Here is a 112,831-nt window from a genome sequence, read left to right on the forward strand (position 1 = left end):
CCTTCGGCACCGACCAGCTGGGCCGCGACATCCTTGCGCAGATGCTCTTTGGCGGGCGGGTGTCGATGGCCGTCGGCTGGATGGCGATGGCGCTGGCGTTGATCATCGGCACCGCCGTCGGCGTGCTCTCGGGCTTTTTCAAGCGTATGGATTTCTGGCTGATGCGGTTCACCGACCTGATCCTCAGCCTGCCGATCCTGCCTCTGGTCCTGCTCGCCGTGACGCTCTTTGGCCAACCGCTGCGGGCGCAGTTCGGGCCGGAGGGCGGCATGTTCATCCTCATCGTCTCGGTCATCAGCCTGACCTCATGGATGCAGACGGCGCGGATTGTGCGCGGCGACATTCTGGCGCTGAAAGAGCGTGAATTCATCCTCGCCGCGCGCTCCATCGGCACCACCCCGGGCAAGATCATCCGCCGCCACCTGCTGCCCAACGTGATCTCGCCCATCATGGTCTCGGCGACCTTGGGCCTCGCCACGGCAATCATCACCGAAAGCGCGCTGAGCTTCCTTGGCGTCGGCTTCCCGTCGGACTTCCCCACATGGGGCAAGCAACTGGCCGATGCCGTGGACCGGATGCAGGAGTTCCCTGAGCGGGTGATGCTGCCGGGCATCGCCATCTCGCTGACGGTGCTGGCGGTGAACTACCTCGGCGACGGTCTGCGCGACGCGCTCGACCCGCGCATTCGCGGACGCTGAGCAAAATAAGAACCGACCGGCCCCTGCCCCCTTGTGGCAGGGGCCGATTGTTTCACGCCCCTTGACGCAGGGTGAACAGCGTCGCCCCTTTTCCCATCAATACGGAATTTAATTCACCCCTCTGAAGATCAGCCCTGTGCGCTTTCACTTGATTGTGACCCGCGCCCGCTCCAAATGGGAAATAATTCCGCTTTCGAGGGTTTTCGCGATGTTTGAGTCTTTCGGCTTTGAAGAGACGACAGCAAAAGAGGCGTCCGTTCTGCTGGCGGCCCTCATCGGGCTGGCGTTCGGCGTGCTGGCGCAGCGCACGCGGTTTTGCTTTCGCCGCAGCCTCGTGGGCGAAGATCGACGCCAAGCGCTTGGCATCTGGCTGACCGCACTGGCGCTGGCCGTGATCGGCACGCAGGCCGCCGTGGCCGCCGGATGGATCAATTTTGACGCGCATCGCTTCATGGCCAGCGACGTGCCGCTTTTGGCGATTGCCCTGGGCGGGCTGCTCTTTGGCGCGGGCATGGTGCTGACACGCGGCTGCATCTCGCGCCTCACAGTGCTGACAGGGGGCGGCAACCTGCGTGCGGCGCTGGTGGTGCTGGTCTTTGCCGTGGTGGCCCATGCGACGCTGAAAGGCGTCTTAGCACCGCTGCGCGTGGCGCTCGGCTCCGTCACCGTGAATATGGGAGAGAACGTGAGCCTCGCCGCCCTGCCCGGCGGTGCGCTGCTCTGGGCCGGTGTGATCGCGGTGGCGGCGCTGGCCTATGCGCTGCGCTCGGGCAACCGTCCGGGGCAACTGGCGATGGCGGCGCTGATCGGTCTCTTGGTCCCCGCCGCATGGGTGGGCACCGGGTTCATCCTGTTCGATGAATTCGACCCGATCGCGATGGAGAGCCTCAGCTTCACCTCCCCCTCCGCCGATACGCTGTTCTGGACCATCGCCAGCAGTTCGATCCCCGCAGGCTTCGGCACCGGGCTATTGGGCGGCGTCTTTGTCGGTGCGCTGATCGCCAGCCTTTTCGCGCGGGAGTTCCGGTGGCAGAGCTTTGACGCCCCCCGCCAGACCGGGCGCTACCTGACCGGGGCTGCCATGATGGGCGTGGGCGGCGTGTTGGCCGGGGGCTGCACCTTGGGCGCGGGGCTCTCCGGCGTGCCGACGCTTTCGGTCGCAGCCATCGAGGCCATCGTGATGATCGCTTTGGGCGGCTTGGCCATGCAGGCGCTGCTCAACCGATCTTCCGCCGCAGACGGCGCAGCGTCCACCACACGCCAAGCACAACCGGCAGAGTGACAGCGGCGGTCAGCAGCCCCTTGCTGCCCCCCAGTGGCGCAGCAAGCGGGTAGAGCAGATAGCCCGCCAGCGACACCGCGTAATAGCTGATCGCCACGACCGACAGCCCCTCTACGGTGTGTTGCAGGCGCAGTTGTAGATCGGCGCGGCGGTCCATACTGGCAAGGATCGCTTGGTTCTGGGCCGAGCGTTCCACATCCACCCGCGTCCGCAAAAGATCCGCTGCCCGCAGTGCCCGCGCGGCGAGGGTCTGCAAGCGCGTCTCGGTCGATTTCACCGTGCGCATCGCGGGCGCATAGCGGCGCATCATGAACTCGCCAAAGCCCTGCCGCCCCAGAAAACGCGCCTCACGCAGGGCTGAGATGCGTTCATAGACGATGGCCTCATAGGCCCCCGTGGCGGCGAAACGATAGGCGGTCTCTGCCGTCAGCGCCTCCAGTGCGATCGACACGTCCAAGAGCGCGTGCAGCGTTTCCTCAGCCGCCGTACCCGCCCCGCTGCGCATCGCCCCCATGAGCGTCGATAGCTGCCCGTCCAGATCGTTCAGCGCCCCGGCCATATCGCGCGCCTGCATGAACCCCAGCATCGACATCGCCTTATAGGTCTCGATCTCGCAGAGCCGCTGCACGATCCGCCCAATCCGCCGCTGGCCGGTCGTCGCATCGGTGAAGAGCGCGAGGCGCAGATGGCCTGCGGGATCAATCCGAAAGTCGCTGGCCACCACCGCCGCCCCGTCCAGCACCTCTGCCGCGGCGAGGCTTTCGGGCACGAACCAGTCCTGCAAATGCGCCGCGATCTCATCGTCGGCTTCCGGCTTCGGCAGCACCGCAAGCAGGGCCGAGGTGATCCGCTCCCCCTGCACTTCGGCCAGCCAATCCTCTGGGAAGGCGTCGAAATCCGTGGCGGCGAAAGGTAGGCTCCGGCCTGAGGGGGCGATGACCGTATAGGTGACGAACTCGGTATGCTGCTCCCATTTCAGGGTGAAGCGGCCCATCTCTCCGTAATAATGCGTGGCCGCCGCATCGGCGCGCGGGGCGCCGTAATGGGCCAGCAGCGCGTTTAACTCGGCCTGCGGCACGGCATCGGGCGCAGGTTTCACCGCGAGAAAGGCAACCCGAGAGGGCGCGGCAAGCTGCGGAAACGGGCGCGCGTGCATTTCGCCGGTAAGGGCAAGCCGCTGCGGGTGGTCTTTGATCGGGGCCATGACGGGGTCCGCTGTTGGGTGTATCCCGTCAAGAATAGCGTCATTGCCGCCGATGAACAGTGAAAAATCACGTCTTTTCAGAGGGTTGATGCATACCGAAGTATACCGCAAGGCCATAACGGCAAACGCCCCACCGTTTCCGGCGGGGCGCTCATGGGGTGGGCCGGGAATTTTTCAAAAATTCCCAGCCGTTTTCTTTAAAAGAAAACGTTAGTCGATCAGCGGCAGCAACTTGTCGAGGCTAGCCTTCGCGTCACCGTAGAACATCCGCGTGTTGTCCTTGAAGAACAGCGGGTTCTCGATGCCCGAATAGCCCGTGCCCTGCCCGCGCTTGGAGACGAAGACAGTCTTGGCCTTCCAGCATTCCAGCACTGGCATACCGGCGATGGGGCTGTTGGGGTCTTCCTGTGCCGCGGGGTTCACGATGTCGTTGGAGCCGATGACGATGGCCACATCCGTATCCGGGAAATCGTCGTTGATCTCGTCCATTTCCATCACGATGTCATAGGGCACCTTGGCCTCGGCCAGAAGCACGTTCATGTGCCCGGGCAGACGGCCCGCCACCGGGTGGATGGCGAAACGCACGTTCTTGCCCTTGGCGCGCAGCTTCTTGACCAGATCGCTGACAGCACCCTGCGCCTGCGCCACCGCCATGCCGTAGCCGGGGATGATGATGACACTGTCGGCCTCATTGAGCGCCTGTGCGACACCGTCGGCCTCGATCGCCACCTGCTCACCCTCGACCTCCATCGCGGGGCCCGAGGTGCCGCCGAAGCCGCCGAGGATGACGCTGATGAACGAGCGGTTCATCGCCTTGCACATGATGTAGCTGAGGATCGCACCCGAGGAGCCGACCAGTGCGCCGACCACGATCAGAAGATCGTTCCCGAGCGAGAAGCCAATCGCCGCTGCGGCCCAGCCGGAGTAGCTGTTCAGCATGGAGACAACCACCGGCATGTCAGCGCCGCCGATCCCCATGATTAGGTGATACCCGATGAACAGCGCCGCTAGCGTCATGACAAACAGCGGCAGGAAGCCCCCGGTGTTGAAGTACCAGATCAGGCACAGAAGCGAGATCAGCGCGGCACCGGCATTGAGCAGGTGACCGCCCGGCAGTTTCGTCGCCGCAGAGCTGACGCGACCCGCGAGCTTGCCATAGGCGATGACGGAGCCGGTGAAGGTGACCGCACCGATGAAGACGCCGAGAAACAGCTCAACCCGCAGGATCGCAATCTCGACGCTGTCCTTCTTGGCCAGCAGCGCGGCAAAGCCCTCGGTCGCCTTGCGCGCCACATCGTCCATCGCCAGCACGTTGCCCAGTTCGATATGGGCGTTGTAGCCCACGAAGACGGCGGCGAGGCCCACGAGGCTGTGCATCGCCGCGACCAGCTCGGGCATCTGCGTCATCTGCACGCGGGTGGCCAGTTGGTAGCCGATGGCGCCGCCCGCGGCGATCAGGATCAGCGAGAGGAGCCACAGCCCCGCCCCCGGCCCGATCAGCGTGGCGATGACCGCCAGCGCCATGCCTGCAATGCCGTACCATACCGCGCGCTTCGCGCTTTCCTGCCCCGACAGACCGCCGAGCGACAGGATGAAGAGAACCGCTGCGACCACATAGGCCGCTGTCGTGAATCCGTATTCCATGATGCTCGCTCCTTCAGGATTTCTGGAACATGGCGAGCATGCGCCGTGTCACGAGGAAGCCGCCGAAAATGTTGATCCCACACATAAAGACCGACAGGGCAGCAAGAAGGATCACCAACCACGAGCCCGAGCCGATCTGCATCAGCGCGCCCAGAATGATGATCGAAGAGATCGCGTTGGTCACCGCCATCAGCGGCGTGTGCAGGCTGTGCGCCACGCCCCAGATCACTTGGAAACCGACGAAGACCGCCAGAACGAAGACGATGAAGTGCTGCATGAAGCTGGCGGGGGCCACGAGGCCCACACCCAGCAGCAGCGCCGCCCCCACGGCCAGCAACGTGACCTGGTTCTTGGTCTGCTGCTTGAAGGCCGCCAGTTCCTCGGCGCGTTTCTCTTCCGCCGTCTTCTCCTTCGGCTTTTCCTTCTTCGGCGCCGCCGCGATGGCCGCGACCTTGGGCGGTGGCGGCGGGAAGGTCACTTCCTTCTCGTGGGTGATGGTGGCGCCGCGGATGACATCATCTTCCATGTCGTGGTTGATGACCCCGTCCTTCTCGGGCGTGAGGTCCGCCATCAGGTGACGGATGTTGGTGGCGTAAAGCGTCGAGGCCTGCGTCGCCATGCGCGAGGGGAAGTCGGTGTAGCCGATGATCGTGACACCGTTGTCGGTAACGACCTTCTCGTCCATCTTGGTGAGCTTGCAGTTGCCGCCCTTCTCGGCGGCGAGGTCGACGATCACGGAGCCCGGCTTCATCGCCTGCACCATGTCCTCGGTCCAAAGCTCGGGAGCCTCCCGGTTGGGGATCAGCGCGGTGGTGATGACGATGTCCACATCGGGCGCCAGCTCGCGGAACTTGGCAAGCTGCGCTTCGCGGAATTCGGGAGAGGAAACAGAGGCATAGCCGCCCGAAGCCGACCCATCGGCCTGTTCTTCTTCAAAGTCGAGATAGACAAACTCAGCGCCCATCGATTCGACCTGTTCGGCCACTTCGGGGCGCACGTCGAAGGCCAGCGTGATCGCACCGAGCGAGGTTGACGTGCCGATGGCGGCAAGGCCCGCAACGCCCGCGCCGACGACCAGCACCTTGGCCGGGGGCACCTTGCCCGCCGCCGTGATCTGACCGGTGAAGAAACGACCGAAGTTGTTGCCCGCCTCGATCACCGCGCGGTAGCCTGCGATGTTCGCCATGGACGACAGCGCGTCCATCTTCTGCGCGCGGCTGATGCGCGGCACCATGTCCATCGCCATGACGGTCGCGCCCTTCTCGGCAGCGGCCTCCATCAGCTCGGTATTGCCGGCGGGGTTGAACATGGAGATCAGCGTCTGGCCTGCGCGCAGGTGCTTGACCTCATCCTCAGAGGGCGGGCGCACCTTGGCGACCACATCGGCGGCCTCGTAAAGCGCGGCGGCGGATTGCACCACCTCGACATCCGCGGCTTCATAGGCGGCATCGTCAAAGCCCGCAGCCGCCCCGGCGCCCGTCTCGATGACGCAGCTATGCCCGAGTTTTTGCAGTTGCAGCGCGCTTTCCGGGGTCATCGCGACCCGGTTCTCGCCCTCAAATATTTCTTTTGGTGTCCCGATCTTCAAACCAAGAGTCCCCCTTTGCTGGCCCGTCGCGCCGCTCTGGCGCAACTTTGTTAGTCAGAGCGATAGCGCGCGCGCAGCAATAGTACAAGCAAACCGCGGGGTGAAACGGTGCAAAATTGCTGCACCGCGACATCGGAAGAACGGTTTGCTGTTTTTGGCGCAGAGATAGAACAGCCGTTCCACCCTGCGCCAGTAGCATGGCCCGAGGGCCATGCCGAAGTGTCAAACGACGGCTAAGTCGCGATCAAAGACCGGGGATCAGACGCGCCAAGCCGCGCTGGTCAAAGGTGGTGCCACGATCCGCGCCGAAGTTGATCTCACCGCCCAGACCGACGAAGGGTTCGGAACCGCTGATGCCGCCGCCCTCGACTTTGGCCGAGCCAACCTCAAGGAACAGGTTGGTGTTGACCGATACGTCGCGATCAAGACGGATAGCGAAACGCGACAGATCGCCGGTGTCATCGTCGGCAACATCATAAGAGCCCGTCAAGCCAAAGCCCTCCTGCATCTCATAACGGGCTTTGACCCCGCCGAGAGTGCCGTCGCCCAGATCGGTGTCGACATTGGCGATATAGCCCTCGAACTCCCATTCCTGAACTTCGTAGCCAACCTCGATCCCGACGATGTCAGCTTCGGCGCCCTCAACGTCTTCAAAGGTGTAGAATGCCCCCAAGGATGTCGCGTCGTTCAGGTGATAGATACCGTGCAGGCCCAGCAGCGTGCTGTCGATATCGGTGAAGTCGAAATCGTGGTAGGCGGCATCGATCTGCAAGCTGAAATCGCGGCTGAACCCCAGTTCCATCGCACCTTCAAGGCCCCAATGGCTAAAATCAGTATCCTCCGCGAATGCGGAATAAGACAGCCCGACCGAACCGCCGGTGACTTCTACGGCACCCGCCGTTGTCGCGCCCAATGCGAAAGAGGCGGCCAGCGCCAGAGAGGAAATTTGCGGAAAATTCATGATACTGCTCCAATACAAAACAGGGCCCTGTGATCAGGTCGCCCGCTGCAACCTGTGAGGGAATATTTAACCAGCTACAAGGGCGGTGGCAGGGGGTTGGCCCAACTGTGGCCGCACCGCAACGCCGCCCCTCCAGCCGCCCCGAAAATAACGCCCCGTCATCAAAAGCTGCCTATTGTACTGCCGCCCCCGCCGCGCCACCCTGCCCGCAAAGGGGAGGCATTATGACACTAAAAGACAAACACGCATTCATCACCGGCGGCGGCACTGGCATCGGCCTTGCCATCGCGCAGGACTTGGCCGCCAAGGGCGCAAAGGTTACCATCACCGGGCGGCGGCAGGAGGTGCTCGACGCCGTGTCAGGCGATGGCATCAGCGGCATGGCGATGGACGTGCGCGACGAGGCGCAGGTCACCGAGACCATCGCCCGCGCGGTTGAGGCCAATGGCCCGGTGCAAATCTGCGTGGCCAATGCGGGGGTGGCCGAAGGCCGGTCACTGCATAAAACCGATCTCGATTTCTGGCGCGACATGATGGCGACCAATCTCGACGGGGCCTTTCTCACCATCCGCGAGAGCTTGAAATCCATGCGCCAGACCGATTGGGGCCGGGTCATCGCCGTGTCCTCCATGGCCGGGCTGCGCGGCCTGCCGGGGGCGGCCTGCTACTCGGCCTCGAAACACGGGATGATCGGGCTGATCCGCTCGCTCAGCGAAGATTACATGGGCCAACCCTTTACCTTCAACGCGCTCTGCCCCGGTTACGTCGACACCGAGATCATCGCGCGCAACACGCAGGCGATCTCCAAACGCGCCGGGCTCTCCGAGGAAAAGGCTCGCGATGTCATGGTTAATGCCAACCGCCACAAACGCCTGATCGCGCCCTCGGAAGTGGCTGCCGCGGCGGCATGGCTGGTCGGCGAAGGCTCCGAAAGCATCAACGGCCAGTCGATCGAAATCGCTGGCGGGCAAATGTAGCGGCGTTAAGGTTGCTTTAACCAAGCTGCGCCAAGCTCAGGGCCATGAGAGACAGCCCTTCATCCCATGGCCCGAACAGCTATTTCTTTACCCTGCGCCTCGCGCGGCGCGATGATGATGCGCTGCTGCGGCATATCACGGCCCTGCGCCAAGCGATGCGGGAGACTTTGGCGCGTAAACCGTTCCGGATCGATGCCATCGCCATCTTGCCGGATGTGCTCCATACGGTCTGGACCCTGCCGCCCGACGATAACGATTACGGCAACCGGATCGGCATGTGGAAGGGGCGGTTTTCCCGCCATCTCCCCCCGGCCCCGCATCGCAGTCTCCGGCAGATCAAACGGGGCGAGAAAGGGATTTGGCAGCGGCGATTTTGGGAGCATCGGATCCGCGACCCCGCGGATTTTGAACGGCATTGCAGCTTGGTGCACCTCAGCCCCGTGCATGCAGGCTATTGTGACCGTCCTGAGGCTTGGCCTTACAGCTCCTATCGCCGCGCCTGTTCACGTCCGGCAGCGCCTCAGGGCGCGAAAGCGGGGCCGCTAGAGGAGGACGCGGTTTTGGATGATGATGTAACGCCGCTGAACCACGCGGCCCCAGCTGTTGCGCCATTGAGCGGGCTGCACAGTTGAAAGGCGTCGAGGCAAGGCACCCGTTAGCGGTGCGATCGGGGTCGCGGGGGATCGACAGAACGACTGCGTCGCGATGCAGGCTGCCGCGCCCCGAGAAGCGCGGCGCGCGTTTATTGAGAGTGCAACGCGCGCGCCCTGCGCCCCGCCTTACTGCGCGGCGGTCATCACCGGCATGGCCGATCCATCTGCCGCCCAAGCCCGCACCGCCGCGCCGAAATGTTCGAACAGCGGGCGCGAAACGGGGTCATTGGCCGCGTTCCACTCGGGATGCCATTGCACGGCGAGGGTAAAGCCCGGCGCGTCTTTGATATAGATCGCCTCGGGCGTGCCATCATCCGCGTGGCCGTCGATCACCACGCGCGGGCCGGGTTCCTTGATCCCCTGCCCGTGCAGCGTGTTGGTCAGCACCTTGGACGCGCCCATCACACGGTGGAACACGCCGCCTTCGGTAAAGCTCACGTCATGGCGCAGTTCAAATTTCTCTTCGATGGTGCCATCGGGGGGCATCCGGTGGTTCATTCGCCCCGGCAGATCGCGAATCTCAGGATAGAGCGACCCACCCATGGCGACGTTCACTTCCTGAAACCCGCGGCAGAGGCCGAGGAAGGGTTGGCCCCGCGCCACACAGGCCCGTACCAGCGCCAGCGCGACGGCGTCGCGCGCGCGGTCAAAGGCACCGTGGGCCTCCGTCTCAGGCTCACCATATTCTTCGGGATGCACATTCGGGCGCCCGCCGGTCAGCAGGAAACCGTCGCAGACCTCCAGCAATTCCTCGACCGAGACAAATCGCGGATCGCTCGGCACGATAAGCGGCAGACAGCCCGAAACCTCGGCAATCGCTTCGGTGTTCATCTGCCCGCCCGCGTGGACGGGGTATTGATCGTTCAGCAGGTAGGAATTGCCAATGATACCAACGACAGGTCGGGCCATGAGTTACCTCTTATTCACCATGGCCCGAACATAGGCGCTTCGCGCCGCGGTCTCAACCTCAGCTCTGCGCCTTCAGCTCCAACCGGCGCGCGTGCAGCACCGGTTCGGTATAGCCCGAGGGCTGTTCGCGCCCCTTCAGCACCAGATCGCAGGCGGCCTGAAAGGCCACCCTGTCAAAGCCCGGGGCCATGGGGCGATAGCTGGGATCGTCGGCGTTTTGACGGTCCACCACGGCTGCCATTTTTTTAAGCGCTGCCTCGACTTCCTCGCGGCTGATGACGCCGTGATGCAGCCAATTCGCCAGCGCTTGGGCCGAGATGCGGCAGGTCGCGCGGTCTTCCATCAGGCCCACATCGTTGATGTCTGGCACTTTGGAGCAGCCGACGCCCTGATCGATCCAGCGGACGACATAGCCCAGAATGCCCTGCGCGTTATTCTCGATCTCGCGGGTGATTTCCTCGGTGCTGAGGTTGCGACCTTCCATCACCGGGATGGTCAGCAGCGCGTCAAGCGTGGCGCGTGCGCCGCCCTCTTTAATCTCCTCCTGCCGCGCCAAGACGTTAACCTTGTGGTAATGTGTAGCGTGCAGGGTAGCCGCGGTGGGCGATGGCACCCAGGCGCAATTGGCCCCGGATTGGGGATGGCCGATCTTGGCCTCCAGCATCTCGGCCATACGGTCGGGCATGGCCCACATGCCCTTGCCGATCTGCGCCCGGCCCTGCAAGCCGCAGGCGAGGCCGATATCGACGTTGCGATCCTCATAGGCGGCGATCCAAGCGCTGTTCTTCATCTCACCCTTGGGCACCATCGGACCGGCTTCCATACTGGTATGAATCTCGTCCCCCGTGCGGTCGAGGAAACCGGTATTGATAAAGGCCACCCGGTGTTTCGCTGCGCGGATACATTCCATGAGGTTGGCGCTGGTGCGGCGCTCTTCGTCCATGATGCCGAGCTTCACGGTATATTGCGGCAGGCCGAGTGTCTCTTCCACATGGGTAAAAATCTCATCGGCAAAGGCCACTTCCTCGGGCCCGTGCATCTTGGGCTTCACCACATAGACGCTGCCGGTGACCGAGTTGCCGCCCGCGCGTTTGAGGTCATGAATGGCGATCAGCGTGGTCACCATGGCATCCATCAGCCCTTCGCCAATCTCGCGCCCCTCACGGTCGAGCACGGCGGGGTTGGTCATCAGATGGCCGACATTGCGCACCAGCATCAGAGAGCGGCCCTTCAGCGTGACCTCCCCCTCCCCATCGGGCGCGGTATAGCGACGGTCCTCGGCCATGCGGCGGGTGACGGTCTGGCCGCCTTTTTCAAAGGTCTCGGCAAGGTCCCCTTTCATCAGGCCCAGCCAATTGCCATAGGCCAGCACCTTGTCTTCGGCATCGACCGCCGCGACGCTGTCTTCGCAATCCATGATGGTCGAAAGCGCGGATTCGATGATCACATCCGCAACGCTGGCGGGGTCGTCCTTGCCGATGGCATGCTCGGGGTCGATCTTGATCTCGATATGCAACCCGTTGTTGCGCAGAAGCACCGCGTCGGGCGCCTCCGCCGCGCCTTGGTAGCCCGCGAACTGCGCCGGATCGGCCAAGCCACAGGGCCCGGCATCCTGCGCCATTACAGCTTCAAGGTGCCCGTCCACAACGCGATACCCCGCCAAATCTGCATGGCTGCCCGCCGAAAGCGGCACGGCGTCATCCAAAAAGGCTTTTGCCCGCGCCACCACCCGCGCGCCGCGCGCGGCGTCATAGCCCTTGCCCACCGGCAGATCGCCCAGCGCATCGGTGCCGTAGAATGCGTCATAAAGGCTGCCCCAGCGCGCATTGGCCGCGTTGAGCGCGAAGCGTGCGTTGGTGATCGGGACCACAAGCTGCGGCCCGGGCACCTGCGCGATTTCGGGGTCTACGTTTTGCGTCTCAATCTGGAACGCCGGCCCTTCGGGCAGAAGATAGCCAATCTCACGCAGGAAGGCGGTGTAGCTCTCCGCGTCATGGGGCTGGCCTGCGCGCGCGCGATGCCACTCATCAATCTTGGCCTGAATTTCGGCCCGCTTTTCAAGAAGCGCACGGTTCTTCGGCCCGAGGTCATGCACTAGGTCCGACAGCCCCGCCCAAAAGACATCCGCGTCTACACCGGTGCTCGGCAGCGCCGATCCTTCGATGAAGTCGACCAGCGCGGGCTCTACCTGCAAACCGTTCTTGTCAATTCTACCCGTCATTCTCCGCCCTCTCCCGCGCTGGATACCTTTGTGAAAGGTCTAGCAGAAAGGCAAAGCGGCGCAAGCGCGGGCAGGCAGGCGATAGCGCCGCTAGTCGGCAACCGGCTCCGGGGTGGCGATCGCCGGCTCGGCGTCCGCCGGGCCATCGACGGGTTGCACCTCACCTTCCGGCGAGGGGTCGGTGGCCTGCAACACCGCGTAGACGATGCCGGCGATCATCAAGAGCGCCCCTGCGATGATCGCGGTTTTGATACCGATCAAAGCGGGACGATGACGTTTCTTCTGCGTTTCGGTATCGGTGTCGGGGGCGGACATGGATACACCTCATTGCTCGAAGTTGGGGCAGCTCGGCTTGCAGGCCGCCTTCTGGAGACATAACATTTCCCAGACCAATTACGTTCCCGCGACTGGAGGCCCAATGCGCGACGCCACCCCCCAAACGATCTATCTCAGTGACTACCAGCCCTTCGGCTTTCTGGTGGATGAGGTGGCCCTGACCTTTGACCTCGATCCTTATAAGACACGGGTTAGAAGCCGCATCGCCTTTCGCCCCAACCCGGCGGCGCAGGAGGCAGAGTTTTTCCTGCATGGCGAGCAGCTCAAGCTCATTTCTGCGCAGATTGACGGCAAACTGGTCACCCCGAAGGTGACAGAACGCGGTCTGACCTGCGATGTGCCCGACGGCCCCTTCATCTGGGAGGCCGAGGTTGAAATTGACCCCAAGGGCAACACCGCCCTCGAAGGGCTTTATATGTCGGGCGGCATGTATTGCACCCAATGCGAGGCAGAAGGCTTTCGCAAGATCACATATTACCCCGACCGCCCCGATGTGATGAGCGTCTTCACCGTTACCATCAACGGCCCGCATCCCGTTCTGTTGTCCAACGGCAATCCCGTGGCGCAGGGGCAGAACCATGCCGAGTGGCATGACCCATGGCCCAAGCCTGCCTATCTTTTCGCGCTGGTGGCGGGCGATCTGGTCGCCCATTCCGACCGTTTCACCACCATGTCGGGTCGCGAGGTCGATCTGAACCTCTATGTACGCCCCGGCGACGAAGGCAAATGCGCCTTTGGGATGGAGGCGCTCAAAGCCTCGATGAAATGGGACGAAGAGGTTTACGGTCGTGAATACGACCTCGACATCTTCAACATCGTTGCGGTCGATGATTTCAACATGGGCGCGATGGAGAACAAGGGGCTGAACATCTTCAACTCCGCCGCCGTTCTTGCCTCCCCCGAAACCTCGACGGATGATAATTTCGAGCGGATCGAAGCGATTATCGCCCATGAGTATTTCCACAATTGGACCGGCAACCGCATCACTTGCCGGGATTGGTTCCAGCTTTGCCTGAAGGAGGGGCTGACCGTCTACCGCGACAGCCAGTTCACCTCCGACATGCGCTCTCCGGCAGTGAAACGCATCGGCGATGTGATCGACCTGCGCGCACGCCAATTCGCCGAGGATCAAGGCCCGCTGGCCCATCCGGTGCGGCCCGAAAGCTTTCAAGAGATCAACAACTTCTACACCGCCACCGTCTATGAGAAGGGCGCCGAGGTGATCGGCATGCTCAAGACCTTGGTGGGCAATGACGCCTATGCCAAGGCGCTGGACTTTTATTTCGAGCGTCACGACGGCGATGCGGCGACGATCGAAGATTGGCTGAAGGTGTTTGAAGACACCACGGGCCGCGACTTGACCCAGTTCAAACGCTGGTATTCGCAGGCGGGCACGCCGCGCCTTTCGGTGGTGGAGGCTTGGGACGCAGGCAAGGGCATCTTTACCCTCACTTTCACACAGCACACGCCCCCCAGCACCGCCACACCTGAGCCTAAACCGCAGGTTCTGCCCATCACCGTGGGGCTGATCGGCGCGGATGGGGCCGAAGTGGCCCCCTCTCGCGTGTTGGAGATGACCGAGGCCGAACAGAGCTTTACCTTCGACGGGTTGGATGCGCGCCCCGTGGCCTCGGTGCTGCGCGGCTTCTCCGCCCCGGTGGTGCTGAAGCAAGACCTCTCGAAAGAAGAGCGGCTGCTGCTGCTCGCCCATGACAGCGATCCCTTCAACCGGTGGGAGGCCGGGCGCACCTTGGCGCGGCAATCCTTGCTGGCCGCGATCACCGAAGGCAGCGCGCCGGATGACGCATGGCTCGAAGCCCTGCGGGCCGTGTTGGAGGATGAGACCCTTGAGCCTGCCTACCGCGCGTTGATGCTGGGGCTGCCCAGCCATGCCGATCTGGCCAGCACCCTGCATGACGCAGGCAAAACGCCGGATCCGGCGGCGATCCATCAGGCGGTGGAGGCCACCCGCGATGCCATGGCCGAGCGTTTTGCCGCGCTCCTGGGCGATCTCTATGAACGCCACAGGGTCGACGCCCCCTATCAGCCCAATGCGGCGCAATCGGGCAAACGCGCCTTGACCAATGCAGCACTTGCCCTGCTGACCCGCGTTGAGGGACCGGCGCGCGCGCAGGCGCAGTTCGACGATGCCGACAATATGACCCAACAACTCAGCGCCCTCGCCGCCCTGCTGCGTGCGGGCCAAGGTGACAAGGCGCTGGCCGCCTTTGAGGCGCAGTGGCGGGAGGACCGTCTGGTGATGGACAAATGGTTCGGGCTGCAAGTCAGCCAAGCCGCGCCGGAAGAGGCGGCCGAAGTGGCGCGCCGGCTTACCGAGCATGCCGATTTCAACTGGAAGAACCCCAACCGTTTCCGCGCGGTCTTTGGCAGCCTTGCCATGCATCACGCCGGGTTCCACCATGAGAGCGGCAAGGGCTACGCCCTGCTGGCCGACTGGCTGATCAAGCTCGACCCGGTCAACCCGCAGACCACGGCGCGGATGTGCTCGGCCTTCCAGACATGGCGGCGCTATGACATAGCGCGGCAAGATATGATCGAGACCCAACTTGACCGCATCCTCGCCAGCCCCGATCTCAGCCGGGACACCTCCGAGATGCTCAGCCGCATTCGCGGTGCCTGACACGCCTATTCAGACAGAGGGCATGGCGGCCTATACCTACCGCCGCCATGCCCGCAGCCGAACGGCCCTGTTCCTGTTGCCCGTGATCTGGCTGGCCCTCGCGGCGGCGTGGCTCTGGCTTGACGCCTCGGGCTGGATCATCGGGCTGCTGGGGCTCTTTACCCTGCCCGCGCTATGGGAGGTTTTTAGCAATCCGGCCAGCGGCTTGACGCTCGATCAGAATAGCCTGTCGTGGTTCACCGGCAAACGGGACGCGAAAATCGCGCTGGCGCAGATCGACCGCGTTCGGCTTGATACGCGGCTGGATATGTCCGTGCGCGCCACGGTCATTCTCCGCACGGGGCGCAAGATCAAACTGCCCTTTGAGGCCACCCCACCGCACCGCGCATTGGAAGCCGCGCTTCAGGCGCGCGGCATCACGACGGAACGGCATCACTTCACGCTGATCCAGTAATCTAGGGACGGCTGCGGGGTCGAGTCGCGTTCAACGGTTTGCAATAGGACTGCCGCCGCAGCCAGCGGGACATATCCGCCCGTTTTGACGCGCTGCGCATCGGCCCCCAATCGGCCCCGACGCCGCGCCGCCCGTTTCCGGCGATCACCCCGTCGCGCGGCACGGTCGTCGCCATGATCCGCACAGCACAACTCAGGTTCGCGGCGCCGTTCTTGAGCGCATCACCGCTGCCGACATTGCATTTGTAGCCCCGCGCGGTGCCCGGCAGGATTTGCAACAACCCATACCAGCGGCCACCCCCGCCCACGGCCCAAGACCGATAGGTGCTCTCATGTTTGGCCAGCGCCGACATGAAGCCGACCCAAAAGGCCCGGCGCTGGCTGTCGGATGCCGTGGGATAGGCCGGGCACCACTCTGCCACATCACCGGGCACCATATCCACCAAGGGCTTGCCGTGGGACTTCAGCGCCGAGATCGCGGCGCGGGTCCAAAGCGAATGCCCCCGCATATGCTGCCAGCGCGTGCGCGGCAGGTTGCCCGGACGCGCGGGCGGGCGCAGCGTTGTGGTGAAGGGCGCAGTCTCAAGCGCGGGCGGTTCGTCCTCGGCCTCGACCTCATCGGGGAAGGACAAAGACGTGGCGGCGGTCTGCACCACATTATCCACCTCCACCACCGGGGCGGGCTGTTTGGGCAGTTCGGCCCAAATCATGGTGGGGCTGGCGCAGAGCAAGAGGGCAATCATGGCAGGTTTCATGGCGCGTATAAGACCGCCCCAAAACGCGCTTGGCAAGCGCGGCGGGGGCGCGGGATCGGCAGATTTCCTCTGATCGGGAAACAGCGCCCGCCGCGCCGCCGGATTGTCGCGAAGGATCGCCCCCGCCTGCCCGACTGCGCTGCAGAATTTTCCCGAAAGCTCCGCACGCCGGACACGGTTCCGCCCCATTGCCCGGTCAAACCTAAATCATCGACAAACAGCAGGCAGGACCGGCCCCAGATGAAGAAACTCTCGCATATGATCCCGTCCGCCTTGAAAGGGTTCTTTGCCAAGCCCGCACCGCAAGCGCCCGAGTTCGAGCCGCTGGAAATGCCGCTCCTGCGCCGCCGTGCGCCGCGCGACGCGCTGCTGCGCATTTCCTGCCCCGACCCCACCGCCGAAGAGATGCAGCGCGACCGTCACCAGTACCGCGCGCAATGGTTGGTGCGCCAAGAACGCTGGGAGGAGATGGCAGAGCTTTTGCAAGAAGCCGACGATAACCGCGAGATGACACCGGGCGCCATGCCGGTGGCCGAGCTGATGGCCTTTGGCGCACGGGCGGATGTGATTCTCGCTGCGGAACACGCGCTTTACGACGGCAAACCGGCCAGCGACGCGCCCCTGATGGCCGGGATCGAAGCGCTGGAACATGTGCTGGCCGATCACGCTCAGAACGCCATGATCGCCGCCATCGTGGCACAGGCGCATATGGACATCGGCTGGGCCTGGCGCGGCACGGGCTGGGACAGCGACGTGCCCGCCCGCAACCATGCGGCCTTCGCCGCGCATTTTGAACGCGCCGAGCAAATCCTCGCGCCATTCGACAAGGACACAGCCGCCTCGCCCCTGCTCGCGGCGACGCACTGTGCCCTACTTGGGGGAACCGGCGGTGACGCCCGCGCCGTGGCAGACCGCTACGCCCGGCTCATCGACCTGAACCCCGCAAACCCGCGCCCCATGCGGGCCATGGGCAACCACCTTCTGCCGCGGTGGCATGGCTCATATGACCAGTTGGAACTTGAGGCCCGCCGCACCGCCGCGCGGACCCAAGAGACATGGGGCGCGGGCGGCTACACTTGGGTGCAATTCGACGCGATCAGCTGCGATGCGCAGGCCTGTGCCAACCTAGATGTGCCGTTTTTCATCGAAGGGCTGCACGACATCCTCGCCCGCCGCCCCGATCCGCATACCGCCAACCTGCTGGCGGCCTATTGCGCCAGCGCCATCGGTCAGGCGGCGGAGACAGAGGATGCCGCCGGGGCCGTCCGGGCCGAGATTGCCGATTGCGCGCGTTGGATCGTGCGCGATCACATGACCGAACTGCACCCGATGCTTTGGGCCCATGCCGCACGCGGCTTTGACAACAACCTGCGCGTCCGCTCCGCCCGGCGTTTTGCTGCTTCGGGGCGGGATGAAGCTATGCGCATCATCACCGGCCTGTTCCAACGAGAGATCGAAGCGGGCAAACGGGTCATTTTCACCGAAGGCCGCCGCCAGATTGCCGTGCCGGGCTAAGCCTGCCTCTTGAAGCGCGTGGTGCGCTCCAGTATGACCGGCCAAGTTCCAATTGACCGAAGGCGGCCGCGATGCTTGATCTGAGTTACGACACCCCGAAACCGCGCGTGATTGCCGGTGCCAAACATGACTGGGAACTGGTCATCGGGATGGAGGTGCACGCGCAGGTCGCGTCGAACGCCAAGCTCTTCTCGGGCGCCTCGACCAAGTTCGGCGCCGAGCCCAACAGCAACGTGGCCTTCGTCGATGCGGCGATGCCCGGCATGCTGCCGGTGATCAACGAATATTGCGTCGAACAGGCGGTGCGCACCGGTCTGGGCCTGAAGGCCGAGATCAACCTGAAATCCGCCTTCGACCGCAAAAACTACTTCTACCCCGACCTGCCGCAGGGCTACCAGATCAGCCAGCTTTACGAGCCCATCGTGGGCGAAGGCGAAGTGCTGGTGGAACTGGGCGACGGCACCGCGCGGCTGGTGCGGATCGAGCGCATCCACATGGAACAGGACGCGGGCAAGTCGATCCACGACATGGACCCGAACATGTCCTTCGTCGACCTGAACCGCACCGGCGTCTGCCTGATGGAGATCGTCTCTCGCCCCGACATTCGCGGGCCGGAAGAGGCCGCCGCCTATCTCGCCAAACTGCGCCAGATCATGCGCTACCTTGGCACCTGCAACGGCGACATGCAGTCGGGCGCCATGCGCGCGGACGTCAACGTCTCGGTCTGCCGTGTGGGTCAATATGAGAAGTATCAGGAAACGCAGGACTTCTCGCATCTCGGCACCCGCTGCGAGATCAAGAACATGAACTCCATGCGCTTCATCCAGCAGGCCATCGAAGTCGAAGCCAAACGCCAGATCGCGATTGTCGAAGCTGGTGGCGAGGTTGTGCAAGAAACCCGCCTCTTCGACCCCGACAAGCAGGAAACACGCTCCATGCGCTCCAAGGAAGAGGCGCATGACTACCGCTATTTCCCCGACCCCGACCTGCTGCCGCTGGAGATCGAACAGGCGTGGGTGGACGACATCAAAGCCAACCTGCCGGAATTGCCGGACGAGAAGAAATCCCGCTTCATCAAAGACTTCGGCCTGTCAGACTATGACGCTTCCGTGCTGACCGCCGATCTCGACAGCGCGGGCTATTTTGAGGCCGTGGCGAAGGGCCGCGATGGCAAGATGGCCGCGAATTGGGTCATCAACGAGCTTTTCGGCCGCCTCAAGAAAGACGACAAGGGCATCACCGAAAGCCCCGTCACCCCGGCGCAGCTTGGCAGCATCGTGGATCTGATCGCCTCGGACGCGATTTCGGGCAAGATCGCCAAGGAAGTCTTTGAAATCGCCTATACAACCGGCCGCGAGCCAGAAGAGATTGTGGAGACCGAAGGCCTCAAGCAGGTCACCGACACCGGCGCGATTGAAACGGCGGTGGATGAGATCATCGCCGCCAACCCCGCGCAGGTCGAGAAGGCCCAGCAGAACCCGAAGCTGGCGGGCTGGTTCGTCGGTCAAGTGATGAAAGCCACGGGCGGCAAGGCCAACCCCAAGGCCGTCAACGAAATCGTGTCGCGCAAGCTCGCCCAGCAATGAGCGACGCCCCGGCCCCCTTCCGTTCGGGCGAGATGACGGTTCTCCCCGAATGGATCGATTTCAACGGCCATCTGAACATGGCCTATTACAACGTCCTGTTCGATCAGGGCGTTGACCAAGCCTATGGCGAAATCGGTCTGGGGCCGGAGTATCAACGCACGGGTTGCACCACCTATGTGGCTGAATTCCACGTCTGCTACCTGCGCGAACTGCATGAGGGTGACCGCGTCTATACCACCTTCCAATTGCTTGACCATGACGAGAAGCGGTTTCACAGCTTTCAGGAACTATGGCACGTCGACGGCTGGCTTGCCGCCACCGCCGAGGGGCTGACGCTGCATGTGGACCAGTCCGGCCCGCGTGTGGCCCCCATGCCGGACCATATCCTGACCCGTCTTGACGCGATGCGCCGCAGCCATGCCAAACTGCCCAAACCGGCGCAGGCCGGTCGCAGCATCGGCATCCGCCGCAAATCCGTCTAAAACTCACCTGACGCGGCTTATGTCGCCAACCCAGCCGAGGCCCCTATGCGCTACGAATACAAGATCCTTCCCGCCCCCAGCAAAGGGCAGAAAGCCAAAGGTCTGAAAGCCCCCGAAGCGCGTTTCGCCAAAACCTTGGAAGAATGCCTGAACGAACAGGCCGCCGAGGGCTGGGAATACCAGCGGGCCGAGACTTTGCCTTCGCAAGAGCGTTCGGGCCTGACCTCGACCACCACGGAATGGCGCAATGTGCTGGTGTTCCGCCGCTTGGCGACTGCTGCGGGTCCGCAGGAGGATGGCGATCTGCTGCCGCCCGCCACTGCTGCCGCAACGCCCGTCTTGGCCGCCACGATCGAAGGCGAAGACACCGCGCTCCAGGCCGATGCACCCGCCTCCATCACGCCCGAGGATGACGCGCCCGCGAAAGAGAACCCCGCCAAAGCGGCGACGCCGCCTGCGTTTCTGTCCGGCCCCTCGGCGGATGGAGCTTCGCCGCGGGGCAGCGACGAAGACGACGATAACACAAAGCCCTAAACGCAGCGCTTATTCGTCCAGATCGAGCGCCAGCGCGTGAATGCGCCCCATCAGGTCCGGCCCCAAAGCGCTGTGCACCGCCCGGTGCCGCGCCAGCCGGTTCTGGCCCTTGAAACGCTCTGACCGGATGCGCACGTTAAAGTGGCTTTCGCCCCCCTCCTGAAATCCGGCATGACCGCGATGGCTTTCGCTGTCATCCATCACTTCCAGTTCACGCGGCGCAAAAGCGGCTTCCAGCCGATCCGAAATCTCTTGTGTTGTGGACATGTTTTTACCCCCGGCCCCCTTCAATCCTGCGACGCAGGGTATATGGTGACCGGCCTGAGTCGGAAAGGTCTATCCACATGCCAAAACCTGATCCCTTCGGATTCGACATGTCCGTGTCGTCCTCCAAAAAGAAAAACCCCCGCGGCCGCCGCGGCATGTCCGGTGCGTCGGAAACCTCGACCCGGATTTGCGACCACGAAGGCTGCGACGAGCCGGGCAAGTTCCGCGCGCCCAAAGCGCCCGATGTGCTGGATGACTACTTCTGGTTCTGCCAGAAACACGTGCGCGAATATAACGCGAAGTGGAGCTTCTTTGACGGCACCACCGAGGCCGAGATGAACGCGCAGATGTCCAAGGACAAGGTCTGGGAGCGCACCACCAAACCACTGGGCGACCCCGAGCAGCGCGCATGGGCCCGTCTTGGCATCGAAGACCCGCATCAGGTCTTGGGCAAGAACGCGACCCAGAACCCCGGCAAGGGCCAGCAAGCGGGCCGCCGCCTGCCGCCCACCGAACGCCGCGCGATCGAGATTCTCGAGGCCAAAGACACTTGGACAAAACCCGAGGTCCGCAAAGCCTACAAAGCGCTGATCAAGGTGCTGCACCCCGATATGAACGGCGGTGACCGCAGTCAGGAAGAGCAGTTGCAACTGGTCGTATGGGCATGGGACCAGATCAAGGGCAGCCGCAACTTCAAGGACTGATCCCACAACCGGACCAGCGGCCGGTTGCGGATAATGCCAGTTGCCCCTTCCCCTTGCGGATATGCACGATATGTTGCACCAGATACGCGTGCGGCCCCGACCGCGCGCCTAAGGAAAAGGATGACGAGCGATGGCCGACGGTGCACTGGAACATGACATGAAACCCACCGAAGAGGTCTCGGTGCGCGATGTCTTTGGCATCGACACCGATATGGTCGTCAAGGGTTTCCCGCAGCGCACCTCTCGCGTGCCGGACATCGACAGCACCTATAAGTTCGATCCCGACACCACGCTGGCGATCCTTGCAGGCTTTAGCCACAACCGCCGCGTCATGATTCAAGGCTATCACGGCACGGGCAAATCGACCCATATCGAACAGGTCGCCGCCCTGCTGAACTGGCCCACCGTGCGCGTCAACCTCGACAGCCACATCAGCCGGATCGACCTCATTGGCAAAGACGCGATCAAGCTGCGCGACGGCAAACAGGTCACCGAATTCCACGAGGGCATCCTGCCTTGGGCCCTGCGCAACCCGACCGCGATTGTCTTTGACGAATACGACGCGGGCCGCGCCGATGTGATGTTCGTGATCCAGCGCGTGCTGGAGCATGACGGCAAGCTCACGCTGATGGATCAGAACGAGATCATCACCCCGCACCCCTATTTCCGCCTCTTCGCCACGGCCAACACCGTGGGCCTGGGCGACACCACCGGCCTTTACCACGGCACCCAGCAGATCAACCAAGCGCAGATGGACCGTTGGTCGCTTGTTGCCACGCTGAACTACCTCAGCATCGACGCCGAGACCGCGATCGTGCTGGCGAAAAACCCGCATTACAACACTGAAAAGGGCCGCAAGACCCTCAAGCAGATGGTCACCGTGGCCGACCTCACCCGCACCGCCTTCATGAATGGCGAGCTGTCGACCGTGATGAGCCCGCGCACCGTGATCGCTTGGGCGCAGAACGCCGAGATCTTCCGCAATGTCGGCTATGCCTTCCGGCTGTCCTTCCTCAACAAATGCGACGAGCTTGAGCGTCAGACCGTGGCCGAGTTCTATCAGCGTTTGTTCGATGAGGAACTGCCCGAAAGCGCGGCCAGCCTGAGCTTGGGCTAAGCCGCCCCGGCGGGTTCGCCCGCCGCCCTGCAGGACGCGTTTCGGCACGCAAAGGCGCCCTGCCCTTCCCAGACGCGCGCCTGCCAGACAGACAAGGGGACCGGCATGAGTAAACAAAGCGACAACCCCGCTGACGCGTTCAAAAAGGCGCTGGCCGAGGCGACCAAGGTCATGGCCGATGACGCCGAGCTGACGGTCAGCTACTCGGTCGACCCTTCGGGGCTTTCGGGCGATGCGATGCGCCTGCCGCAAGTGAGCCGCCGGATGACCCGCGAAGAGGTGCTACTGGCGCGCGGCACCGCCGACGCACTGGCGCTGAACCGCCGCTACCATGATGCCGCTACCCACGCCCGCTATGCGCCCCAAGGCGACATGGCGCGCGAGCTTTACGAGGCGATGGAGACCGCGCGCTGTGAGGCGATGGGCGCGCGCGACATGCCCGGCACCGCCGGCAACATCGACGTCAAGATCAAGCATGAAGCCCTGCGCCGTGGTTACGATCAGGCCAAACAGGCCAGCGACGTGCCGCTCTCGGTCGCGGCGGGCTATATGGTACGCCATCTGGCCACCGGACGGGACCTGCCCGCGGGGGCCGAGAACGCCATGGAACTCTGGCGCGGCTTTATCGAAGATCAGGCGGGCGGCACGCTCGAAGGGATCGACGGCAGCCTTGCCGATCAGGCGGATTTCGCGCGGCTGGCCCGCAAGATGATCTCGGACCTCGGCTATGGCGATCAGTTGGGCGACGATCCCGACAGCCAAGACGACGACCAAGAGGATCAAGCCGAAGAAGGCACCGAAGAGGAGCAGGATCCCGACAGCACCGGCCAAGACGATCAGGACGAGGAAGAGGCCGAAGGCACGCCCGAAAACAGCCAAGAGCAGCAGCAGGACGAAAGTCAGGCGCAGGTCTCTATGGACGACGAGGCCGATCAGGAGCTGGGCGACGAAGCGGATATGCCCGAGGGCGACGCCCCCATGGCCCCGCCGCCCCCGCCGCCCGTCTCTGACGCCGACCCGGAATACCGTGTCTATCTGGGTGACCATGACGAGGTGATCGGGGCCGAGGAACTGGCCGAGCCAATCGAATTGGAACGCCTGCGCGCTTATTTGGATCAGCAGCTCGAGCCGCTGAAAGGCGCTGTGGGCCGTCTGGCAAACAAGTTGCAGCGCCGCTTGCAAGCGCAGCAAAACCGCTCGTGGGAATTCGACCTTGAAGAGGGCACGTTGGACGCGGGACGTCTGGCGCGGGTGGTGGCCAACCCCACGACTCCTCTCAGCTTCAAGATCGAAAAGGACACCGAGTTCCGCGACACCGTGGTGACGCTGCTCTTGGACAACTCCGGCTCGATGCGAGGCCGCCCGATCTCCATCGCCGCGATCTGCGCCGATGTGCTCGCCCGCACGCTGGAGCGCTGCAACGTCAAGGTCGAGATCCTCGGCTTTACCACCCGCGCGTGGAAGGGTGGGCAGGCGCGTGAGGCTTGGCTCAACGATGGCCGCCCCGCGCAGCCCGGACGGCTGAACGACCTGCGCCACATCATCTACAAAAGCGCCGACGCCCCGTGGCGCCGGACGCGCGACCACTTGGGTCTGATGATGAAAGAGGGTCTGCTGAAAGAGAACATCGACGGTGAGGCGCTGGAATGGGCCCACCGGCGGATGCTGGCACGGCATGAGGCGCGCAAGATCCTCATGGTGATTTCCGACGGCGCACCGGTGGATGACAGCACCCTGTCGGTAAACCCGGCCAACTATCTGGAAAAACACCTGCGCGACGTGATCGCCATGGTCGAAAAACGCCGCGCGGTCGAGCTTTTGGCGATCGGGATTGGCCATGATGTGACGCGTTATTACGACCGCGCCGTCACGATCACGGATGTGGATCAGCTTGCCGGGGCGATGACAGAACAGCTTGCAGCGCTGTTTGACAGCGATCCGCGGAAACGGGCGCGTGTCATGGGCATGCGCCGCGTGGGCTGAACCGTCGGATCGGTATTTGAAAAAGGATGAAGGAGGGGCCGCGTGTTCCAGAGTTTCGAGGTCACCGCGCGTCCGGAACAGGGTCCCCCGCGTTTGGCGGCGCTGCGGGCGGAGTTGCAGGCGGCGGGCTTGGACGGGTTTCTCGTGCCCCGCGCCGATGCGCATCAGGGTGAGTATGTTGCCCCGCGGGATGATCGGCTGGCTTGGCTGACGGGGTTCACCGGCTCTGCCGGGTTCTGTGCGGCGCTGCGCGATGTGGCCGGGGTTTTCATCGACGGGCGCTATCGCACGCAGGTCAAAGCGCAGGTGGCGGATGTCTTTACCCCGGTGCCTTGGCCCGAGGTGTCTTTGGCCGATTGGCTGAAGGATCAATTGCCCGAGGGCGGTGTGGTTGGTTTCGATCCGATGTTGCATACGCCCGCGCAGATGGATCTTTTGTTCGAGGCCTTGGCGGGGTCTGGCATCGAGATGCGGCGCGTCTCGAATATGGTCGACCGTATTTGGGAAGACCAACCCGATGCCCCGATGGGCCAGGTGGCGGCGCATCCTGAACGTTTTGCAGGGGAAAGCCATGAGGCCAAGCGCCGGCGTTTGGCCGCGGATTTGCGCGCGGCGGGGCAGAAGGCGGCATTGATCACCCTGCCCGACAGCCACAACTGGTTGCTGAACATTCGCGGGCAGGACATTCCGCGCAACCCGGTGGCCCATGGTTTTGCCGTGTTGCATGACGATGCGCGGGTCGATCTGTTCATGGCGGCTGAGAAACTGGTAGATGTGGAAGAGCATCTGGGGCCAGAGGTGGTGCAGCGGGATCCTGAGGGGCTGCCCGATTACCTGCGCGCGCTCGAGGGGCCGGTGCGGCTTGATCGGCAGTCGGCCCCGCTGTTGTTCGCGGATTTGCTGGGGGATCGGGCGCAGGCCGGTGAAGACCCCTGTGCTTTGCCCAAAGCCTGCAAGAATGACGCCGAGATTGCCGGGGCGGCTGAGGCGCATTTGCGCGATGGTGCCGCGATGGTCGAACTGCTCGCTTGGCTAGATGCGCAGACGCCCGGCACGGTTACCGAGACGCAGGTGGTGGAGCAGTTGGAAGGACTGCGCCGCCGGGATCCTGCCCTGCGTGACATCAGTTTCGAGACGATTTCGGGCACCGGGCCAAACGGGGCGATCATCCATTACCGGGTGAATGAAGAGACCGACAGCGTGTTGCAGGACGGGCATCTTCTGGTGCTCGACAGCGGGGGTCAGTATCTGGACGGCACCACCGATATCACCCGCACCATCGCCATCGGCAGCCCCGATCACGAGGCGCGCGCGGCTTTCACGCGGGTGCTTTCGGGGATGATCGCCATGAGCCGTTTGCGCTGGCCGCGCGGGCTTGCGGGGCGAGATATCGAGATGCTGGGCCGTTTGCCGCTTTGGATGGCGGGGCAGGATTTCGATCACGGTTTGGGCCATGGGGTGGGCGCCTATCTCTCGGTCCATGAGGGGCCGCAGCGGTTGAGCCGGATGAGCCACGTGCCGCTGGCGCCGGGTATGATCCTCAGCAACGAGCCGGGTTATTACCGCGAGGGGGCCTTTGGCATTCGGATCGAGAACCTATTGGTGGTGCAAGAGGCCCCCGCCCTGCCGGGCGGTGATGCCCATCGCAAGATGCTCGATTGGCGCACGCTGACGCTGGTGCCGATTGATCGGCGTTTGATCGACACCAACGCGCTCAGCCCCGAGGCGCGGGACTGGCTAAACGCCTATCACCGCGACGTGGCGGAAAAGATCGGGCCGCGGGTATCACCTGTTACAAAACTGTGGTTGGATGCGGCAACGGCGCCCCTGTGAGCGTCCGATTTAAGTAAAGGGGGGTACGGCATGGCCGACCATATCAAGATTACTCCGGCTGAGGGCACATGGGTTGTCCGCGCTGGCGGGGCCGTATTGGGCGAGTCCACGGGCGCGCTGGAACTGCACGAGGGGGGCTATCCGCCGGTGATCTATTTCCCGCGTAGCGACATCGCCATGGCTTTCCTTGATGGCACGGATAAGACCACGCATTGTCCGCATAAGGGCGATGCGACCTATTTCTCGGTGGTGACCAAGAGCCGGACCTTGCAAGACGCCGTCTGGTCTTATGAAGACCCGAAGGCCGATGTGGCCGCGATCAAGGGCTATTTGGCTTTCGACCCGATGGAAGAGATCGCCATCGAACGGATCTGAGCGCGGCTCAGGAATGCTCCTCTGCCGCCGTGGCGGCGAGGGCGCGGTTATAGGCTTTCAGCGCATCGACATGGAACAGCGCGCCCAGCAGTTCGGGCGGCGCATCCGCGCTAAGGGTGACCACCGGGATAAAGTTGGAATGGGTCTGGTCGAACAGCGGCAAGGCGGCCTCTAGCGTGGCGCTGCCGTCGATATAGGTTCCCTTGTCGATCAGATCCCAACAGGCGTCTTCCGCCGCCGCGTCTTCATCATCAGGGCGGCGCATGATGCGGCCCACCATGAACATCGAGAGCAGATAGGCCTGCGGACCTGCGGCCAGATGAATGCCGCGCCGCTCCATCTGGGTAAGGAAGAAGGACCGGTCGACCAGACGGGAGGCCAGTGCGGTCGACATACTGACGGCGACCATCACCGCCAGACCGGTCTGCCAGTCGCCTGTCATCTCGAACACGATTAATGTGGTTGAAATCGGCGCGCCCAGCACGGCGGCGGCCACCGCGCCCATCCCCGCCAGAGCATAGAGCGAGGAAGAGCCCGAAATCTCTGGGAAGACACCGGTGGCGATGATCCCGAAGCCAAGCCCGGTCAAAGCGCCCAGCATCAGCGAGGGCGAGAACACCCCGCCGCCCATCCGCCCGCCAAGCGTGATCGCCACGGCGGCGACCTTGAGCACGGCAAAGATGATCGCCTCATGCAGCACCAGTTCGCCGACCAGCGCACGGGAAGTCGTCTCATAGCCCACGCCGATGATATGCGGGAACCAGAGCGCGATGACGCCAAGGATCGCCCCCGCCACCGCCGGGCGCAGCCAGCAGGCAAGGCCGGTGCGGGCTTGCAGGTAGTTGCCGAAATCTTCGGCCCAGAAGATCGCGCGCATCAGCACGACCGAGACCAGACCGCAGGTCAGCCCCAAAAGCAGAAAGGCGGGCAGTTCGACGTAGAATTGCACGTCGCCAAGGCCGGGCAGGACGAATTCCGTGAGCCCGCCGAACTCTAGCCGGTTGATGACCGTGCCTGCGGCGGAGGCGATGACGATGGGGGCAAAGGCATGGACGGCGAAATGGCGCAGCACCACTTCGAGGGCGAAGAGCGCGCCAGCGATGGGGGCGTTGAAGCTGGCCGAGACCGCCGCCGCCACGGCGCAGCCCAAAAGATCCCGCCCGGTGATCCCATCGGCCTTGATGAAGCGGCTGACCTTGGTCGAGATCACGGCGGCCAGATGCACCACCGGCCCTTCGCGCCCCGATGAGCCGCCCGTGGACAGGGTGATGAGCGAGGCCAGGGCCGAGGCCACCCCGGCCCGCGTCTCGACCCGGCCGTCGTGCATGGCGGCGCCGAGGATCACATCACCCACACTGCGCGCGCGCCCGTCGCGGGTGAAACGGTGCAAGATCAACCCCACAAGCAACCCGCCCAAGGTCGGAATCAGCACCACCCAATACCACGGCAGCCCGGCAAGGAAGCTGTGCAGGAATTGCACATCGTCCGTGCCGTAAAGCGTGGCCTGCAACCAGTTGATCCCCTTGCGGAAGAACAGGGCGGCAAAGCCCGCAGCGATGCCCACCAGCAGCGCGATAAACCAGAATGTGACCTTCCCCGGCCCGCGGGTGCGCAGCACCGTCCAGCCCTGTTTGCAGTCGCCAAGCGCCTGCTGAAGTTGTTGGGAAAAGAAAGCGTTATCTTGCGAAGGCATGGGACTAAGACCAGTTGAACCCTTTCTGTCTAGGGCAAGCTGACCTTGGGTAAAACCGCCATTTAAGAAGTCGTCGCGCCCTGTTGCCCGTTAAGCAGTGCCTCCGCCGCCGCGCGGGCCGCATCGGTGATGGTATCGCCTGCGAGCATTCGGGCGACCTCGTCCACCCGCTCTTCGGCGGCAAGGGGGGTGACGGTGGAGGTGGTCATGCCCTTAGTCACCGATTTCGCCACACGCCAGTGATGCGCGCCAAGGGCTGCGACCTGCGGCGAATGGGTGACGACCAAGACCTGCCCCTCGGCGGCCAATGCCTTCAGGCGGCGGCCCACGGCATCGGCGGTGGCGCCCCCTACCCCACGGTCGATCTCGTCAAAGATCAGGGTGAGGCCGGATTGCGTCTGGGTAAGGCAAACCTTCAGCGCCAAGAGGAACCGGCTGAGTTCCCCGCCCGAGGCGATCTTGCCCAAGGGACCGGCAGGTGCGCCCGGGTTCGTGGCGACGGTGAAAGAGACCGCATCGCGCCCCTCGGGGCCTGCGGGTTCTTCGGTCAATTGCGTCTGGAACACTGCGCGTTCCATCTTGAGCGGGGCAAGCTCTGCCGCCACGGATTTGTCGAGCTTGGCCGCGGCTTTGCGCCGCTTCTCGGTCAGCGCGGTGGCCCGTTCGTCGTAAAGCGCCTGCGCATCGCGAACGGCTTTCTCCAGCCCCTCCTGCGCCGCTTCGCCCGCATCGAGCGCGTCGAGCTTGGCGCGCAGCGTGTCGGCGAAACCGGCAAGTTCATCGGGCTGCACGTCATGTTTGCGTGCAAGGCCGCGGATTGCAAAAAGCCGCTCTTCGCAGGCTTCCAACTCATAGGGGTCGAACGACATGCCGTCGATCGCATCGGCCACACCGGACATCGCCTCATCCAATTCCACCATGGCGCGGCTGAGCGCGGCGAGCGGGCCCTCCAGCGCGCCTTCGGCCTTGTCGGCCACCCCGTCGAGCCAGCGCAGCGCGTCGCTCATGGCCGTTTCTGCCCCGCCTTGGCCCAACAACTCATAAGCGTTGACCACATCACGGCGGATTTTCTCGGCCCCCTGCATCTGGCGGCGGCGGGTGTCGAGGGTGGCCTCCTCCCCCGCTTCGGGGTCGAGCTTGTTCAACTCGGCCACGGCGTGGCGCAGGAACTCTTCCTCGGCGGCGATGGCCTCGCGTTCGGCGGCAGCGGCGGCGGCGGCTTTGCGGGCGGCCCCGAGGGCGTTCCACGCCTCGCGCAGCTTGGCAATCGCCCGGGCATTCCCGGCGTAGTCGTCCAAAATGGCACGGTGTCCCCGCGGGTTGAGCAGGCCGCGGTCATCATGCTGGCCGTGCAGTTCCACCAATGTCTCGGACAGGCGGCGCAGCACCTCACCCGAACAGCGGCGGTCATTGACCCAAGCGGTCTTGCGCCCGTCGGAGGTGTTGATGCGGCGCAGGATCAATTCGTCGCCGGCAGGCAATCCCGCCTCTTCCAGCACCGCATGGGCCGGGTGGCCGGGCGGCAGATCGAACCACGCGGTCACCTCACCCTGTTCTGCCCCTTGGCGCACCAGATCGGCACGCCCGCGCCAGCCCAGAACGAAGCCGAGCGAATCCAATAGGATCGACTTGCCCGCGCCCGTCTCACCGGTCAGCACGTTCAGCCCCGGCTGGAAGCCAAGCTCCAGCCGGTCGATGATCAGCATGTCTGAAATATCAAGTCCGCGCAGCATCTAGAACCGTCGGGTGGGCGATCCCACCCCCCTTAAAGCCACTCGCCCTTGATGGTCTGGCGATAGGCTGCACCCAGCCAATTGTCTTTGTAGAAGGCAGGCTCAAGGCCGCGCCCGGTCAGCAGTTTGTAGCTGTCCTCATACCACTCGGAGCCCCGGTAGTTGTGGCCAAGGATGGCCCCCGCCGTCTGCGCCTCATGGTTCAGGCCGAGCGAAAGATAGGCTTCGACCAGACGGTGCAGCGCTTCGGCGGTGTGGGTGGTGGTCTGGAAATCCTCGACCACGACGCGGAAGCGATTGATCGCGGCGGTATAGTGATCGCGGCGCAGGTAGTAACGACCAATCTCCATCTCCTTGCCCGCCAGATGGTCGAAGGCGAGATCGAATTTCAGGATCGCGGAGCGGGCATATTCGCTGTCCGGGTAGCCTTCGATCACGGCGCGCAGGGATTGCAGCGCTTGGAAGGTCAGCCCTTGGTCGCGGCCCACTTCGTCGATCTGATCGTAATAGCTCAGCGCCAAGAGGTACTGCGCATAGGCGGCGTCGTCATCGGCGGGATAGAAATCAATGAAGCGCTGCGCGGCGGAGCGGCTGTTGGGATAGTCCTGATCCTTGTGATAGGCGAAAGCCTGCATGATCAGGGCGCGTTTGGCCCATTCGGAATAGGGATAGAGCCGCTCGATCTCAGCGAAATAGAATGCCGCTTCGCCGGGGTTGTTGTTGGTCAGCTCATATTCGCCACGCTCGAAAATCTGCTCAGCCGAATAGGTTTCAAGCGGGATTTCCTGCGGGTTGAAGAAGTTCCCGTCAGAGCGTCCATCACCACCGCCGCAGGCTGCCAATGTCGCGACCAGAAGCACCGCACTGATCGTCCGCTTGCGCGATCCCGCTACCGTCATGCCCGCACCCCTTGCATCGTCCAACCCATGGTCTTTGACCCTCTTGCGCATGTGACTAGCACAATAAACTGCGTTGCAAAACGCCCATTCCGCCCCCGTCCGCAGGCGGCTGCGCGGTGGCGCATCGCTGGGTCAGGCTTGTCACTTCGGCTTAGTGAATACAAGGCATTGGCAGGGCGTTCAATGGCACTTCGCCGCCTAAGCGCCCTGCGCTTCGCGGTGCTGTTCCCCTGTCCCGTGATCAGGCAACCTGCGGGATTTCGTCCCAGATCAGGCCGGAGCCGGGCAGCCGCGCCGTTTGCGCCGCATCGCAGGCCACCAGACGCACGGCATCCGGTGTCGCAAAGAGCGCGCGCAGCAGCGTGTTGGTCAGCGAATGGCCCGCGCGTTTGCCTTCGTAATGGCCCAAAAGCGGTGCCCCGGCCAACGCCAGATCGCCGAGCGCGTCGAGCATCTTGTGGCGCACAGGCTCATCCGCGTGGCGCAGGCCGCCGGGGCTGACGACGGCATCGCCGTCGAAAACCACCGCGTTCTCACCCGCTTCGCCACCAAGCGCCAGACCATTGGCCTGCATCGCCTCGACATCCGCCTGACGGCAGAAGGTGCGGCTGTCGCAGAGTTCACGCGCGAAAGAGCCGTTGTTCATCACCAGCGACTTGCGCTGCTGGCCGATGGCGGCATCGGCAAAGTCGATCTCAAAGTCGATGCGCAGCGTATCGGCGGGCGAGATCGTCGCAACCGCGTCGCCATCCTGCACGGTAACGGTTTTCAGCACTTCGAAGGCCATCACGGGGGCTGCAAGCTGGCGCAGACCGCGCTGCATGATACCGCGCACGAAAGGCACGGAGGAGCCATCGAGGATCGGCACTTCGGGGCCGTCGATCTCAATCAAAAGGTTGTGGATGCCACAGCCCGCCACGGCGGCCATCAGATGCTCGACGGTCGAGATCGACAGGCCGGTGGGGTTTTCCAGCTTGGTGCAGAGCGGCGAGCGGTTCACCGCGTCCCAGCGGGCGGGGATCAGACGGTCACCGACCGCCACATCGCTGCGCGAGAACCAGATGCCGTGATGGGCCGACGCCGGGCGCAGTGTCACCGTCGCAGGCAGACCGGAGTGCAGGCCTGTGCCAGTAAAACTTACCGCTGATTTGATCGTTGTCTGCACCGGGTCATCCTCAAGCTTCGAACATCTTCTTGTGTGTTGAACTCTGGATTAAGGGGCGGGTTCGTTTTGCTCAACTCAATCTTTGCAACGGTCTGAAACATCACTGCAACATTTGAGCACGGCTACGCTTACCCGGGGGCAAGGCGTTGTTCTAAAAAGAAAAAGGGCCGCCCTAAGGCAGCCCTTTCGTCATCTATCGTGATCAGTTCAGTTGGCCTGACGGCGCAGGAACGCGGGGATTTCGATGCGTTCTTGATCGGGATCGTTGTTTTCCTGCGGCTGCGGCGCGGCGGCAGAGGCGCGGGTTTGCACCGGCGGTTGCTGACGCGCGGGGCGGGCTTGCGCCTCGCCTTCGGCGTGGCCGGTCATCCGGTTGATCAGGGAGTTGATGCCGAAACGGCCCTTGTCGCCCTGCTCACCCTGCTGCTGCTGGGCCTGACGGTGCTGCTCGGGCGCGGCCTTCTGAGCGGCGGCGCGCAGGCGGGCCAGCGCTTCGGGGGACGGTGTGCCGGGGGTCGGCGCGCGCGGTGCGACGAAGGCTTCGGGTTCAGCTTCGATGTTCTCTTCCTGACGCGGCTCAAATGCGGCGACCTCAGGCTGGTAGGCCGGTGCGGGCAGACCGTCGTCGTCTTCGACAACGTTCTCGTCCTCATACTGATCCTGCTCGCGCTGTGTCGGCTGGAGGTCTTGGAACAGAGCGGCCTGCTCAACTTCCTGCGGCGCTTCGGCGGCCACGGAGGCAGCGACCGGCGCCTGCGCGGCGGAAACCTGCGCCACATCGTCAACCGATACGTTCTGACGCAAAGGCTGGCTCATGGAGCGGCGCGGGACCGGGATTTCGGTGTTCACATCGGTGGCGTCGATGCCGGTGGCGACAACGCTGACGCGCATCAGGCCACCAAGGCTTTCGTCCAGCGTGGAGCCGACGATGATGTTCGCTTCGGGGTCCACTTCCTCGCGAATGCGGTTGGCCGCTTCGTCGAGTTCGAACAGGGTAAGGTCCTGACCGCCGGTGATGTTGATGAGCACGCCCTTGGCACCGCGCAGGCTGATTTCGTCCAGCAGCGGGTTGGCGATGGCTTTTTCGGCGGCTTGGATGGCGCGATCTTCGCCCTCGGCCTCGCCTGTTCCCATCATCGCCTTGCCCATCTCGTCCATCACGGCGCGGACATCGGCGAAATCGAGGTTGATGAGACCCGGACGGACCATCAGGTCGGTCACGCCCTTCACACCTTGGTACAGCACGTCATCGGCAAGCGAGAAGGCCTCGGTGAAGGTGGTCTTTTCGTTCGCCAGACGGAAGAGGTTCTGGTTCGGAATGATGATCAGCGTGTCGACGACCTTTTGCAGCGTCTCAACACCGTCTTCGGCCTGACGCATGCGCTTGGCGCCTTCGAATTGGAAGGGCTTGGTCACGACGCCGACGGTCAGCACGCCCAGTTCACGCGCGGCCTGCGCAATGATCGGAGCCGCCCCGGTGCCGGTGCCGCCGCCCATGCCAGCGGTGATGAAGCACATATGCGCGCCAGCAAGGTGGTCGACGATCTGCTCAATGCTCTCTTCGGCAGCGGCAGCACCCACAGAGGCACGCGCGCCCGCACCCAGACCTTCGGTCACTTTGATGCCCAGTTGCACGCGGTTCTCGGCCTGCGCCTGCTGCAACGCCTGTGCGTCGGTGTTGGCCACGACGAAATCAACACCGTCAAGTTGCTTTTCGATCATGTTATTGACCGCGTTGCCGCCTGCCCCGCCAACACCGAAGACGGTGATACGGGGTTTCAGATCATCATGTCCTGGCATTGAAAGGTTGAGTGTCATGTGCTGTCCGCCTGTCCAGTTATCCGCGTTCTGCGGGAGTTTTTCGACCAAATTTACCCGACCCTACCGGGCTAGGGCCGCATCGTCACCTAAAAAACATCGTTTTGACGCTAAATATGGGCAGAAACTTGCCAGTTTCCGCCTCATCTCGGGCTTCTCACCCGATATTGGGGTCACCAGTTGTCTCTAAACCATTTCACCGCGCGTTTGAGCGAGCGGGACGGGTAGCGATCGGCGGGAATGTCGAAATCCCACCATTCGTCCTGCGGATGCGCCGCGAAAAGCGCCAGCCCCACGGCAGAGGCGAAGCCCGGCCCGGTCGCGGCCTGCGGCAGCCCATGCACGCGCAGCGGACGCCCCAGACGGACCTGTTGGCCAAGGATCTTGCTGGCCAACCCGTCAAGGCCCGGTATCTGACTGCCCGCCCCGGTAAGCACAATCTGTTGGCTTGGCAAGTGGTCGAAACCGGCGGCATCCAGCCGAACGCGGACCTCTTCGAGGATCTCTTCGACACGGGGGCGCATGATGCCGATCAACTCCGCCCGGCTGGCGGTGCGACGGTCGTGTTCGTAATCACCGGTCTCGCCGCCGATCTCGATCATGTCGCGGTCGTCCATGCCGGTGGCATGCACCCCGCCGTAGAAGGTCTTGATCCGCTCGGCATTGGCCATCGGCACTTGCAGACCCATCGAGATGTCGGAGGTGACGTGATCCCCGCCCATCCGCACCGTATCGGCATAGATCATATGTTTTTTGATAAAGATCGACAGGCCGGTGGTGCCACCGCCAAAGTCGATACAGGCGGCACCGAGCTCCTGCTCATCCTCGACCAGCGCCGAGATGCCCGAGGCATAGGAAGATGAGGCGATCCCGGCCAGTTCCAGATCACAGCGTTTGATGCAATGGGCCAGATGCTGCACCGTATCTGCGTCGACGGTCAGCATATGCATGTCCACCGAGAGGCTGTTCCCCAACTGGCCGCGCGGGTCGGCCAGACCGCTGCGGTGATCCAGCGCGAAGTTCACCGGCTGGGCGTGCAGCACCTCGCGGCCCTCGCCATATTCCGGCACGTCGCAGCCCGCCAGCACCCGCGCCACGTCTTGCTCCGAGACCGATTGCCCCTCCAACTCGACCGAGGCGTCGAGCCCATAGCTGCGCGGCTCCCCGCCCGAGAAACAGGCGATGACGTGATCGACGCGGATGCCAGCCATTTTCTGTGCGGCCTGAAGCGCGGTGCGGATCGCGCGCTCGGTCTCGCCCATGGCGCAAATTTCACCAAAACGGACCCCGCGTGAGCGGGTGGTCGCCGCCCCGATGACCCGGAACCCAGATTGCCCGGCCAAGGACCCGATGTCGCCGCTGTCGCTATCAAGCCCCGCACCGTCAAAGCGCAGCACCAGACAGGCGATCTTAGAGCTGCCCACATCCAAAATGGCGACCACCCCACGCTGGATCGCCAATTTGCGCATGTGCCGCATCGAACGCTGACTGTCGTATAGGTCCATCATTTCGTTACTGTCCCGATTCCAATGGCCATCTTACTGGCCGGAAAGCTGCCTGATGTGCCACCATTCGCGGGTGGCATCTTCGTTCATTCTAAGGGTCGGTCTTGCCGCCAACCGCATGTCCACACGCGCCACGTCCCGCGTGAGAACCTCCTGTGCGCCTTCCAGCGCGATCACCCGTTCCAGCGCTTGCAGCGCGTTTTCTTCGGGCAACATGATCGTTTGATCGCGGTCCAGCACCACGTCCCAGCGGCGCTGGCCGACGCGGACCAAGCCGCGCAGCCGGTCGCCCAAGACATTCGCGGCCCCGATCAGCCTGAGCGCCTCCGGCACCGCTTTGTCGGCCCCTGCCCCGGCGATCAGCGGCAGGTTGGCATGATCGCGCCGCGCCTCGATCCGTGCCACATGGGCACCGGTATTGTCCACCAACGCCAGCCCCGTTTCACTGCGCCATACGGCTACGGGCACGCGCGGCGTCACGTCGATTTGCAGCACGCCGCCGGGGCGGATGCGCACATTGGCCTGTTTTACCCCGTCGATGTCGGTGATCTTCTCGCGGATCTGCGGCAGGTCGAGATCGAAGGAGGACAGCGGAAATTCCAGCGGCAGCGCGGTGCGGATTTCGGACGAGAGCATGTCGCTCGCCCCGTCGATGGCCATGAGTTTGACCATGAACTCGGGCCGCTCTTCGATGCTGGCGCGCACGTCGGCGATGGCCTGCACCACGTTGCCGCGCCGCTCCTCGTCCGCCATATAGATCGTGCCTGCCAGCAGGCTCAGCGTGAAGGGCAGCCCCACGCGCAGGGCAAAGCGGAAACCCGGCGTCAGCATCAACCGCTGCATGCGCCATGACCACCGCGATGGGGCGGGATCGGCCTTGACCGTTTCCGGGCGGCGGCGGATCAGCGATCGCATGTAGCGTCCTCCACCATCCAAGCGCAAAGCTCAGGGAATGAAATGCCGCAGGCGGCGGCCTGCTCGGGCGAGAGCGAAGTGGCAGTCATGCCGGGCTGGGTGTTGGTCTCCAACAGGATCAGCCCCTCGGGGCCGCGCGCCTCGTCCCAGCGAAAATCGGTGCGGCTGATGCCCTTGCAGCCAAGCGCCGCATGGGCGCGGCGGGCATAGTCGAAGCACAGATCGGTAATCTCTTGCGGCAGATCGGCGGGCACCACGTGGCGCGAGCCGCCGGGCTTGTATTTCGCGTGATAGTCATACCAGCCGGTGGTGATGATATCCGTCACCGCCAACGCCCGGTCGCCCATCACGGTGGTGGTCAGCTCACGCCCCGGCGCGAAGGTCTCGACCATCACCTCGGCGGGCATGTCTTCGGACAGTTGCGGCGGGCCGTTGTTTTCCTCGGCCACGAGGTAGACCCCAACCGAAGAGCCTTCGTTGTTGGGCTTCACTACATAGGGCGGCGCCATGACATGGGCGGCCATCACATCGGCCTTGGGCGCGATGACGCTTTCCAACACCGGCAGCCCCGCGTGGCGGAACACATCCTTGGAGCGCTGTTTGTCCATCGCAAGCGCCGAGGCCAGCACGCCGGAATGGGTGTAGGGCAGCTTGAGCCACTCTAGCAGCCCCTGCACACAGCCATCTTCGCCCCAACGGCCATGCAGACAATTCAGAACGGCATAGGGGTTGAGATCGGCCAGAACGGCTGGAAGATCGCGGTCGGCTTCGACCTCGATCACGTTATATCCACCATGTTCCCGCAAGGCAGCGGCGCATGCACGCCCACTGGACAGGGACACCTCACGCTCGGCCGAGGGGCCACCCATCAATACCGCCACTGTCGGGGTCTGTCCGCTCGACTTACCCACCAAAGTGCCTCTTCGCCTCGGACCGTTTGCGGCCCCTATCATTGTTTTCTTTGCTTCTGCCGTGGCTTAGCTGCTGCGCCGCGGCTTAGCTTTGCGGCGCCGGATCACCCAATTTTTCACCGACGCGCTTAATTTCCCATTCTAGCCTTATACCGCTTGAAGCGTAAACCTTTTTTAGCACCTCTTCGCCCAATGTCTCAAGATCATGGGCTGTAGCGCCGCCGGTGTTGATCAGGAAGTTGGAGTGTTTCGGGCTCATTTGCGCGCCGCCTACGGTGGCCCCGCGCATCCCGGCGTCGTCGATCACTTTCCACGCCTTCAGATCATGCACATCATCCGCCTTCCCGGTCGAAGAGAAGCCCGCCGGGTTGCGGAAAGTGGATCCGGCGCTGCGGTCTTTCGTGGGCTGGCTCTCATCCCGTTTGGCAAGCTGCTGCTCCATCCGGGCGTGCAGCTCCTCCGGCTCGCCTTTGGGCGGCGCAAAGGTCGCCCCGATCAGCACCGCGCCCGGGGACAGATCGCTCTGCCGGTAGCGGAAGTTGAGGTCATCTGCCGTAAGGGTCACCACCTCGCCCGCGCGGGTCACGGCCCGGGCCGAAACGAAGTGATCCGCCGTGTAGCTGCCGTAACAGCCTGCATTCATGCGCAACGCGCCGCCGATGCTGCCGGGGATGGTGCGCAGAAAGGTCAGATCCAGCCCCGCATCCGCTGCCTTGCGCGCCACATGGGCATCGAGTGCCGCCGCCCCCGCCGTCACCTGATCGCCGTCGATCTCAATCCCGTTGAAACCGCGGCCCAGCCGGATCACCACCGCCCGCAGCCCGCCATCGCGCACGATGAGGTTGCTGCCCACGCCCATGGGGAAAACCGTCACCCCTTGCGGCAATCGCCGCATGAAAAGGCACAGGTCCTCCACATCGGCGGGTTGGAACAGGTAATCCGCAGGGCCGCCGACGCGGAGCCATGTCAGGTCGCTCAGGGCGCGATTTGGGGTCAGCCTGCCGCGCAGGTCGGGGATATTCAGCTTAATCATGGCGCCGGACTTAGCGCATTTGCACGGCAGGGCAAACCATCAAGAATACGGCGGATCGACGCGGCTCTCGCGCCAGCGTTTCGCCAACCGCCCCGCAAGCCAGCCCAGACCGAAACCGCCCACCGCATAGAATAGGACGGAAAGCTGCGCCAAAAGCGCATGCGGCTCGAACACCCGCGCATCCAGCCCGAAAACCATCCATGTGGCATTGAGCGCAAAGCCTGTCGCCAGCACGAGAAAGAACCACAGCACGCGGGCGCGAAAACCGGTCCAAATACAGGCGATCATCCAGACCGCAAAGACCGACAGCAGCGCCACAAGGGTCGGCGTCAGGGTCATTCCGCCGGGCCTTTGACCCGGCCTGCCCCGCGGCGCAGCCAGCGCACGAAATAGACCACGGGCCAGCGCAGCACCGAACAGCCCCCCGCCAGCACCAATAGGCCCAGCCACGGGCCGTGCTGCGCGGTGACGAAACCAACGATCGGTATGCCCACGGCGATCAGCAGATAGGCGCTGCGCCAATGGGAATCCTTGCTGGGCGTCATGGCAAGGATGTTCGCGATCACGAACCAGAAACAGGCAAGGACGAGAGAGAGGCTCATTTCGGCAGCTCCGGCTTTTGGCCCCGCAGCCGCGCCAAGAGATAGCGCAGCGGGTTGCGGAACATCGACAGGAACGCCAGCAGCGCCAAAAGCGCATAGGCCCAAGACTGGGTCACACCGATGGCGATGATCAGCAGGGGCGCGGCAATCAGCAGAACCACCCCCGGCAGGTATTGAGAACGCAGCGGCAGCATGGCCACAGTCACGGCGGCGAAGACCCAGAGGATCGACAGCCAGACGAGGGTCACGCAGCCGCCCCCTTGGCCGCGCGCAGCGCCTCGGGCAGGTCATTGGCCCAGCCACTGATCGTGCCCGCCCCAAGGCAGACCACCATATCGCCCGGGCGCGCCTCGCGCAGGACCAATTGCGTCAGCGCCTCGGCATCCTCGACCGCATAGGCATGGCGATGGCCATGCTGGATCAACCCCGCGACCAGCCCGTCGCGGTCGGCACCGGGGATCGGCTCTTCGCCCGCGGCATAGACATCGGCAATGCCCACGACATCGGCATCGTTGAAACAGGCGCAGAACTCGTCAAAGTGATGCGACAGGCGGGAATAGCGATGCGGCTGGTGCACGGCGATCACGCGGCCCGCGCTGGCCTGCCGCGCGGCTTTCAGCACGGCGGCAATCTCAACCGGGTGGTGGCCGTAGTCGTCGATGATGGTCACGCCGTCCACCTCGCCCACGCGGGTAAAGCGGCGGTTCACCCCGCCAAAGCTGCCCAAAGCGTCGCGGATTTGCTCAAGCTTCATTCCAAGGTGCCGCGCCACGGTCACCGCCGCCAGCGCGTTTGATACGTTGTGATCGCCGGGCATCGGCAGGGCGCAGTTTTCGATGACCATATCTTCGGACTGAAGATGCACGTCAAAATGCGCGACGCCGTCTTTGTAGTGCAGCCCCACCGCGCGCACATCGGCCTGCGCGTTGAACCCATAGGTCATCACGCGCCGGTCGGTGAGTTTGCCAACCAGTGACTGCACTTCCGGGTGATCGGTGCAACAGACCGCCAGCCCGTAGAAGGGGATGTTCGAGACGAAGTTCAAAAATCCTTGCCGCAGCGTGTCGAAGTCGCCCCAATGCTCCATATGCTCGGGGTCGATGTTGGTCACGATAGCGATGGTGGCGGGCAAGCGGTTAAAGCTGCCATCGCTTTCATCCGCCTCGACCACCATCCAGTCGCCCTGCCCCATCCGCGCGTTGGAGCCGTAAGCGTGGATGATGCCGCCGTTGACAACGGTGGGGTCAATGCCGCCCGCAACCAGCAGTTCTGCGACCAGCGTGGTGGTCGTTGTCTTGCCATGCGTTCCCGCCACGGCGATGTTGGACTTAAGCCGCATAAGCTCGGCCAGCATCTCGGCCCGGCGGACGACCGGCAAGCCACGGCGGCGCGCCTCGTCTAACTCAGCATTGCCCGGCTTGATCGCCGAAGAGATCACGACCACCGCCGCGCCTTCGATATTCTCAGCCGCCTGCCCCTCGAAGATGCGCCCGCCCAATTCGGCCAGCCGCACGGTGATTTTGGTGGTTTTGAGGTCCGAGCCCTGCACCTTGTAGCCGTGGTTCAAAAGCACTTCGGCGATGCCGGACATGCCGATGCCGCCGATGCCGACGAAATGGATCGGGCCGACATCGGTCGGCAGTTTGGTGGCGGCGGCGTTCATTGCGGGTGTTCCTCTTCTGCGGGGGTGAGCGTGCCTTGGGCGGCAAGCTGCTCAACCATATCGGCCAATGTCTCGGCCGCGTCGGGTTTGCCGACCGAAAGCGCGGCGCGCGCCATCTGCATCGCCCCTTCGGGCATCTCAAGCACGGCGAGGATCTGGTCGGTCATGATATCTGGATTGGCTTTGCGTTCGGGCACCATGATCGCGGCCCCGGCCTCAACCAAGCCGCGGGCATTGGCGCTTTGGTGATCCCCCGCCGCGGCGGCAAAGGGGATCAGGATCGACGGACGCCCGATCACCGATAGGTCGGCCACGCTGGAGGCACCGGAGCGGCTGATCACCAGCTGCGCCTCGGACATGCGGCGGGGCACATCGTCAAAGAAGGGCCGCACATCGGCGCTGATGCCGGATTCGGCGTAATAGTCCGCCACCCGCTGGCCGTCTTCGTCGCGGGCCTGATGGCTGACGCGGATGTTGCGGATCATGTTCATCGGCAGGGCCGCAAGCGCCGGGGGCACCACGTCCGAAAGGATGCGCGCGCCTTGGCTGCCGCCCATGACCAAAACCTCCATCGGGTAGTCACCCGGCGGGATATAGGCCGAACCGGCACGGTCAAGCACGGCGGCGCGCACGGGATTGCCCACATGCCAGCCCTGCACGCCCTCGGGCAGTTTCGTGGGCCAGATGCCGCAGGCGACAGCGTGAACCCGCTTGGCAAAAATCTCATTCACGCGGCCCAGAATGCCGTTTTGCTCATGGATCATCCGCGGCATGCGCAGCGCCCAAGCAGCACCAAGCGCGGGGATCGACGGATAGCCGCCAAAGCCCACCACGACCGAAGGCCGGTCGCGCAGCATGTTGAGGCCCGAGCGGACCACACCGGCGGCGATGCGGAAGGGCACCAGGGCCTTGGCCACCACCCCGCCCCGGGCAAATGTGGCGCTGCTGATCTGGCTGATCTCGACCGCTTCGGGAAAGCCGCCGGTATAGCGCGCGCCGCGCGCATCGGTGCTGAGCTTCACCCGCCAGCCGCGCTTCAACATCACCTCGGCCAAAGCCTGCGCAGGAAACATATGCCCACCGGTCCCCCCGGCGGCGATGATCAACAGTGGGGCGGCCATCAGCGGCGGCCCCGGCCCAGAATATCGCTGATCTCACCCTGCGGGCGGGTCCGGGTAAAGGCCAACAGCATGCCCACGGCGATGCCGCTGGCGATCACCGAAGAGCCGCCGTAGCTCACGAAAGGCAGGGTCATGCCCTTGGCTGGCAAAAGCCGCACTGCCACACCCATGTTGATCATTGCCTGTACTCCGAATGTGCAGGCCAGCCCGGTTCCGGCCAGCCGGATGAAGGGGTCACGCTCGCGCACCAGACGCAGCAGCGACCGGACGACCACGACAGTATATAGGGCGATAATGCAGACGACCATGATGAGGCCGTATTCCTCGGCGGCGACGGCGATGATGAAGTCGGTATGCGCGTCAGGCAGCGACCATTTCACCTCGCCCTCGCCCACGCCGACGCCGAAAAGCCCGCCCTCGCGGATGGCGTTTGTGGCATAGCCAAGCTGGGTGGTCGGGTCGACATCGACGCTGAGAAAGCCGTCGATCCGCCGCGCGAAGTGCTCGGAATTGGAATAGGCGAAGGTGCCTGCCAGAACCACCAGCCCCGCCATGCCGACCAGCAGCACCATCGGCGCGCCGGCGACGAAATACATCACGCCCCAGCCGAACAGCACGAGACAGGCCTGCCCAAAGTCGGGCTGCATCGCCAGCATCAGCACGATGGAGATACAAAGCGCGAAGGACCACGATTTGCCCGGAGGTCCGTTGATCTCGGTCGCGGCGGCCATCATCCATGCGGCGGCGACCATGAAACCGGGTTTCAGGAATTCGGAAGGCTGGAACGAAGCAAAGCCCAGCGAATACCAGCGCGTCGCCCCCTTGCCGAAATCGGTGCCGAAAAAAGGCAACAGCGCCAGCGCCACGAAGGCGACCACGAAGCCCAGCACGGCCAGACGCCGCACCAGCACCGGGGACATCATCGAGGTCAGCAACATCGCGATCAGCGCCAATCCGCCGAAGAACGCCTGCCGCTGCACATAGTGGAAAGCATCAAAGCCGTTTTTCGCGGCCAAGGGCGGGGATGCGGCCAGCCCCAAAAGCATGCCGACGGCAAAGAGGATCAACACGCAGGACAAAGCCCAACGGTCGACCGTACGCCACCATTTTGGAAGGATCGGTTCACCATCCCGCACCGGGACCGCGCCATAGACCATCTCTGTCATGGGTATCTGCCTTAACTGCCTCAACGGCCCCTTTGCGGGGTCTCATCCGGGCAGAATAGCCCGAATTGTCATATGAAGCTAGTGCATTTCACCCCGCTAAGGCGGGCGGGGTCAGCGGGGCTTTGCCAAGCCCCGCTGCCGGGCGATCAACTCGCCCCTTCAACGCGCGCGATCAGGCGGCCTTATGGGTGCCGCGCACCGGGTAGCCCTTGTCGCGGACGAATTTGAGGCCGTTCAGCAGACCTTCCAACTCGGGCCGCGCGAAGGGCGCGTTGGAAATGTCGATGATCTGCACCTTGCCTTCGTCGTTGATGACGAAGGTCGCAGGTTCGGCGAAGGGCCGATCGGTCTCCTGCGGGCTGCGCGGGTCAGAGATGTAGAGCCCCAGTTCCGCCATCTGGTCGAGGCTGAGGTCATAGCCGATGGGCAGGGTCAGGCTGTCTTCTTCGGCCATGGCCTTGGCCTTCTCCTCGGGGTCGCCGGAGACGGCGATCACATCGACGCCGATCTCATGGAACTGGCTTTGCAGCTTTTCCAATTGCGCGAGATACTTTTTGCAAATCGGGCAGTGCAGGCCGCGGTAAACCACCACCAATTCCCAATCGCGCCCCTCTTGTGGCTGGCCCAAGGTCAGCGTGCCGCCGCCGAGTTTGGCCACGTCCATCTTCGGAAAATCCTGTTCTGCGGTTAGTTTGGTCATTTTCTGCTCCTTTCGTCAGTTGCGTTGCACCCCAGCTATGGCGCCTTGGCAAAGCGGCAACCGGTCTCACGTCTTCTTGACCGGGGCGGCACATTGAGGCAGAGCGCGCCCATGCAAGTCGATACAGCCATTATCGGAGCCGGTGCCGCGGGCATGATGTGCGCCGCCCATGCGGGCGGGCGGGTGCTGGTGGTGGACCATGCCAAAGCCCCGGGCGAGAAGATTCGCATCTCGGGTGGCGGGCGCTGCAACTTCACCAATATGTATTGCGAACCGCAGGCCTTTCTCAGCCAGAACCCGCATTTCGCCAAATCCGCTTTGGCCCGCTACACACAGTGGGATTTCATCGAACTGGTCGACCGTCACGGCATCGCTTGGCATGAGAAAACCCTCGGCCAGCTTTTCTGCGACACCAGCGCGAAAGAGATCATCGCCATGTTGCGCGGGTTGATGCAGCAGGCCGGGGTCGATCTGCAACTGAAGAGCAGTGCCAGCAATTTCGCGAAGGTCGATGGGCAGTTCAGCTTCGACCTGCAAACACCTGATAAGTCGGTGAAAGTCACCGCCCGAAACCTCGTGATCGCCACCGGGGGCAAGTCGATCCCCAAGATGGGCGCGACCGGTATCGCCTATGACATCGCGCGCCAATTTGGGCTGAGCGTCACCGATACGCGGGCCGGGCTGGTGCCCTTTACCTTTGCCGAAGGCCGCTTCGCGCCGCTGGCCGGTGTGGCCACCCCGGCGCGTATCACTGCCGGAGAAGCCGCGTTTGACGAAGCACTGCTCTTCACCCATCGCGGCCTCTCTGGCCCCGCCGTCTTGCAGGCGTCCTCCTACTGGCGCGAAGGCGAGGCGATCACGGTGAACCTTGCCCCCGAAGGCACCCTCTTGGACGCGCTCCGCGACCAGCGGCAACGCGCGGGGCGGCGGAACTTTACCACCGTGCTCGCCCAACATCTGCCCGCGCGGCTGGTGGAGCATCTGGGGCAGGCGTTCGACCTGTCGGGCAATCTGGCAGATTGGTCCGACGCGCGGCTTTCCGCATTCATCACAGGCATCGAGAACTGGCAGCTTCACCCCGGCGGGACCGAAGGGTATCGCACAGCAGAGGTCACTCTGGGCGGGGTCGATACCGACGAGCTATCCTCCAAGACCATGGCGGCGAAAGGGGTGCCGGGGCTCTATTTCATCGGCGAGGCCGTGGATGTGACCGGTTGGCTCGGCGGCTATAACTTTCAGTGGGCGTGGTCTTCGGGCATGGCCGCCGCGCGGGCGATTGCGGGCTAGGCGCCGCCCTACTCCGCCAGCACCTTCTGCACCTGCGCCACGAAATCCTCACCGCGGCGCTCGAAACTGTCGTATTGATCGAAACTCGCCGCCGCCGGGGCCAGCAGGACGACATCGCCCTCCTCCGCCTCTCCCGCCGCCCGCGCCACGGCCTGTTCCATCGTGCCGCAGACTTCGGTCTCTGCCGTGAGTTGCATGGCGAAATGCGCCGCTTCGCGCCCGATCACATAGGCTTTGCGGACCGATCCTTGCGCCTCTGCCAGCCCTTTCAGGCCGCCTTCTTTCTCAAGCCCGCCGCAGATCCAGCGGATGTTCTTGAACGCCGCCAGCGCCTTGGCCGCACTGTCGACATTGGTGGCCTTGCTGTCATTGACGTAGCGGACGCCATGCGCCTCGGCCACGGTCTGGCTGCGGTGCGGAAGGCCACCGAAACTGTGGAACGCCGCCTCGATCACCCGCGGGGCAAGGCCGAGCGCGCGGCAGGCGGCATAGGCGGCGCAGGCGTTCTGGTGGTTATGCGCGCCCGGCAGCCCTTGAATGCCGCGCAGGTCGATCGCGCCGACCTGTTTGCCGCGCCGATATTCGCTCAAGAACCCTTTGCGGGCAAAGACATGCCAGCCGGGGCCGGTGAGCTTGCTCTCGGCGCTGATGCGGATCACACGGTCGTCGCTTGGCCCCTCGCTGAGTTGCCCGGCAAGGAAGCGGCCCTCGGCCTCATCCACGCCGATCACCGCGCGGTCCGGCCCGCCCTCGGCAAAGAGGCGACGCTTCGCGGCATAGTAGCCCCCCATCCCCGCATGGCGGTCCAGATGGTCGGGGCTGAGATTGGTGAAAACCGCTACATCCGGCGTCAGCGCGCGCGCCAGTTCGGTCTGGTAGCTGCTAAGCTCCAGCACCACGACCTCCCCGTCCACGGCGGGATCGAGGTCCAGCACTCCGCGCCCGATGTTGCCCGCCAATTGGCAAGGCCGCCCGACATGCTCAAGGATGTGGTGAATGAGCGCCGAAGTCGTCGATTTCCCATTCGACCCGGTCACCGCCACCACCCGCGGGGCCACGTCGTAGTGATCCCATGCCAGCGTGGCGAAGCTTTGGAAAAAGAGGCCGATGTCATTGTCCACCGGCACCCCTGCGGAAAGCGCCGATGCCACCACCGGGTTCGGCGCGGGGTAGAGATGCGGGATGCCGGGGCTGACGATCAGCCGGGCGATCTTGTCCAAGGCACCGGGGGCGTTCAGATCAACACAGGCGAAGCCTTCCCGCTCGGCCCGCGCCCGTGCGGCGGGGTTGTCGTCCCAGCAGCTGACCTTGGCCCCGCCCGCTTGCAACGCGCGCGCCGCACTCAGGCCCGAGCGGCCCAATCCCAGCACCGCCACGCGTGCGCCTTCCAAGCCCTGTACTGGAATCATCTGCAATCCCCTGCTACCCGTTGACCCCAGAATGGGGGCATGATGCGCCCATCACAAGCCAGAGGCCGCCGAAGATGTCCAGCCCCGCCAAACCTGACCTTGACGATGTGTTGCCGCGCCTCAATGCCATGATGCGCGAGGATGACCACTGGGGTGACGTGGCGGCCTATATCCCGCAACTGGCCAAGGTGGACCCGGCACAGTTCGGCATCGCCGTGGTGACGGCGGATGGCAAATGTCATGTGGCGGGCGATACGCAGGTGCCCTTTTCGGTCCAGTCCATCACCAAGGTCTTTACGCTGGCCATCGCGCTTGGCCGATCGGGCGACCAACTGTGGCACCGCGTGGGGCGGGAGCCTTCGGGCCGGGCCTTCAACTCCATCGTGCAGTTGGAGCAGGAACAGGGCCGCCCGCGCAATCCCTTCATCAACGCGGGTGCGATTGTCACCACGGATGAAGTCTTGGGCAACCGCGAGCCGCGCGAGGCGCTGGCCGAGATCCTGCGTTTCGTGCGCGAAGCGGCGGGGACCGACGACATCCACATCAATGACACCGTCGCCGCGTCAGAGACCGATTTTGGCCACCGCAATTTTGCACTGGCACATTTTCTGGCGAGCTACGGGAACCTCATCAACGCGCCGGAACGCACGCTCGGCACCTATTTCCACCATTGCGCGATGGAGATGACGGTGGAACAGCTTGCCATGGCGGGCCGTTTCTTGATCGAAGCGCCGGACGTGCCGCGCTTGGTGGCCCCCAGCCGCATCCGACGGCTCAACGCGCTGATGCTGACCTGCGGGCATTACGATGGCTCAGGGGATTTCGCCTATCGGGTGGGCCTGCCGGGGAAGTCGGGTGTCGGTGGCGGCATCCTCGCCATCGTGCCGGGGCGGGCCAGCATCGCGGTCTGGTCGCCGGGGCTGAACCGCTATGGCAACAGCCAAAAGGGCACCGAAGCGCTGGCCCTTTTGGCGCGTCACATGGACTGGTCGATTTTCTAGGCGCTTAGCGCACCTTCAGCGTCGCCAGACCCAGCAGGGCGAGGATCAGTGAGATGATCCAGAAGCGGATCACGATCTGCGGCTCAGCCCAGCCCTTTTTCTCGTAATGGTGGTGGATCGGCGCCATCAGAAAGACGCGCTTGCCGGTGCGCTTGAAGTAGAGCACCTGCACGATCACCGATAGCGCCTCGACCACGAAGAGCCCGCCGACGACCGCCAGCACCAACTCGTGTTTCGTCGCCACAGCAATGGCACCCAAGGCCCCACCAAGCGCCAGCGACCCGGTATCGCCCATGAAGACGGCGGCGGGCGGCGCGTTGTACCACAGGAACCCAAGCCCTCCGCCGAAGAGACCGGCGGTGAAGATCAGGATTTCGCCCGTCCCCGGCACATAGTGCACGTCGAGATAGTCGGTGAAGTCGACCCGGCCCACGGCATAGGCGATGACGCCGAGCGCGCCTGCGGCGATCATCACCGGCATGATGGCCAGACCATCCAGCCCGTCGGTCAGGTTTACCGCATTGGCGGAGCCGACGATCACGATGATGGCGAAGGGCACGAAGAGCACCCCGAGGTTGATCAGCGTGTCTTTGAACACCGGCAGCGCAAGCTGGTACTGCAACTCAGCCGGATGGTATTGCGCGGCCCAGTAGCCCGCGATGCCCGCAATCAGAAAGCCCAGCAAAAGCCGCACCTTACCCGGCACGCCGTCGGTGTTCTGCTTACTCACCTTGGCATGGTCGTCGGCATAGCCGATGGCGGCAAAACTCATGGTGACGAAAAGCACCAGCCAGACAAAGGGATTGTCGAGCCGCGCCCAAAGCAGGGTCGAGGTCAACAAGGCCCCCACGATCAGCAGCCCGCCCATGGTGGGCGTGCCCGCCTTGGCGAAATGCCCCTCGGGGCCGTCATCGCGGATCGGCTGGCCCTTGCCCTGCCGCTTGCGCAGCACTTCAATCAGCGGTTTGCCGAAGATAAAGCCGAACACCAATGCCGTCAGAAACGCCCCGCCCGCGCGGAAGGTGATATAGCGAAACAGGTTAAAAAAATCGCCGCCATCCGACAGCAGCGTCAACCAATAGAGCATATATCGCGTCCTAACTCATCATGTGGGGTGAATCGCCGATCAGGCGGTCGGGACCGGATGGCCCATTTTGCGGATGGCGTCAACAATACCGCCCAGCTTCATCGAAAGCGACCCTTTGATCAGCACGACATCGCCGGAATCGAGCCTTGCGCGGAGTCCTTGCAACATCTCTTCGGCGGTTTCCGTCCAATCGCCGCGCTGATGTTCGGGCAGATTGTCGTAAAAGGCTTTCATCAACGGGCCGACGCAATGCACCACGTCAAGCGCGCGGGTGGCTTCGAGATCGGCGAGACCGGCGTGCAGCGCCACGGCCTCGGGACCGAGTTCTTTCATGTCACCGACAAATGCAATCCGCCGCCCCTTGCTGACGCGCCCAATGTCATGTGTCACTTCTGAGGCCGCCAGCACTTCAAGTGCTGCGGCCATGGAGGTCGGGTTGGCGTTATAGCTGTCGTCGATCAGCTCCAGCGCCAAATGGGTATCGACAGTATCCAGCAAAATACGTTCGCGCACCCCGCGCCCGGCATAGGGCGACCAGCGGCCCAGCGATTGCACGGCCAGCGCCCGATCCGCGCCAAGCGCCTCGGCCACTGCCAGCGCACCGAGGGCGTTCATCGCGAAATGCCGCCCCGGCGTGGCGATCTTGAAGATCAGCGGCGCGCCTTCGACCTCGGCTTGGGCCACGGTGGCATCGCCTTGCACCTTGACCTCGCACAGCTTGTAGTGATGGCCCGCCTGACCAAAGGTCGTCTCGCGCAGGCCGCGCTCCACCGCTTTGGTCAAGACGATATCGCTGTGGTCATGATCGGCGTTGATCACCGCCACGCCGCCCGGCACCATCCCGTCGAAGATGCTGGCCTTTTCCACCGCGATGGCGGCGACATCCTTGAAGGCTTCGAGGTGGACGGCGGCGACATTGGTCACCATCGCCGCATCGGGCCGCGCCTGTTTGGCGAGGGGGGCAATCTCTCCGGGGTGGTTCATGCCGATCTCGATGACCGCGTAATCGGTATCGCGCGGCATCCGTGCTAAGGTCAGCGGCACGCCCCAGTGGTTGTTATAGCTGTCGACGCTGGCATGGGCCCGGCCTTGATCGCCAAAGATCGCCAGCAGCATCTCCTTGGTCGAGGTCTTGCCGACGCTGCCGGTCACCGCCGCCACCTTGGCCTGCGGGCCGAGGCGGGCGCGCCCTGCCCGGCCAAGCGCTTCGAGCGCCTGCTGCACATCCTCAACGATCAGCAGCGGCGCGTCCGTGGCCACGCCTTCGGGGATATGGGTCACGAGCGCGGCAGCGGCCCCTTTGTCGAGCGCTTGGGCCACAAATTCATGCCCGTCCCGCGCGGCCTTGAGTGCGACAAAGAGATCGCCGGCCTGCAAGGTCCGTGTGTCGATGGAGACACCGTTGCAAGCCCAATCGCCCTGCGCCTCCCCGCCCGTGGCCTCCGCCGCTTCGCTCGCTGTCCAAAGGCTCATGCCAATCTCCCGTCCAGTGCCGCCACGGCCACGCTGGCCTGTTCCACATCGTCGAAAGGCAGCACGTCGTCGCCCACGGTCTGCCCGGTCTCATGCCCCTTGCCCGCGATGAGCAGCGCGTCGCCCGGCTCTAGCGCGTCCACCCCGCGCAGGATGGCTTCGGCGCGGTCGCCGACTTCCATCGCGTCGGGTGCGCCGCCCAGCACGGCGGCACGGATGCTCGCGGGGTCTTCGCTGCGCGGGTTGTCGTCGGTGACGATGACCATATCCGCATGTTGCGCCGCCGCCTGCCCCATCAAGGGGCGCTTGGCCCGGTCCCTATCACCGCCCGCGCCGACGATGGCGACAAGCCGGCCCATGACATGCGGGCGCATAGCGGCGAGTGCGGTGGCCACCGCATCGGGCGTATGGGCGTAATCGACGAAAACCGCCGCGCCATTGTCGCGGGTGGCGGCAAGCTGCATCCGGCCCCGCACGGTGGTGAGATGCGGCAGCGTGTCGAAGACCTCTTGCGGGTCGGCGCCACAGGCAATGACCAGCCCTGCGGCCAGCAATACATTGTCGCCCTGAAAACCGCCGATCAGATTGAGCCGCTTTTGATAGGTCTTGCCGCGCCAGCTAAAGCGCAGGTCTTGGCCCGTGGCATCGAACCGCTGGCCTTGCAGATGCAGATCGCCCCCGTCGCGGCCCACGGTGATCACCTCACAGCCCCGCGCACGGGCGATGGCGGCGATATCGACGCCTTTTTCATCGTCGATATTGACCACCGCCGTGCCATCTTCGGGCAGGACACGGGCGAAAAGCGCGGCTTTGGCGGCGAAATAGGCCTCGAATGTCTCGTGATAGTCCAGATGGTCTTGGGTGAAGTTGGTAAAGCCCGCCGCCTTGAGCGTCACCCCATCCAGCCGCCGCTGGTCGAGCCCATGGCTGGACGCTTCCATCGCGGCATGGGTGATCCCATTCGCCGCCGCCTCGGCCAGCGTGCGGTGCAGGGTGATCGGCTCAGGCGTGGTATGGGCCAAGGGGGCGGCCCATGCGCCCTCTACCCCGGTGGTGCCGAGGTTTACGGCAGGCAATCCCATTTCAACCCAAATCTGACGCACGAAGGTCGAGACGGAAGTTTTCCCATTGGTGCCCGTGACCGCGATCATCGTGGCGGGCTGGCCACCGAACCAGAGCGCCGCCGTGCGCGCCAGCGCCTCCCGCGGGAGGTCGGAGACCACCAGCGCGGCATCCGAGCCCGCCAATTCCTCGGCGGCGAGTTTGGCGCCCGCCGCATCGGTCAGCACCGCCGCCGCGCCCATGTGCAGGGCGTATTGAATGAACTCTGCCCCATGCACACGGCTGCCGGCCAGAGCCGCAAAGAGCGTGCCCTCGCGCACCTCACGGCTGTCGACCGCGATGCCGGTGATCATGGGGTTGGCCCCCGCCCGCGCGGTCAGCCCGAGAGAGGAAAGGGGTACGGCCCGGTCGGTCATAGAGATGTCTTTTCAGTTGCTGCTGGTCAGCGTTAGCACAGCGTCGTTCACCGGTTCAACAGCGGGGCGCAGCCCCAGCAGAGGCGCGATGCGGCGCACCATCTCGGCGGCCACGGGCACGGCGGTCCACCCCGCCGTGCGGCGCGGTTTCGGGCCCGAAGTCTCAACCGGTTCGTCCAGCGTGACGATCAGCACATATTTCGGATCGTTGATCGGGAAGATGCTGGCGAAAGTGTTGATCACCTTGTCGTCGTAATAGCCGCCCGTGGGCTTGGGCTTGTCGGCGGTGCCTGTCTTGCCCGCGATTTGATAGCCCGGCACCTCGGCGAAGCTGGCCGTGCCATCGGTCACCACCTTGCGCAGCATCATCCGCGCCTGCGCGGCGGTCTCTTCGGACATGACGCGGGGGCCGAGTTGGGGGGTAGTTTGTTTCAGCAGCGTAGGCTTCACCGCCCGCCCGCCATTGGCGATGGCCGCATAGCCTGCGGCAAGGTGCATCGGCGTGCTCGACAACCCGTGACCGTAGGAGATCGTCACGCTCGACAATTCGGTCCAGCGGCTTGGCAACAGCGGCTTGCCGCCCGAGGCTTCGACGATCTCGAAGGGGGTCGGCTCAAAGAAACCGAGGCTTTTGAGGAACTCCTGCTGCCGTTCGATACCGATTTCCAGCGCCATCCGGCCCGTGCCCCGGTTCGAGGAATGCACGATGATGTCGGCAACGCTCAGCTTGCCGTAGTTCTTGTTGCGGAATTCACCGATGCGGAAACCGCCAACCTTCATCGGGCCGGAGGTGTCGATGATCGTGTCGGCGTTGAACAGCCCAAGTTCCACCGCCTGTGCAGCGGCGAAAATCTTGAAGGTGGAGCCCAGTTCATAGACCCCCTGCACCGCGCGGTTGAACAGCGGGCTGTCGGAGGCATCGCCTTGGGTCAAGGGCCGGGGCCGGTTGTTGGGATCGAAATCCGGCAGCGAGGCGACCGAGATCACCTCGCCCGTGTGCACATCCATCAGAATGCTGGTGGCCCCTTTGGCGTTCATCAGCTTCATGCCGCCATAAAGCACCCGCTCCGCCGCGGCCTGCACGGTGAGGTCGAGCGACAGTTCTAGAGGTTTGTTGCCATTGGCCGGGTCGCGCAGATAGTCGTCGAAATACTTCTCGGCCCCTGCCACGCCGATTACCTCGGCGGCATGGACGCCTTCCTTGCCATAGCTCGCCCCACCCAGCACATGTGCTGCAAGCGAGCCGTTGGGGTAAAGACGCATGTCGCGCGGCGCGAACAATAGCCCCGGATCGCCGATATCATGCACGGCCTGCATCTGTTCGGGGCTGATTTTCTTCTTTATCCACAGGAACTTGCGCTTGCCTGTGAAATCTTTGATCAGGCGATCTTCTTTCAGATCGGGAAAGATTTTGACTAGCTTTTTGGCGGCCATCTCCGGGTCGATCATGTGGCGCGGCTGCGCATAGAGCGCGTGGGTCTCGAAATTGGTGGCCAGAAGGTTGCCGTTCCGGTCCGTAATATCCGCGCGCGAGGCCGAGATTACGGCCCCCGGCGCATGGCCGCGCGGCTCGGACGGTTCCGACATCGCCAGCAGCCCCATGCGTCCGCCAATCACGGTGAAGGCACAAAGGAAACAGACCCCCAGCACAAGAAGCCGCCCCTCAGCGCGCATCCGCGCCTTGTCGCGCATCTGCTCGTGGCGGATGCGCTTGTTCTCACGTTCGATCGCATCGGGGTTTTCCCCCTTCTCGCGGGCCTCGAGGATGCGGGCCAGCGGGCGCAGCGGGGTGCGGATCATTCAACCTTCTCCTCGGAAAAACCGTTCAGCGCCTCGTAATTCATCGTCGAGACATCCACAGGATCGGTGATCGGCAGCATGGGCTGGGGCGGATAGGCGACTTGATCTACTTGACCGAACTGGCCGGGATGCAGCGGCAGCAGGCCCAGACGGTCAAAGTTCAGATCCGCCAGATCGCGCAGCCGGTCCGGGCGGTTCTGAAAGGCCCATTCGGCACGCAGCACGGCCAGACGGGCGTGGGCCGCGCGGATATTGGCATGCAGCCTGTCGGCGTCGCTCAGCGCCTGCTGGGTCGCGTAATTCTCGCGGTAGGCCCAGAAGGCCAATCCAACCACGGCAATGGTGGTGAGGATATACATCACCGTGCGCATCACTCAGATCCCCCTGACCATCGGCATGCCGATGGCTTTCGCGTCAATCTCACCACTGGGCGCGTCGGTGCGCGTGGCGACCCGCAGCTTGGCCGACCGGCTGCGCGGGTTCTCTTCCAATTCTTGCGCGTCGGGGCCAATCGCCTTGCGGGATTTCAGCGTGAACTGCGGCGGTGCCTGCTCCAGCGCGGGGGCGAAACGGTTGGCATTGCCCCCAGCCCCGGCGCGTGCGGTAAGGAAGCGTTTCACCATGCGGTCCTCGACCGAATGAAAGGTCACCACCGCCAGCTTCCCGCCCGGCTTCAACGCCCGCTCTGCGGCCATAAGCCCCTGAAAAAGTTCGCCATATTCATTGTTCACCGCAATCCGAAGCGCTTGGAAACTGCGGGTTGCCGGATGGCTCTGGCCGGGCTTAGCGCGCGGCAGGCAGCCTTCGACCAGCTTTGCCAATTCCAACGTGGTGGTGATCGGCGCCTCTTCGCGGGCGCGGACAATGGCCTTGGCGATCCGGCGCGAGGCGCGTTCTTCACCGTATTGAAAGAGGATATTGGCGATCACCTCTTCCTCGGCCTCGTTGACCAGATCGGCAGCCGAGGGGCCATCTTGGCTCATCCGCATGTCGAGCGGGCCATCTTTCATGAAGGAAAAGCCACGCTCCGCCTGATCGAGCTGCATGGAGGAGACACCGAGGTCCAGCACCACACCATCGAGGTCTTGGGCATATTCATCCATGCGCGAGAAGACGCCCTGCTGCATGGTGATCCGATCGCCATAGTCACCGGCCCATGCCGCCGCCATCTCGAAGGCCAGTGGATCGCGGTCGACGGCCACCACACGCGCGGCCCCGGCCTCAAGCAAGCCACGGGTATAGCCGCCCGCGCCAAAGGTGCCATCCAGCCAAACCCCCTCCACGGGCGCCACGGCAGATAGGATCGGGCGCAGCAGAACGGGGGTGTGAGGGGCGGAAGGGTCAGAGGCAGCAACCATTCCCTCAGATCTCCATATCACCATCAAGGAACGAGAGCGGATCGACATCGTCGGGCAGTTCTTGCTGCCACGCCTCTTCCTCGGTCTCGTAGGTTTCGGGCTTCCAGATTTGGAAGGTGTCACCGGCGGCGATAAAGAACGCCTCGCCGTTGAGTTCAATCTTGTTGCGCAGCTTGGCGGGCAGCACCAAACGGCCTGTCTCATCTACCGTCGTGGGGAAAGACTGACCATGGAACAGACGCTGAAGCGCCTTGCGCTGCATGGAGCCACGCGGCATGCGGTCGATCTTGGCGTCGACCTCTTCGATGGCTTCCATGGTATAGCATTCAAGGTAGTTCCGGCGGTGGTCGCCATAGACGATGACCAGTTCGGGATTGTCGCCGTTCTTCCAGTTCGGGTCGCCAGCCTCCAACACACGCCGAAAAGAGGCTGGGATAGACACCCGCCCCTTCGTATCGACCTTGTGGTGGCTTTCGCCTCTGAACCTGCGGCTCACTTGTTGTCCCTGCCTCTTGCGCCTTTGCGCTTAAACTCGTTGTCCGCCTCAATCCCCTGCCCCGGAAATGGAAACGGCGGGTTGATCTGCTGCCACTGATCAACCCGCCGCCCACGTCCCGCAGCTTGGCGGGGGAAGTCCGACTGCGCGCGCCACCTGGGGGGATGTCTGCTCGCTCGCGCGCCGGATCTCTTTGGTCTGATGAAAGCGAGGTGCCTGTATGAAACCTGCTAGGTTTTGATTTATTTTGGGGTCGTTTGCTGCCCCGTGTCCCGTTCTCATCCGATGCATTAGGGATGCCATGGGAATTGATGGGCGTCTAGATATTTTTTGGATTTCCGCCCAATATTTTGTTTTGCACAGGCTGTGAGAACAACATCTGGTATAACTTTTCGGGCGCAGCATGGCTTAATTTGGGATCGTTTAAGTCTGAAACACTATATCTTGTTAACGAATTGGGACCTGCACAATATCCCACAGTTTCCCACTAAAATTTGCTCACATAGTTATCCACAGGACGTGTTCGTTGCCTGTTCCGCAGAATGCGCTCAGAGCGTTCGAATTGCACGCCAATTCCCGTGGCTGCGAATCGGGCAAGACCCCCAATGGCGCAAGGGGCGCCCATGATTTCCCAGACTTCCCATGCATTCCCGCGACTTTTCCCATGGCCTCCCAGCGGCCCATGCTTTCCCAGCCGCGCAGCCCCTCCCGACAGCGGTATCTTGTCCTTTCGGCCCACGCACGGCATGTAATGGCGCGAAACGGAGGGAGTGCATCATGATCCAAGCCACGGCTCTATTCACCCACGCGCTGAACATGCTTTTTCACGCGCCCTCAACCACGCTGCGGGTGATCCTGCCTGCGGTACTCTGGGTGATGGGGGCCGCCGCCGCCGCGGGCCTGCTGGCGGGAGATGCGCTTGGGGCCATGGATCAGGTGATCGAGAACGCCGCCCCGCCGCCTGCGGGTCAACTTCTGATCCTGATCGCCTGCGGGCTGGCGGGCATCCTTGGCTATGCGCTGATGGCCATCCTCTGGCACCGCTATGTCTTGCTTGATCACGACGGGAGCGCCCTGCGCCCGGGCATGGGGCTGTTCTGGGCCTATGTCTGGCGGGCCATCGTTTTGGGCTTCGTGCAGTTTCTCGCGGCCATTCCCATCGGCCTTGCCATGCTACTTCTGGGCGGGCTGACCGGGTCGAGCCCGGCGGCACTGCTGTTGATCGGACTGGTGGCAGGGGTGGCCTTTCTTTGGCTGGCGCTGCGGCTCAGCCTCGTGCTGCCCGCCGCCGCTCTGGGCCACGTCATGTCGGTCCGCGACAGCTGGCGCGCGACCGAGCCTTTGGCCGGTACGCTTTGGGCGCTGGCCGTATTGCTGGCGGTGGTGAACACGCTACTCGGCGTGATCGCCAGCATGTTGCTGCCCGCCGACCCGGGCCTGCGGCTGATGCTAGATTCCCTGCTCTATCTTATAGAGGGGCTGGTTTTCGTCTCGATGCTGACCACACTTTACGGCCACCTGATCGAAGGGCGCGAGCTGGGCTAACCGCCCGCGCCGCCCCCATCAGGCCATGCCACCCTCGATCAAGCCCTTTGCGAGCCGGGCATAGGCATCGGCCATCGGCCCCTCGCCCGCTGCGACCGGCGTGCCGCTGTCCCCGGCCAAACGGGTATCGAGATCAATCGGCAGGCTGCCCAAAAGCGGCACGCCCATCTTCTCGGCCTCTGCCGCCACACCGCCTTGGCCAAAGATCTCATGCTGAGAGCCACAATCGGGGCAGACGAATGTCGACATATTCTCGATCAATCCCAGCACCGGGGTTTTCAATGTGGCGAACATGTCGAGCGCCTTGCGCGCGTCGATCAAGGCCACGTCCTGAGGCGTGCTGACCACGATGGCGCCCGAAAGCTCGGACTTGGTGCAAAGTGTCAGCTGCACATCGCCGGTGCCCGGCGGCAGATCGACGAGCAGCACGTCAAGCTCACCCCATTCCACTTGCCCGAGCATCTGCTGCAGCGCGCCCATCAGCATCGGCCCACGCCAGACGACGGCCTTACCCTCTTCCAACATGAAGCCGATCGACATCATGGTGACGCCATGGGCCTGCAAGGGAATGATCGTCTTGCCGTCGGGGCTGGCGGGGCGCTTGTTAACCCCCATCATGCGCGGCTGGCTGGGACCATAGATATCGGCATCCAGAAGCCCCACCTTGCGCCCGGCCCGCGCCAGCGCCACGGCAAGGTTGGAGCTGACGGTGGATTTGCCCACACCGCCCTTGCCAGAGCCGATGGCGAGGATGCGCTTCACGCCGCTGGGTTTCATCGGCCCCTCTTGCGGTTTGGGATGCCCGCCGACCTTAAGACTGGGCGCTTTCGGTGCGGGGCCATGCGCGGTCAGCGCGACCGATACATCACCCACACCCGGCAGATCGCGGACCACCTGCTCTGCCGCGTCGCGCAACGGTGCCATCTGCCGCGCCACATCGGCATTGGGCGCTTCGATGACGAATCGCACCTTATCGCCTTCGACCACCAGCGCGCGGACCAGATCATGGGACAGCAGGCTCTTGCCGTCGGGCAGTTGCACCCGCGCCAGCGCCGCTTCGACTTCTGCTTTGGTCACAGACATGCGCAAATTCTCCTCTATTACGGCTTCTGAAATGGCAGGTTCTGCGCCAAGCGCAAGGGGACGGCCCTTTTTGCATAGGGAAGAGGCGCAATGCCCAAGGATTACGCAGGGGTACCATGTTTTTGCCGCATAGCAGCATTGCAAAAAGAAATATTGTGCAGGCGCAGCAATTAGCGCTAACTTATGTTCATAGGCAGGGCCAAGCGCCCCGCTTTCGGAAAGACCAGACACATTCCTCCTCCTCCCGAATGTGTCTGATTTTACCAAGACTTGGATGCATCCACTCCTCCTCCCGGATGCAGGCAAGTTTGGAAAGACCAGACGCGTCCATCCTCCTCCCGGATGTGTCTGTTATTGGCGGCGACATCTACCTCCTCCCAGATGTCGTCGCCCCCTTTCCCCCCTCCCCATATATGACAGTTTTATGACCCTGCGCCCTTTTGCCGCGCGGGCAAAACCGTTTTTTATCAACAAGTTGCGCCCCTTAGAACCTATGCGCTTTCTGCATAGCGGCATTGACTTTATGCCCGTTGTGCAAATGCAGAAAGGGCGTAAATAGCAGGCAACGAGATGATCCACAGATGAAAAAAGAGGCGCCGAAATGGCTTACATGAACACAACCACCGCAAACACAACTTCCGTCTTCGCCCGTATCGGCGGCGCATTCGAAGCACTGGCAACCCGCTACAAACAGCACCGTCTGTACCGTGAAACTTTCGACGGTCTGAGCGCGTTGAGCAACCGCGAACTGGCCGACCTTGGGCTGAGCCGTTCCGAACTGCGCCGCGTCGCATGGGAATCTTCCCGCGGCTAAGCAGAAATAGAGATCGGACGTCAGAACCCCTCCCTGTTCTGCCGTCTGAAAGCCGGGGTGCGCGTCACTTTCCTCCTCCCTGAATGAGGCGGACCCCGCAAGGAGACCCGAAGCCGACCCTCCCTCGACGCTTCGGGCCGACATAGAAACGGCGGCACCTTCCTCCCAAGGTGTCGTCGTTTTTGTTTGTAAGGCCTTGTTGAGGCAGGCTTTTGGCAGCCCGCCCCAGGATACGCTTTTAGAAGGGAACGTCTTTCCCGCCGGTCAAGAAGCGCGAGACGACCTTTTTGGTCCCGGCCTTCTCAAAGGCGACTTCCATCTTGTCGCCTTCGATGCCAATCACTTCGCCATAGCCGAATTTATCGTGGAAAACACGCTCGCCCATCTCAAAGGCGGCGACCGCTTGCATGTCGATCGTGACATTGCGGCTTTCGCGCGGCTGGCTGGTGCCCCGCGCCCCGCTGCGTGATTGCAGGCGTTTCCACCCCGGTGAATTATAGACATTCGCGCTTGCCGCGCGGTCATGTAGATCCGATTGCGGCATGGCCGCGCCAAAACCACCGCCGTAAAGCCCCGGCGGGGTCAGCACATCCACATGTTCTTCGGGCAGCTCATCAATGAAACGCGACGGCATCGCATTTTGCCATTGGCCAAAGACCCGGCGATTGGCAGCGAAAGAGACGGTGCAAATCCGCTCCGCCCGGGTGATGCCGACATAGGCCAGCCGCCGCTCTTCTTCGAGCCCTTTCATCCCGCTTTCATCCATCGAACGCTGCGAGGGGAACAGCCCATCTTCCCAGCCTGGCAGGAAAACCATGGGGAATTCCAAACCCTTGGCCGCGTGCAGCGTCATGATCGAGACCTTCTCGCCATCGCCCTCCTGCTCATTATCCATGATCAGGCTGACATGTTCGAGGAAGCCCTGCAGGTTCTCGAACCCTTCCAAGGCTTTGACGAGTTCCTTGAGGTTTTCCAGCCGCCCCGGCGCTTCGGGCGTTTTGTCATTCTGCCACATGCCGGTATAGCCGCTTTCGTCGAGAATCATCTCGGCCAATTCGACATGAGACACTTCAGGCGGGCCATAATCCACCCGCAGCGGCGCGGCACCATCATCGAGCACCGAGTCGTCCTCGCTGATCTCAATCCGCGGGCCCTGCAACATCGACGACCAACGGTCGATCCCGTCGATCAAAAGCCGCAGTTGCGCCGCCCCTTTGCCGCTGATCCCGCCATGGGCGAGAAGGATTCGTGCGCCTTCGACAAGGTTCACCCCATGATCCCGCGCCGTGCGCTGGATTTTCTGCTGCGCCTTTTCGCCCAAACCCCGCTTGGGCGTGTTTACAATCCGCTCGAAAGCCAGATCATCATCGGGGCTGGTGACCACGCGGAAATAGGCCATGGCGTCGCGGATTTCCAAACGCTCATAGAATCGCGGGCCGCCAATTACCTTATAAGGCAGGCCAATGGTCAAAAACCGGTCCTCAAAGGCGCGCATCTGGTGGCTCGCCCGGACGAGAATCGCCATATCGTCAAGCGAGAAGGGGTCGAGCCCTCTTGTGCCGCGCTGCGCGGATTCGATCTCATCCCCGATCCAACGGGCCTCTTCCTCGCCATCCCAATGGCCGATCAGACGGACCTTTTCGCCCTCCGTCTCTTCGGTCCAGAGAGTCTTGCCCAAGCGCCCCTCATTGCCCGCGATCACGCCCGAGGCGGCGGCGAGGATATGCGGGGTCGAGCGGTAGTTCTGCTCAAGCTTGACCACATGGGCGCCGGGAAAATCCGTTTCAAACCGCAGGATGTTGCCGACTTCGGCCCCGCGCCAGCCATAGATCGACTGGTCGTCGTCGCCCACGCAGCAGATGTTCTTGTGCCCCTGTGCCAAAAGCCGCAGCCACAGATATTGGGCCACGTTGGTATCCTGATATTCGTCGACGAGGATGTATTTGAACCAGCGCTGATACTGCGCCAACACATCCGGGTGCGCCTGGAAAATCGTCACCATATGGAGCAGCAGATCGCCGAAATCGGTCGCGTTCAATTCGATCAGACGGCGTTGATATTGCGCGTAAATTTCCGGCCCGCGGTGATTGTATGCCCCGGCATCCGCGCTCGGGATTTTGTCTGGGGTCAGCGCGCGGTTTTTCCAGCCGTCAATGATCCCCGCCAGCATCCGCGCGGGCCAGCGCTTGTCGTCGATCCCTTCGGCGGCGACCAATTGTTTGAGCAGGCGCAACTGGTCATCCGTATCGAGAATCGTGAAATTGCTTTTCAGCCCCACCAATTCCGCATGCCGCCGCAGCAGCTTGACGCAAATCGCGTGAAAGGTGCCGAGCCATGGCATCCCCTCGACCTGCTGGCCCAGCATCTGGCCCACGCGGGTCTTCATTTCCCTCGCGGCCTTGTTGGTGAAGGTGACCGCCAGAACCTCATGCGGGCGCGCGCGCCCGGTGTTGAGCAGATGCACGATTCGCGCCGTCAACGCCCGCGTTTTGCCGGTGCCCGCCCCGGCAAGCATCAGCACGGGGCCATCCAACGTCTCGACCGCGGCCCGTTGGGCGGGGTTCAACCCCTCCAGATAAGGCTGCGGACGCGCGGCCATGGCGCGGGCGGACAGGGAGGCGCCCTCAAAGGCGTGCATTTCGTCAAAATCACTCATGCCCGCAATCTAGCGCGTCCGGGGTACGAGATAAAGAGACGTTCCTCAAATGTTCTTTCGAAAGATATTCAAGTCCCGATTTGGCGCCGCTGCGGGCAAAACCGGGTGAATTTAAAATGCGGGGAAAATCTTTACCCGTTGATAATGCTTTGGCGGCAATGTGCTGACACAACGATAAACGAGAGGAACCGCTCATGTTCAGAAACGATGATACTTCGGTCCTGCGCCGAGAGATTGACCGGTTCAAACTGCCGATGTTCATTGCGGAATTGAACGCGGACAGCGGGCATTTCGAACTTTTGGCCCTCAACACCGCCCATGAGGCGCATAGCGGCATGGTGATGAGCGAGGTGATAAACCGCCCCCTGCACAGTTTCATGCCCCATGAAGAGGCCGAGGCGGTCAATGAACGCTATGCGCGCTGCGTCTCAAACGCGGGGCAAATCCGCTATCGCGAGATGCTGCATATGCCGCGCGGGCCGCTGATTTGGGACACCACGTTGCATCATGTGCAATCCTACCGCGGTCTTGACCGGGTGGTGGGCAGCGCCATTGTCGTGGAGCGGGTGCAGCGGGACAACCGCGATACCCTCGCGTTTGAGGATGTGCGCTATTTCGCGGCGACATCTTCGTTCAAACTCGAACAAATCTCGACGGTGCTGGATGCCGCCGAAAAGGGGCTGATCGATCCCGCGAAGCTTACCGGGTCGGCGGGGATGCTGGCCGGGCTCTGCCGCGCCATCGACAGCACCATGCAAGAGCTACGCTCAATCGCGCAGGAACGGCTGGACGCTGAGGCCAATCCGACCGTTCATCTAATCGACATGGAAGGCGCCGCCGCCAGCGAAGGTGACGAAATCGAAGCAGCCATCGCGGCCCTTGTGGATATGGCCGACAACCTACCGACACCGCCGGGCCGCAAGGTAAGCGAGGCCGCACCGCTCGCCCGGTCCGTTTTTCGGCAGTAGCTGTTTGCGCCCCACCTGGACGGCAGCGCCCTCACCCCGGCTCCGACGCAGCCACGCCATCTGGACAATCCGTAACCCTTTGGCGCAAATGCCGCCATGGACCTACATGCAACCTACCCCGCCCTTTCGGACCTTCGCTGCCGCGCGCAGTCGCGCCTGCCTAAATTCGTTTGGGAATACCTTGATTCCGCCACTGGGACGGAGGCCACCAAACACCGCAACCGCGCGGCCCTAGACCGCGTTGGGCTGATGCCTTCGGTGTTGCACGGCGAATTCACCCCTGACCTCAGCGTCGATCTGATGGGGCAAAAGCTTCCCCTGCCCTTCGGCATGTCCCCCTTGGGCATGTCCGGCCTGATCTGGCCCGATGCCGAAGCCCATCTTGCCCGCGCGGCGGGTCGCGCCGGCATCCCCTTCGGCCTGTCCACCGTGGCCGCAACCTGCCCGGAAGATGTCGCACCCCATTTGGGCGCGCATGGTTGGTTCCAACTCTACCCGCCGCGCGACCCGGAAATTCGAACCGATATGCTGGCACGGGCCAAGGCTGCGGGTTTCACGACTTTGGTCCTGACCGTCGACGTGCCAGTCGCCTCGCGCCGTGAGCGGCAAACCCGTTCTGGCCTGACCAGCCCGCCCAAACTGACCCCACGGCTGCTGGCGCAGGTCGCGATGCGCCCCGCTTGGGCCATGGGCATGGCCCGTCGGGGTCTGCCGCATATGAAAATGCTCGACAAATACACCGAAGGCACGGCCACCGCGAACCTGCCGCCGACCGCGCATGTGGGCTATCTGCTGCGCACCGCGCCCGATTGGGACTATTTGCATTGGCTGCGCGATCACTGGGAAGGGCCGCTGGTGATCAAAGGCGTGCTGCGCCCCGAAGACGCCACGAAGATGGAAAAGGCCGGGGCCGATGCGATCTGGGTCTCGAACCACGCAGGCCGTCAGTTCGACGCGGCCCCCGCCAGCGCCGAGGCGCTGCCCGCCATTCGTGCCGCCACGAAACTGCCGGTGATCTTTGACAGCGGCGTGGAATCGGGCCTTGATATCCTGCGTGCCTTCGCGCTCGGCGCGGATTTTGTCATGCTGGGCCGGGCCTTCCACTTTGCCCTCGCCGCCCTTGGGCCGCGCGGGGTCGATCACCTGATTGATGTGCTTGCCCGCGACCTGACCGCCAATATGGGACAGCTGGGCGCGCAGAACCTGCGCGACCTCCCTCCTCCCTTTGATCTGTCGCCGCTCTGATCGGAAAGCTTGCAGAAATGTGACAAAGACGGCCACAGCCCTCTTGCGCTGCACCGCAGCATCCCTAAGCTGCCTTTAAAACCAGCAGGGGAGACCAGCCAGTGACCGATTTTAAAAAGATCCTGATCGCGAACCGTGGTGAGATCGCGATCCGCATTATGCGCGCCGCCAATGAGATGGGCAAGAAAACGGTTGCGGTCTACGCCGAGGAGGACAAGCTGGGCCTGCACCGTTTCAAAGCGGACGAGGCCTATCGCATCGGTGAGGGCCTCGGCCCCGTCGCGGCCTATCTCAGCATCGACGAGATGATCCGCGTGGCCAAGGCGGCGGGCGCCGATGCCATCCACCCGGGCTATGGCCTGCTGTCGGAAAATCCGGAATTCGTCGATGCCTGCGAGAAGAACGGCATCACCTTCATCGGCCCGCGGGCCGAGACGATGCGCGCCTTGGGGGACAAAGCCTCTGCCCGCCGCGTCGCGATGGAGGCGGGCGTGCCCGTCATCCCCGCCACCAAAGTGCTGGGCGAAGACATGGACGCGATCCGCGCCGAGGCGGCCGAGGTCGGCTATCCGCTGATGCTCAAGGCCTCTTGGGGCGGCGGCGGGCGCGGGATGCGGCCGATCATGTCCGAAAAGGAACTGGAAGAGAAAGTCCGCGAAGGGCGCCGCGAGGCCGAAGCCGCTTTCGGCAATGGCGAGGGCTATCTGGAAAAGATGATCCTGCGCGCCCGCCATGTCGAAGTGCAGATCCTCGGCGATAAACAGGGCGACATTTACCACCTCTATGAACGCGACTGCTCGGTCCAGCGCCGCAACCAGAAGGTGGTTGAGCGCGCCCCCGCGCCTTACCTGAGCGAAGACCAACGCGCCGAGATCTGCGAATTGGGCCGCAAAATCTGCGCCCATGTGAACTATGAATGCGCGGGCACCGTCGAATTCCTGATGGATATGGAAACCGGGAATTTCTACTTCATCGAGGTGAACCCCCGCGTACAGGTCGAACATACCGTCACCGAAGAAGTCACCGGCATCGACATTGTCCGCGCGCAGATCCTCATCGCCGAGGGCAAACCGCTGGCCGAGGCGACGGGCAAGGCGCGGCAAGAGGACATCACCCTCACCGGTCACGCCCTGCAAACCCGCGTCACCACCGAAGACCCGCAGAACAATTTCATCCCCGACTATGGCCGCATCACCGCCTACCGCTCGGCCACCGGCATGGGCATCCGGCTCGACGGTGGCACTGCTTACGCGGGCGGGGTCATCACGCGCTATTACGACAGCCTGCTGACCAAGGTCACCGCCAAGGCGCCGACGCCCGAGATGGCCATCGCCCGGATGGACCGCGCTCTGCGCGAGTTCCGGGTGCGCGGGGTCAGCACCAACATCGCCTTCGTCGAGAACCTGCTGAAACATCCGACGTTTCTGAGCAATGAATACACCACCAAATTCATCGACGAGACGCCCGAGCTGTTCCAGTTCGAGCAACGCCGCGACCGTGCGACCAAGGTGCTGACCTATATCGCCGACATCACCGTAAACGGCCATCCAGAGACCAAGGGCCACGCCCTGCCCGCCGCCCATGTCCGTGACCCGAGGCCGCCCGCGCTGCGCGGCGAGCCGCAGATGGGCACGCGTAACCTCTTGGAACAAAAGGGCCCCGAGGCGGTGGCCGAGTGGATGGGCCAACAGCGTCAACTGCTCATCACCGACACTACCATGCGCGATGCGCATCAGTCGCTCTTGGCCACGCGGATGCGCAGCCTCGATATGATTAAGGTGGCCCCCGCCTATGCCGCCAATCTGCCGCAGCTCTTCTCGGTCGAATGCTGGGGCGGGGCGACTTTCGATGTGGCCTATCGCTTCTTGCAGGAATGCCCGTGGCAACGCTTGCGCGACCTGCGCGCGGCCCTGCCCAATGTGATGACCCAAATGCTGCTGCGCGCCTCCAACGGGGTGGGCTATACCAATTACCCCGACAACGTGGTGCAGAAATTCGTGGCCACGGCGGCCAATACCGGCGTCGATGTGTTCCGCGTGTTCGACAGTCTCAACTGGGTTGAGAACATGCGCGTGGCGATGGATGCGGTCGTCGAATCCGGCAAGATTTGCGAGGGCACGATCTGCTACACGGGCGACATCTTTGACCCGGACCGCGCGAAATACGACCTTCAGTATTACGTCAACATGGGCAAGGATCTGAAAGCCGCCGGCGCGCACGTGCTGGGGCTAAAAGATATGGCAGGCCTGTTGAAACCCGCTCAGGCCCGCGCGCTGGTCAAAGCGTTGAAATCCGAGGTTGGTTTGCCGATCCATTTCCACACCCATGACACGGCGGGCAGTGCCACGGCCACCATCCTCGCGGCCTCCGAGGCGGGCGTCGATGCGGTCGACTGCGCGATGGATGCGCTTTCGGGCAACACCTCTCAGGCGACGCTCGGCACCGTGGTCTCAGCCTTGCAACACACCGACCGCGACACCGGGATCGACATGAAGGCCGTGCGCGAAATCTCTGATTACTGGGAAGAAGTGCGCGGCCACTATGCCGCCTTCGAGACCGGGATGCAGGCGCCCTCCTCCGAGGTTTACCTCCATGAAATGCCCGGCGGCCAGTTCACCAACCTCAAGGCGCAGGCCGCCTCCATGGGGCTAGAAGACCGCTGGCCCGAGGTGGCGCGCACCTATGCGGACGTGAACCAGATGTTCGGCGACATCGTGAAGGTCACGCCCTCGTCCAAAGTCGTGGGCGACATGGCGCTGATGATGGTGTCCCAAGGGCTGACCCGCGCGCAGGTCGAAGACCCGAATGTCGATGTCTCCTTCCCCGACAGCGTGATCGACATGATGCGCGGCAACCTCGGCCAGCCGCCGAATGGCTTCCCAGCGGGCATCGTCAAGAAGGTGCTGAAAGGCGAGACGCCGAACACCGAACGCCCCGGCAAACATCTGGAACCCGTCGATCTTGAGGCCGTTCGCAAGGAGCTTTCCGAGCAGTTGGACGGCATGCAGATCGACGACGAAGACCTTTGCGGCTACCTGATGTATCCCAAGGTTTTCCTCGACTACATGGGCCGCCACCGCATCTATGGCCCGGTGCGCACCCTGCCCACTCATACCTTCTTCTACGGCATGGAACCGGGGGCGGAGATCTCGGCCGAGATCGACCCCGGCAAAACCTTGGAAATCCGTCTTCAGGCCGAATCCGAGGCCGGAGAGGATGGCGAGGTGAAGGTCTTCTTTGAACTCAACGGCCAGCCGCGGGTGATCCGCGTGGCGAACCGGCTGGTCAAGGATGCCACGGTGCAGCGCCCCAAGGCCGAGGCGGGCAATCCCGATCACATCGGCGCGCCGATGCCGGGGGTCGTGGCCTCCGTCGGGGTGAAGGCGGGGCAGCAGGTCAAGGCGGGCGACCTGATCTTGACCATCGAGGCGATGAAGATGGAGACGGGCCTCCACGCGGAACGCGATGCGGTGGTAAAGGCCGTGCATGTGCAAGCCGGTGGCCAGATCGATGCGAAGGACCTGCTTGTCGAGTTCGAGTAAATCACCCCCGGGCGCGGCCCCTTGCCGTGCCCCCACAAGGAGCGAGCCGATGCATCTCTCTGCGATAACCCTGATCGTCCCCGACTATGACGCCGGCATCGCCTTTCACTGCGGCGTCATGGGGTTCGAACTGACCGAGGACGTCGACCAAGGCCGCAAACGCTGGGTCCGGGTCACCCCGCCCGGCGCCGAGACGGGGTTCGTTCTGGCCCGCGCGGACGGAGAGGCGCAGCGCGCCGCCATCGGCAATCAGGGTGCGGGCCGTGTTTGGCTGTTCTTGAAGGTCGAGGATTTCGCGGCGGAATTCGACCGTCTGACCGCTGCGGGCGTGACCTTCGAAGAAGAACCGCGTCATGAGCCCTATGGCAAAGTGGCCGTTTTTCGCGACCCTTTCGGAAACCGCTGGGATTTGCTGGGCGATTGACCCCTCCCGCGGCTCCGCGCCGCATTGCCATTGCCCGGCCCATCGCTATTTTGGCTTTTGACTGAGCCTAAGCGATCCCATGCCCTACGAATGGACCACCCCGCCCCGCGCCACTCCGCAGCAGATGCGCCTTTGGCCGCATCAATCCCTGCCCGCGCGCGGTTTTGCGGCCTTTATGCTGGCCACTTTTACGCTGGCTATGATTCCGCTTTTCGCCATGCTCGGCACCGCCCTGCTCTGGGGGCTGCTGCCCTTCGTGCTTCTGGCCTTGGGGGCGGTCTATTGGGCCTTGCAACACAATCACCGCGCCCGCCAGATCGAAGAGGTGCTGACCCTCGACGACACCACGGCGCGGCTGGTGCACACCACCGCCAAGGGCGAGGTCAAGGATTGGGACTGTAACCGCTACTGGACCCAAGTGAAGAAATACGACGATGACGGCCCCGTGCCGCATTACGTCACCCTACGCGGCGAGGGCCGCGAGGTTGAGATCGGCGCCTTTCTCAGCGAAGAAGAGCGCATCGCGCTTTACGACGATCTGGCACGGCATCTGCGGAACTGAAAAGGGCCAGACCTTGCGGCCCAGCCCTCTGCCTAAAGCTCAAGCGCGGCTCAGCTCAGGCGGTCTTTGATAACCGGGCCCACCGCGCCGAAATCCATCTGACCGGTATAACGCTCTTTCAACAGCCCCATGACCTTGCCCATATCGCGGATCGAAGTCGCGCCGACATCGGCCACGGCCTTATCCACGGCGGCGGCGGTTTCGGTGACGCTGAGCTGCCTTGGCAGGAATTCTTCGATCACCTCGACCTCTTCGCGCTCGCGCTCCGCAAGGTCCAGCCGCCCGCCCTCTTCATAGGCGCGCGCCGATTCCTGACGCTGTTTGGCCATCTTGCTGAGGATGCCCAGCACTTCGGCATCCGACACGCCCTCATCCTTGCCGTTGGCCCGGGCGGCGATGTCCTTGTCCTTGATCGCGGCATTGATCAGCCGCAGCGTCGAAAGCCGGTCCGCCGCCTTGTCTTTCATGGCCTGTTTCAAAGCATCCGAGATGCGCATCCGCAATGACATGGTGGTTTCCTGTGTTTCGCTAAATCCAAGGGTCGCAGCTTAGCGGCTCTCTTCGCGCGGAGCAATGGGGGGCGACCACAGGTAAACCCCTGTTCTGAAACGATATCTCATTTCTCTCCGCCTATTGACCCCGCGCCCGCGCGGGATTAGGTTGCCACCCGTTTACCCGCCCCTTTCTGCCCGGAGACTGCCCCATGTCCGCGCCCGCTCGCCCACGCCCAACCGCCTGCCTTGCCCTTGCGGATGGATCGATTTTCTACGGCATGGGGTTTGGCGCGACCGGCCAGACCGTGGCGGAGTTGTGCTTCAACACCGCGATGACCGGCTACCAAGAGATCATGACCGACCCGTCCTATGCGGGCCAGATCGTGACCTTCACCTTCCCGCATATCGGCAATGTGGGCACCAACCCCGAAGATGATGAGACCGGCGATCCGGTCGCCGCGGGCATGGTCGTCAAATGGATGCCCACCACGCCCAGCAGCTGGCGCAACATTCAGCCGCTGTCGGGTTGGCTGGCGTCGCGCGGGCGCATCGCCATCGGCGGTGTCGACACCCGCCGCCTGACCCGCGCAATCCGCCAGCAAGGTGCGCCGCACGCCGCCCTCGCCCACGACCCGGATGGTAACTTCGACATCGAAGCGCTGGTCGCCGCCGCGCGCGATTTTGCCGGGCTCGAAGGGATGGATCTGGCCAAGGACGTGACCTGCGCCCAGACCTATCGCTGGAATGAGATGCGGTGGGCATGGCCCGATGGCTACGCGCCCCAGACCGAAGCGAAGCACAAGGTCGTCGCCGTGGACTATGGCGCGAAACGCAACATCCTGCGCTGCCTCGCCTCTGCCGGCTGCGATGTCACCGTTCTGCCCGCCACCGCGACCTATGACGACATCATGGCCCATGAGCCCGATGGCGTCTTCCTCTCCAACGGTCCGGGCGATCCAGCGGCGACGGGCGCCTATGCCGTGCCGATGATTCGCGAGGTTCTGGACAAAACCGATCTGCCGGTCTTTGGCATTTGCCTTGGGCACCAGATGCTTGCGCTGGCGCTTGGCGCGACCACGGTCAAGATGAGCCACGGCCACCACGGCGCCAACCATCCGGTCAAGGAGTACGACACCGGCAAGGTCGAGATCACCTCGATGAACCACGGTTTCGCGGTCGACGGGCAATCCCTGCCCGAGGGCGTGCGCGAGACGCATGTCTCGCTCTTTGACGGGTCGAACTGTGGTATCCGCGTCGATGGCCGCCCGATTTGGTCGGTCCAGCACCACCCCGAAGCCAGCCCCGGCCCGCAGGACAGCTACTACCTGTTCGAACGCTTCAGCGAAGCGATGGCCGAGCGCAGCGCGTAAAATTTTCTACATGCAGTGATTGCACAGGCGACTTTTAACTCTCGATTAACGGTCGCCTGCCAGTCTCATTCCGGAACCTCGACGGGGCACGGAATGAGCAACCTTCGCCTGAAACTCTCAGCGCCGCGGATGGCCACCGCGCCCGCCCGCCGAATGCGGTTGGGCGAGCATTTGATCGCCGCAGGGGTCATTGGCCCGCGCGATCTGCTGCACGGGCTTGACCTACAGCGCCGCATCGATGCCCCTCTTGGCGAAGTTCTGGCCACCGAAGGGTTGGTCGCCCCCGATGACATCGTCAAAGCGCTTGCCCGGCAATATGGCGCCCAACCTGTCGACCTGTTCCGCAGCCCCTGCGATCAACGCCTTGCGCCCCGGATACCCGCGCGCCTCTGTCTGCAATTCGGTGCCGTGCCATGGCTGGAATTGGGGGACCGGCTTTTCGTGGCCAGCGGTTGCCCCGCGGATTTTCCTCACCTTTGCAACGCCTTGGGGGAGCGTGGGAAAACCTTGGTGTTGGTCGTCGCCGACCCCCGGCAGGTGCAGACCCAGATCGGCAGGCTCTATGCCGCGGAACTCGCGGAACATGCCGTCACCCGCGTCGCGGATGCGGAAAGCTGTCGGAACTGGGGGGTGCGCAGCTGGAAAAGGCGGGTTGCGTTGCGGGGTATTTTGCTGTCGCTCTTTGCGCTACTGGTGCTTTTCCCCTCCGCCGTTCTTACCCTCGCTCTGCTCTGCGGCGCGCTCACTCTGCTGCTGACCAGCGGGCTCAAGGCCGCGGCCATTTGGGCCTCTCTCACCCGGCCCAAGCCCCCTCGGTCGTCGCCAAATGCCGCAGAGATTAAGGGATTTCGCCTGCCCCGTGTCTCGGTCCTCGTGCCCTTGCTGCATGAGGAAGAGATCGCGCAGGCGCTGATCGCGCGGCTTTCACGGCTCACCTACCCCAAATCGCTGCTGGAGGTGGTTCTGGTCCTCGAAGCGAGTGACAAGCTCACCCGTGAGACCATCGCCCGCACCCCCTTGCCACCTTGGATCAGCGTGATCGAAGTGCCCGATGCCGGCGCGCTCAAAACCAAACCCCGCGCCCTAAACTACGCGCTCGATTTCTGCCGCGGTAGCATCATCGGCGTTTGGGATGCCGAGGATGCGCCGGAGCCGGACCAGATCGAACAAATTGTGACCCGCTTTCACAACGCGCCCGAAAATACCGCTTGTTTGCAAGGGGTTCTAGATTTCTACAACAGCCGCGGCAATTGGATGGCCCGCTGTTTTGCGATCGAGTATGCGACTTGGTGGCGGGTGATCCTACCGGGCGTGGCCCGGCTGGGGCTGGTCGTCCCGCTGGGCGGCACCACGCTGTTTTTCCGGCGCGACATCCTCGAACGGCTCGGCGCTTGGGACGCCCATAACGTGACCGAGGATGCCGATCTGGGCCTCCGGCTGGCGCGGCGCGGCTATGTGACCGAACTGATGCGCACCACCACTTTTGAAGAGGCCAATTGCCGTCCTTGGCCTTGGGTGCGGCAACGATCCCGTTGGCTGAAGGGATATCTCATCACTTGGGCGGTCCATATGCAAAGACCGCGCGCCCTGCTGAAAGACCTCGGCCCCCTGCGGTTCATCGGCGTGCAGGCGATCTTTCTCGCCACGGTCTCGCAATTCGCCCTCGCGCCACTTCTCTGGTCGCTGTGGCTGAGTTTTTTCGGGCTGTATCACCCGGCCACGGACTGGCTTGCGCCACCCGCCCTGACGGCGATCTTCGCGCTGTTCATTATGTCGGAATTGCTGAGCTTCTGCGCCGCCACCATCGCGGTCTCAAACCGGGGCCAACGGCATCTGCTGCCTTGGGTCATCACCTGCCCACTCTACTTCGCATTGGGCGCCTTGGCCGCTGCCAAAGCGCTGCTTGAGCTCTATCGCAGCCCACATTTCTGGGACAAAACCGCCCATGGGCACACCCTGCCGCGCTATGTAAAACCCCGCAAAAGGCTCAAAAATCATCCTCGCGCCGGGCCGCTTCCTGCTTCAAACGCGTCATGAAGGCGACAGAGATATGCGTGCGCAGCGCCTCATCCGCGCCATCCTCATCGCGGGCTTCGATCATCTCCACGATGCGGTTATGTTCGGCCTGCGCAATCTCCCCCCGCCCCTCCACCGCGAGGGATGAAGTCGCCATCAAGGCCATAGAGCGGTGCACGAGGTCGAGCTGCTGCACCAAATAGCGGTTGTGCGACGCCAGATGGATCTGCTTGTGAAACCGTTTGTTCGCCCGTGCCAGCGCGTTGGGATTGCCCGCCAGCGCGTTGTCGGCATCCACCATCTCACGCAGCACGCGCACCTCCTCGGCGGTGGCATGGCGCGCCGCCAGACGCGCGGCCAGCCCCTCCAGCTCGCCCCGGACGACGTAAAGCTCGGCCATCTGGTTGTGATCCAGCGAGGCCACGATCAGGCTGCGCCCATCGCGCATGAGCAGAGACTGCGTCTCAAGCCGTTGTAATGCCTCACGGATCGGCGTTCGCGAGACGCCGAAACGCTCGGCCAATTCGCTCTCCACCAAGCGGTCACCGGGGCGATAGGTGCCAATGTCGATGGCCTCCAAAATCATCGAATAGGCGTCGGTCGGGCCGGTCTTGGGGTCGGGCATCAGCTATCAGTCCTTGAAAGTTGCGCCACATTACTCACCGCGACCATTTGCGCAACCCGGCAGGGCTTGCGCGGCTGCCCGTCTCGGCCTACCTCTGCGCCATGCCGCGCGATGCTTTTTCTCATGTCACCACTTGGGTCTTCGACCTTGACCAGACGCTCTACCCGCCCGAGGCGCGGCTTTTCGACCTGATCGAAGCCCGTATGGTCGATTGGGTGATGCGCGCGATCAAGGTCGACCGCGCCGAGGCCAACCACCTGCGCCAGCATTATTGGCAGACCTATGGCACCACGCTGGCCGGCTTGATGCGCGAACACGGCGTCGACCCCGGCCCCTACCTGACCGAGGTGCATGACATCCCGATGGATCGGCTCACCCCCGACCCGCTGCTCGCTCAGGCCATTCGCGTGTTGCCGGGGCGGCGGATCGTCTACACCAATGGCTGCGCGCCCTACGCCGAACGGGTACTTGAGGCCCGCGGCCTTTCGGGGCTTTTCGACGCGGTCTATGGTGTCGAACACGCTGATTTCCTGCCCAAACCCGAAGCCGCCGCCTATGACAAGGTCTTTGGCATAGACGGGTTCCAGACCGCATCCGCCGCCATGTTCGAGGATGATCCACGCAACCTCGCCGCGCCCCACGCTTTGGGTATGCGCACGGTGCATGTGGCCCCGGAACGTGGCGAAGGCGATCACATCCACTACCATACGCAAGATCTTTGCGAATTCTTAACACGGGTGGCGGGCTGATGACCTTCGATTGCGATATCCTGATTTCCGGCGGCGGCATCGCCGGGCTGACCGCGGCGGCGGCCTTTGGCGCGGCGGGCTTCGATGTGATCTGCGTCGACCCCACCCCGCCCGTCACCGATGGCGCCGCCAAGGGAGCCGACATGCGCTCCACCGCGCTGCTGCAACCGGCGCGGCGCCTGCTGGAGGACGCGGGTCTTTGGGACCGTCTTGCCCCTTATGCCGCCGCCCTGCAAATCATGCGGATCGTCGATGCGGGCGGCGAAGACCCGACGCCGCGGGTCACGCGCGAGTTCGACGCCGCCGATATCTCTGACGCACCCTTCGGCTGGAACTTTCCCAATTGGCTGCTGCGGCGCGAAATTCTGACCCGGCTGAACGAGCTGCCCAACGTCGATTTCCGCCCCGGCACTGGCACCACCACGCTTTTCACCCGCCAAAGCGAAGCGCGTGTCGGGCTGAGCGATGGCAGCCGGATCAGAACCCGGCTGGTGATCGCCGCCGACGGGCGCAACAGCCCGATGCGCGAGGCCGCCGGGATCGAAGTCACCACCCGCCGCTACGGGCAGAAGGCGCTGGCCTTCTGCGTGACCCACCCGATCCCGCATGAGAATGTCTCGACCGAGGTACACCGTTCGGGCGGGCCCTTCACCCTCGTACCCCTGCCGGATCGCGACGGGATGCCCTGTTCCGCCGTGGTCTGGATGGACGATGGGCCCGCAACCCAAGCCCGCGCCACGCTCGATCCCGCCGCCTTTGAGGCCGAGGCGACCGCCCGGTCGGCCAATCTCTTCGGCCCGCTCACCCTCGCCAGCCCCCGTGCCCTCTGGCCCATCATCAGCCAAGAGGCCAAACGTCTTTCTGCCGAACGGCTGGCTCTCGTGGCGGAAGCCGCCCATGTGCTGCCCCCCATCGGGGCACAGGGGTTGAACATGTCGCTGACCGATATGGCGACTCTGCTGGAGCTCGCCCGCGCCGCACCAGAACGCCTCGGCGATGCCGAGATGCTGGAGGCCTATCACAAGGCCCGCCACGCCGATATCGCGCTCAGGGTCCGGGGCATCGACCTGTTAAACCGCGCCAGCCAAGCCAGCAGCCCGCTTGCCCGGGACGCGCGCGCAGCGGGGCTTAACGCGCTTTACGCCCTGCCCCCGGTGCGCAAGATGTTGATGCAAATGGGGCTGGGTCTGCGCCGCTGACCGCGGCGCAGAGGGTCTTACAGAACCTCGTCCAACACCGCCGTCAGCCGCGCCACGGTCGCGTCGACATCATAGAGCTTGTCCAATCCGAACAGCCCCAGACGGAAGGTGCGGAAATCATCTGGCTCCCCCACCTGCAACGGCACCCCGGCGGCGATCTGCATGCCATGGGCGGCGAAAGCCTTGCCGTTTTGCACATCGGGATCGGCGGTATAGCACACAACCACCCCCGGCGCGGCGAACCCCTCTGCGGCGACCGATGTCACGCCGCGGTCGGCCAAGGCCTGACGCACCGCTTCGCCCAAACGCCACTGCGCCTCTTTCAGCCGGTCGAACCCATAGTCCCGCGTCTCTTTCACCGTATCGCGGAACACGCGCAGCGCGTCCGTCGGCATGGTAGCGTGATAGGCATGACCGCCCGCCTCATAGGCCTTCATGATGTCGCGCCATTTGCGCAGATCGATGGCAAAACTGTCCGACGTGGTCTCATTCAGCCGCGCCTCGGCCCGCGCCGACAACATCACCAAACCGGCCGAGGGCGAGGCGCTCCACCCCTTCTGCGGGGCCGAGATCAGCACATCGACCCCAAGCGCCTTCATATCCACCCAGACACAGCCCGAGGCGATGCAATCCAACACCATCAGCGCGCCCACCTCATGGGCCGCTGCGGCCATCGCCGTAATATAGTCATCCGGCAGGATCATGCCCGAGCTTGTCTCCACATGCGGGGCGAACACCACCTGCGGCTTCTGCGTGCGGATCGCGGCGGTGACCTCGTCGATCGGGGCGGGCGCAAAGGGCGCGGGGCTGGCATTGCCCTGCATCCGCGCCTTCATCACCTCGGCACTATTGGTCAGATCGGCACTCTCGATGATCTGGCTCCAGCGGTAAGAGAACCAGCCGTTGCGCACCACCAGCACATCCTGCCCCCGCGCGAACTGCCGCGCCACGGCCTCCATCGCATAGGTGCCGCCACCGGGCACCAGCGCCACGGCATCGGCGTTATACACCTCACCCAGCCAGTTCGAGAGGTCGCCCATGACCTGCTGAAACTCCGCCGACATGTGGTTGAGCGATCGGTCGGTAAAGACCACGCTGAATTCGTCAAGCCCCGAAGGGTCTACCGTGTCGAGCAATGCCATTGTTCTTCCTCCATCATTCGAAGCAAAGGCATATGGCCCGCCACGGCAAAAGGCAAATGCGGCTAAAGCGGCCCCGGCAGGCGCTCTTCGCTCAACAGCACATTCGCCTCCACCTCCCCCGCGCCGGGCAGGGTCATGATCCGCCGCCTGAGCACACGCTCGAAATCCGGTAGGTCTCGCGCCACGACCCGCAGACGATAGTCGAACAGCCCCAAAACATGTTCCACTGTCTGCACCTCGGGAATGGCCGAAACCGCCCGCTCGAAATCCTCCAAACTGACCCGCCCGCGCGTGGCCAGCTTGATGCCCAAAAACACCGTGACGCCAAAACCCAAAGCCTCGGCATTCAAGCGCAACCGCCGCCCGGCAATCGCGCCGCCCTCCTCCAGCCGTTTGATCCGCCGCCATGTCGCAGGCTGCGACAGGCCCAAACGGCGCCCCAAGGCACTGGCACTTTGATTGGCGTCCCGCGCCAGCGCCCGCAGCAAGGCACGGTCAATGTCATCAAGCTCGATCACAGCGGCAGCCCCTCCTGCGTCTTGATCCGCGCGACATGCATCAGCGCCTCAATCTCAGCGATATGCGGCAGGGTCAGGATGCGACTGCGATAAATCTGCTGATAATGCCCCATGTCCCGCGCAATGATCGACAGCCGCAGATCGACCCGCCCCAAAAAGGTCTGCAACTCGATCACCTCAGGCACCTGCCGCGCCTCGGCCATGAAAACATCAAAAGCATTCGCCTGCGTCTTGTCCAAGGTCACCCGCAAGGACACCTCCAAAGCATAGCCAAGCGCCGCCCAATCAATCACCACCCCGCTGCCCTGCACGATCCCCTGATCTTGGAGCCGCGCAATCCGCCGCGCCGCTTTGCCGGAGGTGATATTGCACCGCTCCGCCAACTCCCCGGGACTGAGACTCGGCTCCGCCTGCCAATAGCGCAGAATACGGCGATCCAGATCATCAAGCATGATTTTTCCGTTTTATATAGATACCACGAATAACCATCTTCATCCTTTCACAAATACCTCTGCGATGACAATGGCTACTGCGCGCGACTTCGCTATGGTGAGACCCAGAACGAGACAAACCAAAGGACAAGATCATGCGCGTTTACTACGACCGCGACTGCGACGTGAACCTCATCAAGGACAAGAAGGTGGCGATCCTCGGCTACGGCTCCCAAGGCCACGCTCACGCGCTGAACCTGCGCGATTCGGGTGCCAAGAACCTCGTCGTCGCCCTGCGCGAAGGTTCCGCTTCCGCCGCCAAGGCCGAGGGCGAAGGCCTCAAGGTCATGGGCATCGCCGAGGCCGCGGCCTGGGCCGACCTGATCATGTTCACCATGCCCGATGAACTTCAGGCCGAAACTTACAAGAAATACGTGCATGACAACATCCGCGAAGGTGCCGCCATTGCCTTTGCCCACGGTCTGAACGTCCACTTCGGCCTGATCGAGCCGAAAGAAGGCGTCGACGTGATCATGATGGCCCCCAAAGGCCCTGGCCACACCGTGCGCGGCGAATACACCAAAGGCGGCGGCGTGCCCTGCCTCGTGGCCGTGGACAAAGACGCCTCCGGCAAAGCGCTGGAAATCGGCCTCTCCTATTGCTCCGCCATCGGCGGCGGCCGCTCCGGCATCATCGAGACCAACTTCCGCGAGGAATGCGAGACCGACCTCTTCGGCGAGCAGGCCGTGCTCTGCGGTGGTCTGGTCGAACTGATCCGCATGGGCTTTGAGACACTGGTCGAGGCGGGCTACGCCCCCGAGATGGCCTATTTCGAATGTCTGCACGAGGTGAAACTGATCGTGGACCTGATCTACGAAGGCGGCATCGCCAACATGAACTACTCGATCTCGAACACTGCGGAATACGGCGAATATGTCTCCGGCCCGCGCATCCTGCCTTACGATGAAACCAAGAAGCGCATGAAAGACGTGCTGACGGACATCCAGAACGGTAAATTCGTGCGTGACTTCATGCAGGAAAACGCTGTTGGCCAGCCGTCCTTCAAGGCGACCCGTCGCATCAACGACGAGCACCGCATCGAACAGGTCGGCGCCAAGCTGCGTGAGATGATGCCGTGGATTTCCGCAGGCAAGATGGTGGACAAGGCCAAGAACTGAGCCAAATCTCCCCCAAAGATAAGACGACATCGACCCCGGCCTCGCGCCGGGGTCTTTGCCTTTACGCCGGAGCCCCGATGAACACCACGCCTCAAATCACGCTGACAAGCTGGCTGCTGATCGCCCTTTTGGGGTTTGTTTGGGGGGGCACCTTTCTTTTTACCGAAGTGGCGCTCACCGGGATCACGCCCTTCTGGCTCGCCGCCTCGCGGATCGGGTTGGCGGCGGTGGTGATGCTGGCGCTCTGGGCCCTGCGGGGGTTCGCGCTCTTCACCGCGCGCCCCTCGGCCTCCGACATCCTCGTGCTGGTGACCATCGGCATCATCAGCTCGGCCCTGCCCTTTTCGCTGCTCGCTTGGGGGCAGCAATATGTGACCTCGGGCTTCGCCGGTGTGACCATGGCTTCCGTGGCACTGATCGTCCTACCCATGGCCCATTTCCTGCTGCCGGGGGAGCGCATGACCCCGCGCAAGGTCGGCGGCTTTGTCATCGGCTTCGTCGGCGTCGTCGTGTTGATCGGCGGGCAAGCTTTTGAGAGCACCGGCGCTGCGATGGAAACGGCGGGGCGGATGGCCTGCGTCGCAGCGGCCTCTTGCTATGCGGTCAGCTCGATCCTCATGCGGCGGCTGCCTTCGGTGGATCCGATTGGGCTGGGGACGGTGTTGATGCTGATCGGTGCCGTAGTCATGCTGCCCGCCGCCTTCCTCAGCGAGGGCCCGCCGCCCCTGCCCGCGCCCAAGATACTGGCCGTGCTGGCCTTTCTCGGTCTGATCCCCACCGCCGGCGCGGCGTTTCTGCGGGTCTATGTGGTGCGCACCGCAGGGCCGGTCTTCATGTCACTGGTGAACTACCAAGTGCCGGTGTGGTCGGTCCTGCTGGGCGCGCTGGTGCTGTCAGAGCCGCTGCCAATGTCGTTGCTTTACGCGATGGCGCTGATCCTTGCGGGGGTCGGGCTCAGCCAATACGGCGCGCTGAAACGGTTGTTCCAGCGCGGGTAGAACAGCTTAGCTGCCCACCGCCGTATTCACCGCCTCGACCACGCTATCGACCGCACGCTCCATCAGTGCCGCGTCCTCATGTTCGGCCATGACGCGCACCAAGGGTTCCGTGCCCGATTTGCGGATCAACAGCCGCCCACCCTGCGCCAGATCGGCCTCTGCCTGCGCGATGGCGGCTTTGACCTGCGCGTCTTCCAGCGGGGTCTGCCCGGCGGAGAAGCGCACGTTTTCCAGCAGCTGCGGCACCGGGTCGAATTGGTAAAGCAACTCCGAGGCGGGCTTGCCCGAGCGGACCATCTCGGCCAGAAACTGCATCCCAGCCATCAACCCGTCGCCCGTGGTCGCATAGTCGGTCATCACGATATGGCCCGACTGCTCCCCCCCGAGGTTGAAGCCCCCTTCGCGCATCCGCTCCACCACATAGCGGTCGCCGACGCCGGTCCGCTCCAGCCGCACACCACGGTCGTTCAGGAAACGCTCCAGCCCCAGATTGCTCATCACCGTGGCGACGAGCGCCTTGCCCGCAAGACGCTCCTCGTCGGCCCAACGCGCGGCCATCAGCGCCATGAACTGATCGCCGTCGCCAATGCGGCCATTCTGATCGATCAGGATCACCCGGTCAGCGTCGCCATCAAGGCAGATGCCCACATCGGCGCCATTGGCCACCACGGCCTCCGCCGCCGATTGCGGCTGGGTGGAACCGCAGCCATCGTTGATGTTGAACCCGTTCGGGTCCACGCCCACGGGGATCACATTCGCCCCCAACTCCCACAGCGCCATCGGCGCCACATGGTAGGCCGCGCCATGGGCGCAGTCGATCACCACCTTCAACCCGTCAAGGCGCATCTGCCGCGGGAAAGAGGATTTCACCCGTTCGATATAGCGAAAGCGGCTGTCGTCGATCCGCTTGGCCCGGCCAATCTGATCCGGCGCCGATGGCTCGACCCCCTCGGCGACCAGCGCTTCGATTTCCTGCTCGACCTGATCGGAGAGTTTGAACCCATCCGGGCCGAAGAACTTGATGCCATTGTCGCTGGCCGGGTTGTGGCTGGCCGAGATCATCACCCCCAGATCGGCCCGCATGGAGCGCGTCAAAAGCCCCACCGCCGGTGTCGGCACCGGCCCCAGCAGCAACACGTTCATGCCGGTGCTGGTAAGGCCCGCGGTCAGCGCGTTTTCAAACATATAGCCCGACAGCCGCGTGTCCTTGCCGATGACCACACGGTGCACGCCGCTCTTCTCACGCCGGAAATAGCGCCCGACGGCGGCACCGATGCGCAGCGCCATGTCGGCGGTCATGGGGTGAATATTGGCGGTGCCCCGCACGCCGTCTGTACCAAAAAGCTTTGTCATATCTATTTTCCTGCCAGTACCGACCGATAAAGTAAAATGGATTGAATGGTTTGCGCCACATCGTGGACACGCAAGACTTGGACCCCGTGGTTCAGTGCCGCCAGGGCCACCGCGATAGAGCCGGGCGCGCGATCTTCCCCCGCCGCGCCGCCGCCGATCGTGCCGATGAAACGTTTACGCGACGCACCGAGCAAGATCGGCGCCCCGAGGCTGTGGAACAGGCTCAGCCGCGCGAGCAGCGCAAGGTTGTGCTCCAGCGTCTTGCCAAAGCCGATGCCCGGATCGGCGATGATGTTTGCGCGCGGGATGCCCTGCGCCTCAAGCGCCGCGATCCGCTCGGCCAGATAGTCATAGACATCGAGCAGCACGTCCTCATAGCGCGGGTCGCGCTGCATCGTGGCCGGGTCGCCTTGGGCGTGCATCACACAGACCGGCAGCCCCCGCGCCGCGCAGAAGGGCGCAAGCGCCGGGTCGAAGGTCAGCCCTGCCACGTCATTGACCAGAACCGCCCCCGCCGCCACGGCGGCTTTGGCCACAGCGGCTTTGCGGGTGTCGATGCTGATCGCCCCTTCCCCGGCGGCCCGCAGCCCTTCGATCACCGGCCGGACACGCGCAATTTCTTCCTCCTCCGGCACCGTCTCCGCGCCCGGGCGGGTGGACTCCCCGCCGATGTCGAGCATATCGACCCCCGCCGCCCGCATCGCCGCCCCCGCCGCGACCGCGACCTGCGGATCGGCATGGCGGCCCCCGTCTGAGAAACTGTCAGGCGTGGCGTTGAGGATGCCCATCACGCGGGGGCGGTCGAAACTTAACCCCGCGATGGCCGGGCGCGGCGCGGTGAGGGCATCGCGCGCGGCGGAGGGGAGCGCATCTGCCGGGATCACGCGCGGCCTCTGCCCCCGCGACAAGAGCTCAACATGGGTGAACCAGCCCCAACCGCTCGCGAGGGTTAGCGCGCCTTCGGGCCGTGCGGGGCCGATCTGAACCAAGGGGCGATGGTACTCGGTCATCACAGGATCTCCGCGCAGTCGACATCAAGCAGGCGTAGCGGCAGTTTCGCGCCCTCGGGCCGCTCCGCGCCGATCAAGACCAATTCGCAGGCCGATGAACTTTTGGCGAACCATGCGGCCAAGGCGGGTGCCGCGCTTGGCGGGGCGGTGGGGCCGTCCACTGCGTCGAGCACGATCCGCGCAGGCGCCCAGATGCTGATCTGGCCGTTTTTCATCGCCCAATCCAACTCCGTCCGGCTGCCGACCACCGCGCCCCGCGGATCGCGGGTTGAAAGCATCCAAGCGTTCTGTTCGATCGCCAAGAGGTCAATGTGGCGCTGCGCTTTCTCATCCTCGGCCTGTGGCACGGCAATGTCCGAGGGGCCAACGCAGAGGATCACCGGCTCCGACGCCGCTTCCAATTGATCCAGCCATCCCGGCAAACGCGTCGAGGAAATCGCCGCATTGGAGAGGTATACCACGCGCGGCTGCGGGGCCTCTTGGGCCGCATCATGCGCTGCCGCCTCCTCCCGCGCGCGCACGATTTCGACCCCAAGTGCACCGGGGCCCCGGTCAAGCTTTTCGATCCGCACGAAGACCCGCATCGCCTGCGGCTCAATCAAGATACGGTCGGCGACCCGTTCGGCCAGCGTTTCCAAAAGGTTGAGCCGTTCGGCGGCAAGCTCGGCGGCGATGGCTTCGGTCACGCGGTCGTAGGATAGGATACGGTCGACATCGTCGTCCACCACACCCGTCAGGGGGGCCACCTCGACCACCACGTTGAAACAGACCCGCTGGGTCACGTCCCGCTCGGCCTGAAAGGCACCGATCTCAACCTCGACGATGTGATCGCGGAGCGAGATACGATCACGCGGCTCGGGGCCGGCCATCGTCTCTGCCCGCTCGGAAGGGTGGGCAAAGGCAAGTCGAATTTCGTCGTCGGACATCGGCAGCGCCTATCGGATCAGGGTAATGGCCCCACCGGGGGCGCTTCGATGCACATTTAGCAGGCCCACCGGCGGCAGGCCAGCACCCGAAGGCACATCCCGCCCCTCAGTTCGAGGCAGTCTTCCATGTGTGGCGATAGAAGAGGTGCTGCCCGATCCGCGCGGTCTTGGTATAGACCCGCGCCCAATTGGGGTTCACGGCAGTGGTGTGATAGTGGGTCGCGCCATTGGTCAGCTTCGGCGCGCTGCCGTCGATGATCGCACGCGCGACTTTCGAGACACGGGCAAAAGCGCGCGGTTCATTGATGACCTCTTTGTGGCCGTCGCAGGTGTAGGTGAACTGGCACTGATACTTGCGCCCGGTCCCTTGGTTGATCACGCCGCAAAGCGTGCCGGGGAAACGGGCGGATTTCACGCGGTTCATGATCACTTCGGCCACGGCGAACTGGCCTTTGACCGTCTCGCCCCGCGCCTCGAAATAGAGCGCTTCGGCAAGGCACTGCAACTCGGCGTTGCCTTCGGCCTTGGGCTGGCTGTCGATCCAAGCCGTGGAGAATTTCACATCTGTCTCGCTGGCCGACACGGGCTGTGCGACCATCTCCTGAAGCCGCGCCGCACCGGCGGACTTCAGACCTTGAATTTCAATCTGCGCAAGATCGCTCGCACTTTCAGAGCTGGCCTGAACCGCCAGCGGGCTGCTGCACAGCGCCATGGAAAGAGCAAAAGAGATCGACCGGATAAAACGCATTATGCGCCTCGCATCATTGTTAGGGCTGCGGGGCGGATAGCCAAAAGGTTCCCGGCGGTAAACCCAACCAGACGTTATGTGCAGAAACTCGCCGAATTATGGTATAAGTTGGGCCGGAGCCCGCCGCCCCTACCCGATCTTGTGGGCAATGGCGAGTTGGGCGGCAGCCAAACGTGCAACTGGTACGCGAAATGGCGAACAGGAAACATAATCGAACCCCGATTCGCGGCAAAAGGCGATGGATTCGGGGTTACCGCCATGCTCCCCACAGATGGAAAGGGTGATTCCGGGCTGCGCCTTGCGCCCTCTTTCCGCCCCGAGTTGCAGCAATTCGCCGACCCCATCGGTGTCGAGCACATGGAAGGGATCCTCGGGATAGACCCCCTGTTGGACATAGTTCGACATGAACCGCCCCGCATCGTCGCGCGAGAGGCCATAGGTCATCTGCGTCAGGTCGTTGGTCCCGAAACTGAGGAAGGCGCAATGCGGCGCGATATCATCGGCGCGCAGACAGGCGCGCGGGGTCTCCACCATGACGCCAAGGCGGTAGGTAAAGCTCGCGTCACGCTCGCTGCGCACAGCGGCGGCCACGGCATCAACGCTGGCTTTCACCAGTTCCACCTCGCGCCGGGCGCTGACCAGCGGGATCATGATCTCGGGCACCACCGGCTCGCCATCGCGGCTGGCCTCAATAGTGGCCTCGAAAATGGCGCGTGCCTGCATCTCATAGATCTCGGGCACCGTGACCCCCAAACGCACGCCGCGCAGGCCCAGCATCGGGTTATACTCCGTCATCGCCGCCACGCGGCGCGTCACGTCGGACATTTGCAGGCCAAGCGCCTCGGCCAATTCGCGCTGCCCGGCTTTGTCGGAGGGCAGGAATTCGTGCAACGGCGGGTCGAACAGACGAATGCAGACCGGCTGGCCCTGCATGATACGGAAAAGCTGGGTAAAATCCTCGCGCTGCATGGGCAGCAGGCGTTCCAGCACCGCGCGGCGGTCCTCCCCGCTTTCGGCAAAGATCATCTCGCGCATCACGGTCAGGCGACCGGGCTCGAAAAACATATGCTCGGTCCGGCACAGCCCGATGCCATGGGCGTTGAAGTTGCGCGCGGTTTGCGCGTCGGTCGGCGTGTCGGCATTGGCGCGAATGCCGATATCGGCCACATCCTCGGCCCAGCCCATCAGGCGGTTGAAGGTATCGTCAAGCGCGGCCTCCTGCATCTTGGCCGCCCCCGCCAGCACCTGCCCGGTGGAGCCATCGACGGTAACTTGATCGCCTTCGACAAAGACCCGCCCGTCGGGGGCGATGATCTGCCGTTGGGTCACCACAAAGCGCATGTTCGAGGCACCAACCACGCAAGGCAGCCCCATGCCGCGCCCGATCACCGCCGCATGGCTGGTGATGCCGCCGCGTTCAGTCAGCACGGCGGCGGCGGCATGCATGCCGCGAATATCCTCGGGCGACGTCTCTCGCCGGACGAGGATGCAAGGCTCGCCGCGTGCGGCGCTGGCCTGCGCGTCACTGGCGGAAAAGACGATCCGCCCGGTCGCCGCGCCGGGGCTGGCGGCGATGCCGCGCCCGATCACGTCACGCTTGGCGCTTGGGTCGACTTGGCGGTGGAGCAGTTCCGACAGCGTGCGCGGCTGCACCCGCATGAGTGCTTCCTCGCGGCTGATGATCCCCTCATCGGCCAGCGCCACGGCGATGCGCACCGCCGCACGGGAGGACCGCGCGACCTTCACACCGTCCAAGATATGCAGCTTGCCCTGATCGATCACAAACTCGACCTGCATCTCGGCCCGCAGCCTCTTGCGCATCAGCGCCGCGTGATCCTTCAACTCGGCAAAGGCTTCGGGCACCAATTCTTCGAGCGATGGCCCGCGCGGATCGCGGGTGAGATACATCGCCGCCGCATCGCCTTCGAGCGCATCGCGGCCTTGGCTCTGGCTCAGATAGCGCCCGGTGATCTGCGGCAGGCCGGTGTCGCTGTCGACCAGTTGCAACACGCCCGAGCCGCATTGCCCCTGCCCCACGCCAAAGGCCATCTCTTGCACCACCAGCCCCAGCCCCGCATCCGCAGGCGCGCCCTTGGCCTGCCGCAGCAGCCGCGCCGAGGTGCCGTTCCACGCCCGCGCCATGGAGCGCAGCACCGCCGCCAGTTGCGTTGCCGGGTCTTGGGGGAAACGCTCTTCGGTCTCGGCCTCATAGGCGCGCAGGGATTCCATCAGCGCCGCGCGGCCATCGCCGTTCACATCGTCGAACATATCCGGGTCGAGACGGGCCACATTGACCGCATAGGACTGCACGAAACGCGAATAAAGCGCCGCCGCTGGCCCTTCGCCAATGGTGCCTGCGTAGCTTTCAAAGAGCGCGTCATTGATCCCGATGTTCAGCACCGCCCCCGGCCCGCCCCAATCGGGGTCTTGGCTGGAGGGCCGCACGCAAAGCAGCGCGCCCTTCGGGAACTGATCGACCACCGCCTGCACGTCGGGCATCTGGCCCCGCGCGATCTGCTGCACCGCGTCGAAGGACAGCGCGATGGTCCGCGGCACCGGCAGGTCGAGCCGCACGAGACGTTGCAAACATTTGGCCCGCCCGCCGTGGGTGGTATTGGCAATCGGCGCGGTGGGGGTCACCAGCGTGGTATGGGGGTCGTTCTGCACTGCGGCACCTTAATCGTTCCGGTGCAGCATAGGGGTTGAGGCAGAAGGGGCAAGGGATCTCGCCCCCTCTGGGGTCAGCCGTCCAGTTTGGTCAAGTCCGCCACGGCGCTACAGATCGTGCGGATGCGGCTCAGCAGATTAAGCCGGTTGCGCCGCACCGTGGGGTTCTCGGCGTTGACCTGTACCGCCTCAAAGAAGGCATCGATCGGCCCGCGCAATTCCGCCATGGCCGCCATCGCGGTCGAGAAATCCTGCGCCGCCATTGCCGGGGTGATCTTGGCCTCGGCCTTGTCGAGTGCGGCGAAGAGGTCTTTTTCGGCCTCCGTCTCGGCAAACTTCGGATCGGCGCCAAAGGAGTATTCCACGCCGTCGGCCTCTTCGGCTTGGCTGAGGATGTTGTTGGCGCGTTTGAAGCCTTGGATCAGGTTTTCGCCATCGTCGGTTTTGAGCGTTTCCGACAGGGCACGGGCGCGTTTGACCAGCAGGGTGAGATCGTCGCTGCCGTCCATGGCGATGCAGGCGTCGATGACGTCGTGGCGGATGCCTTGGTCGCGCAGGTAGACTTTCAGGCGGTCGTGGATGAAGCCCAGAATGTCGGCGGTATCGGCCCGGCCCGCGTCACGGTCGCCGACGATCTCGGCGCTTTGGCCCAGCACGTCGTTCAGCGACAGCGACACATCATTCTCCACCAAAATCCGGATCACACCCAAAGCCGCACGGCGCAGCGCGAAGGGGTCCTTGCTTCCGGTCGGTTTCTCATCAATCGCCCAGAAGCCGGTGAGCTTGTCGATCTTCTCGGCCATTGCCACGGCGATGGAAACCGGCGCGGTCGGCACGTCATCGGATGGCCCGAGCGGCGCGTAATGGTCTTTGGCCGCATCGGCCACGGCATCCGACATCCCCGCCTTGCGTGCGTAATAGCTGCCCATCAGGCCCTGCAACTCGGGGAATTCATAGACCATCTCGGAGCTGAGGTCGGCCTTAGCGACGCGGGCAGCCTTTTCGGCCTCGTCGGCGTCAGCACCGACCAGCGGCGCCAACTCGCGCGAGAGGGTGGCCATGCGGTCGATCAACTCGGCCTGCGTGCCGAGTTTGTTGTGAAAGGTCACGTTTTCCAGCGCCTTGACCCAAGTCTCCATGCCCGCGCCGGTGGTCACGGTGCGCAGGTCGTTGTCCCAGAAGAACTTGGCATCCGAGAGCCGCGCGCCCAGCACCTTTTCGTTCCCGGCGAGGATCGTGGCACCTTCGTCGGCGGTGGTGCGGTTGGCGACGGTGACGAACCGCTCGATCTGCCCCGACTTCGGATTGCGGACCGAGAAGAACTTCTGATGCTCTTTCATCGAGGTTTGCAGAACCTCGGGCGGCAGGCCGAGGAAATCCTCGCCGATGCGGCCCATCAGCACGACGGGGTATTCGACCAGCCCGGCAACCTCAGCCAGAAGACCCGCGTCTTCGACCACTTCCAACCCGGCGGCAAAGGCGAGATTGGTGGCGTCATGCCAGATCGTATCAGCCCGCGCGGCGGGGTCGAGCACGACAAAGGCGCGGCTGAGCTTGTCCTGATAATCCTCGAAACCCGATACCTCGATCTCGTCGGGGGCGAGGAAACGGTGCCCGCGCGTGGTGTTCCTGGCGGTGATCCCGTCGATGGTCAGCGGCACCACCTCGGCCCCGGCCTCGTCGCTGATGACGCAGAGGATGGAATGGAGCGGGCGGACCCATTTCAGGCTACCACTGCCCCACCGCATGGACTTGGGCCAAGGGAAGTTGCGGATGGTCTGCTCCAGCACCTCGGCCACGATCTCGGCGGCGGGGCGGCCCGGCTTCTCGATCTTGGCAAAAAGCACTTTGCCCTTGGGGGTCTCGCGTTCCTCAAGCTGGTCGCGCGTCAGACCTGCGCCGCGCAAAAAGCCTTCGATGGCTTTCTCGGGCGCGTCGGCTTTGGGGCCCTTGCGCTCTTCCACCTGTCGGGGGCTGGCGGCAAGCATGTCGCCAAGCGCCAGCGTCAACCGGCGCGGGGTGGTGAAAACGGCCGCGGAGCCATAGGTCAGACCGGCCTCGACCAGACCGTTGGTCACCAGCTTTTGCAGGTCTTCGCCCGCGCGTTTCTGCATCCGCGCGGGAATTTCTTCGGAAAAAAGTTCAATCAGCAGATCTGGCACGGGCGGCCCCCAATTCTTGCCGCGACGGCGGCGTCTCATCGGGGGCTTGGATAACGAGTGCTAGGCGGAGGGTCTAGCCCCCCGCCCCGCGTTTAATCCAACAAGGTGCGGATATCCGGGTCGGAGAATTTCGGCACCACGCGGTAGCCCGCCTCGACGAAGTTATAGACCGCGAAACCGATCAGCCCCAGCCCGGCCCCGCCCAGAAGGAAGCGCCCGAAGGCCATGCCGCGCAGGTCTTGCAGCGCCTCGCCCAGACCGCCCGCCTGTTCGGGATTGGCCGTAAGCGCCGCATAGCCAAGCGAAAAGGCGACGAGCGCCAGAATGCCGCCATAGATGACAAGGCCGATTTTCACGACGGGGTCGATGCTTTCGGTGAAATGGGTGCGCGCCAGATGGCCCTTATACTTACCACTCAGCCCTTTGTAGGCGTAGTAAATCCCCGCGCCCAGCAGGATCAGCGCCCCCGCGGCCACGATATAGCGCCCGGCGGGCATGGCCATCAGCTTTTGCGTCCAGTCCTGCGCGGAACTGCCGCCGGAGTTCTTGCCACTCAGCGCCAGAGCGAGAACCGAGACGCCGATGCCGCCGTGGATCAGCCCGGTCGTGATCTGCCCCAGCCGCGCGATCAGCCCCTTGGCGTCGGTGCCGTGGTCTTCGACATCCCTCACGCCCGCAGCCACACGCCAGACCAGATAGGCAAGCAGCCCGATGCCGATGGCAAATAGCGCGGGGATGCCATAGGGCTCATCCCGCAGCGCCGCGAGGGCGTCTTTCGTACCCGAGGCTTGGGTGCGTTTCAGAGCGGCCAAAAGCGCCAGCCCCCCGATGATCGCATAGATCACCCCGCGCGCGCCATAGCCCGCGCGCATCACCCATTTCAGCCCCTCATGTGTTTTCTCTGACATTTTCGCCCCCGTTCTATGTGGGGACAAGCGTTCGGCAGCGTCAAAAGGTTCCGCCGAAAGGGTCCGCGCGCGGGGATAAGATCAGTCGGCGGGGCGTTCCGGGCAGGCCTCGCCCACCACGGTGCCGTCATAGGACTTCTCACCGCAGTCGTTCAGCTCATGCCAGATATAGCCGCGCCCGTCGTCGGTCAGCGCCACGATCCGGTCGACGCCGTAGTGCACATTTTTGCCGCCGAGGAAGGTCAGCGCGCTGCCCGCCTCGATCTCGGCCCCGATGGCGGGGGCGTCGAAACAATCGAACCAGCCCGGCGCGTTGCGCGGATCGGTATGGTCGGTCATCTCATAGGTCTCGGTCGCCATGGCGAGGCTGATGTCATGCTCGAAACAGGCGCGAAACCGGATCGGGGAACTGTCGGCGTCGATGGCCTGTAGGTTGTTCGCCGCGATCTCCTCCGGCTCCTCCGTCGTCAGAGAGACGAGTTCGACCTTGGCCTCGGGCACATCGTGGTAAAAGCCGTAGATCTGAAGGTAATAGAGCGCCGCACCGGCGATCGCTGCTGAAAGAAGGATCACGATGCCAACAATCTTGCCGCTCATGCCGCGCTGTCCGCCTCGGGCGTCCAGCCACCCGCACGGGTCTGCACGAAGGCGTCCGCGCATTGCTTGGCCAGCGCCCGCACCCGCCCAATATAGGCCTGCCGCTCGGTGACCGAGATCACGCCGCGCGCGTCGAGCAGGTTGAAGATATGGCTCGCCTTGATGCATTGGTCATAGGCTGGATGCGCCATGACGATGCGCTTGCCGGTCTTGGGGTCTTCGGCGGGCTGTTCGAGGATGAATTTGCAATGCGCCTCAGCCTCATTGAACTGATCGAGCAGCACCTCGGTATTGGCCGTGTCGAAGTTCCAGCGCGCGAATTCCTCTTCGGTCTGTTTGAACACGTCGCCGTAGGTCAGCGGGATCGGCGCGTCGGGGCTGTTGAAGGGCATGTCCATGACGTGGTCGACGCCCAGCACATACATCGCCAGACGTTCCAGCCCGTAGGTCAGCTCGCCCGAGACGGGGTGGCAGTCATGCCCGCCGACCTGCTGGAAATAGGTGAACTGCGACACTTCCATGCCGTCGCACCAGACTTCCCAGCCCAGACCCCAAGCGCCGAGCGTCGGGCTTTCCCAATCGTCTTCGACAAAGCGGATGTCATGCAGCGCCATGTCGATGCCGATGGCTTCGAGCGAGCCGAGGTACAGGTCTTGCAGATTGGGGGGGCTGGGTTTGATCAGCACTTGATACTGGTAGTAATGCTGCAAACGGTTCGGGTTCTCACCATAGCGCCCATCCGTGGGGCGGCGCGAGGGCTGAACATAGGCCGCAGCCCAAGGCTGCGTGCCAAGGCTGCGCAGCGTGGTGGCCGGGTGAAAGGTGCCCGCGCCCACTTCCATGTCGTAGGGTTGCAGCACCGCGCAGCCCTGCCGCGCCCAATAGCTCTGCAAAGCAAGGATGATCTCTTGGAAAGAGCGTGGTTTCTGCGCTGCGTCAGACATGGTGATTGCCCCTTAATGATGCGCGCCTTTCCTACGTCTGCAAACCATGGGGGTCAATCACAGCTTTATCAGAATTTCGCCCCCTTTTGCATGGCATTCGCGCCGCTTTCCGGCGTAATCTGGCTCGGATTTGGTTTTGCGAGAGTTGAGTGACGATGAAGCGAATTCTACCTGCCCCCGTGGCGATCTTCTTGGCCCTGAGCCTGACCTGGGCGGGCCTTGCGCGGGCGCAATCGCCAGAGGATGTCGTTTGGGTTCAGATCGAGGCGCAGCCGTCCTTGGCCGAGGCCACGGATCGGGCGCGCGCCTATGAGACCCTGTTGGATGACGTGAATGGCTTTGCCTTGGGCGGCGGTTGGTACGGCATCGCCGTGGGCCCCTACCGGCGCGAGGATGCGGAACTGGTGCTGCGCAGCTATGTCCGCGACGGTCTGGTACCGCGCGACAGCTTCATTCAGCAGTCCAGCCGGTTCCAGCAGCAATTTTGGCCCGTCGGTGACAACGTTCTGGAAACCGGCGTGATCGACGTCCCCGTGGGCGTGGATGGCGTTGCGCCAGAGGAAGCCGCCGTAGGCAGCAGCACCCCCGATGTCACGACAACCCCGCTTGATCCCGCAGGGACGGAGGATGAAACCGAAGCCGCAGAGGCCGAGACCGCCCCGGCCCCCACGCCGCCGGAACCGGATGAAACCCCAGCAGAAGCGCGCCGCTCGGAACGCGCCCTTTCGGCGCAGGAGCGCAAAGACCTGCAAATCGCCCTGCAATGGGCGGGTTTTTACGACGCCGCGATTGACGGTGCCTTTGGCCGTGGCACCCGTGCCTCCATGCGCGCGTGGCAAGGCGCCAACAGCTATGAGCAGACCGGTGTGCTGACCACGCGCCAGCGCGCTGCGCTGATGGCACAGTATAACGCCGTGCTCGACGGGCTCGGCCTGCAACTGGTGCGCGACGAGAAGGCCGGGATCGAGATCATGATGCCCACCGCCGAGGTCGACTTCGCCCGCTACGAGCCGCCTTTCGCCCATTACGACAGCAGCGGCAACATCGGCGCGCGGGTGTTGTTGATCAGCCAGCCGGGCAATCAGGATACGCTCTACGGCCTCTACGACATCATGCAAACGCTTGAGATCGTCCCCTTGGATGGTCCGCGCGAGCGCAAGCGCAACTCCTTCGAGTTGATCGGCGAGAACGGCAGCATCATCAGCCAAACGCAGGTCTCGCTGGAGAACGGACAGATCAAGGGCTTCACCCTGATCTGGCCCGCCGGGGACGAAGACCGCCGCCGCCGCGTGGTGGCCGAGATGTCCAAAAGCCTGACCCGCCTGCCCGGCGTGCTCGACGCCGCCGCTGGCAATAGCGATGCGCAGGCGATTGATCTGGTCGCCGGTTTGCAGATCCGCCAGCCCAAGATCGCCCGCAGCGGCTTTTTCATCGATGGCAATGGCGCGGTCGTCACCACCAGCGAAGTCGTGGCCTCTTGCGGGCGGGTGACGCTGGACGCCGATACCGACGCCACGGTGGTCGCCACCGATGAGGCGCGCGGCCTTGCACTGCTCAAACCCGAAAGCCGCCTCGCCCCGCTGGCCGTGGCCCAGTTCAGCAACGCGGCCCCGCGCCTGCAATCGGAAATCTCCGTCGCGGGCTACTCCTACGAAGGCGTGCTGAGCGCCGCGACACTGACCTTTGGCGCGCTGTCGGACCTCAAGGGGCTGAACGGGGATGAGACCCTCAAGCGCCTCTCGGTCAAGGCCCAGCCCGGCGATGCCGGGGGGCCGGTCTTTGACGAGAATGGCCACGTCGTGGGCATGTTGCTGCCCCAGATGGAAGCGGACCGCAAACTGCCCGAAGACGTGAGCTTTGCGCTCGATGGTGATGTGATCCTCAAGGCAGCGCAGGATGCCGGGCTGGGCAGCAAACAGGCGCAGGGGGCCACAGGCCCGATCGCGCCGCGCGACCTGACGCTGCGCGCGCAGGGCATGACCGTCTTGGTCAGCTGCTGGGAATAACGCGGGGGGGCTCAGCCCCTAGCGACAAAGACAAAGGGCGGTGCCATCAGCGCCGCCCTTTTACGTTTCAAGCGCGCCAGAACTTGGCGGTGAACATGACGTAGACCGCCATCAGCTCCAGCCGTCCGATCCACATGGCGATGATCAATATCCACTTCGCCGTGTCATTAAGGCTGCTGAAATTCCCCGCCGGGCCGATGATCTCTCCCAACCCCGGGCCGATGTTCGCCAGCGCCGCCGCCGCCCCCGAAACCGAGGTGACGAAATCCAACCCCGTGAGGCTCAGCGCGACCGAGATCAGGCCGAGCGAAACGACGAAGAACATGAAGAAGGACATCACCGAGCTTAGCACGTCCGCCCCAACCGGGCGGCCATCGTAGCGCGGGGTAAAGACACCGTGGGGCGAACGGATCCGCCGCAGCTGCGCGCGGATCGACGCAAAGAGCAGTTGATAGCGGAAGATCTTGATCGAACAGGTGGTCGAGCCCGCGCAGCCGCCGATCAGACCGATGAAAAAGAACAGCGCCACGGCAAAGCTGCCCCATTGCATATAGTCCGCCGAGGCATAGCCGGTGCCCGAGATGATCGAGGTGATGTTGAACAGCGCTTCGCGCAAAACCCGCTCGGATTCATAGGTCGTGCCGCTGCGCAGAACGAAAAAGACGATCACCACCAGAAAGGTCATCGTCATAAAAAAGCCGCGCACCTGCGGGTCGCGGTGCAGGGCCACGGGGTTGCCGTTGATCAGCTGCACATAGCGTACGAAGGGCAGCGCCGCGAGGATCATGAAAATCGCGGCAACATATTCGGCGGGGCCGGAGAAAGTGCTGAAGGAGGCATCGTAGTTGGAAAAACCACCCGTTGAGACCGTGGTCAGCGCATGTACGGTCGCGTCAAAGGTGGTCATCCCAAGGGCCAGATAGCTCAGCATGCAGGCCAGCGTGAGCCAGAGGTAGATCACCGAAATCTGCGTTGCGATCTGCCCCGCGCGGGGCAGGATTTTCCCGAAAGTGTCAAAGGATTCGGATTTGAAGATCTGCATACCACCGACCCGCAACTCAGGCAGGAAGACCATGGCGACAACGACGATACCGATGCCGCCCAGCCATTGCAGAATACCGCGCCAGATCAGCAGACCTTTGGGCAGGTCTTCCAACCCGGTCAGCACCGTGGCCCCGGTGGTCGTCAGCCCCGACATCGCCTCGAACATCGCGTCGGTCACGCTGGCCTCGGTCGCGCCAAGCACGAAGGGCAAGGCCCCGAAGAGCGGCAGCATCAGCCAGACGCCGGTGGTCAGCATGAATGTCTGTTGAATGGTGAGCCCTTCACGGACTCCATTGGCGCTGGCGAGGGCGATCATACCGCCACCCAGCGTCGTGATCAGCGCGCTTTCGACGAAGACCCACCACTGCCCCCGGCCTTCGGCCAGATCGACCAAGATCGGGATGATCATGGCAAGGCCGAGCACGGCCACCAAAAGGCCCACGACATATCCGACAGGTCGTATATCCAACATGCGCGCAGCGTTGGCTTGGCCGCTCGTCGCTGTCAAGCCGAGACGGGACCGGGGCGCGATTTGGCCCCGGTCCGTGTCGTCTTAGATGTAGTAGAGGTCTTTGAAAACGTGGTGAACGATGTCGTCACGCTTGATGCCCATGGCGGACAGGTCTTCGTCGCTTTTCGCTTGCAGGCTTTGGACCTGCTCAAAACGGCGTTGGGCGGTGGAGCCCATCATGATGCCATGGCCGATCCCCGCGAAAAAGCCGCGCAGACCGGCGCCGGCGCGCCGCAGCCCTTCGAGGGGAGAGACGGAGTGGGCGGGGTGAGCAGTGCTCTGGTAGGTCATCTGATTGCCTTTGCAATTTCCAGTATTTCGATGACCGTTAGATAGGCAATGCTGCGCCGCAGCAGAACCGACGTTTTCGCATAGCCGCTGGTCGGGACTTGCAGGGCTGACAGGGCGACATTCACCATTTCCGCGCTAAGACAGGCGGAATGCCCCGCAAAGGGGCGCGGCGCGGGCTGCGAACAACCAATGCGCGATTGCCGCGCCGTCCGGGGTCAGCCGACGTGGAAGAGCGTGTTGAAAAGCTTGGGGTCGATGCTCTGCGCGGCAAAGGTCTCACCTTGGGTCAGCACGCTGATCGCATCGTGGCTGTGCAGGCTTTCTTGATGGCTGGCGACGATGCGGAAATCGCCCACCCTGCCATCGGCCAAAAGCTGTTCGCAAAACAGCCGCGCGGCATCCTCAACAAAGATCGGATTGGCGGCGTTAAGCTCGGCGAACGCCTGTTCGTCTTCGCGTTTGACCATGACCTGCGTCTCGGTCGGCACGGCACGGCGGCAAATCTCGATCAGGTCTTCGAACCACAGGCAATCGCCCTCGTCCCGCGTCTCGACCGATATCCGTGCGACGGAGCGTTGCGAGTGCGGCGTCGCCAGTTGCCCGCGGGTCTGGCGCGCGTGTTCGCTCAGTTCCAGCGAACAGGGGCAGGTGCTGGAATAGACATAGTCGAGATGCACGATCTTCTTGCGCTCTCCGTTCTGTTCGACCAACTCCAGCGCGATGTCGTAATACTGATAGCCCGTGAGGCCCGAGCGCAGGCTGCCGATCTTCATCGGGAAGGAAAAGCGCATCTGAATTCGCGCATCCAAGCTTTCCAGATCGGCTTTGTAATCGTCCAGCGCCGCTTCGATCACCTCAAAGCTAAAGGTCGCCTCTGCATGGCGGTAGAAGCTGCGCATGATGCGGGACATGTTGATGCCCTTTTTCTCCGCATCGAGCGAGACTGTGCCGGTGACCGAGGTCTCAAGCCGCAGATCCCCGCCCTCGCGGCTGCGATAGCGGATCGGCAGCCGAAAGTTCGAGATGCCGACATGCTGGATCAACTGCTGCGCGCCGCGGATCAGGCTGGAGGGGCCGTTTTGCAGATCCGGCAAGCTGGCGCGGTAGTTGTCGCCCGCCGTGAAATCTTCGGGATAGGCGCGGCTAAGGGCGGGATATTCGGCGGGGGCCAGCATCCGGGCCATGGCCGGGTCCAGCGCCGCAATCTCGGCCGGGGTGGCCGTTTCGGCCCAAGCGCGCAGCGTGGCGAGCGCGGATTGCGCCGCCTCCCGGTCCGGTATCTCGGACATCTCAGTCACGATGTTCATTGCGCGGCCCTCCGGTCTGTCGCTCTCAATGTATGATGCGCGGGGCCGAAATGCCACCGCGCCCGCGACACATCAGGTCAGGCTTGCGCCGCCGCATCCAAGGCTTGCATTAGATCAGCCTTGAGATCGCCGCTATATTCCAGCCCCACGCTGATCCGCACCAGTCCCGGCGTGATGCCCAGAAGGTCTTTGGTGTCCTGCGGCAGACGTTGGTGGGTGGTGGTGGCCGGATGGGTGACGATGGTCTTGGCGTCGCCAAGGTTGTTTGAGATCACCCCCACCTGCAACGCATTCAGGAAAGCGAAAGCCGCCGCCTTGCCGCCCTTGAGGTCGATGGACAGCACCGTGCCCCCTGCCCCCATCTGGCGCATCGCCAGCGCGTTCTGCGCATGGCCCGCAAGGCCCGGGTAAAGCACCCGCGCCAATGCCGCGTGACCGTCCAGCGCCTCGGCCAATTCCTGTGCGCTGGCCGCCTGCGCCCGCACCCGCAGGTCGATGGTCTCCAACCCTTTGAGCATGATCCATGCGGTGAACGGGCTCATCGAGCCGCCGGTGTGTTTCATGTAAGGCTCAAGCGTGCCGCGGATGAACTCGCGGCTGCCCAGCACCACACCGCCAAGCGCACGACCCTGCCCGTCGATATGTTTGGTCGCAGAATAGACCACCACATCCGCGCCCTGCGAGATTGCGCGCGAAAAGACCGGCGTGGCAAAGACATTGTCGACCACCACTAGCGCGCCCCTGGCATGGGCAAGCTTGGCCACGGCCTCGATGTCGATCACTTCAAGCGTGGGGTTGGCCACGGATTCGAAGAAGACCGCGCGGGTGTCCTCGCGGATCGCGCCCTCCCAAGCGGAGAGGTCGCTGCCGTCGACGAAAGTGACCTCTACCCCGTAGCGGCCAAGGATCTCTTCCAGCACATAGATACAAGACCCGAATAGCGCCCGGGCCGAGACGACATGATCGCCCGCCTTTAGCATCGAGATCAGCGCGCCCGAGACCGCCGCCATGCCGCTGGCGGTGGCAAAGGCATCTTCGGCCCCTTCCAAAGTGGCGATGCGGTCCTCGAACATGGCGACCGTGGGGTTGCCATAGCGGGCATAGATGAACTCATCCGGGCCGATCTCTTCGAAACGCGCCTCGGCCTGTTCGGCGCTGTCATAGACGAAACCTTGGGTCAGGTAGATCGCTTCGCTCACCTCGCCATATTGGCTGCGGCGGGTGCCTGCGTGGATCGCTTGGGTGCGCGCGTGACGGTCGTTGCTCATCTCTCTCATCCTTCCGGCCCGACCTCGCGGGCATAAAAAAACCCCAGACGCGGCCAAGCGAAAGGGGTCTTTCATCCTGACCTTTTAGCGGCATGTTTAACGTGGCCCACAATCCGGTAACAAATCGCCACGCGGGGTGGATTACGCCGCGCGACGCTACAGGTCAACAGTTTCGCGCGGGGCCTTCGTTAAATTTGAGCGGATCAGCCTTGGTCTTTCTTTTCGCCGTAGGCTTCGAACAATTTGCCCTGCGCCATGAAGAAAACGAAAATCGCCGCCGTCAGGCCGAAGGTTTTAAAGTAAACCCAAGTGTCAGTCGAAAAGAACCGCCAGATCACCTCATTCGCCAGCGCCAGACCAAAGAAGAAATACATCAGCCGTTTGGTCAGCAGCATCCAGCCCTCATCGCGCAGGGGCATCATCTCTTCCATGACGTATTTCAGATAGGACTGCCCGCGCAGCAGGCCGACGGCCAAAAGGCCGCCGAAAAGCACATAGATCAGCGTCGGCTTCATCTTGAAGAAGCGGTCGTCGTTCAGCCAGACCGACAGCCCGCCAAAGATCACCACCAGCACCACGGTGGCGACCTGCATCCGGCTGAGCTTGCCCGTCAGCGCCCAAAGCGCGCCGGTCGAGAGTACCAGCAGCGGCACGAACATCGCGGTGACGACGATAAAGCCGTCATACTCCGTCCCGCCGAAAGTGTAGGTGTTATCCTTGAGCCACAGATAGGCCACTAGGAAGGCCAAGACCGGCCCGTATTCCAAGCCTGCCCGCAGCATTGGGTTGATCTCTCTTGGTTCTGACATGCCTGTTCCTTCAGCCGCCCATTTCAACAATCACCGCCCCGGCTGCGATCAGCGCCATCAGCGCGATGCGGCGCGGGCCGACGGTTTCTTTCAGCACCAGCACCCCGATCAGCGCGGCAAAGACGGTCGAGGTCTCGCGCAGCACCGCCGCCTCGCCCACCTTGTCGAGCCGCGTGGCCAGCATGACCGACCCGAAACTCGCAAAAGCGATGATCCCGCCGATAAAGCCGCGCAGCATCAGCGGCGCCACCTCGGGCGGGTTCTCCATCGCGTGCCAGCGCCGCCATGCGATCACCGGCATCACCAACCCGTCGACCATGAAAAACCATGCAAGGAAGGTGAAAGGATCCGCCGTGGCGCGGATGCCGTATGCGTCATATGTGGTGTAAAGCGCCACGAACAAGCCCGTCAGCACCGCCAGCCCGAGCGCTGCGTGCAGCGTATCGCGCGCGGCGACCAGATTGCGCAGGTTATAAAGAGCAAGGCCGAAGATGCCACTTAGCAGCACCGCCACGCCAAGCCATTGCACCGTGTTGAACCGCTCACCAAAGATCAAATATGCGCCGACCACGGCAAAGAGCGGCCCCGTGCCGCGCACCACCGGGTAGACCACCGTATAGGCGCCCTTGGTATAGGCCCATGCCTGCAACAGCTTGTAGATCACATGGATCACGAAAGCGCCGAGGAAGATCACCCACATATGCGGCTCGGGCCATGGCACGACGAAAAGCGCAAAGGGGGCCGCCATCACGCCATAAGAGACATCGATCGCCCCGCGCGTGAGCCAAGGATCATGCCGCCCCTTTTGCAGCGCGCCGAAAACCGCGTGCAGGAAGGCTGCCGAAAGCGCCAGCCACAGGGCCGCGGTATGGCCCGCGGGGGTGCCTTCGATCGACAGGATCCAATCGGTCATCCCGGAACCACCACCGCGGCGAGAGGTTTATACTTCAAAGCCTTTAGCACCAACGGAATTTCCATGTTTGAAAGCCTGATCGCCGATCTCACCCACAGTTTTTCGAAAGTGCCGGTTACCGTGGCCGCGGCGCGGCTGCTCATGGCCGCCTTTCTCGCGGGTATCGTCGGATATGAGCGCGAGCGGCGCGACAAGCCTGCGGGGCTGCGGACCCATATCATGGTGGCCATCGCCGCCTGTCTCTTCATCATCATCGGGCAAGAGCTTGGCAGTCTGGAGTTTGGTGATGGCGACCAAATGCGCTTCGATCCATTGCGCCTCATTGAGGCGGTGACCGCAGGTGTCGCCTTCCTCGCGGCGGGGATCATTTTCACCTCGAACGGCGAGGTGCGCAACATCACCACCGGCGCGTCGATGTGGCTGGCCGGGGCCATCGGCCTGTCCTGCGGCGCGGGGCAAATCCTGCTGGCCTGTCTGACCGCAGGGGTCGTGGTGCTGGTTCTCACCGTTCTGCGCTGGATCGAACGAAAGCTTGGCACCCATGACTGAACGGAGCCGCCGAGCGCGGCGACCGGGGTGTCGTTAGCCATCCGTGCCCACCAAAGCGGCGGCGAATTCATCCGGGTCAAAGGGCGACAGATCGTCAATCTGCTCACCCACACCCACGGCATGAATCGGCAGGCCAAAGCGGTCCGCCAGCGCCACCAGCACCCCGCCTTTGGCGGTGCCGTCGAGCTTGGTCATCACCAGACCGCTTACGTCGGAAATCTCTTGAAAGACTTTCACCTGATTGACCGCGTTCTGCCCTGTCGTCGCATCCAGCACCAATAGGGTGTTATGCGGCGCGGTCTCATCCTTCTTGCGGATAACGCGGACGATCTTGGCCAATTCCTCCATCAGGTCGCCCCGGTTTTGCAAGCGGCCCGCCGTGTCGATCAGCAGCAGATCGGCCCCCTCTTCCTGCGCGCGGCCCATGGCATCAAAGGCAAGGCTCGCCGGGTCGCTGCCCTCGGGCGCGGTCAGCACGGGCACGCCTGCGCGTTCGCCCCAGACCTGCAACTGCTCGACCGCCGCGGCGCGGAAGGTGTCCCCGGCAGCGATCACGACCTTCTTGCCCGCCGCACGGAATTGCGAGGCCAATTTGCCGATGGTCGTGGTCTTGCCAGAGCCGTTCACACCGACCACCAGCACCACTTGCGGGGTCTTGGCATAGAGCGGCAGGGGCCGCGCCACAGGCTCCATGATCCGGCTGACTTCGCTGGCGAGCAGTTGTTTGATCTCTGCCACCGAGAGTTTTTTGCCAAAGCGCCCTTCGGCCATATTCGCGGTGACCCGCAGCGCCGTATCAACGCCCATGTCGGCGCTGATCAGCAACTCTTCAAGCTGTTCGAGCATCTCGTCATCCAGCGTCCGGCGCACCACGGGCTGTGCGGCACCGCGCCCCATGAGACGGCCCAAGAGGCCCGGTTTGGCGGCGGCGGCCTCGGCTGGGGTTTCGTCCAGCGCCGGGGCGACGGGGGTCATCGCTTGGCGCAGGTCGGTCGCCGCGGGAACTTCCTCCGGGGTCGGGGCGGGCTCAGGATCAGCGGCGGGGGGTTCCTGCACGGGTGTGGGGTCCGGCTGGGGCTCAGTCGGTTCGGGCTGCGGTTCAGGCGCAGGCTGCGGCTCGGGCTCTGGGAGCGTCTCGGGCGCGGGGGCGGGTTCAGGCGCGGGGGTCGGCTCTTCCGCCTCCCGCTCAGCTGCCAACATCGGGCCGCTGTCGTCCTGCCCATCGGGCATCACATCCGACGCCGCGCCGGGCTGGTCCATCACCGCATCCACGGGGGCAGCTTCGGCCTCCGCCTCTCCGCCATCGCTGACGATTGCCTCCAACCCCTCGTCAAGTTTGGACGAGGATTTGAACAAGCGGTCCTTGAGCTTCGTGAAGAAGGCCATCGGCGTCTCCCATGCAGTTTCGTCTTGATCTATAGGCTTGCCCGCGCAGATGGAAGGGCGCCCGGGCAGATCAAGCCCGCCGGGAGGGGGCGGGGTCAGATTTCATCGGGGAAATGCTGCATCACCAGCCGGATCGGGTTCGGCGCCGCCTGCCCCAGCCCGCAGATCGAAGCATCGACCATGGCAGTCGACAACGCCTCCAGCAGGGCTTGGTCCCAGCGGTCCTCCTGCATCAGCTTCACCGCCTTTTCACAGCCGACCCGGCAGGGCGTGCATTGGCCACAGCTTTCATCCTCGAAAAACCGCAGCATGTTGAGGGCGGCGGCCCGCGCGCTGTCGTGTTCCGACAGGACAACCACCGCCGCCGAGCCGATGAAAGACCCATGTGGCTGCAACGTGTCAAAGTCCAACGGCAGATCCGCCATCGACGCGGGCAACAGCCCCGAGGACGGGCCACCCGGTTGATAGGCTTTGAACAGATGGCCCTCTGCCATGCCCCCCGCCGCGGCGATGACATCGGTGATGGTCGAGCCTGCGGGCAGCAGATACATCCCCGGGCGCGCCACACGGCCCGAAACGGAATAGCTCCGCAGCCCCTTGCGGCCATTCTTTTCGACGCCGTTCAAAACCTGCGGCCCCTCGCGGCAAATGCGGGCGATCCAATGCAGAGTCTCCACGTTATGCACCAAGGTCGGGCGACCAAAGACACCGACCTGCGCCACATAGGGCGGGCGGTGGCGCGGCAAGCCGCGCTTGCCTTCGATGCTTTCGATCATGGCGCTTTCCTCGCCGCAGATATAGGCGCCCGCCCCGCGGCGCAGATCGACATAGCCGGGCGCGATGAGGCCCGCGCCTTCCAGAGCGGCAATCTCACGGCGCAGGATCTCCAGCACCGCCGGGTATTCATCGCGCATGTAGAGAAAGACCTTCTCCGCCTCCACCGCCCAAGCGGCGATCAACATGCCTTCGAGGAAGAGATGCGGCCTGCGTTCGAGATACCAGCGGTCCTTGAAGGTGCCCGGCTCGCCCTCATCGCCATTTACCGCCAGATAGCGCGGGCCGGGATTGCCGCGCACGAAGCCCCATTTCTTGCCCGAGGGGAAACCCGCTCCGCCAAGACCGCGCAGCCCAGCCTCTAACAATTGCTCCTGCACCGTTTCCCAATCGCACCCCTGACGCAGGTTCAACAGCGCGTCGTAACCCTCTGACGCCGCGTAGGTTTCGTAAGTTTCATAGTCAGGCAAGTGGGCATGGGTATCTCCGGCGCCAATGGCCGCCAGCACTTTCTCGGGCGTTGCGTGGTCGATATGGTTATGCCCCAGTTCCAGCACCGGCGCCGTGTCGCAGCGCCCCATGCAGGGCGCACGCAGGACGCGCACTTCGGTCGGGTCCAGCCCCTCTTCCAACGCGGTTTTTAACGCCTGCGCCCCGGCCAGCTCGCAAGACAGCGAATCGCAGACGCGGATGGTCAGCGCGGGAGGCGGGGTCTCGCCCTCTTTCACCACGTCGAAATGGGCGTAGAAACTGGCGACCTCATAGACCTCGGCCATCGACAGACGCATCTCTTCGGCCAAGGCGCGCAGATGCGCGGCCGACAGGTGGCCAAAGCGGTCTTGGATCAGATGCAGAAACTCGATCAGCAGATCGCGGGCGCGCGGGCGGTCGCCCAACAGCGCGTGGACCTCCTCCCACGCCGTATCCTGCAACTGCCGCCCTTTGGGGTGATGCCGCCCCTTGCCCTTGCCGGATTTCCAAACGCCCTTTCGCGGCGCCCCCGCCGCTGCCTTGCCGTGATCATCCAGCGCCATGTCTCTCCCCCCGCCTTGCTTTCCGCCTTGGTAACAAATCCAAAGCCCTAGGCGCGATCAAAAAGCGACAATCGCGCGGGTGTTTGCGTTGTGCGCGGCCCCTACGGCGGGCAGAATACGGGGGCCGAGCCGATTGGCGCGGGGTCGCAGGGGAAAACGCATGCTGTGGTATGTGATCGCAAGTCTGACACCGGCGGTGCTGATCGCCGCCGCCCTCTGGGGCGGGGTCTGGCCCGTGCTGGCACTGTTGTCGATCACCGTGCATGTGGCCTTTATGGACCGGTTGGGCCGCGCGCTGCGCCTTTCCGATAGCTCAGGCCGCGCCCTGACGCTGACCTTGGCCGCCGCGCATTTCCTGCTGCTGCCGCTCGGGGTCTGGGCTATTGGCGCAGCCCCGCATCTTGAGGCGTTGGACCGCGCCCTGATCTTTGCCGCCCTTGGCCTGTTTCTGGGCCAGATCAGCAATTCCAACGCCCATGAGTTGATCCACGCCAGCCGCCGCCTGCCCCGGCGGATCGGCACGGCGATCTATATCTCGCTGCTGCACGGGCATCACGTCTCGGCCCATCTGCGGGTGCATCATCCCGCCGCCGCCACCCCGGCTGACCCCAACTCCGCACCCAGGGGCATGGGGTTCTGGCGGTTTCTGCTGAGCGCAAGCTGGGGGGAGTTTCGCGCCGGGTGGCAGGCCGACAGTGCGCAGCGGGCGCGCAAGACTGGGGCGAAAGGGTTGCACCCTTACACGCTCTACCTCATTGGCGCGGCGCTGGCGCTGCTCACGGCGATGCTGCTGGGCGGGGTCGCCGGGCTGCTCGCCTATATCGGGCTGGCGGCCTATGCGCAGATGCAACTGCTGCTGTCGGACTATGTGCAACACTATGGGCTGCGACGAGAGCAGCGCCCCGATGGCCGGTTCGAGCCGATGGGCCCGCAGCACAGTTGGAACGCGCCCAAATGGTACTCCGCCGCAATGATGCTGAATGCCCCGCGCCATTCGGACCACCACATGCGCCCCGCCCGCGCCTTCCCGGCGCTGGAGGTGACGCCAGAGATGCCGAAGCTGCCCTATTCCCTGCCCGTGATGGCGGTGATCGCCCTCGTTCCCCCGCTGTGGCGGCGGGTGATGGACCGCCGCCTCGCCCGGTGGGGCCAGCATTGATCCCACTAGCGCGGCGCACGGGCTTCTGGCAGGCTGAAAGTATGAGACATGCCCTCGCCCTGATCTGCGCCCTCCTCCCCCTGCCTGCCTTGGCCGAGATGTCGGCGGCGGAGTTCGAAGCCTATACTGAGGGCAAAACCCTCTACTTCGGCCAATCCGGCGCGCCTTATGGGGCGGAAATCTACCACGAGGACCGGCGCGTACAGTGGTCCTTTCTCGATGGCCACTGCAAAGAGGGGCGCTGGTATGAGGCCGATGGGCTGATCTGCTTTGTCTATGAAGACGACCCCGCCCCGCAATGCTGGAGCTTTACCGAAAGCCCAACCGGGCTGGTCGCGCGGTTCGAGAATGACCCGACCGAGACCGCGCTTTATCAGGCGCGGGAGATGACTGAGCCGCTTCTGTGCCTTGGGCCGCAGGTCGGGGTCTAGGCCAGTTCAGCCCGCGCCTTTGACGGGCAGCCGACCGTCGGCGAATTCGATCTCCAGATGCGCCGCCTTCTTGGCAGCCTCCGCACTGGTCACCACATCCCCATCGCCCCGCACCACGGCGAAACCACGGGCCAGCGTTTCACGATAGCCGAGCGTGCCGAGCGTGCGGCCCATCGCGTCGATCTGGCGGCGGCGGCGGTCCTGATCGGCCCGGCCTGCGCGCGCCAGCCGGGCCAGCACCTCTTTTAACCGTTGGTCTTGGCGCGACAGGTCGCGGCGCAAAACCTCGGGGCGGAAGGTTTGCGTGCGATCGACCAACCGCTCGCGGCGGCGGAGGATCTGACGGCGCAGCACCTCGGGGTGGAACCGGTCAATCCGCGCGGCCAGCCGCTCGCGCTGTCCGGCCAAATTGCGTTGCCACGCCGGGTCGAGCCGCGCCGAGAGCTGCGCCAGACGTTGCCGATCCGCTTCCAACTGGCGGCGCAGGGTGCCGGGGCGCAGAGCGCCAGACATATCAGCCAGCTTGACGCGGCGGCCTTGGACGCCCGCAATCAGCGCGGGGGCCAGTTTCTCCCCCCCGCGATCAAGGCGCTGGCGCGGCCCCTCCAGCAGCGTGTCGGCCCGGGGCAAGGCCCGCGCCAGATCCCGCATCCGCTGGCCCCGGCGGGTCAGCCCTTGGCTTAGCGCCTGGCGCATCCTCGCGCCCTGCCCCTCCAGCCATGCCGCCAGTTCATGCCGCACCGGCACCGCCAATTCCGCCGCCGCTGTCGGCGTGGGCGCGCGTTTATCCGAGACGAAGTCGATCAGCGTCGTGTCGGTCTCATGCCCCACGGCAGAGATCAGCGGAATGTCCGAAGCCGCCGCCGCGCGGGCGACGCTTTCCTCGTTAAAGCCCCAGAGGTCTTCGACCGAGCCACCGCCACGGGCCACGATGATCAACTCGGGCCGGGGCAACGCGCCACCGGGGGTGAGCCGGTTGAACCCTTGGATGGCGCGCACCACCTCGGGCGCGCATTTCGCGCCCTGAACGGCGACCGGCCAGACCAGCACCTTGCGCGGGAAACGATCCCGCAGCCGGTGCAAGATGTCACGGATCACCGCCCCCGAGGGCGAGGTCACAACGCCGATGATCTCGGGCAAATAGGGCAGCGGGCGTTTGCGTTCGGGGGCGAACAGCCCCTCCGCCGCCAGCGCCGCCTTGCGTTTCTCCAACAGCGCCATCAGCGCGCCCATGCCCGCTGGTTTGATATCCTCGATAACGATCTGGTATTTCGACTGACCGCCAAAGGTGGTGATGCGCCCGGTGGCGATGACTTCCATCCCCTCTTCGGGCTGGGTCTCAAGCCGCGCGGTCACGCCTTTCCAGATCACCCCTGAGATGACCGAGCGGTCATCCTTGAGGTCGAGATAGACATGGCCCGAGCGCGGGCGGCTGACACGGCCCACTTCACCGCGAATCCGCACATGGCCGAACTCCCCCTCGATCACCCGTTTGATCGCGCCCGAAAGCTCGGTCACCGTGAATTCGGGGCTGTTGCCACCGGGGGCGGGGTCGTCGAACAGATCCATCTGGGCACCTTGTGTCTGTGGGTCCCCCAGCTTAGAACGCGGAGCAACGAAGTCCAAGGGAGTGCGCGGCATGAATATCCTGATCCTCGGCAGCGGTGGCCGCGAACATTCACTTGCTTGGGCGGTCATGCAGAACCCCAAATGCGACAAGCTGATCGTGGCACCGGGCAACGCGGGCATCGCCGCCATCGCGCAATGCGCCAAGCTCGACATCATGGACGGCGCGGCGGTGGTGGCCTTTTGCGAGGGCAATAACATCGATTTCGTCATCATCGGCCCCGAAGCGCCCCTCGCCGCGGGCGTGGGCGACGATCTGCGCGCGGCGGGTTTCGATGTCTTTGGCCCCTCCAAAGCAGCGGCAGCGCTGGAAGCCTCCAAAGCCTTCACCAAGGAAATCTGCGACGCCTGCGCGGCACCCACGGCGGGCTATGGCCATTTCACCGATGCCGCCAGCGCGCGCGCCTATGTCGAAAAGCAAGGCGCGCCCATCGTGATCAAGGCCGACGGTCTGGCGGCGGGCAAGGGTGTCATCATCGCCATGACCGATGCCGAAGCGCTGGCCGCCGTGGATGAGATGTTTGACGGCGCCTTTGGCGAGGCAGGCGCCGAAGTGGTGATCGAAGAGTTCATGGAAGGCGAAGAGGCATCCTTCTTCGTGCTTTGCGACGGGGAGACGGTGCTGCCCATCGGCACGGCCCAAGACCACAAGCGCGTCGGCGAAGGCGACAGCGGCCCCAACACCGGCGGCATGGGCGCCTATTCCCCCGCCCCGGTGCTGAGCGACGAGATCGCCGAACGCGCGCTGGATCAGATCATCCGCCCCTGTATGGCCGAGATGGCCAAGCGCGGAATGCCCTATCAGGGCGTGCTTTACGCTGGCCTGATGATCAAGGACGGCCAGCCGCGGCTGGTGGAATACAACGTCCGTTTCGGCGACCCGGAGTGTCAGGTGCTGATGATGCGCCTCGGCGCGCAGGCTTTCGACCTGATGCAGGCCTGCGCCAAGGGCACGCTGGCCGATATGCAGGTGACCTGGGCCGAAGATCACGCGCTGACCGTGGTGATGGCCGCCAAAGGCTACCCCGGCGACTATGCAAAGGGCAGTGAGATCAAGGGCCTCTCCGCCCTGCCCGAGGATAGCGCTAATATGGTGTTCCACGCAGGCACCAAGGCGCAGGACGGGGCGATCTTGGCCAATGGCGGGCGCGTGCTGAACGTCACCGCACGCGGGGCCACGTTGGCCGAGGCGCAAGAGCGTGCCTATGCTATGGTCGATGGAATCGATTGGCCCGAAGGGTTCTGCCGCCGCGACATCGGCTGGCGCGCGCTGAGCTGACGGGTGGCGGCTCTATCAGAGCCGCAGCCGCCCCTCATTCACAGGCCAGCACCTTGGCAAAGCTCTCGCCCCCCGCGAAGGGGCCGATATCGCGGCGTGCAAGCTGCCCGCCTGTCAGGCGCACGCCCACCACATGCTGCCAATCGGCATCCGCCAGCACCATCTCCGGCCCTGCCCCACAATCGCGCAGACCCCCCGAGATATGCCACTCTCCGATGCGCTGATTGGTCAGCCCCGTCATCTGGGCAACTTCGCTGAGCCGCCCATCGGCAAAGCGCCAGACCCGCAGCACCCGCGCCAGATGGGGCCGGTCGACATAGGCGATCTCGACCGCGCCATCGCCATCCAGATCGGCAGCGCCTATGGGGGCGAGCCATCGGTTGCTCTGGTCGATATGCGGGGTCTCGGTGATCTTACCCTCGGGGCCGTAGATCGCCAGCGCCGCGCCACGATTCACGTCCGTCTCGACCACCAGAACCTCGGGCGCGCCATCGCCGGTCACATCCACAAGCCGGGGGGCGATATCCTCGAAAACATGGTCGCGCGGCAGATGGAAGCGCCGCGCGCCGCCATCTGTCAGAGAGACCTGCAAGCCGCCCCATTCCAGCGCGTCGCCAAGAATGCCATGGGCGTAGCGGCCGGTGGGCGCGATGTAATGCGCGGCGGTGATCGTCTCCGCCGCCGCATCTGTTGCGATCAGCGCCAGCAGTGCCGCGCCGATCGCCCGCATCAGATTTGCTTTTCCGGCATCTGCACGCGCAGACCGTCCAGCGCATCGGTGACCTTGATCTGGCAGGTCAGACGCGAGCGCGCGGGATCGGGCTCAAAGGCGAAGTCGAGCATGTCTTCTTCCATGTCGTCCATCGGCGGCAGTTTTTCTGCCCAAGCCGGATCGACATAGACATGGCAGGTGGAGCAGGCGCAGGCCCCGCCACAGTCGGCTTCGATGCCGGGAATGTTATTGTCCCGCGCGCCTTCCATGACGGTGAGACCATTGGCCACCTCGACCACATGTTCGGTGCCGGAGTGTTCGACATAGGTGATTTTGGCCATGATGATGCCCTTTCGTCCTAAAAGTTCGGCCTTGTTTAGCGGGCTATGGCAGCCGGTTCCAGCCCCCTTTTCGCAAGGTCACGGCGCGCCCGACATTGCGGTGGGCAAGGCCCACGCATCCGGCTAGTCTGCCCGCGAACAACAGGCGAGCCCGAGAGACCGGCATGACACAGCCCCTCCCCCCCAGAACCGCGTGGCACTGCGCCGCTTTGCTGCTAGCCATCGCGGCCTTGGCGGGTTGCGAGACGGCAGCACCAGCCACGCCCCGCCCTGAGCCGGGGGTGCTAGAGGCCACCCGCAACGGCCCCGCAGGCGCGCCGGAGGGGAGCTGCTGGGGCCGCACGGTCAGCCCTGCGGTGATCGAGACGGTGACCGAACAGGTCGAAGTGACCCCGGCAAAGATGAACCCCGATGGCAGCATCGCCAAACCGCCCGTCTACAAGACAGAGACCCGGCAAGAGATCGTGCGCGCGCGGGTCGACAATTGGTTCGAAACGCCCTGCCCCGATGTGCTGACGCCCGAGTTCAACAGCAGCCTCCAACGCGCGCTAGAGGCCCGCGGGTTCTATGCCGGGCCGATCACGGGTGAGATGGACGCGGCCACGCGGCAAGCGGTGCGGCGCTATCAGGCGCAGCAAGGGCCGAACAGTGAGGTGCTGTCGCTCACCACCGCCCGCGCGCTTGGGCTTGTGGCGGTGCCGCGATAGGGCGGCTAAACCTGCAACAAAAAAGGGCGCCCCGTAGGCGCCCTTTCTCAAACTTTGATGCAAGGTCACTCTGCCAGTGAGAGTGCCACAAAGCGCGGATCGCCTCCGCGGCGGACCAACAGCAGCAAAGACCGGCGACCAGCCTCTTTCGCCGCTTCGATCCGGGCTTCGAGGTCGGCGATGTTCGACACCTGCTCCTGCCCCGCTTCGGTGATGATGTCGCCCATGCGCAGACCCTTCTCAAAGGCCTCCGACGTCTGATCCACATCCGTCACGGCAAGGCCGGTCATATCGTCATCGGCCCCCAGTTCGGCGCGCAGATCATCCGTAAGCGGCATCAGGGTCAGACCCATCAGCATGGTCGATTGCGGCTCAGCCTCGGCCCCCTCATCGGCGTTCTCGTCCATACCGGCCGGAACAGCGCCATCGGCCTCTTCGCGGCGGCCAAGTACGACCTTGATGGTCTGGGTCTTGCCGTCACGCAGCACGGTCACGCGCACCGTCGCGCCCACGGGGCTGTTGCCCACCTGACGGACAAGACCACGGGTATCGACCACTTCGACACCGTCGAAGGATTTGATCACGTCGCCGGTTTTCAGCCCCGCCTCACGCGCAGGCCCCTCGGGCACATCGGTGATCAGGGCGCCGACGGCTTTCTTGAGGCCCATGGCATCGGCAACGTCATCGGTCACGTCCTGAATGCGCACGCCCAGCCAGCCGCGGCGGGTCTCGCCGTATTCCTGCAACTGGTCGATCACGCGGGTGACCACGTTCGATGCCATCGAGAAACCGATCCCGATCGAGCCGCCGTTGGGCGACAGGATCGCGGTGTTCACGCCAATCACCTCACCATCCATGTTGAACAGCGGACCGCCGGAGTTGCCCCGGTTGATCGCGGCATCGGTCTGAATGTAATCGTCATAGGTGCCCGACAGCGCCCGGTTGCGGGCCGACACGATGCCAGCCGAGACCGAGAAGCCCTGTCCGAGCGGGTTGCCCATGGCAATCACCCAGTCACCCACCCGCGCGGCGTTACTGTCACCGAAAGAGACGAAGGGCAGCGGCGCGTCCGCTTCGACCTTCAAAAGCGCGATGTCGGTTTTGGGGTCGGTGCCGATGACCTCGGCGACCAATTCCTCGCCTGAGAAGAATTCGATGGTGATCTCATCCGCGCTTTCGATGACGTGGTTATTGGTCACCACATAGCCGTCTTCGGAAATCACAAAACCCGAGCCAAGGGCCGAGGAACGGCGGGGCCGGTTGCCCTCACCATTGTTGCGGTCCTGAAACTCACGAAAGAAGTCTTCGAAGGGCGAGCCTTCGGGCACGATGCCCTGCGGCCCGGTGCGGCCCTCAACCGTGGTAGAGGTGGTGATATTGACCACCGAGGGGCTAATTTTTTCGGCCAGCGGGGCGAGGCTTTCGGGTTTGGCCAGCGCCATGCTGGCTTGCAGGATCAGGAGGGTCAGCGCCATCACCCCCATTGCCATCGCTCGCATCCATTGGGTGTGTTGTGCTGTTGTGGACAGGGAAACCGCCTTGGCCTGCATTCATCGTCTCCTGATTGTTCCTGTTGTTGCCAACGTGGGCAGAGTGCATTCCGAAAGGACGCGCTGCAACAGCAAAGATGGGGCCGATCACGGGCATTTCAACGGGTGGGAGTGTGACGATTTGCGACCCCGGCCTGCGAGGTCGTGGGCAAAACGGACGCCGTTTCACCCCACCCGCGCGGTGTCAAAACCCCAGTTGAAAGGCGAGCCAAACCAAGATCAACCCGACCACCACCGCCAGCGCGCCAAGCTGGCGCAGCGCGATCTCTGGGATGCGGCGGAGCATTTCGAGCATCTGTTCCAAAAACGAAGGGGCCAGTGCGTACACCAGCCCCTCGAAAATCAGAACCGACCCTAGAGCCAGTAGAACCAGCGTCATTCTTCAAGCGCCGCTGGCAGATCTGTCTCAGCCGCCGGTGCAGCGGGGGCTGGCGTGGCGGGGGCCGCGGGGGCGGCCTCCTCCTGCGTATCCTCTACCGCGGCGGCGTTATCTGCCTCCGGCGCTGGCTCAGCCGCGGGCGCATCGGCGGCGGGGGTCTGCGGCGGTGCAATCGCATCGACCGAGGTCGTGGCGCTGCGATCCGACCGCAGGTAGTTAAAGAACTCACTATCCGGCGACATCACCATAGTGGAGTTCTGCCCCTGCAAAGCCTGCTCATAGGCGCTGAGCGAGCGGTAGAATTCAAAGAATTCCTGATCCTTGCCATAAGCCTGCGCGAAGATGTTGTTCCGCTGAGCGTCCGCCTCACCTTCGATGATCCGCGCGTCACGACGGGCCTCCGAGAGGATCTCTTCGTAGGTACGATCGGCAAGGGCGATAACACGCTGCGCGGCTTCGCGGCCACGGGCGCGTTCGTCGGTCGCTTCACGCTCACGCTCGGCGATCATCCGTTGCAGGGTCGCGTCAAAGTTCTGCTCGGGCAGGTTTGTCTGACGCAGACGCACATCCACCACCTTGAGGCCAAGCGCCTGCGCGCGGGCATCGGCGCGAACACGGATCTGCTCCATCAGGTCGGCCCGTTCGGGCGACAGGATGGTGTTTGAGGTCACGCCCTGCGAGCCGAGCACTGCACGGATTTGGCTTTCCATGATGCCGCCCATCTCGCTTTCGGCCTGACGTTCGCCGCCCGCACCCAAAGCTTGCCGGTACTGCACCATATCGTCGATGCGGTAGAGCACGAAGGCGTCGATCTCAAGACGACGGTCATCGGCGGGGGTGACTTCGATCACCGGGGTTTCCAGCGACAGAATGCGGTCTTCGTAGCGCACGACCTCATCCAAAAGCGGAACTTTGAACCCGATGCCCGGCTCGTTGCGGACCTGTTTGATCTGGCCGAAACGCAGCACCAGCGCTTTTTCACGCTCGTCCACGACAAAGACAGCCGAAAGGACACCCACGATGGCGATCACCAAGATGGGAATGATAAGACTTGTTTTCCGCATCAGTTCGACCCTCCGCCGCGCCGCAATTCATTGAGTGGCAGATAGGGAACAACGCCCTGCCCGCCTTGGCCGCTGCCGTTTTCGAGGATGATTTTATCCACGTCGCCCAGCACCTTTTCCATGGTCTCAAGATACAGACGTTTGCGCGTCACGTCGGGCGCGTTGCGGTATTCTTCCAAGACGGCTTCAAAGCGGCTGGCCTCACCCACAGCGTCGTTCACGACGCGCGCGCGGTAACCTTCGGCGGCTTCCAAAAGCTGCGCGGACTCACCGCGCGCCTCGGCAGTGCGCCGGTTGGCATAGGCGTCGGCCTGACGCTCCACCCGGTCACGCTCCTGCTCGGCGGCTTGCACGTCGCGGAAAGCATCGACGACCGACTGCGTGGTGGTGTTGCCATTGGCATCGGTGACCTGCACGGTCTGGCTGGGCGGGTCGACCTTGTTCACGTTGACACGCAGCACGTTGATGCCGGTATTGCGGTTGTCGAGGGTGTTCTGGATCAACTCCTTCACCCGATCCGCCACCGCGCCACGATCCCGGTTGAGGATCGGCGCCAGTTCGGATTGCGCAATGACTTCACGCATGGCGGATTCCGAGATCGCCCTGACCGAAGCTTCGGGATCGCGCAGCGAGAATTTGAAGTCACGCGCGTTCTTGATGTTCCAAACCACCTGAAAGTCGATGTCGACGATGTTTTCGTCCGTGGTCAGCATCAGGCCTTCGTTGCCGCCCCCGCCGCGCCGCACGCCGAGTTCTTCGGTGCGGTTGGTGGTGACGTCGAAAACCTCCGCCGTGACCAGCGGCCAAGGCGCAAAGTTCAGACCCTCGGTGCCGATGCCCGAGAATTCGCCCAGAAACAGTTCAATCGACTGCTGTTCAGGCCGCACGGTGTAGAAGCTGGCAAAGCCCCAAAGCGCCACACCCGCCAAAAGCGCGATGCCAAGGGTCGAACGTGTCACGCCCGGCCCGCCAGAGCCGCGACCGCCGCCGCCGGTGCCATTGCCCCGGTCGTCGCCACGCCCCCCCATCAAGACGCGCAGCTGCTCTTGGCCCTTGCGCACCAGATCGTCGATCTCGGGCATCTGGGGGCGGTCACCGCCCTGCCCGCGTGGACCCTGCGGCCCGTCGTTGCGACCCCCGTTGCCCCGGTCTCCGCCGTTGCCCCGGTTGCCGCCTCCGCCGCCCCCCCAGGGGCCTTGCGAATTTCCTGCCATTGATATGTTCCCCTCTGGGCCGCCCATGCGGCCTATCGTTCCAAAAATTGTACGCTTTCGCGTGATATTCAAGCCGTGCGGGTCGGATTACGCATGGTCACCAGTTCTTCGGACATGGTCGGGTGCACCGCGCAGGTGGCGTCGAACTGCTCTTTCGTGGCGCCCATCTTGACCGCGATGCCGACCATCTGGATCAATTCGCCCGCGTTGGGTGCGACGATATGACAGCCCAGCACCACCCGCGTGTCGGCGCAGACGATGAGCTTCATCAGCACCCGGTCGGCCTTGCCCGCAAAGGCGCCCTGCATCGGTTTGAAGGAGGTCGCATAGACCTCAATCGGCCCCGCCTCCCGCGCGGCCTCCTCGCTCAGCCCCACGGTGCCCATCTCGGGCTGGGTAAAGATCGCCGAGGGCACCAGATCATGATCCACCGGCGTCGGGTTGCCGCCAAAGACGGTCTCGACAAAGGCCATGCCCTCGCGGATCGCCACCGGGGTGAGGTTGATGCGGTTGGTCACGTCGCCGATGGCATAGACCGAAGGCACCGCCGTTTGGCTGTATTCATCCACCTC

Annotated in this window: 101 protein-coding genes and 1 riboswitch (2 of these 102 only partly in view); of the genes, 36 read left to right on the forward strand and 65 right to left on the reverse strand. The window is 63.8% G+C overall.

Annotated features, from left to right (window positions below; all coding sequences use genetic code 11):
• Together ACGYLI_RS00605 and ACGYLI_RS00610 are read left to right on the forward strand one after the other, a co-directional pair.
• A protein-coding gene (locus tag ACGYLI_RS00605; protein ID WP_271693412.1) for an ABC transporter permease crosses the window boundary here: on the forward strand, window positions 1–698 show its 3' portion. 301 nt of this gene lie to the left of the window's left edge; 698 of the gene's 999 nt are visible here — the last part of the coding sequence; the start codon falls outside the window, past its left edge; it ends in the stop codon at window positions 696–698.
• A 208-nt stretch (window positions 699–906) separates the two neighbouring features.
• Window positions 907–1,980 carry a YeeE/YedE family protein gene (locus tag ACGYLI_RS00610; RefSeq protein WP_394416309.1) on the forward strand — a complete coding sequence of 358 codons (1,074 nt, stop codon included), beginning with the start codon at window positions 907–909 and terminating at the stop codon, window positions 1,978–1,980.
• Here the strand turns inward: ACGYLI_RS00610 and ACGYLI_RS00615 are convergent.
• From ACGYLI_RS00615 to ACGYLI_RS00630, 4 genes are all read right to left on the reverse strand, one after another.
• Window positions 1,916–3,184 carry a DUF3422 family protein gene (locus ACGYLI_RS00615; RefSeq protein ID WP_394416311.1) on the reverse strand — a complete coding sequence of 423 codons (1,269 nt, stop codon included), beginning with the start codon at window positions 3,182–3,184 and terminating at the stop codon, window positions 1,916–1,918. The genes ACGYLI_RS00610 and ACGYLI_RS00615 overlap by 65 nt on opposite strands.
• Window positions 3,185–3,394: 210 nt before the next feature.
• A complete protein-coding gene (locus tag ACGYLI_RS00620) occupies window positions 3,395–4,828 on the reverse strand; it encodes an NAD(P)(+) transhydrogenase (Re/Si-specific) subunit beta (RefSeq protein ID WP_394416314.1) in 1,434 nt (477 codons plus the stop codon).
• Window positions 4,829–4,841: 13 nt separating this feature from the next.
• Window positions 4,842–6,416 (reverse strand): Re/Si-specific NAD(P)(+) transhydrogenase subunit alpha, encoded by a 1,575-nt coding sequence (locus ACGYLI_RS00625; RefSeq protein WP_394416316.1) that lies wholly within the window; start codon window positions 6,414–6,416, stop codon window positions 4,842–4,844.
• Window positions 6,417–6,660: 244 nt separating this feature from the next.
• Window positions 6,661–7,377 carry a hypothetical protein gene (locus ACGYLI_RS00630; protein ID WP_394416319.1) on the reverse strand — a complete coding sequence of 239 codons (717 nt, stop codon included), beginning with the start codon at window positions 7,375–7,377 and terminating at the stop codon, window positions 6,661–6,663.
• 224 nt (window positions 7,378–7,601) lie between these two features.
• On the opposite strand from ACGYLI_RS00630, the gene ACGYLI_RS00635 reads away from it, so the two are divergent.
• Both ACGYLI_RS00635 and ACGYLI_RS00640 read left to right on the forward strand, forming a co-directional pair.
• Window positions 7,602–8,354, forward strand: coding sequence for an SDR family NAD(P)-dependent oxidoreductase (locus ACGYLI_RS00635; protein ID WP_394416321.1), 753 nt, complete (start codon window positions 7,602–7,604; stop codon window positions 8,352–8,354).
• A 44-nt stretch (window positions 8,355–8,398) separates the two neighbouring features.
• Window positions 8,399–8,986: an REP-associated tyrosine transposase gene (locus ACGYLI_RS00640; protein ID WP_394416324.1), complete on the forward strand. Its 588-nt coding sequence runs from the start codon at window positions 8,399–8,401 to the stop codon at window positions 8,984–8,986.
• Window positions 8,987–9,133: 147 nt separating this feature from the next.
• Here ACGYLI_RS00640 and ACGYLI_RS00645 read toward each other — a convergent pair whose 3' ends face one another.
• The 3 genes from ACGYLI_RS00645 to ACGYLI_RS00655 all read right to left on the reverse strand — a co-directional run bounded on the left by ACGYLI_RS00645 (window position 9,134) and on the right by ACGYLI_RS00655 (window position 12,452).
• Entirely contained in the window at window positions 9,134–9,916 is a 783-nt protein-coding gene (locus ACGYLI_RS00645) for a gamma-glutamyl-gamma-aminobutyrate hydrolase family protein (protein WP_168612018.1), read from the reverse strand.
• A 58-nt stretch (window positions 9,917–9,974) separates the two neighbouring features.
• Window positions 9,975–12,137 (reverse strand): malate synthase G, encoded by a 2,163-nt coding sequence (locus ACGYLI_RS00650; RefSeq protein ID WP_394416326.1) that lies wholly within the window; start codon window positions 12,135–12,137, stop codon window positions 9,975–9,977.
• 90 nt (window positions 12,138–12,227) lie between these two features.
• Complete coding sequence (locus ACGYLI_RS00655) at window positions 12,228–12,452, reverse strand: hypothetical protein (protein WP_394416329.1); 225 nt, start codon at window positions 12,450–12,452, stop codon at window positions 12,228–12,230.
• Between the two features lie 103 nt (window positions 12,453–12,555).
• Between ACGYLI_RS00655 and pepN the strand changes: the two genes are divergently transcribed.
• Window positions 12,556–15,114 carry an aminopeptidase N gene (gene pepN / locus ACGYLI_RS00660; RefSeq protein WP_394416331.1) on the forward strand — a complete coding sequence of 853 codons (2,559 nt, stop codon included), beginning with the start codon at window positions 12,556–12,558 and terminating at the stop codon, window positions 15,112–15,114.
• 22 nt (window positions 15,115–15,136) lie between these two features.
• Window positions 15,137–15,568 (forward strand): hypothetical protein, encoded by a 432-nt coding sequence (locus tag ACGYLI_RS00665; protein WP_394416333.1) that lies wholly within the window; start codon window positions 15,137–15,139, stop codon window positions 15,566–15,568.
• A 1-nt stretch (window position 15,569) separates the two neighbouring features.
• Here the strand turns inward: ACGYLI_RS00665 and ACGYLI_RS00670 are convergent, their stop codons facing one another.
• Window positions 15,570–16,322 carry a transglycosylase SLT domain-containing protein gene (locus tag ACGYLI_RS00670; RefSeq protein ID WP_394416335.1) on the reverse strand — a complete coding sequence of 251 codons (753 nt, stop codon included), beginning with the start codon at window positions 16,320–16,322 and terminating at the stop codon, window positions 15,570–15,572.
• 240 nt (window positions 16,323–16,562) lie between these two features.
• Between ACGYLI_RS00670 and ACGYLI_RS00675 the strand changes: the two genes are divergently transcribed.
• The 4 genes from ACGYLI_RS00675 (at window position 16,563) to ACGYLI_RS00690 (ending at window position 20,439) form a co-directional block, all read left to right on the forward strand.
• Window positions 16,563–17,837, forward strand: a complete 1,275-nt coding sequence (locus ACGYLI_RS00675) for a hypothetical protein (RefSeq protein WP_394416337.1) — start codon at window positions 16,563–16,565, stop codon at window positions 17,835–17,837.
• A 71-nt stretch (window positions 17,838–17,908) separates the two neighbouring features.
• Window positions 17,909–19,423, forward strand: coding sequence for an Asp-tRNA(Asn)/Glu-tRNA(Gln) amidotransferase subunit GatB (gene gatB, locus ACGYLI_RS00680; RefSeq protein WP_394416339.1), 1,515 nt, complete (start codon window positions 17,909–17,911; stop codon window positions 19,421–19,423).
• On the forward strand, window positions 19,420–19,905 hold the full coding sequence (locus tag ACGYLI_RS00685) for a thioesterase family protein (RefSeq protein WP_394416341.1): 486 nt from the start codon (window positions 19,420–19,422) through the stop codon (window positions 19,903–19,905). Before gatB ends, ACGYLI_RS00685 begins: the two co-directional genes overlap by 4 nt.
• A gap of 45 nt (window positions 19,906–19,950) precedes the next feature.
• Window positions 19,951–20,439: a DUF4177 domain-containing protein gene (locus tag ACGYLI_RS00690; protein ID WP_394416342.1), complete on the forward strand. Its 489-nt coding sequence runs from the start codon at window positions 19,951–19,953 to the stop codon at window positions 20,437–20,439.
• A 9-nt stretch (window positions 20,440–20,448) separates the two neighbouring features.
• On the opposite strand, the gene ACGYLI_RS00695 is transcribed toward ACGYLI_RS00690, so the two are convergent.
• Window positions 20,449–20,706, reverse strand: coding sequence for a BolA family protein (locus ACGYLI_RS00695; protein ID WP_394416345.1), 258 nt, complete (start codon window positions 20,704–20,706; stop codon window positions 20,449–20,451).
• A 77-nt stretch (window positions 20,707–20,783) separates the two neighbouring features.
• Here ACGYLI_RS00695 and ACGYLI_RS00700 point away from each other — a divergent pair, with 77 nt between their 5' ends.
• From ACGYLI_RS00700 to ACGYLI_RS00720, 5 genes are all read left to right on the forward strand, one after another.
• Window positions 20,784–21,410 carry a J domain-containing protein gene (locus ACGYLI_RS00700; RefSeq protein ID WP_168612010.1) on the forward strand — a complete coding sequence of 209 codons (627 nt, stop codon included), beginning with the start codon at window positions 20,784–20,786 and terminating at the stop codon, window positions 21,408–21,410.
• 130 nt (window positions 21,411–21,540) lie between these two features.
• Window positions 21,541–22,527, forward strand: coding sequence for a cobaltochelatase subunit CobS (gene cobS / locus ACGYLI_RS00705; RefSeq protein WP_067263280.1), 987 nt, complete (start codon window positions 21,541–21,543; stop codon window positions 22,525–22,527).
• A 105-nt stretch (window positions 22,528–22,632) separates the two neighbouring features.
• Window positions 22,633–24,510: a cobaltochelatase subunit CobT gene (gene cobT, locus ACGYLI_RS00710; RefSeq protein WP_394416347.1), complete on the forward strand. Its 1,878-nt coding sequence runs from the start codon at window positions 22,633–22,635 to the stop codon at window positions 24,508–24,510.
• A 42-nt stretch (window positions 24,511–24,552) separates the two neighbouring features.
• Window positions 24,553–26,343 (forward strand): aminopeptidase P family protein, encoded by a 1,791-nt coding sequence (locus ACGYLI_RS00715; protein WP_394416349.1) that lies wholly within the window; start codon window positions 24,553–24,555, stop codon window positions 26,341–26,343.
• Between the two features lie 30 nt (window positions 26,344–26,373).
• The gene (locus ACGYLI_RS00720) at window positions 26,374–26,718 is read left to right on the forward strand and encodes a DUF427 domain-containing protein (protein WP_394416352.1); all 345 of its coding nucleotides are present in this window, start codon (window positions 26,374–26,376) and stop codon (window positions 26,716–26,718) included.
• Window positions 26,719–26,725: 7 nt separating this feature from the next.
• Here the strand turns inward: ACGYLI_RS00720 and ACGYLI_RS00725 are convergent, their stop codons facing one another.
• From ACGYLI_RS00725 to ACGYLI_RS00800, 16 genes are all read right to left on the reverse strand, one after another.
• Window positions 26,726–28,411: a chloride channel protein gene (locus ACGYLI_RS00725; RefSeq protein WP_394416355.1), complete on the reverse strand. Its 1,686-nt coding sequence runs from the start codon at window positions 28,409–28,411 to the stop codon at window positions 26,726–26,728.
• Window positions 28,412–28,473: 62 nt separating this feature from the next.
• Window positions 28,474–30,144 carry a DNA repair protein RecN gene (gene recN, locus ACGYLI_RS00730; protein WP_394416357.1) on the reverse strand — a complete coding sequence of 557 codons (1,671 nt, stop codon included), beginning with the start codon at window positions 30,142–30,144 and terminating at the stop codon, window positions 28,474–28,476.
• Window positions 30,145–30,176: 32 nt separating this feature from the next.
• Window positions 30,177–31,043: an outer membrane protein assembly factor BamD gene (locus ACGYLI_RS00735; RefSeq protein ID WP_067263264.1), complete on the reverse strand. Its 867-nt coding sequence runs from the start codon at window positions 31,041–31,043 to the stop codon at window positions 30,177–30,179.
• 241 nt (window positions 31,044–31,284) lie between these two features.
• Entirely contained in the window at window positions 31,285–32,208 is a 924-nt protein-coding gene (gene lpxC / locus ACGYLI_RS00740; protein WP_271687716.1) for a UDP-3-O-acyl-N-acetylglucosamine deacetylase, read from the reverse strand.
• A 207-nt stretch (window positions 32,209–32,415) separates the two neighbouring features.
• The gene (ftsZ, locus tag ACGYLI_RS00745; protein ID WP_067263259.1) at window positions 32,416–34,026 is read right to left on the reverse strand and encodes a cell division protein FtsZ; all 1,611 of its coding nucleotides are present in this window, start codon (window positions 34,024–34,026) and stop codon (window positions 32,416–32,418) included.
• Between the two features lie 173 nt (window positions 34,027–34,199).
• Window positions 34,200–35,534 carry a cell division protein FtsA gene (gene ftsA / locus ACGYLI_RS00750; protein WP_067263257.1) on the reverse strand — a complete coding sequence of 445 codons (1,335 nt, stop codon included), beginning with the start codon at window positions 35,532–35,534 and terminating at the stop codon, window positions 34,200–34,202.
• Window positions 35,535–35,564: 30 nt separating this feature from the next.
• Complete coding sequence (locus ACGYLI_RS00755) at window positions 35,565–36,446, reverse strand: cell division protein FtsQ/DivIB (RefSeq protein WP_394416360.1); 882 nt, start codon at window positions 36,444–36,446, stop codon at window positions 35,565–35,567.
• Complete coding sequence (locus tag ACGYLI_RS00760) at window positions 36,434–37,357, reverse strand: D-alanine--D-alanine ligase (RefSeq protein ID WP_394416362.1); 924 nt, start codon at window positions 37,355–37,357, stop codon at window positions 36,434–36,436. The genes ACGYLI_RS00755 and ACGYLI_RS00760 overlap by 13 nt, the downstream gene beginning before the upstream one ends.
• Window positions 37,358–37,442: 85 nt before the next feature.
• Window positions 37,443–38,390: a UDP-N-acetylmuramate dehydrogenase gene (gene murB / locus ACGYLI_RS00765; protein ID WP_394416364.1), complete on the reverse strand. Its 948-nt coding sequence runs from the start codon at window positions 38,388–38,390 to the stop codon at window positions 37,443–37,445.
• A gap of 39 nt (window positions 38,391–38,429) precedes the next feature.
• The gene (locus ACGYLI_RS00770; RefSeq protein WP_394416367.1) at window positions 38,430–38,729 is read right to left on the reverse strand and encodes a hypothetical protein; all 300 of its coding nucleotides are present in this window, start codon (window positions 38,727–38,729) and stop codon (window positions 38,430–38,432) included.
• A complete protein-coding gene (locus ACGYLI_RS00775; RefSeq protein WP_322327988.1) occupies window positions 38,726–38,992 on the reverse strand; it encodes a DUF2484 family protein in 267 nt (88 codons plus the stop codon). Before ACGYLI_RS00775 ends, ACGYLI_RS00770 begins: the two co-directional genes overlap by 4 nt.
• The gene (locus tag ACGYLI_RS00780) at window positions 38,989–39,240 is read right to left on the reverse strand and encodes a DUF2484 family protein (protein WP_271693380.1); all 252 of its coding nucleotides are present in this window, start codon (window positions 39,238–39,240) and stop codon (window positions 38,989–38,991) included. The genes ACGYLI_RS00775 and ACGYLI_RS00780 overlap by 4 nt, the downstream gene beginning before the upstream one ends.
• Entirely contained in the window at window positions 39,237–40,655 is a 1,419-nt protein-coding gene (gene murC / locus ACGYLI_RS00785; RefSeq protein ID WP_271693379.1) for a UDP-N-acetylmuramate--L-alanine ligase, read from the reverse strand. Before murC ends, ACGYLI_RS00780 begins: the two co-directional genes overlap by 4 nt.
• Entirely contained in the window at window positions 40,652–41,776 is a 1,125-nt protein-coding gene (locus ACGYLI_RS00790; RefSeq protein ID WP_394416369.1) for a UDP-N-acetylglucosamine--N-acetylmuramyl-(pentapeptide) pyrophosphoryl-undecaprenol N-acetylglucosamine transferase, read from the reverse strand. Before ACGYLI_RS00790 ends, murC begins: the two co-directional genes overlap by 4 nt.
• Window positions 41,776–42,942: a putative lipid II flippase FtsW gene (gene ftsW, locus ACGYLI_RS00795; RefSeq protein WP_067261784.1), complete on the reverse strand. Its 1,167-nt coding sequence runs from the start codon at window positions 42,940–42,942 to the stop codon at window positions 41,776–41,778. The genes ACGYLI_RS00790 and ftsW overlap by 1 nt, the downstream gene beginning before the upstream one ends.
• A gap of 172 nt (window positions 42,943–43,114) precedes the next feature.
• The gene (locus ACGYLI_RS00800; protein ID WP_394416371.1) at window positions 43,115–43,642 is read right to left on the reverse strand and encodes a peroxiredoxin-like family protein; all 528 of its coding nucleotides are present in this window, start codon (window positions 43,640–43,642) and stop codon (window positions 43,115–43,117) included.
• Between the two features lie 111 nt (window positions 43,643–43,753).
• Here ACGYLI_RS00800 and ACGYLI_RS00805 point away from each other — a divergent pair, with 111 nt between their 5' ends.
• Entirely contained in the window at window positions 43,754–44,929 is a 1,176-nt protein-coding gene (locus ACGYLI_RS00805; RefSeq protein ID WP_394416374.1) for an NAD(P)/FAD-dependent oxidoreductase, read from the forward strand.
• A gap of 8 nt (window positions 44,930–44,937) precedes the next feature.
• Here ACGYLI_RS00805 and murD read toward each other — a convergent pair whose 3' ends face one another.
• A complete protein-coding gene (gene murD, locus ACGYLI_RS00810) occupies window positions 44,938–46,338 on the reverse strand; it encodes a UDP-N-acetylmuramoyl-L-alanine--D-glutamate ligase (protein ID WP_394416376.1) in 1,401 nt (466 codons plus the stop codon).
• 74 nt (window positions 46,339–46,412) lie between these two features.
• Here murD and ACGYLI_RS00815 point away from each other — a divergent pair, with 74 nt between their 5' ends.
• Window positions 46,413–47,339 (forward strand): glutaminase, encoded by a 927-nt coding sequence (locus ACGYLI_RS00815; protein ID WP_067261778.1) that lies wholly within the window; start codon window positions 46,413–46,415, stop codon window positions 47,337–47,339.
• 4 nt (window positions 47,340–47,343) lie between these two features.
• Here the strand turns inward: ACGYLI_RS00815 and mraY are convergent, their stop codons facing one another.
• Genes mraY through mraZ form a run of 7 tightly spaced genes read right to left on the reverse strand, consistent with a single transcriptional unit; the run spans window position 47,344 to window position 55,031 of the window.
• Window positions 47,344–48,426: a phospho-N-acetylmuramoyl-pentapeptide-transferase gene (gene mraY / locus ACGYLI_RS00820; RefSeq protein WP_394416379.1), complete on the reverse strand. Its 1,083-nt coding sequence runs from the start codon at window positions 48,424–48,426 to the stop codon at window positions 47,344–47,346.
• A gap of 39 nt (window positions 48,427–48,465) precedes the next feature.
• Entirely contained in the window at window positions 48,466–49,899 is a 1,434-nt protein-coding gene (gene murF, locus ACGYLI_RS00825) for a UDP-N-acetylmuramoyl-tripeptide--D-alanyl-D-alanine ligase (RefSeq protein ID WP_394416381.1), read from the reverse strand.
• Window positions 49,896–51,377, reverse strand: coding sequence for a UDP-N-acetylmuramoyl-L-alanyl-D-glutamate--2,6-diaminopimelate ligase (locus tag ACGYLI_RS00830; protein WP_394416383.1), 1,482 nt, complete (start codon window positions 51,375–51,377; stop codon window positions 49,896–49,898). The genes murF and ACGYLI_RS00830 overlap by 4 nt, the downstream gene beginning before the upstream one ends.
• Before the next feature lie 12 nt (window positions 51,378–51,389).
• On the reverse strand, window positions 51,390–53,177 hold the full coding sequence (locus ACGYLI_RS00835; protein ID WP_394416385.1) for a peptidoglycan D,D-transpeptidase FtsI family protein: 1,788 nt from the start codon (window positions 53,175–53,177) through the stop codon (window positions 51,390–51,392).
• Window positions 53,174–53,548 (reverse strand): cell division protein FtsL, encoded by a 375-nt coding sequence (locus ACGYLI_RS00840; RefSeq protein WP_394416387.1) that lies wholly within the window; start codon window positions 53,546–53,548, stop codon window positions 53,174–53,176. The genes ACGYLI_RS00835 and ACGYLI_RS00840 overlap by 4 nt, the downstream gene beginning before the upstream one ends.
• 3 nt (window positions 53,549–53,551) lie before the next feature.
• Window positions 53,552–54,535 carry a 16S rRNA (cytosine(1402)-N(4))-methyltransferase RsmH gene (gene rsmH / locus ACGYLI_RS00845; RefSeq protein ID WP_394416389.1) on the reverse strand — a complete coding sequence of 328 codons (984 nt, stop codon included), beginning with the start codon at window positions 54,533–54,535 and terminating at the stop codon, window positions 53,552–53,554.
• A gap of 4 nt (window positions 54,536–54,539) precedes the next feature.
• The gene (gene mraZ, locus ACGYLI_RS00850; RefSeq protein WP_082851962.1) at window positions 54,540–55,031 is read right to left on the reverse strand and encodes a division/cell wall cluster transcriptional repressor MraZ; all 492 of its coding nucleotides are present in this window, start codon (window positions 55,029–55,031) and stop codon (window positions 54,540–54,542) included.
• A gap of 777 nt (window positions 55,032–55,808) precedes the next feature.
• Here mraZ and ACGYLI_RS00855 point away from each other — a divergent pair.
• A complete protein-coding gene (locus tag ACGYLI_RS00855; protein WP_209217906.1) occupies window positions 55,809–56,576 on the forward strand; it encodes a hypothetical protein in 768 nt (255 codons plus the stop codon).
• A gap of 18 nt (window positions 56,577–56,594) precedes the next feature.
• Here the strand turns inward: ACGYLI_RS00855 and ACGYLI_RS00860 are convergent, their stop codons facing one another.
• Window positions 56,595–57,659: an Mrp/NBP35 family ATP-binding protein gene (locus ACGYLI_RS00860; protein ID WP_394416391.1), complete on the reverse strand. Its 1,065-nt coding sequence runs from the start codon at window positions 57,657–57,659 to the stop codon at window positions 56,595–56,597.
• Between the two features lie 610 nt (window positions 57,660–58,269).
• On the opposite strand from ACGYLI_RS00860, the gene ACGYLI_RS00865 reads away from it, so the two are divergent.
• Entirely contained in the window at window positions 58,270–58,473 is a 204-nt protein-coding gene (locus ACGYLI_RS00865) for a DUF1127 domain-containing protein (RefSeq protein ID WP_271693367.1), read from the forward strand.
• 238 nt (window positions 58,474–58,711) lie between these two features.
• On the opposite strand, the gene ACGYLI_RS00870 is transcribed toward ACGYLI_RS00865, so the two are convergent.
• Window positions 58,712–61,129 (reverse strand): ATP-dependent helicase, encoded by a 2,418-nt coding sequence (locus ACGYLI_RS00870; protein WP_394416393.1) that lies wholly within the window; start codon window positions 61,127–61,129, stop codon window positions 58,712–58,714.
• A gap of 194 nt (window positions 61,130–61,323) precedes the next feature.
• Between ACGYLI_RS00870 and ACGYLI_RS00875 the strand changes: the two genes are divergently transcribed.
• The 5 genes from ACGYLI_RS00875 to ACGYLI_RS00895 all read left to right on the forward strand — a co-directional run bounded on the left by ACGYLI_RS00875 (window position 61,324) and on the right by ACGYLI_RS00895 (window position 67,870).
• Window positions 61,324–62,097 (forward strand): hypothetical protein, encoded by a 774-nt coding sequence (locus ACGYLI_RS00875; RefSeq protein ID WP_394416395.1) that lies wholly within the window; start codon window positions 61,324–61,326, stop codon window positions 62,095–62,097.
• Between the two features lie 96 nt (window positions 62,098–62,193).
• Window positions 62,194–63,342: an alpha-hydroxy acid oxidase gene (locus ACGYLI_RS00880; protein WP_394416397.1), complete on the forward strand. Its 1,149-nt coding sequence runs from the start codon at window positions 62,194–62,196 to the stop codon at window positions 63,340–63,342.
• A gap of 101 nt (window positions 63,343–63,443) precedes the next feature.
• Window positions 63,444–66,884: a pyruvate carboxylase gene (locus ACGYLI_RS00885; protein ID WP_394416399.1), complete on the forward strand. Its 3,441-nt coding sequence runs from the start codon at window positions 63,444–63,446 to the stop codon at window positions 66,882–66,884.
• Window positions 66,885–66,933: 49 nt separating this feature from the next.
• Window positions 66,934–67,308, forward strand: a complete 375-nt coding sequence (locus ACGYLI_RS00890) for a VOC family protein (RefSeq protein ID WP_394416401.1) — start codon at window positions 66,934–66,936, stop codon at window positions 67,306–67,308.
• Between the two features lie 79 nt (window positions 67,309–67,387).
• Complete coding sequence (locus ACGYLI_RS00895) at window positions 67,388–67,870, forward strand: DUF2244 domain-containing protein (RefSeq protein WP_168611976.1); 483 nt, start codon at window positions 67,388–67,390, stop codon at window positions 67,868–67,870.
• 50 nt (window positions 67,871–67,920) lie between these two features.
• Here the strand turns inward: ACGYLI_RS00895 and ACGYLI_RS00900 are convergent, their stop codons facing one another.
• On the reverse strand, window positions 67,921–68,379 hold the full coding sequence (locus ACGYLI_RS00900) for a GatB/YqeY domain-containing protein (protein ID WP_067262660.1): 459 nt from the start codon (window positions 68,377–68,379) through the stop codon (window positions 67,921–67,923).
• 194 nt (window positions 68,380–68,573) lie between these two features.
• Here ACGYLI_RS00900 and carA point away from each other — a divergent pair, with 194 nt between their 5' ends.
• Window positions 68,574–69,734, forward strand: coding sequence for a glutamine-hydrolyzing carbamoyl-phosphate synthase small subunit (carA, locus tag ACGYLI_RS00905; protein WP_394416403.1), 1,161 nt, complete (start codon window positions 68,574–68,576; stop codon window positions 69,732–69,734).
• Window positions 69,735–69,827: 93 nt separating this feature from the next.
• Complete coding sequence (locus tag ACGYLI_RS00910; protein ID WP_394416405.1) at window positions 69,828–71,771, forward strand: glycosyltransferase; 1,944 nt, start codon at window positions 69,828–69,830, stop codon at window positions 71,769–71,771.
• On the opposite strand, the gene ACGYLI_RS00915 is transcribed toward ACGYLI_RS00910, so the two are convergent.
• The gene (locus ACGYLI_RS00915) at window positions 71,722–72,375 is read right to left on the reverse strand and encodes a GntR family transcriptional regulator (RefSeq protein ID WP_209217897.1); all 654 of its coding nucleotides are present in this window, start codon (window positions 72,373–72,375) and stop codon (window positions 71,722–71,724) included. The two genes, ACGYLI_RS00910 and ACGYLI_RS00915, sit on opposite strands and share 50 nt — an antisense overlap.
• 101 nt (window positions 72,376–72,476) lie before the next feature.
• Here ACGYLI_RS00915 and ACGYLI_RS00920 point away from each other — a divergent pair, with 101 nt between their 5' ends.
• Together ACGYLI_RS00920 and ACGYLI_RS00925 are read left to right on the forward strand one after the other, a co-directional pair.
• Window positions 72,477–73,124, forward strand: a complete 648-nt coding sequence (locus tag ACGYLI_RS00920; RefSeq protein ID WP_209218181.1) for a pyrimidine 5'-nucleotidase — start codon at window positions 72,477–72,479, stop codon at window positions 73,122–73,124.
• Complete coding sequence (locus ACGYLI_RS00925) at window positions 73,124–74,323, forward strand: UbiH/UbiF family hydroxylase (RefSeq protein WP_394416407.1); 1,200 nt, start codon at window positions 73,124–73,126, stop codon at window positions 74,321–74,323. The genes ACGYLI_RS00920 and ACGYLI_RS00925 overlap by 1 nt, the downstream gene beginning before the upstream one ends.
• Before the next feature lie 17 nt (window positions 74,324–74,340).
• Here the strand turns inward: ACGYLI_RS00925 and ACGYLI_RS00930 are convergent, their stop codons facing one another.
• The 3 genes from ACGYLI_RS00930 to ACGYLI_RS00940 form a co-directional block, all read right to left on the reverse strand.
• The gene (locus ACGYLI_RS00930; RefSeq protein WP_394416409.1) at window positions 74,341–75,465 is read right to left on the reverse strand and encodes an aminotransferase class V-fold PLP-dependent enzyme; all 1,125 of its coding nucleotides are present in this window, start codon (window positions 75,463–75,465) and stop codon (window positions 74,341–74,343) included.
• A gap of 62 nt (window positions 75,466–75,527) precedes the next feature.
• Window positions 75,528–75,983: an Lrp/AsnC family transcriptional regulator gene (locus ACGYLI_RS00935; RefSeq protein ID WP_067262685.1), complete on the reverse strand. Its 456-nt coding sequence runs from the start codon at window positions 75,981–75,983 to the stop codon at window positions 75,528–75,530.
• Window positions 75,980–76,435, reverse strand: a complete 456-nt coding sequence (locus ACGYLI_RS00940) for an Lrp/AsnC family transcriptional regulator (protein WP_168611969.1) — start codon at window positions 76,433–76,435, stop codon at window positions 75,980–75,982. The genes ACGYLI_RS00935 and ACGYLI_RS00940 overlap by 4 nt, the downstream gene beginning before the upstream one ends.
• Before the next feature lie 134 nt (window positions 76,436–76,569).
• Here ACGYLI_RS00940 and ilvC point away from each other — a divergent pair, with 134 nt between their 5' ends.
• Both ilvC and ACGYLI_RS00950 read left to right on the forward strand, forming a co-directional pair.
• Complete coding sequence (gene ilvC, locus ACGYLI_RS00945; RefSeq protein WP_067622701.1) at window positions 76,570–77,592, forward strand: ketol-acid reductoisomerase; 1,023 nt, start codon at window positions 76,570–76,572, stop codon at window positions 77,590–77,592.
• Window positions 77,593–77,669: 77 nt separating this feature from the next.
• Window positions 77,670–78,590: a DMT family transporter gene (locus ACGYLI_RS00950; RefSeq protein ID WP_394416410.1), complete on the forward strand. Its 921-nt coding sequence runs from the start codon at window positions 77,670–77,672 to the stop codon at window positions 78,588–78,590.
• 6 nt (window positions 78,591–78,596) lie between these two features.
• Here ACGYLI_RS00950 and glmM read toward each other — a convergent pair whose 3' ends face one another.
• The 9 genes from glmM to ACGYLI_RS00995 form a co-directional block, all read right to left on the reverse strand.
• Window positions 78,597–79,943: a phosphoglucosamine mutase gene (gene glmM / locus ACGYLI_RS00955; protein ID WP_394416412.1), complete on the reverse strand. Its 1,347-nt coding sequence runs from the start codon at window positions 79,941–79,943 to the stop codon at window positions 78,597–78,599.
• Between the two features lie 2 nt (window positions 79,944–79,945).
• Window positions 79,946–80,953, reverse strand: coding sequence for a dihydropteroate synthase (gene folP / locus ACGYLI_RS00960; protein WP_394416414.1), 1,008 nt, complete (start codon window positions 80,951–80,953; stop codon window positions 79,946–79,948).
• Complete coding sequence (locus ACGYLI_RS00965) at window positions 80,953–81,879, reverse strand: dihydroneopterin aldolase (RefSeq protein ID WP_394416416.1); 927 nt, start codon at window positions 81,877–81,879, stop codon at window positions 80,953–80,955. Before ACGYLI_RS00965 ends, folP begins: the two co-directional genes overlap by 1 nt.
• 106 nt (window positions 81,880–81,985) lie before the next feature.
• On the reverse strand, window positions 81,986–82,627 hold the full coding sequence (locus ACGYLI_RS00970; protein ID WP_067262593.1) for a cell wall hydrolase: 642 nt from the start codon (window positions 82,625–82,627) through the stop codon (window positions 81,986–81,988).
• Between the two features lie 129 nt (window positions 82,628–82,756).
• Window positions 82,757–85,294, reverse strand: a complete 2,538-nt coding sequence (ppdK, locus tag ACGYLI_RS00975; protein ID WP_209217889.1) for a pyruvate, phosphate dikinase — start codon at window positions 85,292–85,294, stop codon at window positions 82,757–82,759.
• 74 nt (window positions 85,295–85,368) lie between these two features.
• Complete coding sequence (gene glyS / locus ACGYLI_RS00980; protein WP_394416419.1) at window positions 85,369–87,456, reverse strand: glycine--tRNA ligase subunit beta; 2,088 nt, start codon at window positions 87,454–87,456, stop codon at window positions 85,369–85,371.
• A 92-nt stretch (window positions 87,457–87,548) separates the two neighbouring features.
• A complete protein-coding gene (locus ACGYLI_RS00985; protein WP_394416421.1) occupies window positions 87,549–88,364 on the reverse strand; it encodes a DUF1206 domain-containing protein in 816 nt (271 codons plus the stop codon).
• An 81-nt stretch (window positions 88,365–88,445) separates the two neighbouring features.
• Window positions 88,446–88,961 (reverse strand): DUF6446 family protein, encoded by a 516-nt coding sequence (locus tag ACGYLI_RS00990; RefSeq protein ID WP_394416423.1) that lies wholly within the window; start codon window positions 88,959–88,961, stop codon window positions 88,446–88,448.
• Complete coding sequence (locus ACGYLI_RS00995; RefSeq protein WP_271687775.1) at window positions 88,958–89,905, reverse strand: glycine--tRNA ligase subunit alpha; 948 nt, start codon at window positions 89,903–89,905, stop codon at window positions 88,958–88,960. Before ACGYLI_RS00995 ends, ACGYLI_RS00990 begins: the two co-directional genes overlap by 4 nt.
• A 155-nt stretch (window positions 89,906–90,060) precedes the next feature.
• Here ACGYLI_RS00995 and ACGYLI_RS01000 point away from each other — a divergent pair, with 155 nt between their 5' ends.
• A complete protein-coding gene (locus ACGYLI_RS01000; RefSeq protein ID WP_394416425.1) occupies window positions 90,061–91,911 on the forward strand; it encodes a serine protease in 1,851 nt (616 codons plus the stop codon).
• Between the two features lie 67 nt (window positions 91,912–91,978).
• Here ACGYLI_RS01000 and ACGYLI_RS01005 read toward each other — a convergent pair whose 3' ends face one another.
• The 6 genes from ACGYLI_RS01005 to ACGYLI_RS01030 all read right to left on the reverse strand — a co-directional run bounded on the left by ACGYLI_RS01005 (window position 91,979) and on the right by ACGYLI_RS01030 (window position 98,054).
• A complete protein-coding gene (locus ACGYLI_RS01005) occupies window positions 91,979–93,427 on the reverse strand; it encodes a TrkH family potassium uptake protein (RefSeq protein ID WP_394412012.1) in 1,449 nt (482 codons plus the stop codon).
• An 81-nt stretch (window positions 93,428–93,508) separates the two neighbouring features.
• On the reverse strand, window positions 93,509–93,757 hold the full coding sequence (locus ACGYLI_RS01010) for a hypothetical protein (RefSeq protein WP_394416427.1): 249 nt from the start codon (window positions 93,755–93,757) through the stop codon (window positions 93,509–93,511).
• A gap of 215 nt (window positions 93,758–93,972) precedes the next feature.
• Window positions 93,973–95,064 carry a GTP cyclohydrolase FolE2 gene (folE2, locus tag ACGYLI_RS01015; RefSeq protein WP_394416429.1) on the reverse strand — a complete coding sequence of 364 codons (1,092 nt, stop codon included), beginning with the start codon at window positions 95,062–95,064 and terminating at the stop codon, window positions 93,973–93,975.
• A gap of 77 nt (window positions 95,065–95,141) precedes the next feature.
• The gene (gene metZ, locus ACGYLI_RS01020; protein ID WP_394416431.1) at window positions 95,142–96,332 is read right to left on the reverse strand and encodes an O-succinylhomoserine sulfhydrylase; all 1,191 of its coding nucleotides are present in this window, start codon (window positions 96,330–96,332) and stop codon (window positions 95,142–95,144) included.
• Between the two features lie 64 nt (window positions 96,333–96,396).
• Window positions 96,397–96,473: riboswitch (SAM riboswitch) on the reverse strand.
• Between the two features lie 62 nt (window positions 96,474–96,535).
• A complete protein-coding gene (locus ACGYLI_RS01025) occupies window positions 96,536–97,141 on the reverse strand; it encodes an inner membrane-spanning protein YciB (RefSeq protein ID WP_209217881.1) in 606 nt (201 codons plus the stop codon).
• Between the two features lie 10 nt (window positions 97,142–97,151).
• Window positions 97,152–98,054, reverse strand: a complete 903-nt coding sequence (locus ACGYLI_RS01030) for a DMT family transporter (protein WP_394416433.1) — start codon at window positions 98,052–98,054, stop codon at window positions 97,152–97,154.
• Window positions 98,055–98,117: 63 nt separating this feature from the next.
• On the opposite strand from ACGYLI_RS01030, the gene ACGYLI_RS01035 reads away from it, so the two are divergent.
• Window positions 98,118–98,603, forward strand: a complete 486-nt coding sequence (locus tag ACGYLI_RS01035) for an MgtC/SapB family protein (RefSeq protein ID WP_394402772.1) — start codon at window positions 98,118–98,120, stop codon at window positions 98,601–98,603.
• A 33-nt stretch (window positions 98,604–98,636) separates the two neighbouring features.
• Here ACGYLI_RS01035 and ftsY read toward each other — a convergent pair whose 3' ends face one another.
• Window positions 98,637–99,989 (reverse strand): signal recognition particle-docking protein FtsY, encoded by a 1,353-nt coding sequence (ftsY, locus tag ACGYLI_RS01040; protein ID WP_394416435.1) that lies wholly within the window; start codon window positions 99,987–99,989, stop codon window positions 98,637–98,639.
• A 95-nt stretch (window positions 99,990–100,084) separates the two neighbouring features.
• A complete protein-coding gene (locus tag ACGYLI_RS01045) occupies window positions 100,085–101,797 on the reverse strand; it encodes an NAD(P)H-dependent oxidoreductase subunit E (RefSeq protein WP_394416437.1) in 1,713 nt (570 codons plus the stop codon).
• Between the two features lie 160 nt (window positions 101,798–101,957).
• Here ACGYLI_RS01045 and ACGYLI_RS01050 point away from each other — a divergent pair, with 160 nt between their 5' ends.
• Complete coding sequence (locus tag ACGYLI_RS01050) at window positions 101,958–102,956, forward strand: alkane 1-monooxygenase (protein ID WP_394416439.1); 999 nt, start codon at window positions 101,958–101,960, stop codon at window positions 102,954–102,956.
• 41 nt (window positions 102,957–102,997) lie between these two features.
• The gene (locus ACGYLI_RS01055; RefSeq protein WP_394416441.1) at window positions 102,998–103,387 is read left to right on the forward strand and encodes a hypothetical protein; all 390 of its coding nucleotides are present in this window, start codon (window positions 102,998–103,000) and stop codon (window positions 103,385–103,387) included.
• A 6-nt stretch (window positions 103,388–103,393) separates the two neighbouring features.
• Here the strand turns inward: ACGYLI_RS01055 and xseA are convergent, their stop codons facing one another.
• Entirely contained in the window at window positions 103,394–104,956 is a 1,563-nt protein-coding gene (gene xseA, locus ACGYLI_RS01060) for an exodeoxyribonuclease VII large subunit (RefSeq protein ID WP_394416443.1), read from the reverse strand.
• A gap of 70 nt (window positions 104,957–105,026) precedes the next feature.
• Here xseA and purD point away from each other — a divergent pair, with 70 nt between their 5' ends.
• Window positions 105,027–106,292 (forward strand): phosphoribosylamine--glycine ligase, encoded by a 1,266-nt coding sequence (purD, locus tag ACGYLI_RS01065; protein ID WP_394416445.1) that lies wholly within the window; start codon window positions 105,027–105,029, stop codon window positions 106,290–106,292.
• Window positions 106,293–106,326: 34 nt separating this feature from the next.
• Here the strand turns inward: purD and ACGYLI_RS01070 are convergent, their stop codons facing one another.
• Entirely contained in the window at window positions 106,327–107,022 is a 696-nt protein-coding gene (locus tag ACGYLI_RS01070; protein ID WP_394416447.1) for an FG-GAP repeat domain-containing protein, read from the reverse strand.
• On the reverse strand, window positions 107,022–107,345 hold the full coding sequence (locus ACGYLI_RS01075) for a 2Fe-2S iron-sulfur cluster-binding protein (protein WP_067266186.1): 324 nt from the start codon (window positions 107,343–107,345) through the stop codon (window positions 107,022–107,024). Before ACGYLI_RS01075 ends, ACGYLI_RS01070 begins: the two co-directional genes overlap by 1 nt.
• Before the next feature lie 164 nt (window positions 107,346–107,509).
• Here ACGYLI_RS01075 and ACGYLI_RS01080 point away from each other — a divergent pair, with 164 nt between their 5' ends.
• Entirely contained in the window at window positions 107,510–108,052 is a 543-nt protein-coding gene (locus ACGYLI_RS01080) for a peptidoglycan-binding domain-containing protein (protein WP_394416449.1), read from the forward strand.
• A gap of 65 nt (window positions 108,053–108,117) precedes the next feature.
• Here the strand turns inward: ACGYLI_RS01080 and ACGYLI_RS01085 are convergent, their stop codons facing one another.
• The 5 genes from ACGYLI_RS01085 to gorA all read right to left on the reverse strand — a co-directional run.
• On the reverse strand, window positions 108,118–109,536 hold the full coding sequence (locus tag ACGYLI_RS01085; RefSeq protein ID WP_394417121.1) for a Do family serine endopeptidase: 1,419 nt from the start codon (window positions 109,534–109,536) through the stop codon (window positions 108,118–108,120).
• A 250-nt stretch (window positions 109,537–109,786) separates the two neighbouring features.
• Window positions 109,787–109,981, reverse strand: coding sequence for a DUF2065 domain-containing protein (locus ACGYLI_RS01090; RefSeq protein ID WP_394416451.1), 195 nt, complete (start codon window positions 109,979–109,981; stop codon window positions 109,787–109,789).
• Window positions 109,978–111,045 (reverse strand): protease modulator HflC, encoded by a 1,068-nt coding sequence (gene hflC, locus ACGYLI_RS01095; protein WP_394416453.1) that lies wholly within the window; start codon window positions 111,043–111,045, stop codon window positions 109,978–109,980. Before hflC ends, ACGYLI_RS01090 begins: the two co-directional genes overlap by 4 nt.
• On the reverse strand, window positions 111,045–112,259 hold the full coding sequence (gene hflK / locus ACGYLI_RS01100) for an FtsH protease activity modulator HflK (RefSeq protein ID WP_394416455.1): 1,215 nt from the start codon (window positions 112,257–112,259) through the stop codon (window positions 111,045–111,047). Before hflK ends, hflC begins: the two co-directional genes overlap by 1 nt.
• A gap of 68 nt (window positions 112,260–112,327) precedes the next feature.
• A protein-coding gene (gorA, locus tag ACGYLI_RS01105; RefSeq protein ID WP_168612717.1) for a glutathione-disulfide reductase crosses the window boundary here: on the reverse strand, window positions 112,328–112,831 show its 3' portion. 876 nt of this gene lie beyond the right edge of the window; the window shows 504 of its 1,380 coding nt (coding positions 877–1,380); its start codon lies beyond the right edge, outside the window — the gene reads right to left on this strand; its stop codon occupies window positions 112,328–112,330.

Source organism: Sulfitobacter sp. 1A13421 (assembly GCF_043557285.1).
Taxonomy (GTDB): domain Bacteria; phylum Pseudomonadota; class Alphaproteobacteria; order Rhodobacterales; family Rhodobacteraceae; genus Sulfitobacter; species Sulfitobacter faviae.

What these genes read in the sequence shown, in the direction of transcription:
- metZ (WP_394416431.1), bottom strand. Translation starts at nt 96,332, where the DNA reads ATGAGCAACGACCGTCACGCGCGCACCCAAGCGATCCACGCAGGCACC.
- ACGYLI_RS00920 (WP_209218181.1), top strand. Translation starts at nt 72,477, where the DNA reads ATGCCGCGCGATGCTTTTTCTCATGTCACCACTTGGGTCTTCGACCTT.
- ACGYLI_RS01000 (WP_394416425.1), top strand. Translation starts at nt 90,061, where the DNA reads ATGAAGCGAATTCTACCTGCCCCCGTGGCGATCTTCTTGGCCCTGAGC.
- ACGYLI_RS01050 (WP_394416439.1), top strand. Translation starts at nt 101,958, where the DNA reads ATGCTGTGGTATGTGATCGCAAGTCTGACACCGGCGGTGCTGATCGCC.
- ACGYLI_RS00805 (WP_394416374.1), top strand. Translation starts at nt 43,754, where the DNA reads ATGCAAGTCGATACAGCCATTATCGGAGCCGGTGCCGCGGGCATGATG.
- ACGYLI_RS00875 (WP_394416395.1), top strand. Translation starts at nt 61,324, where the DNA reads ATGTTCAGAAACGATGATACTTCGGTCCTGCGCCGAGAGATTGACCGG.
- ACGYLI_RS00775 (WP_322327988.1), bottom strand. Translation starts at nt 38,992, where the DNA reads ATGAGCCTCTCTCTCGTCCTTGCCTGTTTCTGGTTCGTGATCGCGAAC.
- ACGYLI_RS00720 (WP_394416352.1), top strand. Translation starts at nt 26,374, where the DNA reads ATGGCCGACCATATCAAGATTACTCCGGCTGAGGGCACATGGGTTGTC.
- ftsY (WP_394416435.1), bottom strand. Translation starts at nt 99,989, where the DNA reads ATGGCCTTCTTCACGAAGCTCAAGGACCGCTTGTTCAAATCCTCGTCC.
- ACGYLI_RS00860 (WP_394416391.1), bottom strand. Translation starts at nt 57,659, where the DNA reads ATGTCTGTGACCAAAGCAGAAGTCGAAGCGGCGCTGGCGCGGGTGCAA.
- ACGYLI_RS00930 (WP_394416409.1), bottom strand. Translation starts at nt 75,465, where the DNA reads ATGGCATTGCTCGACACGGTAGACCCTTCGGGGCTTGACGAATTCAGC.
- ACGYLI_RS00670 (WP_394416335.1), bottom strand. Translation starts at nt 16,322, where the DNA reads ATGAAACCTGCCATGATTGCCCTCTTGCTCTGCGCCAGCCCCACCATG.
- ACGYLI_RS01055 (WP_394416441.1), top strand. Translation starts at nt 102,998, where the DNA reads ATGAGACATGCCCTCGCCCTGATCTGCGCCCTCCTCCCCCTGCCTGCC.
- ACGYLI_RS00855 (WP_209217906.1), top strand. Translation starts at nt 55,809, where the DNA reads ATGATCCAAGCCACGGCTCTATTCACCCACGCGCTGAACATGCTTTTT.
- ACGYLI_RS01035 (WP_394402772.1), top strand. Translation starts at nt 98,118, where the DNA reads ATGTTTGAAAGCCTGATCGCCGATCTCACCCACAGTTTTTCGAAAGTG.
- ACGYLI_RS00890 (WP_394416401.1), top strand. Translation starts at nt 66,934, where the DNA reads ATGCATCTCTCTGCGATAACCCTGATCGTCCCCGACTATGACGCCGGC.
- ftsZ (WP_067263259.1), bottom strand. Translation starts at nt 34,026, where the DNA reads ATGACACTCAACCTTTCAATGCCAGGACATGATGATCTGAAACCCCGT.
- ACGYLI_RS00880 (WP_394416397.1), top strand. Translation starts at nt 62,194, where the DNA reads ATGGACCTACATGCAACCTACCCCGCCCTTTCGGACCTTCGCTGCCGC.
- ACGYLI_RS00695 (WP_394416345.1), bottom strand. Translation starts at nt 20,706, where the DNA reads ATGTCCACAACACAAGAGATTTCGGATCGGCTGGAAGCCGCTTTTGCG.
- ACGYLI_RS00615 (WP_394416311.1), bottom strand. Translation starts at nt 3,184, where the DNA reads ATGGCCCCGATCAAAGACCACCCGCAGCGGCTTGCCCTTACCGGCGAA.
- ACGYLI_RS01070 (WP_394416447.1), bottom strand. Translation starts at nt 107,022, where the DNA reads ATGCGGGCGATCGGCGCGGCACTGCTGGCGCTGATCGCAACAGATGCG.
- ACGYLI_RS00830 (WP_394416383.1), bottom strand. Translation starts at nt 51,377, where the DNA reads ATGACCGACCGGGCCGTACCCCTTTCCTCTCTCGGGCTGACCGCGCGG.
- cobT (WP_394416347.1), top strand. Translation starts at nt 22,633, where the DNA reads ATGAGTAAACAAAGCGACAACCCCGCTGACGCGTTCAAAAAGGCGCTG.
- ACGYLI_RS00910 (WP_394416405.1), top strand. Translation starts at nt 69,828, where the DNA reads ATGAGCAACCTTCGCCTGAAACTCTCAGCGCCGCGGATGGCCACCGCG.
- ACGYLI_RS00895 (WP_168611976.1), top strand. Translation starts at nt 67,388, where the DNA reads ATGCCCTACGAATGGACCACCCCGCCCCGCGCCACTCCGCAGCAGATG.
- ACGYLI_RS00940 (WP_168611969.1), bottom strand. Translation starts at nt 76,435, where the DNA reads ATGCTTGATGATCTGGATCGCCGTATTCTGCGCTATTGGCAGGCGGAG.
- ACGYLI_RS00640 (WP_394416324.1), top strand. Translation starts at nt 8,399, where the DNA reads ATGAGAGACAGCCCTTCATCCCATGGCCCGAACAGCTATTTCTTTACC.
- ACGYLI_RS00755 (WP_394416360.1), bottom strand. Translation starts at nt 36,446, where the DNA reads ATGCGATCGCTGATCCGCCGCCGCCCGGAAACGGTCAAGGCCGATCCC.
- mraY (WP_394416379.1), bottom strand. Translation starts at nt 48,426, where the DNA reads ATGCTCTATTGGTTGACGCTGCTGTCGGATGGCGGCGATTTTTTTAAC.
- purD (WP_394416445.1), top strand. Translation starts at nt 105,027, where the DNA reads ATGAATATCCTGATCCTCGGCAGCGGTGGCCGCGAACATTCACTTGCT.
- ACGYLI_RS00835 (WP_394416385.1), bottom strand. Translation starts at nt 53,177, where the DNA reads ATGATCCGCACCCCGCTGCGCCCGCTGGCCCGCATCCTCGAGGCCCGC.
- ACGYLI_RS01045 (WP_394416437.1), bottom strand. Translation starts at nt 101,797, where the DNA reads ATGGCGCTGGATGATCACGGCAAGGCAGCGGCGGGGGCGCCGCGAAAG.
- recN (WP_394416357.1), bottom strand. Translation starts at nt 30,144, where the DNA reads ATGCTGCGCGGACTTGATATTTCAGACATGCTGATCATCGACCGGCTG.
- ACGYLI_RS01085 (WP_394417121.1), bottom strand. Translation starts at nt 109,536, where the DNA reads ATGGGGGTGATGGCGCTGACCCTCCTGATCCTGCAAGCCAGCATGGCG.
- ACGYLI_RS00925 (WP_394416407.1), top strand. Translation starts at nt 73,124, where the DNA reads ATGACCTTCGATTGCGATATCCTGATTTCCGGCGGCGGCATCGCCGGG.
- ACGYLI_RS00990 (WP_394416423.1), bottom strand. Translation starts at nt 88,961, where the DNA reads ATGAGCGGCAAGATTGTTGGCATCGTGATCCTTCTTTCAGCAGCGATC.
- gatB (WP_394416339.1), top strand. Translation starts at nt 17,909, where the DNA reads ATGCTTGATCTGAGTTACGACACCCCGAAACCGCGCGTGATTGCCGGT.
- ACGYLI_RS00870 (WP_394416393.1), bottom strand. Translation starts at nt 61,129, where the DNA reads ATGAGTGATTTTGACGAAATGCACGCCTTTGAGGGCGCCTCCCTGTCC.
- ACGYLI_RS00675 (WP_394416337.1), top strand. Translation starts at nt 16,563, where the DNA reads ATGAAGAAACTCTCGCATATGATCCCGTCCGCCTTGAAAGGGTTCTTT.
- ACGYLI_RS01010 (WP_394416427.1), bottom strand. Translation starts at nt 93,757, where the DNA reads ATGACCTACCAGAGCACTGCTCACCCCGCCCACTCCGTCTCTCCCCTC.
- carA (WP_394416403.1), top strand. Translation starts at nt 68,574, where the DNA reads ATGTCCGCGCCCGCTCGCCCACGCCCAACCGCCTGCCTTGCCCTTGCG.
- ACGYLI_RS00655 (WP_394416329.1), bottom strand. Translation starts at nt 12,452, where the DNA reads ATGTCCGCCCCCGACACCGATACCGAAACGCAGAAGAAACGTCATCGT.
- ilvC (WP_067622701.1), top strand. Translation starts at nt 76,570, where the DNA reads ATGCGCGTTTACTACGACCGCGACTGCGACGTGAACCTCATCAAGGAC.
- ACGYLI_RS01080 (WP_394416449.1), top strand. Translation starts at nt 107,510, where the DNA reads ATGACACAGCCCCTCCCCCCCAGAACCGCGTGGCACTGCGCCGCTTTG.
- murB (WP_394416364.1), bottom strand. Translation starts at nt 38,390, where the DNA reads ATGATTAAGCTGAATATCCCCGACCTGCGCGGCAGGCTGACCCCAAAT.
- ACGYLI_RS00725 (WP_394416355.1), bottom strand. Translation starts at nt 28,411, where the DNA reads ATGCCTTCGCAAGATAACGCTTTCTTTTCCCAACAACTTCAGCAGGCG.
- hflK (WP_394416455.1), bottom strand. Translation starts at nt 112,259, where the DNA reads ATGGCAGGAAATTCGCAAGGCCCCTGGGGGGGCGGCGGAGGCGGCAAC.
- pepN (WP_394416331.1), top strand. Translation starts at nt 12,556, where the DNA reads ATGCGCGACGCCACCCCCCAAACGATCTATCTCAGTGACTACCAGCCC.
- ACGYLI_RS00630 (WP_394416319.1), bottom strand. Translation starts at nt 7,377, where the DNA reads ATGAATTTTCCGCAAATTTCCTCTCTGGCGCTGGCCGCCTCTTTCGCA.
- ACGYLI_RS00770 (WP_394416367.1), bottom strand. Translation starts at nt 38,729, where the DNA reads ATGACCCTGACGCCGACCCTTGTGGCGCTGCTGTCGGTCTTTGCGGTC.
- glmM (WP_394416412.1), bottom strand. Translation starts at nt 79,943, where the DNA reads ATGACAAAGCTTTTTGGTACAGACGGCGTGCGGGGCACCGCCAATATT.
- murC (WP_271693379.1), bottom strand. Translation starts at nt 40,655, where the DNA reads ATGAACGCCGCCGCCACCAAACTGCCGACCGATGTCGGCCCGATCCAT.
- ftsA (WP_067263257.1), bottom strand. Translation starts at nt 35,534, where the DNA reads ATGATGGACCTATACGACAGTCAGCGTTCGATGCGGCACATGCGCAAA.
- ACGYLI_RS01005 (WP_394412012.1), bottom strand. Translation starts at nt 93,427, where the DNA reads ATGTTGGATATACGACCTGTCGGATATGTCGTGGGCCTTTTGGTGGCC.
- ACGYLI_RS00865 (WP_271693367.1), top strand. Translation starts at nt 58,270, where the DNA reads ATGAACACAACCACCGCAAACACAACTTCCGTCTTCGCCCGTATCGGC.
- ACGYLI_RS00700 (WP_168612010.1), top strand. Translation starts at nt 20,784, where the DNA reads ATGCCAAAACCTGATCCCTTCGGATTCGACATGTCCGTGTCGTCCTCC.
- hflC (WP_394416453.1), bottom strand. Translation starts at nt 111,045, where the DNA reads ATGCGGAAAACAAGTCTTATCATTCCCATCTTGGTGATCGCCATCGTG.
- ACGYLI_RS00995 (WP_271687775.1), bottom strand. Translation starts at nt 89,905, where the DNA reads ATGTCTGACGCAGCGCAGAAACCACGCTCTTTCCAAGAGATCATCCTT.
- ACGYLI_RS00950 (WP_394416410.1), top strand. Translation starts at nt 77,670, where the DNA reads ATGAACACCACGCCTCAAATCACGCTGACAAGCTGGCTGCTGATCGCC.
- ACGYLI_RS00610 (WP_394416309.1), top strand. Translation starts at nt 907, where the DNA reads ATGTTTGAGTCTTTCGGCTTTGAAGAGACGACAGCAAAAGAGGCGTCC.
- ACGYLI_RS00900 (WP_067262660.1), bottom strand. Translation starts at nt 68,379, where the DNA reads ATGTCATTGCGGATGCGCATCTCGGATGCTTTGAAACAGGCCATGAAA.
- ACGYLI_RS01090 (WP_394416451.1), bottom strand. Translation starts at nt 109,981, where the DNA reads ATGACGCTGGTTCTACTGGCTCTAGGGTCGGTTCTGATTTTCGAGGGG.
- ACGYLI_RS01025 (WP_209217881.1), bottom strand. Translation starts at nt 97,141, where the DNA reads ATGTCAGAACCAAGAGAGATCAACCCAATGCTGCGGGCAGGCTTGGAA.
- ACGYLI_RS00665 (WP_394416333.1), top strand. Translation starts at nt 15,137, where the DNA reads ATGGCGGCCTATACCTACCGCCGCCATGCCCGCAGCCGAACGGCCCTG.
- folP (WP_394416414.1), bottom strand. Translation starts at nt 80,953, where the DNA reads ATGACCGAGTACCATCGCCCCTTGGTTCAGATCGGCCCCGCACGGCCC.
- ACGYLI_RS00970 (WP_067262593.1), bottom strand. Translation starts at nt 82,627, where the DNA reads ATGCGTTTTATCCGGTCGATCTCTTTTGCTCTTTCCATGGCGCTGTGC.
- ACGYLI_RS00690 (WP_394416342.1), top strand. Translation starts at nt 19,951, where the DNA reads ATGCGCTACGAATACAAGATCCTTCCCGCCCCCAGCAAAGGGCAGAAA.
- ACGYLI_RS00965 (WP_394416416.1), bottom strand. Translation starts at nt 81,879, where the DNA reads ATGTCCGACGACGAAATTCGACTTGCCTTTGCCCACCCTTCCGAGCGG.
- rsmH (WP_394416389.1), bottom strand. Translation starts at nt 54,535, where the DNA reads ATGGTTGCTGCCTCTGACCCTTCCGCCCCTCACACCCCCGTTCTGCTG.
- murF (WP_394416381.1), bottom strand. Translation starts at nt 49,899, where the DNA reads ATGAGCCTTTGGACAGCGAGCGAAGCGGCGGAGGCCACGGGCGGGGAG.
- cobS (WP_067263280.1), top strand. Translation starts at nt 21,541, where the DNA reads ATGGCCGACGGTGCACTGGAACATGACATGAAACCCACCGAAGAGGTC.
- ACGYLI_RS00620 (WP_394416314.1), bottom strand. Translation starts at nt 4,828, where the DNA reads ATGGAATACGGATTCACGACAGCGGCCTATGTGGTCGCAGCGGTTCTC.
- folE2 (WP_394416429.1), bottom strand. Translation starts at nt 95,064, where the DNA reads ATGAACATCGTGACTGAGATGTCCGAGATACCGGACCGGGAGGCGGCG.
- ACGYLI_RS01075 (WP_067266186.1), bottom strand. Translation starts at nt 107,345, where the DNA reads ATGGCCAAAATCACCTATGTCGAACACTCCGGCACCGAACATGTGGTC.
- ACGYLI_RS01030 (WP_394416433.1), bottom strand. Translation starts at nt 98,054, where the DNA reads ATGACCGATTGGATCCTGTCGATCGAAGGCACCCCCGCGGGCCATACC.
- ACGYLI_RS00985 (WP_394416421.1), bottom strand. Translation starts at nt 88,364, where the DNA reads ATGTCAGAGAAAACACATGAGGGGCTGAAATGGGTGATGCGCGCGGGC.
- ACGYLI_RS00685 (WP_394416341.1), top strand. Translation starts at nt 19,420, where the DNA reads ATGAGCGACGCCCCGGCCCCCTTCCGTTCGGGCGAGATGACGGTTCTC.
- ACGYLI_RS00815 (WP_067261778.1), top strand. Translation starts at nt 46,413, where the DNA reads ATGTCCAGCCCCGCCAAACCTGACCTTGACGATGTGTTGCCGCGCCTC.
- ACGYLI_RS00650 (WP_394416326.1), bottom strand. Translation starts at nt 12,137, where the DNA reads ATGACGGGTAGAATTGACAAGAACGGTTTGCAGGTAGAGCCCGCGCTG.
- ACGYLI_RS00840 (WP_394416387.1), bottom strand. Translation starts at nt 53,548, where the DNA reads ATGCGCACGGTGATGTATATCCTCACCACCATTGCCGTGGTTGGATTG.
- ACGYLI_RS00635 (WP_394416321.1), top strand. Translation starts at nt 7,602, where the DNA reads ATGACACTAAAAGACAAACACGCATTCATCACCGGCGGCGGCACTGGC.
- ftsW (WP_067261784.1), bottom strand. Translation starts at nt 42,942, where the DNA reads ATGACAGAGATGGTCTATGGCGCGGTCCCGGTGCGGGATGGTGAACCG.
- ACGYLI_RS00915 (WP_209217897.1), bottom strand. Translation starts at nt 72,375, where the DNA reads ATGCCCGACCCCAAGACCGGCCCGACCGACGCCTATTCGATGATTTTG.
- xseA (WP_394416443.1), bottom strand. Translation starts at nt 104,956, where the DNA reads ATGGATCTGTTCGACGACCCCGCCCCCGGTGGCAACAGCCCCGAATTC.
- ACGYLI_RS00645 (WP_168612018.1), bottom strand. Translation starts at nt 9,916, where the DNA reads ATGGCCCGACCTGTCGTTGGTATCATTGGCAATTCCTACCTGCTGAAC.
- ACGYLI_RS00735 (WP_067263264.1), bottom strand. Translation starts at nt 31,043, where the DNA reads ATGACGGTAGCGGGATCGCGCAAGCGGACGATCAGTGCGGTGCTTCTG.
- murD (WP_394416376.1), bottom strand. Translation starts at nt 46,338, where the DNA reads ATGATTCCAGTACAGGGCTTGGAAGGCGCACGCGTGGCGGTGCTGGGA.
- ACGYLI_RS00790 (WP_394416369.1), bottom strand. Translation starts at nt 41,776, where the DNA reads ATGGCCGCCCCACTGTTGATCATCGCCGCCGGGGGGACCGGTGGGCAT.
- ACGYLI_RS00800 (WP_394416371.1), bottom strand. Translation starts at nt 43,642, where the DNA reads ATGACCAAACTAACCGCAGAACAGGATTTTCCGAAGATGGACGTGGCC.